This is a genomic window from Ignisphaera cupida, from assembly GCF_030186535.1.
GTDB classification, from domain to species: domain Archaea; phylum Thermoproteota; class Thermoprotei_A; order Sulfolobales; family Ignisphaeraceae; genus Ignisphaera; species Ignisphaera cupida.
Genome location: NZ_JASNVW010000001.1, coordinates 461,372 through 576,714 on the forward strand (window position 1 = coordinate 461,372; position 115,343 = coordinate 576,714).

The 115,343-nt window shown below is 34.5% G+C and carries 124 protein-coding genes, 4 tRNA genes, 2 pseudogenes and 1 other annotated feature (2 of these 131 running past the window's edge); of the genes and pseudogenes, 49 read left to right on the plus strand and 81 right to left on the minus strand.

Features of this window, described 5'->3' with window-relative positions; genetic code table 11:
• Both rqcH and QPL79_RS02580 read right to left on the minus strand, forming a co-directional pair.
• A protein-coding gene (rqcH, locus tag QPL79_RS02575) for a ribosome rescue protein RqcH (protein WP_285273217.1) crosses the window boundary here: on the minus strand, positions 1-1,407 show its 5' portion. Its footprint begins 651 nt before the window's first position; 1,407 of the gene's 2,058 nt are visible here — the first part of the coding sequence; its start codon is at positions 1,405-1,407; its stop codon lies off the left edge, out of view.
• A 215-nt stretch (positions 1,408-1,622) separates the two neighbouring features.
• Positions 1,623-2,291, minus strand: coding sequence for an SAM-dependent methyltransferase (locus tag QPL79_RS02580; RefSeq protein WP_285273218.1), 669 nt, complete (start codon positions 2,289-2,291; stop codon positions 1,623-1,625).
• Between the two features lie 91 nt (positions 2,292-2,382).
• Between QPL79_RS02580 and QPL79_RS02585 the strand changes: the two genes are divergently transcribed.
• Positions 2,383-2,667 carry a U6 snRNA-associated Sm-like protein LSm6 gene (locus QPL79_RS02585; RefSeq protein WP_285273219.1) on the plus strand — a complete coding sequence of 95 codons (285 nt, stop codon included), beginning with the start codon at positions 2,383-2,385 and terminating at the stop codon, positions 2,665-2,667.
• A 248-nt stretch (positions 2,668-2,915) separates the two neighbouring features.
• Positions 2,916-4,130 carry a methionine adenosyltransferase gene (locus tag QPL79_RS02590; RefSeq protein WP_285273220.1) on the plus strand — a complete coding sequence of 405 codons (1,215 nt, stop codon included), beginning with the start codon at positions 2,916-2,918 and terminating at the stop codon, positions 4,128-4,130.
• 4 nt (positions 4,131-4,134) lie between these two features.
• On the opposite strand, the gene QPL79_RS02595 is transcribed toward QPL79_RS02590, so the two are convergent.
• Together QPL79_RS02595 and QPL79_RS02600 are read right to left on the minus strand one after the other, a co-directional pair.
• The gene (locus QPL79_RS02595; protein ID WP_285273221.1) at positions 4,135-6,126 is read right to left on the minus strand and encodes a DUF460 domain-containing protein; all 1,992 of its coding nucleotides are present in this window, start codon (positions 6,124-6,126) and stop codon (positions 4,135-4,137) included.
• Positions 6,127-6,304: 178 nt separating this feature from the next.
• Entirely contained in the window at positions 6,305-7,183 is an 879-nt protein-coding gene (locus tag QPL79_RS02600) for an RIO1 family regulatory kinase/ATPase domain-containing protein (RefSeq protein ID WP_285273222.1), read from the minus strand.
• A gap of 168 nt (positions 7,184-7,351) precedes the next feature.
• Between QPL79_RS02600 and QPL79_RS02605 the strand changes: the two genes are divergently transcribed.
• The 3 genes from QPL79_RS02605 (at position 7,352) to QPL79_RS02615 (ending at position 9,992) form a co-directional block, all read left to right on the plus strand.
• Positions 7,352-7,819, plus strand: coding sequence for a UCP014422 family protein (locus tag QPL79_RS02605; RefSeq protein WP_285273223.1), 468 nt, complete (start codon positions 7,352-7,354; stop codon positions 7,817-7,819).
• 133 nt (positions 7,820-7,952) lie between these two features.
• Entirely contained in the window at positions 7,953-8,594 is a 642-nt protein-coding gene (locus QPL79_RS02610; RefSeq protein ID WP_285273224.1) for a DUF4443 domain-containing protein, read from the plus strand.
• Positions 8,595-8,690: 96 nt separating this feature from the next.
• Complete coding sequence (locus QPL79_RS02615) at positions 8,691-9,992, plus strand: hydroxymethylglutaryl-CoA reductase, degradative (protein ID WP_285273225.1); 1,302 nt, start codon at positions 8,691-8,693, stop codon at positions 9,990-9,992.
• Positions 9,993-10,005: 13 nt separating this feature from the next.
• Here the strand turns inward: QPL79_RS02615 and QPL79_RS02620 are convergent.
• The 14 genes from QPL79_RS02620 to psmA all read right to left on the minus strand — a co-directional run bounded on the left by QPL79_RS02620 (position 10,006) and on the right by psmA (position 20,250).
• Positions 10,006-10,103: transfer RNA gene (locus tag QPL79_RS02620), tRNA-Lys, on the minus strand.
• A 295-nt stretch (positions 10,104-10,398) separates the two neighbouring features.
• A complete protein-coding gene (locus QPL79_RS02625; protein ID WP_285273226.1) occupies positions 10,399-12,615 on the minus strand; it encodes an elongation factor EF-2 in 2,217 nt (738 codons plus the stop codon).
• Positions 12,616-12,731: 116 nt separating this feature from the next.
• A complete protein-coding gene (locus QPL79_RS02630; protein ID WP_285273227.1) occupies positions 12,732-13,457 on the minus strand; it encodes an ERCC4 domain-containing protein in 726 nt (241 codons plus the stop codon).
• An 11-nt stretch (positions 13,458-13,468) separates the two neighbouring features.
• Positions 13,469-14,518 carry a DHH family phosphoesterase gene (locus QPL79_RS02635; RefSeq protein WP_285273228.1) on the minus strand — a complete coding sequence of 350 codons (1,050 nt, stop codon included), beginning with the start codon at positions 14,516-14,518 and terminating at the stop codon, positions 13,469-13,471.
• Positions 14,478-14,831: a hypothetical protein gene (locus QPL79_RS02640; protein ID WP_285273229.1), complete on the minus strand. Its 354-nt coding sequence runs from the start codon at positions 14,829-14,831 to the stop codon at positions 14,478-14,480. The genes QPL79_RS02635 and QPL79_RS02640 overlap by 41 nt, the downstream gene beginning before the upstream one ends.
• Before the next feature lie 48 nt (positions 14,832-14,879).
• Positions 14,880-15,239, minus strand: coding sequence for a prefoldin subunit beta (locus QPL79_RS02645; RefSeq protein ID WP_285273230.1), 360 nt, complete (start codon positions 15,237-15,239; stop codon positions 14,880-14,882).
• Positions 15,240-15,301: 62 nt separating this feature from the next.
• Positions 15,302-15,586, minus strand: coding sequence for a KEOPS complex subunit Pcc1 (locus QPL79_RS02650; protein ID WP_285273231.1), 285 nt, complete (start codon positions 15,584-15,586; stop codon positions 15,302-15,304).
• Between the two features lie 77 nt (positions 15,587-15,663).
• Positions 15,664-16,212: a hypothetical protein gene (locus QPL79_RS02655; protein WP_285273232.1), complete on the minus strand. Its 549-nt coding sequence runs from the start codon at positions 16,210-16,212 to the stop codon at positions 15,664-15,666.
• 27 nt (positions 16,213-16,239) lie between these two features.
• Entirely contained in the window at positions 16,240-16,470 is a 231-nt protein-coding gene (locus tag QPL79_RS02660) for a 50S ribosomal protein L37ae (protein WP_285273233.1), read from the minus strand.
• A 61-nt stretch (positions 16,471-16,531) separates the two neighbouring features.
• On the minus strand, positions 16,532-17,359 hold the full coding sequence (rrp42, locus tag QPL79_RS02665) for an exosome complex protein Rrp42 (protein ID WP_285273234.1): 828 nt from the start codon (positions 17,357-17,359) through the stop codon (positions 16,532-16,534).
• A gap of 19 nt (positions 17,360-17,378) precedes the next feature.
• Positions 17,379-18,104 (minus strand): exosome complex exonuclease Rrp41, encoded by a 726-nt coding sequence (rrp41, locus tag QPL79_RS02670; protein ID WP_285273235.1) that lies wholly within the window; start codon positions 18,102-18,104, stop codon positions 17,379-17,381.
• Positions 18,094-18,831, minus strand: a complete 738-nt coding sequence (gene rrp4 / locus QPL79_RS02675; protein WP_285273236.1) for an exosome complex RNA-binding protein Rrp4 — start codon at positions 18,829-18,831, stop codon at positions 18,094-18,096. Before rrp4 ends, rrp41 begins: the two co-directional genes overlap by 11 nt.
• Positions 18,824-19,522, minus strand: coding sequence for a ribosome assembly factor SBDS (locus QPL79_RS02680; RefSeq protein WP_285273237.1), 699 nt, complete (start codon positions 19,520-19,522; stop codon positions 18,824-18,826). Before QPL79_RS02680 ends, rrp4 begins: the two co-directional genes overlap by 8 nt.
• Positions 19,519-20,250 (minus strand): archaeal proteasome endopeptidase complex subunit alpha, encoded by a 732-nt coding sequence (psmA, locus tag QPL79_RS02685; protein WP_285273238.1) that lies wholly within the window; start codon positions 20,248-20,250, stop codon positions 19,519-19,521. The genes QPL79_RS02680 and psmA overlap by 4 nt, the downstream gene beginning before the upstream one ends.
• Before the next feature lie 901 nt (positions 20,251-21,151).
• Here psmA and QPL79_RS02690 point away from each other — a divergent pair.
• Entirely contained in the window at positions 21,152-22,390 is a 1,239-nt protein-coding gene (locus tag QPL79_RS02690) for an ORC1-type DNA replication protein (RefSeq protein WP_285273239.1), read from the plus strand.
• A 40-nt stretch (positions 22,391-22,430) separates the two neighbouring features.
• Positions 22,431-22,733, plus strand: coding sequence for a hypothetical protein (locus QPL79_RS02695; RefSeq protein WP_285273240.1), 303 nt, complete (start codon positions 22,431-22,433; stop codon positions 22,731-22,733).
• 19 nt (positions 22,734-22,752) lie between these two features.
• Here QPL79_RS02695 and QPL79_RS02700 read toward each other — a convergent pair whose 3' ends face one another.
• Together QPL79_RS02700 and QPL79_RS02705 are read right to left on the minus strand one after the other, a co-directional pair.
• Positions 22,753-24,174, minus strand: coding sequence for a replication factor C large subunit (locus QPL79_RS02700; protein ID WP_285273241.1), 1,422 nt, complete (start codon positions 24,172-24,174; stop codon positions 22,753-22,755).
• Positions 24,175-24,196: 22 nt separating this feature from the next.
• A complete protein-coding gene (locus QPL79_RS02705) occupies positions 24,197-25,168 on the minus strand; it encodes a replication factor C small subunit (RefSeq protein ID WP_285273242.1) in 972 nt (323 codons plus the stop codon).
• A 224-nt stretch (positions 25,169-25,392) separates the two neighbouring features.
• Here QPL79_RS02705 and QPL79_RS02710 point away from each other — a divergent pair, with 224 nt between their 5' ends.
• Positions 25,393-25,815: an ArsR/SmtB family transcription factor gene (locus tag QPL79_RS02710; RefSeq protein WP_285273243.1), complete on the plus strand. Its 423-nt coding sequence runs from the start codon at positions 25,393-25,395 to the stop codon at positions 25,813-25,815.
• A 33-nt stretch (positions 25,816-25,848) separates the two neighbouring features.
• Here the strand turns inward: QPL79_RS02710 and QPL79_RS02715 are convergent, their stop codons facing one another.
• Entirely contained in the window at positions 25,849-26,034 is a 186-nt protein-coding gene (locus tag QPL79_RS02715; RefSeq protein ID WP_285273244.1) for a chromatin protein Cren7, read from the minus strand.
• A gap of 100 nt (positions 26,035-26,134) precedes the next feature.
• Here QPL79_RS02715 and thpR point away from each other — a divergent pair, with 100 nt between their 5' ends.
• Positions 26,135-26,713: an RNA 2',3'-cyclic phosphodiesterase gene (thpR, locus tag QPL79_RS02720; RefSeq protein ID WP_285273245.1), complete on the plus strand. Its 579-nt coding sequence runs from the start codon at positions 26,135-26,137 to the stop codon at positions 26,711-26,713.
• 18 nt (positions 26,714-26,731) lie between these two features.
• Positions 26,732-28,126, plus strand: a complete 1,395-nt coding sequence (gene cca / locus QPL79_RS02725) for a CCA tRNA nucleotidyltransferase (protein ID WP_285273246.1) — start codon at positions 26,732-26,734, stop codon at positions 28,124-28,126.
• Positions 28,127-28,130: 4 nt separating this feature from the next.
• Here cca and QPL79_RS02730 read toward each other — a convergent pair whose 3' ends face one another.
• From QPL79_RS02730 to QPL79_RS02755, 6 genes are all read right to left on the minus strand, one after another.
• A complete protein-coding gene (locus QPL79_RS02730; protein WP_285273247.1) occupies positions 28,131-28,322 on the minus strand; it encodes a hypothetical protein in 192 nt (63 codons plus the stop codon).
• Between the two features lie 241 nt (positions 28,323-28,563).
• Positions 28,564-28,665, minus strand: a tRNA-Pro gene (locus QPL79_RS02735).
• Positions 28,666-28,722: 57 nt separating this feature from the next.
• Positions 28,723-28,989 (minus strand): hypothetical protein, encoded by a 267-nt coding sequence (locus QPL79_RS02740; protein WP_285273248.1) that lies wholly within the window; start codon positions 28,987-28,989, stop codon positions 28,723-28,725.
• Positions 28,990-29,093: 104 nt separating this feature from the next.
• Entirely contained in the window at positions 29,094-31,151 is a 2,058-nt protein-coding gene (gene mcm / locus QPL79_RS02745; protein ID WP_285273406.1) for a minichromosome maintenance protein MCM, read from the minus strand.
• Between the two features lie 18 nt (positions 31,152-31,169).
• A complete protein-coding gene (locus tag QPL79_RS02750; protein WP_285273249.1) occupies positions 31,170-31,685 on the minus strand; it encodes a DNA replication complex GINS family protein in 516 nt (171 codons plus the stop codon).
• 172 nt (positions 31,686-31,857) lie between these two features.
• A complete protein-coding gene (locus QPL79_RS02755) occupies positions 31,858-33,828 on the minus strand; it encodes an aldehyde ferredoxin oxidoreductase N-terminal domain-containing protein (protein WP_285273250.1) in 1,971 nt (656 codons plus the stop codon).
• A 192-nt stretch (positions 33,829-34,020) separates the two neighbouring features.
• Here QPL79_RS02755 and QPL79_RS02760 point away from each other — a divergent pair, with 192 nt between their 5' ends.
• A complete protein-coding gene (locus QPL79_RS02760; protein WP_285273251.1) occupies positions 34,021-34,269 on the plus strand; it encodes a DUF504 domain-containing protein in 249 nt (82 codons plus the stop codon).
• Positions 34,270-34,333: 64 nt separating this feature from the next.
• Positions 34,334-35,770 carry an ATP-binding protein gene (locus QPL79_RS02765; RefSeq protein ID WP_285273252.1) on the plus strand — a complete coding sequence of 479 codons (1,437 nt, stop codon included), beginning with the start codon at positions 34,334-34,336 and terminating at the stop codon, positions 35,768-35,770.
• A 32-nt stretch (positions 35,771-35,802) separates the two neighbouring features.
• On the opposite strand, the gene QPL79_RS02770 is transcribed toward QPL79_RS02765, so the two are convergent.
• Positions 35,803-36,078, minus strand: a complete 276-nt coding sequence (locus QPL79_RS02770) for a hypothetical protein (RefSeq protein ID WP_285273253.1) — start codon at positions 36,076-36,078, stop codon at positions 35,803-35,805.
• A 270-nt stretch (positions 36,079-36,348) separates the two neighbouring features.
• Between QPL79_RS02770 and pyrG the strand changes: the two genes are divergently transcribed.
• The 4 genes from pyrG (at position 36,349) to QPL79_RS02790 (ending at position 41,393) form a co-directional block, all read left to right on the plus strand.
• Complete coding sequence (gene pyrG, locus QPL79_RS02775; protein WP_285273254.1) at positions 36,349-37,962, plus strand: CTP synthase; 1,614 nt, start codon at positions 36,349-36,351, stop codon at positions 37,960-37,962.
• Between the two features lie 143 nt (positions 37,963-38,105).
• Positions 38,106-39,134 carry an RsmB/NOP family class I SAM-dependent RNA methyltransferase gene (locus QPL79_RS02780; RefSeq protein ID WP_285273255.1) on the plus strand — a complete coding sequence of 343 codons (1,029 nt, stop codon included), beginning with the start codon at positions 38,106-38,108 and terminating at the stop codon, positions 39,132-39,134.
• Positions 39,135-39,199: 65 nt separating this feature from the next.
• Positions 39,200-40,552 carry an NAD(P)/FAD-dependent oxidoreductase gene (locus QPL79_RS02785; RefSeq protein ID WP_285273256.1) on the plus strand — a complete coding sequence of 451 codons (1,353 nt, stop codon included), beginning with the start codon at positions 39,200-39,202 and terminating at the stop codon, positions 40,550-40,552.
• A gap of 7 nt (positions 40,553-40,559) precedes the next feature.
• The gene (locus QPL79_RS02790) at positions 40,560-41,393 is read left to right on the plus strand and encodes a geranylgeranylglycerol-phosphate geranylgeranyltransferase (RefSeq protein WP_285273257.1); all 834 of its coding nucleotides are present in this window, start codon (positions 40,560-40,562) and stop codon (positions 41,391-41,393) included.
• 4 nt (positions 41,394-41,397) lie between these two features.
• On the opposite strand, the gene QPL79_RS02795 is transcribed toward QPL79_RS02790, so the two are convergent.
• From QPL79_RS02795 to QPL79_RS02805, 3 genes and pseudogenes are all read right to left on the minus strand, one after another.
• Positions 41,398-41,931 carry a cob(I)yrinic acid a,c-diamide adenosyltransferase gene (locus QPL79_RS02795; RefSeq protein WP_285273258.1) on the minus strand — a complete coding sequence of 178 codons (534 nt, stop codon included), beginning with the start codon at positions 41,929-41,931 and terminating at the stop codon, positions 41,398-41,400.
• 293 nt (positions 41,932-42,224) lie between these two features.
• A complete protein-coding gene (locus QPL79_RS02800; RefSeq protein ID WP_285273259.1) occupies positions 42,225-43,523 on the minus strand; it encodes an RNA-guided endonuclease InsQ/TnpB family protein in 1,299 nt (432 codons plus the stop codon).
• Positions 43,507-44,156, minus strand: a pseudogene (locus tag QPL79_RS02805) (IS607 family transposase). The gene QPL79_RS02800 and the pseudogene QPL79_RS02805 overlap by 17 nt, the downstream one beginning before the upstream one ends.
• A 704-nt stretch (positions 44,157-44,860) precedes the next feature.
• Here QPL79_RS02805 and QPL79_RS02810 point away from each other — a divergent pair.
• The 5 genes from QPL79_RS02810 (at position 44,861) to amrB (ending at position 48,905) form a co-directional block, all read left to right on the plus strand.
• Positions 44,861-45,781, plus strand: a complete 921-nt coding sequence (locus QPL79_RS02810; protein WP_285273260.1) for a hypothetical protein — start codon at positions 44,861-44,863, stop codon at positions 45,779-45,781.
• Positions 45,782-45,971: 190 nt separating this feature from the next.
• Positions 45,972-46,874: a hypothetical protein gene (locus QPL79_RS02815; RefSeq protein WP_285273261.1), complete on the plus strand. Its 903-nt coding sequence runs from the start codon at positions 45,972-45,974 to the stop codon at positions 46,872-46,874.
• Between the two features lie 29 nt (positions 46,875-46,903).
• A complete protein-coding gene (locus QPL79_RS02820) occupies positions 46,904-47,146 on the plus strand; it encodes a ubiquitin family protein (protein WP_285273262.1) in 243 nt (80 codons plus the stop codon).
• Positions 47,147-47,169: 23 nt separating this feature from the next.
• Positions 47,170-47,985 (plus strand): aldo/keto reductase, encoded by an 816-nt coding sequence (locus QPL79_RS02825; protein ID WP_285273263.1) that lies wholly within the window; start codon positions 47,170-47,172, stop codon positions 47,983-47,985.
• Positions 47,986-48,002: 17 nt separating this feature from the next.
• A complete protein-coding gene (amrB, locus tag QPL79_RS02830; protein ID WP_285273264.1) occupies positions 48,003-48,905 on the plus strand; it encodes an AmmeMemoRadiSam system protein B in 903 nt (300 codons plus the stop codon).
• Between the two features lie 11 nt (positions 48,906-48,916).
• Here amrB and QPL79_RS02835 read toward each other — a convergent pair whose 3' ends face one another.
• The 3 genes from QPL79_RS02835 to QPL79_RS02845 all read right to left on the minus strand — a co-directional run bounded on the left by QPL79_RS02835 (position 48,917) and on the right by QPL79_RS02845 (position 52,589).
• On the minus strand, positions 48,917-49,615 hold the full coding sequence (locus tag QPL79_RS02835; protein ID WP_285273265.1) for a PDDEXK family nuclease: 699 nt from the start codon (positions 49,613-49,615) through the stop codon (positions 48,917-48,919).
• Positions 49,616-49,625: 10 nt separating this feature from the next.
• A complete protein-coding gene (gene mvk / locus QPL79_RS02840; RefSeq protein ID WP_285273266.1) occupies positions 49,626-50,642 on the minus strand; it encodes a mevalonate kinase in 1,017 nt (338 codons plus the stop codon).
• A gap of 87 nt (positions 50,643-50,729) precedes the next feature.
• The gene (locus QPL79_RS02845) at positions 50,730-52,589 is read right to left on the minus strand and encodes a threonine--tRNA ligase (RefSeq protein WP_285273267.1); all 1,860 of its coding nucleotides are present in this window, start codon (positions 52,587-52,589) and stop codon (positions 50,730-50,732) included.
• A gap of 151 nt (positions 52,590-52,740) precedes the next feature.
• On the opposite strand from QPL79_RS02845, the gene radA reads away from it, so the two are divergent.
• The 4 genes from radA to QPL79_RS02865 all read left to right on the plus strand — a co-directional run bounded on the left by radA (position 52,741) and on the right by QPL79_RS02865 (position 55,882).
• On the plus strand, positions 52,741-53,697 hold the full coding sequence (gene radA, locus QPL79_RS02850; RefSeq protein ID WP_285273268.1) for a DNA repair and recombination protein RadA: 957 nt from the start codon (positions 52,741-52,743) through the stop codon (positions 53,695-53,697).
• 38 nt (positions 53,698-53,735) lie between these two features.
• Complete coding sequence (locus tag QPL79_RS02855) at positions 53,736-54,509, plus strand: hypothetical protein (RefSeq protein ID WP_285273269.1); 774 nt, start codon at positions 53,736-53,738, stop codon at positions 54,507-54,509.
• Positions 54,510-54,583: 74 nt separating this feature from the next.
• On the plus strand, positions 54,584-55,084 hold the full coding sequence (locus QPL79_RS02860; protein ID WP_285273270.1) for an HIT family protein: 501 nt from the start codon (positions 54,584-54,586) through the stop codon (positions 55,082-55,084).
• Between the two features lie 171 nt (positions 55,085-55,255).
• The gene (locus tag QPL79_RS02865; protein WP_285273271.1) at positions 55,256-55,882 is read left to right on the plus strand and encodes a mechanosensitive ion channel domain-containing protein; all 627 of its coding nucleotides are present in this window, start codon (positions 55,256-55,258) and stop codon (positions 55,880-55,882) included.
• 151 nt (positions 55,883-56,033) lie between these two features.
• Here the strand turns inward: QPL79_RS02865 and QPL79_RS02870 are convergent, their stop codons facing one another.
• Positions 56,034-56,186 carry a hypothetical protein gene (locus QPL79_RS02870; RefSeq protein ID WP_285273272.1) on the minus strand — a complete coding sequence of 51 codons (153 nt, stop codon included), beginning with the start codon at positions 56,184-56,186 and terminating at the stop codon, positions 56,034-56,036.
• A gap of 80 nt (positions 56,187-56,266) precedes the next feature.
• On the opposite strand from QPL79_RS02870, the gene QPL79_RS02875 reads away from it, so the two are divergent.
• Together QPL79_RS02875 and QPL79_RS02880 are read left to right on the plus strand one after the other, a co-directional pair.
• Positions 56,267-56,344: transfer RNA gene (locus QPL79_RS02875), tRNA-Arg, on the plus strand.
• 346 nt (positions 56,345-56,690) lie between these two features.
• Entirely contained in the window at positions 56,691-57,812 is a 1,122-nt protein-coding gene (locus tag QPL79_RS02880) for a cupin domain-containing protein (protein WP_285273273.1), read from the plus strand.
• 318 nt (positions 57,813-58,130) lie between these two features.
• Here QPL79_RS02880 and QPL79_RS02885 read toward each other — a convergent pair whose 3' ends face one another.
• Positions 58,131-58,496 (minus strand): M67 family metallopeptidase, encoded by a 366-nt coding sequence (locus tag QPL79_RS02885; protein ID WP_285273274.1) that lies wholly within the window; start codon positions 58,494-58,496, stop codon positions 58,131-58,133.
• A gap of 172 nt (positions 58,497-58,668) precedes the next feature.
• Between QPL79_RS02885 and QPL79_RS02890 the strand changes: the two genes are divergently transcribed.
• Positions 58,669-59,250, plus strand: a complete 582-nt coding sequence (locus QPL79_RS02890; protein ID WP_285273275.1) for a TMEM165/GDT1 family protein — start codon at positions 58,669-58,671, stop codon at positions 59,248-59,250.
• Between the two features lie 2 nt (positions 59,251-59,252).
• Here QPL79_RS02890 and QPL79_RS02895 read toward each other — a convergent pair whose 3' ends face one another.
• Positions 59,253-59,744 (minus strand): GIY-YIG nuclease family protein, encoded by a 492-nt coding sequence (locus tag QPL79_RS02895; protein WP_285273276.1) that lies wholly within the window; start codon positions 59,742-59,744, stop codon positions 59,253-59,255.
• A 585-nt stretch (positions 59,745-60,329) separates the two neighbouring features.
• Here QPL79_RS02895 and QPL79_RS02900 point away from each other — a divergent pair.
• Together QPL79_RS02900 and QPL79_RS02905 are read left to right on the plus strand one after the other, a co-directional pair.
• The gene (locus QPL79_RS02900; protein WP_285273277.1) at positions 60,330-61,697 is read left to right on the plus strand and encodes a TrpB-like pyridoxal phosphate-dependent enzyme; all 1,368 of its coding nucleotides are present in this window, start codon (positions 60,330-60,332) and stop codon (positions 61,695-61,697) included.
• A 202-nt stretch (positions 61,698-61,899) separates the two neighbouring features.
• A complete protein-coding gene (locus QPL79_RS02905) occupies positions 61,900-62,649 on the plus strand; it encodes a 7-cyano-7-deazaguanine synthase (RefSeq protein WP_285273278.1) in 750 nt (249 codons plus the stop codon).
• 56 nt (positions 62,650-62,705) lie between these two features.
• On the opposite strand, the gene QPL79_RS02910 is transcribed toward QPL79_RS02905, so the two are convergent.
• Genes QPL79_RS02910 through QPL79_RS02925 form a run of 4 tightly spaced genes read right to left on the minus strand, consistent with a single transcriptional unit; the run spans position 62,706 to position 64,953 of the window.
• Positions 62,706-63,119 (minus strand): nucleotidyltransferase domain-containing protein, encoded by a 414-nt coding sequence (locus tag QPL79_RS02910; protein ID WP_285273279.1) that lies wholly within the window; start codon positions 63,117-63,119, stop codon positions 62,706-62,708.
• A complete protein-coding gene (locus QPL79_RS02915) occupies positions 63,094-63,522 on the minus strand; it encodes a HEPN domain-containing protein (protein ID WP_285273280.1) in 429 nt (142 codons plus the stop codon). The genes QPL79_RS02910 and QPL79_RS02915 overlap by 26 nt, the downstream gene beginning before the upstream one ends.
• A 37-nt stretch (positions 63,523-63,559) precedes the next feature.
• On the minus strand, positions 63,560-64,330 hold the full coding sequence (locus tag QPL79_RS02920; RefSeq protein ID WP_285273281.1) for an asparagine synthase C-terminal domain-containing protein: 771 nt from the start codon (positions 64,328-64,330) through the stop codon (positions 63,560-63,562).
• On the minus strand, positions 64,330-64,953 hold the full coding sequence (locus QPL79_RS02925) for a TTX_0299 family putative ATP pyrophosphatase (RefSeq protein ID WP_285273282.1): 624 nt from the start codon (positions 64,951-64,953) through the stop codon (positions 64,330-64,332). Before QPL79_RS02925 ends, QPL79_RS02920 begins: the two co-directional genes overlap by 1 nt.
• 109 nt (positions 64,954-65,062) lie before the next feature.
• On the opposite strand from QPL79_RS02925, the gene QPL79_RS02930 reads away from it, so the two are divergent.
• The gene (locus QPL79_RS02930; protein WP_285273283.1) at positions 65,063-65,590 is read left to right on the plus strand and encodes a hydrolase; all 528 of its coding nucleotides are present in this window, start codon (positions 65,063-65,065) and stop codon (positions 65,588-65,590) included.
• 17 nt (positions 65,591-65,607) lie between these two features.
• Here the strand turns inward: QPL79_RS02930 and QPL79_RS02935 are convergent, their stop codons facing one another.
• The 6 genes from QPL79_RS02935 to cobT are packed head-to-tail and all read right to left on the minus strand — an operon-like array spanning position 65,608 to position 71,041.
• The gene (locus QPL79_RS02935; RefSeq protein WP_285273284.1) at positions 65,608-66,564 is read right to left on the minus strand and encodes a cobalamin biosynthesis protein; all 957 of its coding nucleotides are present in this window, start codon (positions 66,562-66,564) and stop codon (positions 65,608-65,610) included.
• Positions 66,555-67,346, minus strand: coding sequence for an adenosylcobinamide-GDP ribazoletransferase (locus tag QPL79_RS02940; protein ID WP_285273285.1), 792 nt, complete (start codon positions 67,344-67,346; stop codon positions 66,555-66,557). Before QPL79_RS02940 ends, QPL79_RS02935 begins: the two co-directional genes overlap by 10 nt.
• Positions 67,330-68,382: a pyridoxal phosphate-dependent aminotransferase gene (locus tag QPL79_RS02945; protein ID WP_285273286.1), complete on the minus strand. Its 1,053-nt coding sequence runs from the start codon at positions 68,380-68,382 to the stop codon at positions 67,330-67,332. The genes QPL79_RS02940 and QPL79_RS02945 overlap by 17 nt, the downstream gene beginning before the upstream one ends.
• Positions 68,346-68,963 carry an NTP transferase domain-containing protein gene (locus QPL79_RS02950; protein ID WP_285273407.1) on the minus strand — a complete coding sequence of 206 codons (618 nt, stop codon included), beginning with the start codon at positions 68,961-68,963 and terminating at the stop codon, positions 68,346-68,348. Before QPL79_RS02950 ends, QPL79_RS02945 begins: the two co-directional genes overlap by 37 nt.
• Positions 68,923-70,041: an adenosylcobinamide amidohydrolase gene (locus tag QPL79_RS02955; protein ID WP_285273287.1), complete on the minus strand. Its 1,119-nt coding sequence runs from the start codon at positions 70,039-70,041 to the stop codon at positions 68,923-68,925. Before QPL79_RS02955 ends, QPL79_RS02950 begins: the two co-directional genes overlap by 41 nt.
• Positions 70,001-71,041 carry a nicotinate mononucleotide-dependent phosphoribosyltransferase CobT gene (gene cobT, locus QPL79_RS02960; protein WP_285273288.1) on the minus strand — a complete coding sequence of 347 codons (1,041 nt, stop codon included), beginning with the start codon at positions 71,039-71,041 and terminating at the stop codon, positions 70,001-70,003. The genes QPL79_RS02955 and cobT overlap by 41 nt, the downstream gene beginning before the upstream one ends.
• Positions 71,042-71,417: 376 nt before the next feature.
• Here cobT and QPL79_RS02965 point away from each other — a divergent pair, with 376 nt between their 5' ends.
• Positions 71,418-72,218, plus strand: a complete 801-nt coding sequence (locus tag QPL79_RS02965; RefSeq protein WP_285273289.1) for an ABC transporter substrate-binding protein — start codon at positions 71,418-71,420, stop codon at positions 72,216-72,218.
• A 39-nt stretch (positions 72,219-72,257) separates the two neighbouring features.
• On the opposite strand, the gene QPL79_RS02970 is transcribed toward QPL79_RS02965, so the two are convergent.
• Together QPL79_RS02970 and QPL79_RS02975 are read right to left on the minus strand one after the other, a co-directional pair.
• Positions 72,258-72,776, minus strand: coding sequence for a ParB N-terminal domain-containing protein (locus QPL79_RS02970; RefSeq protein WP_285273290.1), 519 nt, complete (start codon positions 72,774-72,776; stop codon positions 72,258-72,260).
• Positions 72,777-73,056: 280 nt separating this feature from the next.
• Complete coding sequence (locus QPL79_RS02975; protein WP_285273291.1) at positions 73,057-74,046, minus strand: sugar phosphate isomerase/epimerase family protein; 990 nt, start codon at positions 74,044-74,046, stop codon at positions 73,057-73,059.
• A 221-nt stretch (positions 74,047-74,267) separates the two neighbouring features.
• Here QPL79_RS02975 and QPL79_RS02980 point away from each other — a divergent pair, with 221 nt between their 5' ends.
• Both QPL79_RS02980 and QPL79_RS02985 read left to right on the plus strand, forming a co-directional pair.
• Positions 74,268-75,383: a DUF1512 domain-containing protein gene (locus QPL79_RS02980; protein ID WP_285273292.1), complete on the plus strand. Its 1,116-nt coding sequence runs from the start codon at positions 74,268-74,270 to the stop codon at positions 75,381-75,383.
• Between the two features lies 1 nt (position 75,384).
• Entirely contained in the window at positions 75,385-75,699 is a 315-nt protein-coding gene (locus QPL79_RS02985) for a hypothetical protein (RefSeq protein ID WP_285273293.1), read from the plus strand.
• 25 nt (positions 75,700-75,724) lie between these two features.
• Positions 75,725-75,808, plus strand: a sequence feature (5S ribosomal RNA rRNA prediction is too short).
• Between the two features lie 88 nt (positions 75,809-75,896).
• On the opposite strand, the gene tmk is transcribed toward QPL79_RS02985, so the two are convergent.
• Positions 75,897-76,490, minus strand: a complete 594-nt coding sequence (gene tmk / locus QPL79_RS02990) for a dTMP kinase (RefSeq protein ID WP_285273294.1) — start codon at positions 76,488-76,490, stop codon at positions 75,897-75,899.
• 65 nt (positions 76,491-76,555) lie between these two features.
• Here tmk and QPL79_RS02995 point away from each other — a divergent pair, with 65 nt between their 5' ends.
• Positions 76,556-77,476, plus strand: a complete 921-nt coding sequence (locus QPL79_RS02995) for a PLP-dependent cysteine synthase family protein (protein WP_285273295.1) — start codon at positions 76,556-76,558, stop codon at positions 77,474-77,476.
• Here QPL79_RS02995 and QPL79_RS03000 read toward each other — a convergent pair.
• The 9 genes from QPL79_RS03000 to spt4 all read right to left on the minus strand — a co-directional run bounded on the left by QPL79_RS03000 (position 77,460) and on the right by spt4 (position 83,033).
• On the minus strand, positions 77,460-77,708 hold the full coding sequence (locus QPL79_RS03000) for a KEOPS complex subunit Pcc1 (protein WP_285273296.1): 249 nt from the start codon (positions 77,706-77,708) through the stop codon (positions 77,460-77,462). The two genes, QPL79_RS02995 and QPL79_RS03000, sit on opposite strands and share 17 nt — an antisense overlap.
• A complete protein-coding gene (locus tag QPL79_RS03005) occupies positions 77,705-78,862 on the minus strand; it encodes a hypothetical protein (RefSeq protein WP_285273297.1) in 1,158 nt (385 codons plus the stop codon). The genes QPL79_RS03000 and QPL79_RS03005 overlap by 4 nt, the downstream gene beginning before the upstream one ends.
• A 221-nt stretch (positions 78,863-79,083) precedes the next feature.
• Positions 79,084-79,599 carry a 30S ribosomal protein S15 gene (locus tag QPL79_RS03010; protein WP_285273298.1) on the minus strand — a complete coding sequence of 172 codons (516 nt, stop codon included), beginning with the start codon at positions 79,597-79,599 and terminating at the stop codon, positions 79,084-79,086.
• 151 nt (positions 79,600-79,750) lie between these two features.
• The gene (locus QPL79_RS03015; protein ID WP_285273299.1) at positions 79,751-80,341 is read right to left on the minus strand and encodes an XTP/dITP diphosphatase; all 591 of its coding nucleotides are present in this window, start codon (positions 80,339-80,341) and stop codon (positions 79,751-79,753) included.
• 169 nt (positions 80,342-80,510) lie between these two features.
• The gene (locus QPL79_RS03020; protein WP_285273300.1) at positions 80,511-81,269 is read right to left on the minus strand and encodes a Kae1-associated kinase Bud32; all 759 of its coding nucleotides are present in this window, start codon (positions 81,267-81,269) and stop codon (positions 80,511-80,513) included.
• The gene (gene kae1 / locus QPL79_RS03025) at positions 81,260-82,261 is read right to left on the minus strand and encodes a KEOPS complex N(6)-L-threonylcarbamoyladenine synthase Kae1 (protein WP_285273301.1); all 1,002 of its coding nucleotides are present in this window, start codon (positions 82,259-82,261) and stop codon (positions 81,260-81,262) included. Before kae1 ends, QPL79_RS03020 begins: the two co-directional genes overlap by 10 nt.
• Entirely contained in the window at positions 82,258-82,446 is a 189-nt protein-coding gene (locus tag QPL79_RS03030; protein WP_285273302.1) for a 30S ribosomal protein S27ae, read from the minus strand. Before QPL79_RS03030 ends, kae1 begins: the two co-directional genes overlap by 4 nt.
• Positions 82,447-82,467: 21 nt before the next feature.
• Positions 82,468-82,809: a 30S ribosomal protein S24e gene (locus tag QPL79_RS03035; protein ID WP_285273303.1), complete on the minus strand. Its 342-nt coding sequence runs from the start codon at positions 82,807-82,809 to the stop codon at positions 82,468-82,470.
• Positions 82,810-82,820: 11 nt separating this feature from the next.
• A complete protein-coding gene (gene spt4 / locus QPL79_RS03040) occupies positions 82,821-83,033 on the minus strand; it encodes a transcription elongation factor subunit Spt4 (RefSeq protein ID WP_285273304.1) in 213 nt (70 codons plus the stop codon).
• Between the two features lie 89 nt (positions 83,034-83,122).
• Here spt4 and QPL79_RS03045 point away from each other — a divergent pair, with 89 nt between their 5' ends.
• A complete protein-coding gene (locus QPL79_RS03045; RefSeq protein ID WP_285273305.1) occupies positions 83,123-83,896 on the plus strand; it encodes a hypothetical protein in 774 nt (257 codons plus the stop codon).
• 33 nt (positions 83,897-83,929) lie between these two features.
• Here the strand turns inward: QPL79_RS03045 and QPL79_RS03050 are convergent, their stop codons facing one another.
• Positions 83,930-84,232: a PqqD family protein gene (locus QPL79_RS03050; protein WP_285273306.1), complete on the minus strand. Its 303-nt coding sequence runs from the start codon at positions 84,230-84,232 to the stop codon at positions 83,930-83,932.
• Positions 84,233-84,238: 6 nt separating this feature from the next.
• Positions 84,239-84,673: a single stranded DNA-binding domain-containing protein gene (locus tag QPL79_RS03055; RefSeq protein ID WP_285273307.1), complete on the minus strand. Its 435-nt coding sequence runs from the start codon at positions 84,671-84,673 to the stop codon at positions 84,239-84,241.
• A gap of 122 nt (positions 84,674-84,795) precedes the next feature.
• On the opposite strand from QPL79_RS03055, the gene QPL79_RS03060 reads away from it, so the two are divergent.
• Both QPL79_RS03060 and QPL79_RS03065 read left to right on the plus strand, forming a co-directional pair.
• Positions 84,796-85,014: a DUF2283 domain-containing protein gene (locus tag QPL79_RS03060; RefSeq protein ID WP_285273308.1), complete on the plus strand. Its 219-nt coding sequence runs from the start codon at positions 84,796-84,798 to the stop codon at positions 85,012-85,014.
• A 271-nt stretch (positions 85,015-85,285) separates the two neighbouring features.
• Positions 85,286-86,326, plus strand: coding sequence for a phosphate signaling complex PhoU family protein (locus tag QPL79_RS03065; RefSeq protein ID WP_285273309.1), 1,041 nt, complete (start codon positions 85,286-85,288; stop codon positions 86,324-86,326).
• 2 nt (positions 86,327-86,328) lie between these two features.
• Here QPL79_RS03065 and QPL79_RS03070 read toward each other — a convergent pair whose 3' ends face one another.
• The gene (locus tag QPL79_RS03070; RefSeq protein WP_285273310.1) at positions 86,329-86,982 is read right to left on the minus strand and encodes an ASCH domain-containing protein; all 654 of its coding nucleotides are present in this window, start codon (positions 86,980-86,982) and stop codon (positions 86,329-86,331) included.
• 29 nt (positions 86,983-87,011) lie between these two features.
• On the opposite strand from QPL79_RS03070, the gene QPL79_RS09265 reads away from it, so the two are divergent.
• A complete protein-coding gene (locus QPL79_RS09265; RefSeq protein WP_350309071.1) occupies positions 87,012-87,707 on the plus strand; it encodes a M48 family metalloprotease in 696 nt (231 codons plus the stop codon).
• Here QPL79_RS09265 and QPL79_RS03075 read toward each other — a convergent pair.
• The 8 genes from QPL79_RS03075 to QPL79_RS03110 all read right to left on the minus strand — a co-directional run bounded on the left by QPL79_RS03075 (position 87,686) and on the right by QPL79_RS03110 (position 93,389).
• A tRNA-Trp gene (locus QPL79_RS03075) sits at positions 87,686-87,824 on the minus strand. The two genes, QPL79_RS09265 and QPL79_RS03075, sit on opposite strands and share 22 nt — an antisense overlap.
• Before the next feature lie 366 nt (positions 87,825-88,190).
• Positions 88,191-88,850, minus strand: coding sequence for a KH domain-containing protein (locus QPL79_RS03080; protein ID WP_285273311.1), 660 nt, complete (start codon positions 88,848-88,850; stop codon positions 88,191-88,193).
• An 82-nt stretch (positions 88,851-88,932) separates the two neighbouring features.
• Positions 88,933-89,766: a serine protein kinase RIO gene (locus tag QPL79_RS03085; protein ID WP_285273312.1), complete on the minus strand. Its 834-nt coding sequence runs from the start codon at positions 89,764-89,766 to the stop codon at positions 88,933-88,935.
• A gap of 95 nt (positions 89,767-89,861) precedes the next feature.
• The gene (locus QPL79_RS03090) at positions 89,862-90,182 is read right to left on the minus strand and encodes a translation initiation factor aIF-1A (RefSeq protein ID WP_285273408.1); all 321 of its coding nucleotides are present in this window, start codon (positions 90,180-90,182) and stop codon (positions 89,862-89,864) included.
• A 61-nt stretch (positions 90,183-90,243) separates the two neighbouring features.
• Entirely contained in the window at positions 90,244-91,101 is an 858-nt protein-coding gene (locus QPL79_RS03095; protein ID WP_285273313.1) for a 60S ribosomal export protein NMD3, read from the minus strand.
• Positions 91,098-91,409 (minus strand): DUF424 domain-containing protein, encoded by a 312-nt coding sequence (locus tag QPL79_RS03100; RefSeq protein ID WP_285273314.1) that lies wholly within the window; start codon positions 91,407-91,409, stop codon positions 91,098-91,100. Before QPL79_RS03100 ends, QPL79_RS03095 begins: the two co-directional genes overlap by 4 nt.
• 13 nt (positions 91,410-91,422) lie before the next feature.
• Positions 91,423-91,830 (minus strand): translation initiation factor IF-2 subunit beta, encoded by a 408-nt coding sequence (locus QPL79_RS03105; protein ID WP_285273315.1) that lies wholly within the window; start codon positions 91,828-91,830, stop codon positions 91,423-91,425.
• 98 nt (positions 91,831-91,928) lie between these two features.
• On the minus strand, positions 91,929-93,389 hold the full coding sequence (locus QPL79_RS03110) for a hypothetical protein (protein ID WP_285273316.1): 1,461 nt from the start codon (positions 93,387-93,389) through the stop codon (positions 91,929-91,931).
• Positions 93,390-93,647: 258 nt separating this feature from the next.
• Here QPL79_RS03110 and QPL79_RS03115 point away from each other — a divergent pair, with 258 nt between their 5' ends.
• A complete protein-coding gene (locus tag QPL79_RS03115; protein WP_285273317.1) occupies positions 93,648-94,940 on the plus strand; it encodes a tRNA (N(6)-L-threonylcarbamoyladenosine(37)-C(2))-methylthiotransferase in 1,293 nt (430 codons plus the stop codon).
• Here the strand turns inward: QPL79_RS03115 and QPL79_RS03120 are convergent.
• Entirely contained in the window at positions 94,937-97,156 is a 2,220-nt protein-coding gene (locus QPL79_RS03120) for a glycoside hydrolase family 3 C-terminal domain-containing protein (protein ID WP_285273318.1), read from the minus strand. The two genes, QPL79_RS03115 and QPL79_RS03120, sit on opposite strands and share 4 nt — an antisense overlap.
• 154 nt (positions 97,157-97,310) lie before the next feature.
• On the opposite strand from QPL79_RS03120, the gene QPL79_RS03125 reads away from it, so the two are divergent.
• Genes QPL79_RS03125 through QPL79_RS03140 form a run of 4 tightly spaced genes read left to right on the plus strand, consistent with a single transcriptional unit; the run spans position 97,311 to position 101,108 of the window.
• Positions 97,311-98,468, plus strand: a complete 1,158-nt coding sequence (locus QPL79_RS03125) for an ABC transporter substrate-binding protein (RefSeq protein ID WP_285273319.1) — start codon at positions 97,311-97,313, stop codon at positions 98,466-98,468.
• Positions 98,469-98,470: 2 nt separating this feature from the next.
• Positions 98,471-99,511, plus strand: a complete 1,041-nt coding sequence (locus tag QPL79_RS03130) for a FecCD family ABC transporter permease (RefSeq protein ID WP_285273320.1) — start codon at positions 98,471-98,473, stop codon at positions 99,509-99,511.
• Positions 99,508-100,284: an ABC transporter ATP-binding protein gene (locus tag QPL79_RS03135; protein WP_285273321.1), complete on the plus strand. Its 777-nt coding sequence runs from the start codon at positions 99,508-99,510 to the stop codon at positions 100,282-100,284. Before QPL79_RS03130 ends, QPL79_RS03135 begins: the two co-directional genes overlap by 4 nt.
• 17 nt (positions 100,285-100,301) lie before the next feature.
• Positions 100,302-101,108, plus strand: coding sequence for a radical SAM protein (locus QPL79_RS03140; RefSeq protein WP_285273322.1), 807 nt, complete (start codon positions 100,302-100,304; stop codon positions 101,106-101,108).
• Between the two features lie 42 nt (positions 101,109-101,150).
• On the opposite strand, the gene QPL79_RS03145 is transcribed toward QPL79_RS03140, so the two are convergent.
• Together QPL79_RS03145 and QPL79_RS03150 are read right to left on the minus strand one after the other, a co-directional pair.
• On the minus strand, positions 101,151-101,975 hold the full coding sequence (locus QPL79_RS03145; protein ID WP_285273323.1) for an SAM hydrolase/SAM-dependent halogenase family protein: 825 nt from the start codon (positions 101,973-101,975) through the stop codon (positions 101,151-101,153).
• A gap of 12 nt (positions 101,976-101,987) precedes the next feature.
• Positions 101,988-102,563 carry a stage II sporulation protein M gene (locus QPL79_RS03150; RefSeq protein WP_285273324.1) on the minus strand — a complete coding sequence of 192 codons (576 nt, stop codon included), beginning with the start codon at positions 102,561-102,563 and terminating at the stop codon, positions 101,988-101,990.
• Positions 102,564-102,614: 51 nt separating this feature from the next.
• Here QPL79_RS03150 and QPL79_RS03155 point away from each other — a divergent pair, with 51 nt between their 5' ends.
• Positions 102,615-102,950, plus strand: a complete 336-nt coding sequence (locus tag QPL79_RS03155; RefSeq protein WP_285273325.1) for a hypothetical protein — start codon at positions 102,615-102,617, stop codon at positions 102,948-102,950.
• Here QPL79_RS03155 and QPL79_RS03160 read toward each other — a convergent pair.
• Complete coding sequence (locus QPL79_RS03160; protein WP_285273326.1) at positions 102,947-103,348, minus strand: nascent polypeptide-associated complex protein; 402 nt, start codon at positions 103,346-103,348, stop codon at positions 102,947-102,949. The genes QPL79_RS03155 and QPL79_RS03160 overlap by 4 nt on opposite strands.
• Before the next feature lie 80 nt (positions 103,349-103,428).
• On the opposite strand from QPL79_RS03160, the gene QPL79_RS03165 reads away from it, so the two are divergent.
• On the plus strand, positions 103,429-104,709 hold the full coding sequence (locus QPL79_RS03165; protein WP_285273327.1) for an MBL fold metallo-hydrolase: 1,281 nt from the start codon (positions 103,429-103,431) through the stop codon (positions 104,707-104,709).
• A gap of 16 nt (positions 104,710-104,725) precedes the next feature.
• On the opposite strand, the gene QPL79_RS03170 is transcribed toward QPL79_RS03165, so the two are convergent.
• The gene (locus tag QPL79_RS03170; RefSeq protein ID WP_285273328.1) at positions 104,726-105,583 is read right to left on the minus strand and encodes a D-aminoacyl-tRNA deacylase; all 858 of its coding nucleotides are present in this window, start codon (positions 105,581-105,583) and stop codon (positions 104,726-104,728) included.
• Between the two features lie 102 nt (positions 105,584-105,685).
• Between QPL79_RS03170 and QPL79_RS03175 the strand changes: the two genes are divergently transcribed.
• On the plus strand, positions 105,686-106,327 hold the full coding sequence (locus QPL79_RS03175) for a competence protein CoiA family protein (RefSeq protein ID WP_285273329.1): 642 nt from the start codon (positions 105,686-105,688) through the stop codon (positions 106,325-106,327).
• On the opposite strand, the gene ilvD is transcribed toward QPL79_RS03175, so the two are convergent.
• The 5 genes and pseudogenes from ilvD to QPL79_RS03200 all read right to left on the minus strand — a co-directional run bounded on the left by ilvD (position 106,310) and on the right by QPL79_RS03200 (position 112,684).
• On the minus strand, positions 106,310-107,983 hold the full coding sequence (gene ilvD / locus QPL79_RS03180) for a dihydroxy-acid dehydratase (RefSeq protein WP_285273330.1): 1,674 nt from the start codon (positions 107,981-107,983) through the stop codon (positions 106,310-106,312). The genes QPL79_RS03175 and ilvD overlap by 18 nt on opposite strands.
• Positions 107,984-107,989: 6 nt before the next feature.
• Positions 107,990-109,528: pseudogene (gene cimA, locus QPL79_RS03185) on the minus strand (citramalate synthase); the annotation flags it as partial.
• Between the two features lie 106 nt (positions 109,529-109,634).
• Positions 109,635-110,624 (minus strand): ketol-acid reductoisomerase, encoded by a 990-nt coding sequence (ilvC, locus tag QPL79_RS03190; RefSeq protein ID WP_285273331.1) that lies wholly within the window; start codon positions 110,622-110,624, stop codon positions 109,635-109,637.
• Positions 110,617-110,973, minus strand: coding sequence for an ACT domain-containing protein (locus QPL79_RS03195; RefSeq protein WP_285273332.1), 357 nt, complete (start codon positions 110,971-110,973; stop codon positions 110,617-110,619). The genes ilvC and QPL79_RS03195 overlap by 8 nt, the downstream gene beginning before the upstream one ends.
• Entirely contained in the window at positions 110,951-112,684 is a 1,734-nt protein-coding gene (locus QPL79_RS03200) for an acetolactate synthase large subunit (protein ID WP_350309072.1), read from the minus strand. The genes QPL79_RS03195 and QPL79_RS03200 overlap by 23 nt, the downstream gene beginning before the upstream one ends.
• A 294-nt stretch (positions 112,685-112,978) precedes the next feature.
• Between QPL79_RS03200 and QPL79_RS03205 the strand changes: the two genes are divergently transcribed.
• A complete protein-coding gene (locus tag QPL79_RS03205; protein ID WP_285273334.1) occupies positions 112,979-114,169 on the plus strand; it encodes a 2-isopropylmalate synthase in 1,191 nt (396 codons plus the stop codon).
• A complete protein-coding gene (locus QPL79_RS03210; protein ID WP_285273335.1) occupies positions 114,162-115,175 on the plus strand; it encodes an isocitrate/isopropylmalate dehydrogenase family protein in 1,014 nt (337 codons plus the stop codon). Before QPL79_RS03205 ends, QPL79_RS03210 begins: the two co-directional genes overlap by 8 nt.
• 5 nt (positions 115,176-115,180) lie before the next feature.
• Here QPL79_RS03210 and hisI read toward each other — a convergent pair whose 3' ends face one another.
• Positions 115,181-115,343, minus strand: partial view of a phosphoribosyl-AMP cyclohydrolase gene (gene hisI, locus QPL79_RS03215; RefSeq protein WP_285273336.1) — the end only. It continues 194 nt past the right edge of the window; the window shows 163 of its 357 coding nt (coding positions 195-357); the start codon falls outside the window, past its right edge; its stop codon occupies positions 115,181-115,183.

Here is a 115,343-nt window from a genome sequence, read left to right on the forward strand (position 1 = left end):
CGATGATGTTATGGTCCAGTGGAATTTTTCAAACCACTCCCTTTTTCTAGAAACTACAAACTTAATACTTTTCTCCTTTAAACTTGTTTCCTCACTTAATCTTTGAATTTCTTTCTCAATTCTATTCATTTCCTCAACTGTTCTCTCAATACCTTTATCAACATCGCTTAACATCTTTCTATATTCATTGTATATTGAAATCAGTGATTTTCTTACATCCAGTTCTATTGAAACCCCATTTACATCAATACGATATAATCCCTTGGCTTGATCATAACTAGAAATTTTTTCACTGCATTTACTTATGGAGTTCCAACCAAGCTGCTTAACAACTGTTTGAACACACTGATGCAAAGTTTCTATTTCTGGATAGTTTCTTTCAATAATGTTAACAATCTTATTTAAAAGCTCTTTCTTATCCTCATATGCTTTTAGTGCTGAGCTCATTTCCTGTAAAGTATGTTTCAACTTCTCAATTTTACTTACAATAGGCTCTATCCTTGATTTGCGAATAAAATTCTCTATGTCATGAATAAAATATTTGTTTATTGCTTCATTAATGCTTTGATATTTTTCAACTCTATAGGTACTACCACTAAATTGTGGTGGAATAAAGGGGTAAAACCCGATTGGTTCATTATTAGCATATATTATACATGGATCAGAATTTTTAATTGCAGCATCAATAATATTGCTTACACTGTTTATTGCACATTTAATGATTTCCTCCAGAGATTTGTTTGAATTAATCGATGATTCGCATATGAAAAAAGCTGCTTCAACAACTTCTGATGGAAATCCATAGGTCTTTATAATATAAGAGATAATGTTTTGTTTACCTCCTTTAACATTTTTTATAATATTATTAAAATCTGAAGAATCAATTGATTCACGCCATTGCTTAGGAGGGAAAACATATTTTGATTTAGGAACTATTACCCTATCTCTCATTCTTCTGTATTCTAAAGCTATTATCACATTATCAGCTAGGTCTACTAAAATCATTGTGCCCCTGGGCAATAGCTCTATAACAAGCTTTTTTTCAGTGCCTTCACAACTAAGTTTAAACATTATTATTCTTTCTCTATCATATTGCTCAATAGAATTAATTCTACAGTCTCTTATGTGAGATCTCCATGTGATAGATAAATTCTTTGAGTATTCTACATCTATACCGGATTCTGATAGTGAAACTCTTTTCCCAGGTTCAATAACCAAGTAAAGAGGTCTATTCTCTCCACTTTTCCTTAGCTTTAAAACAACTAAATTCTTTGAGTAGATATACACATTATCAATAAACGAGTTCTCCACATATTTTCTTTGCTCATTAATCCATACACTTATATCTAGCCAGCTCATAGAATTTTTTTGGCGTTTTTGAAATGACTCTACAGCTTGACGAGACATTGAATACCCGCCTAAAGATACTGTTTGTAAGAGGTCTTTATGGTTTAATAACATCAGTTATTGCAACCACAACATCAATGCATATATATTACCAAAACATCTTAAATAGCTTACTAGGTTCATTTGGTCCATTTCTCACATGGACATTAACACTATTACTTTATCCACCTAGCATTATTCTTGTAAAGCTTCTTAACACTAATAAAAAATTTGATTTATATTTCAGGGGGTTTTCCATATACTTTGTCATCTTCATCTTGACAAACATTATTATTTCCAGCTAAAATCCTACTTTCAAATACTGGTACAAATTCTGCAACAACTGTTAAGTAATTCTCTGGAAGAATAACATCACCATATTCATTAATTGGAAAAGCATACGGCAATTCTATTTCAAGTTCTAGCTCCTTACCAAGCTTTTTCGTTATTTTCAAGCCAAATACATACTTTATCTCACTTAACTTTTTTCCACTTTCTATGAGCTTAGCAACATATGCAGCACCTGCAATAGTGTATTGATGCTTTCCAATGTTTCTTGCCTTAGCAAATGGAAGTTTAGATGTTATAAGCTTATTTGTTTTGCCATTTGGTGGATGAGAACCCATTATACCTCCTATAACAACATATTCACTATGTTTCATATCATCTGTTGTAAGTTCCTCATAAGCCATGGGATCCAATACAATAACATTCGGGTTATTGCTTAGAAATTCTATAACAGACTCTTTATATACTATTCCAAGTTTTTTGAGTATTTGTAAATCCTTTTCATTTTTAACATTAGCAAAAATTACTCTTCCATTGAATATTTTTGCTACAAACTCATACTCCTTTAAAATCCACTTGTTTATGCAAGGCTCTAAATGCTCTATCACAATATACATTTACTACATACCAACAATCTTATAAGGCTTAGAATAAAAATTTTTAAATTGTAATCAAAAATGTATACAACTTGTATTGGGATGAATCTGAATGGCTGCAACTCAGCAAAAACCTGCAATAACTCCAATGAAACTATTAAGAGGTTCCATGAATAAAACAGTATTAGTGAAGGTGAAGGAGAATACAGAATTTGTTGGAAAACTTGTTATGACGGATCCAACAATGAATGTTGTTTTGGAGGATGCTACTGAGTATAAAGATGGTGGAGAAGATGTTATAGCAAAATATGGTAGAATATTGATCAGAGGAAGCCAAATACTCTACATATGCGTTGACTATACGGAAGCAAGATTAAGACAAGCCTCAATGTCGTGAATGTATTATGCAAAATTATAAAAAAGTTAGAAAGAAAATCAAATTACCTTTATCATGTCCAATAAACTTCGAGTTCTCGGTTGAGAATATTGATTGTAAACTATGTAAATATTTTGATGAGTGTCTTAAAATATTTACTAAAGCTGAGAGACTTAGTAGAAATATTAGGTAGCTAAAAATATCCTAGCTTTATAGAAATATAAAAATATTAAGTTTTGGTATGTTCAAAAATACTTTGGGAATTAACAATGCCAAATATAGAAGTATCTGAGTATAGATGGACGGGTATAGAGAATTTAAATGTGGAAATAGTTGAAAGGAAGGGAACTGGACATCCAGACTATATAGCTGATAGTATTTCAGAAGCGGTTAGTAGAGAGCTTTGCAAGTACTATTTAAAGAGGTTTGGGGTAATATTGCATCACAATGTTGACAAAGTTCTTGTTGTTGGGGGACAAGCAAATCCCGTGTTCGGTGGAGGTGAGGTTTTACAACCAATATACATCATTGTATCTGGAAGAGCCACAACATATGTTAAAACAAAAGAAGACTTAGAATTTATACCTGTTGGAACTTTAATAATGAAAGCAGCCAAAAACTGGATTAGAGAAAACTTCAGGTTTTTAAATCCTGAAGAACATGTGATTGTTGATTATAAGGTGGGGCAGGGAAGTGCAGACCTAGTTAGCATATTTGAACTTGGATTAAAAAAGATTCCACTTTCGAATGATACTAGTTTTGGTGTTGGATTTGCTCCTTTATCAACACTTGAGAAGGTTGTTTATGATGTTGAAAGATTTTTGAATTCCCCCACCACAAAAAGTGTTTTACCAGCTGTGGGAGAAGATGTTAAGGTAATGGGGCTTAGAATAAATAAGAAAATTAAATTAACAATTGCCGCGGCAATTGTATCTAGATTTGTAAGGGATAAAGAGGAGTACTTGTCGGTAAAAGAAGAAATAAAGGAGAAAATACTTGATTTTCTTGCTAGGAAAGTACATGACTATGATATTGAAATATTCATAAATGTTGCTGACAAGCCAGAAGAAGGAGTGTTTTATCTAACAGTAACAGGGACATCAGCAGAACATGGAGATGATGGAGCTACTGGAAGAGGCAATAGAGTAAATGGGCTAATAACTCCTATGAGGCCAATGAGCTTAGAGGCAACAGCAGGAAAAAACCCTGTTAGCCATGTTGGTAAGTTATACAATGTTACATCAACTATTATAGCAAATAGAATCTATGAGGAGGTGAAAGGTGTTAAGGAGGTGTATGTCAGTATGTTAAGCCAAATTGGAAGACCAATAAATGATCCACTAATTGTTGATATAAAGATATTGCCTGTAGAGAGACTAACTTTAGATATGATTAACGAGGCAAAGAATATAGTAAATGAGGTGCTAAGTAAATTTGATGGTATAACAAATTACATATTAGAGAACAAAGTAACGCTCTTTTAAAAATTTATTGATCTCTTATCAAGTTTGATCTGTATTCATTAATAATACTTAGAAGCTTTTTATAATCCAACAACTCTTTCTCTCGCTTCATATTCAAATAATTCATCAGTTTGTTATAAGCAATCCTTATAGTATCTTGTAAAAGTTTCTTATTGAAAACAACCACATCATCTGTTATTAGAACTGGTGTTAATTCATCACATATTACACCAATTTCAAAATCAAAAAATTGAGTAAATAACTCATTTGAACATTTTTTCATTATTAGAATAGATGGTCTTTTTATATTCTTTAACTTGGGCAACTCTATAAAATCCTTATTTACATACATTACATAAATGCCATCTACATTCTTTTGATATTCTTCACTAAAGTCTTTAGCTATAGGAATAAGAATAAGTTCGTCTTTAACCATCCCCCTTAAAACATCTTCAAATATCTTTTTCAAATCATAAAGTTTTTCACGCTCCTTCTCCAAATACTCCACATGTATTTGTAATTGCCTTATCTTTTCCTTAAACTCATTAATTATTCTATCCTTTACAATTTCTGGCTCAAGTTTTTCCATAATTCTAAATTTGTTCTCAAATTCAATTTCCTTTAGTTTGTTTTCCAATTCCATAACTTTTCTTTTCAAAGTCTCTCTTTCTTTTTGTAATTCACTTAATTTATCATTGATAATCTTAATTTTTTCATCACATTTTTCATTGGAAACAATTTGATGCATAGTAACAAAATCTTGGCTTAGAGCTGCGGAATAAGTGTTTTTGAGATGCTCCTCAATAGCATATTCTATTGCTTCATTAACAGTCTTTCCTCTCAATAACTGAAGTTTAACATCATCTAACTCAATATCAAGTCCTAATTCAATGACTTTTCTTTCAATTTCTATAAATTTTTTCTCAAATGATTTATATGCCTTCAACGCTGCTGCTAAAGCATCTCTTTCATGAGAGGTTTTAATTTCAATGCTTAGACCTCGTTTAGTTAACCAGTCAATTAAATGCTCTTTTTCTTCAATACTTAGAGATTTTGGAGGAACATAAAGTGGTAGTCCAAGAATAGATGAAACCTTTTTCACAGTATCTGGAGCAGGGTTTTTATCTGTTGCTATTAAAACTGGTATTCCAATGGAGTAGACCTTACTTACTACAGCCACTTTATCAAGTTCTTTGGATGAGTAGGTGTAACATGTTTTAAGGGAGAGATCAATTATAGCTATACCTGTTTCAATTCCAGGGTCGATACCAACAATAACATATTTTTTGCTATAATCCTTATTTTCAAACTCAATTGTTGTAAACTCGGGTTTTATAACAACTCTTATGTCGTTTCCATGAAAAGGCTTCACAATCTTGCGAATTGTTGTAACATCTGCATAGGCTATTATGGCTGCATTCTCAAGCCCTCCTCTCCCTCTCCTCAGAACTATGTCATAAACTACCTGAGCTTCATCAAGTTTCTTTCTAACTTCTTTCATAGCTCTAAAAATTGCTGTTCTCATTGCACGTGCAAAAATATTTGCTCTACTACCTCCTGAACCAGGAGATCTTGTTCTTGAAATAATAATTTTAGTTCTAGCCCCAACACCTCTAACAACTGTTCCAATACCATTCAACGCAAGAAGTGCACACAGATATGCTGTTTGAATTGGCTTAGGTTTTGATGACAAGATTATTCCAATTTTTGAAACTTGTTTTGATAAATCAATAAACTTGTTATCTTCTACTGTAACTTGATATATAATTGCAGTAGGTGGAAAGAGTTCAAAAATTTTTGCTAAGTCTTTTTTTGTTGGAGCAATTTCAAAGATATTATCAACACCAATCCTATCTACTTTAAAATCCCATGCAATTCTAATCAAACCTTTTAAAGGAGTCTCAATAGATTCATACAAAACATTACTATTCTCATCAATTACAACAACAGCATAAAGTGGTGGATTTGTTCTGGATAACGGACTACCTTTAACAATATCGATGCCCATTACCTTCATAGTAACACTTTTTACAGCCTTTTACACTACATTTACGTATAAAAATAATCAAGTTGAGTACAGCATAATTAAGTATTTTAAAGGTTTAAAAATTTAATTGGTTTAAGCAAATAGTATTGCAATTGAACAAATAAGATTAAGGAAGACATTGTGCAATTAGCAAATAATGATTCAAAAATTACTTAGACCTTTTCCCTTCTAAAACATATTCAAGTATTTTGTCTAAATCAATATTCATTCTAAATTTTCTTTTGAAGAAAGATATTATATGATATAGATCCTTCTTCAAAACCTCCAAAGCTATTGGATTTACTGTTGCAAAGTATTGTGGCCAGTCTATTATGTAGCTCTTGTTATTATCAATATCAATAATTACATTATATTCACTTAAATCACCATGAACCAAACCAGCTTTCCAATATGCATTCTTAACTATATCCACTATTTGATGAAATACCTCAGTGGGATCTTCAAGAGATTCTACTTCATATAAATTCACACCAGGTATGAACTCTATAACTACACTATGAAGAGCTGCTCCATAAAATTTAGGAACACCCTCAACACCATGCTTGTTTAATATGTTTAGTGCCTCTGCCTCTCTACGACCTGATATAATGCTTTTTATAATCCATGACGAATTCTCAAAGCCTTCCCCATACGACCTAGTCTTAACCACATTTCTGAATTCCTTCCCAATTTTGTGAAACTTTATTGCAACAAGCATATTATCTGATGATATTGCCTGAAAAAGCTCACTCTCCTTACCCTCACCAATTTTATCACCAATTGCTGTTATAACATTTTTCTTAACAAGTCTATGTAGTGCTAAACAATCTAATCCAAGAAATTTTATTCTATAAGCCTCAAATGTTGGATGACGTTCAATAAGTTTCATTTTAGCTAGTTTCTTGATTCGCGCGATTAATTCTTTCTGTGTGAATTTTTCTCTAAAATTATTGATTATGATTTCTAATGGAACGTATTCATATCTTTTGAGAGAACGAACAAAATAGTTTAACACAATGAAATCATCATCAACTAAGCTTCTATACATTACTCCAAGTTTCGTTTATGTACACCTCTATACTGATTTAATCCGTGGCGGCCGCGATTCTCTTCATCCAACTGTGTTGTCGAGAGCGCGGGACTCTTCATCTAGTTTCTATTTTTGTCTGCACATTTTTAAGTTTGTTAAACAAACTGTTAGAGACTAGGTTTGGTTATGGCTGAGAAACTTAAAAGTCCTCCTCGAATAAAAGTGTTAGAGGCTTTAGGGTGTATAGCTGATAAAAGGATTAAGGAAGTTAGTAATAACAAAGCTATTGTTGTTTCTTCAGATGGTAGTAGAAAGTACTGTGTTTATGTTGACATTGAGAAAAGAATTGTGTATAGCGATGATAATGGAACGAAGTACAGAAGGTATGTAGGGTATCCAATAATAGCATTTCTCATGATAAAAGGCTATTTGAGATATAATGAGGATATAGCTAAGGCATTAGCTGGAATACCATGGAAAGTTCTAAATGAAAAATACAAAAATTATCAAATAGTTGAAAACATTGTAAAAGAGAAGGCAAAACAAAATGGAGTTTCGCCAGAAACCCTAGATAGTTTTGTAGATGATGTTTTAAAGCAGTTAATAAAACTTTCCCTGGTTTATGATGATAAATATGGAAAGTGCTTAACATAGCAAAAAATCATTGTTTTTAGCAAAATCTCTATGGCTCTAGAGAAGTTAATATTTATACAAAGATGTGATTAGGTAGGGGTTTGTTCATAAATCTTTATTAATGATTAAAACAATTGACTATACTTGTGTGATTATGAGTAACTTAAAGAATCTTTTTTATGAAATTGCTGCAAGTAGGAAAGGTGTAAAGCCATTATTTGAGCCTGCTCATGTTTTAAAGACATTGCTGCTGCTTTACGAGAAAGAGCCTATAGGAAGAAATGTTTTATCAAGAATGCTTGGCATTGGTGTTGCCTCTACAAGAACCTTAATAAAGAGACTTAAAGAATATGACCTTGTAAATGTTGATTATGTTGGTGGATGTATACTTACTGAAAGAGGTAAGAGGGTGATTGAGAGGATAATGAGTGTTGTGCGTAGAATTGAAAATTCTACAGCAATAATTGAAGAAGATTTGAGGCTGGCACCCTACTCCTGGTTAGCTGTATTGGATAATAGTATTGAACTTGTGAAAAAGTTTGGAATTGTTAATATACGAGACAAGTTAATAGGATATGGTGCAAAAGCAGCTTTGATTGTATTTGTTGAGGAATTTGCATATATACCCCCAGATAAAGAATTGAATGAGAAGAAATACTCAACATTAAGAAATATACGCAGCTCCTTATTACTTAAATTCGGAGATGTTGCAATAATTTCATTTGCAAATGGTTTAAATGTAGCTGAGAAAGCTTTGCTAAATACTTTAATTGATGTAGTTTTAGATACTTGTTAAATACTGATGCATTAATTTATTTAAAAAGGGTTAACTAAATGAAACATAAGTAATTTTAAACTGTGATGCTTTAATTTACTTTTTGGTGTTATATAATTGAATTCAAATAACAGTATAGGATCGTCTAGAATACCTGGGTTTTACAAATTATCAATAGATGAGAGATTAAACATTGTTATTAATTGGGCTAATCTAAATATGAATGAAGTTGAGTTGCTGAAAAACTTTGGAAATTTGAATCCAAAAGTAGCCGACACCATGATAGAAAATGTTATTGGTGCAATATCATATCCTTTTGCTGTAGCAACTAACTTTAGAATTAATGGAAAAGAGTATCTAGTTCCAATGGTTATAGAGGAGCCAAGTGTTGTAGCAGCAGCTAGCAATGCAGCTCGAATGCTTCGAGAAGCTAACAATGGTGATGGTATAAGAGCTGAAGCATCTAAGCAATTAATGATAGGCCAAGTACATCTTGTAAAAGTTCCTTCACCACATTATGCTGCTATGGAAATTATGCAAAGGAAAAACGAGATATTGGAAATTGCAAACTCTACTAATAAAACTCTCGTTAATGTTGGTGGAGGTGCTAAAGATATTGAGGTAAGAGTTATTGAAACTAGAAAAGGTCCTGTCGTAGTGGTTCATTTGATAGTTGATGTTGTTGATGCAATGGGAGCAAACACCATTAATACAATGGCTGAAGCAGTTGCTCCATACCTTGAAAAATTGTCTGGTGGAGAAGCTAGGTTGCGAATAGTTTCAAATTATGCTGTTTATAGAATCGCTAGGGCATGGGTAAGAATAGAGCCTGAAAAAATTGGTGGAATGGAAGTAGCTGAGAAAATAGTTGAGGCATCAGCTATTGCAGAAGCTGATATATATAGAGCGGTTACACATAATAAGGGTATAATGAATGGTGTTATAGCTATTGCTCTTGCAACAGCACAGGATCATAGAGCCATTGAAGCTGGTGCCCATGCTTATGCAGCAAGAGATGGAAGATATAAACCACTTAGTACATGGGATTTGGATTCGCAAGGATATCTTGTTGGAGTTTTAGAAATGCCATTACAAGTTGGAACAATTGGTGGAGCTGTAAAAACTCATCCAGTAGCTCAAATAGCTTTAAAAATTCTTGGAATTAAAACAGCAAAGGAACTTGCGGAAATTATGGTAGCTGTTGGTTTAGCACAGAATTTTGCTGCACTAAGAGCACTTGTTACCACAGGAATTCAAGCAGGGCATATGAAACTTCATGCCAGAAACCTTGCGATTAGTGCTGGTGCAGAAGGTGCTCTAATAGATATAGTTGCTGAAGAAATGATTAAAGAAGGTAAGATAACATTTGATAAAGCTAAGGAGCTTGTTGAAAAATACAAGGCAAGCAAAACAAGTTAATGTTATTATGATGTGGCGGGCCCGCCGGGATTCGAACCCGGGACTTCCGCCCACATTCACATGGTCTACGGGTTAAGAGCCCGCCGCTCTACCTGGCTGAGCTACGGGCCCATCACATATTTGACAAAATACTACTCACATATTTACAATTTTAAGCTTTTTCACTCAAACTATTAATCTAGTCGATGGATTAAGCGCCTTCTGACTTTTTGTAAATTCTAAAGATAGAAGTTTCTTTAAAGTATTCAAATGCCTCTAACCTCTATTCATAATCAATGTGAGGAAAATCTAGGAATGTTAACTAATGTTAACTATAAAAACAAGTCTTAGTTATATCCATAACTTAATTTTGCTAAAAGTACTTCATTTTGAATTATTTTTGAGATTTTTCTCTTATTTAACTCTTCTATAGTGATATGAATTCATCGGGACTTGGAGGCTCAGGCTTTAGACCCTTTCTCTGTCTAATCTTTCTAACTATATCTAGTAGCATTGAATCTGGTACTGGTGCCCAGCGACTAAATTCTGTACCCCAAAATGCTTTTCCAGCACTAGCACTTCTAAGTTCATTTGCTAGGTCAGCAGATTCTGCAACAGGCATTTCTGCCAACATCTTGACTATGTTACCAATCATGTGAGTAACATTTATTATTCTACCTCTTCTCTTTGTTATAACAGATGATATTGGTCCTAGATAGTCCATGGGGAACTTTATTTCTATTTTCTGCAAGGGTTCTAGAAGTGTTGGTCTCGATGAAAGCATTGCCGCAAATATTGGATTTCTAACAGCAGGATATATTTGTGCAGGACCTCTATGAGCTGGATCCTCATGTATTACAGCATCTTGGAGAATGACCTTCAATCCTCTTACAGGCTCTGCAGCCAAAGGCCCTTCTCTCATAGCTAGTCTAAAACCTTGTATTATAGTATCCCTAACCTCTCTAAGATACTGTATTCCTGAAGTCATATCTATAAATACATTTATGTTTTCATCAATAGCCCATATTCTCCTTGCTTCATCATAGTCCCAGCCAGCTTGATCACGAAGTATTCTAGCTCTCTTATGTGTATCCATGTCCTCACTAACAATACCTTCCTGTATAAGTCTTATTGTTTCTTCATTTAGTGGTTCTATGCTTATGTAGAATCTGTTGTGCTTGTTGGGAGACTTACCTTCGAATATCTTACTTTTCTCTCTAGCAGTTTCTCTATACACAATTGTTGGCGGTGTTGTATCAACTTCTAAGCCAAACCTTTCTTTTAAAAGTGTTAAAACAATTTCTAGATGCAAATGACCCATGCCAGATATTAGATACTCGCCTGTTTCCTCATTTATTTTAACAACAAGGTTGGGATCTTCAATGCTCATCTTCTTTAGAGCATCGATTAATTTAGTTAAATCAGTTGTTTTCTTAGGCTCAACAGCCATCGTTACAACAGGCTCTGAAATATATCTCATTCTCTCAAATGGTGTCATAACATCTTTTATCCTGACATCAACAACTGTTTCACCTGCTCTAGACTGGTCCAAGCCAAGTACAGCTGCTACATTGCCTGCTGGAATTCTGTCTACAACTTCTCTATACGGTCCCATGTAAATACCTACTTGCAAAACTCTTTGCACAACTCTGCTATTTATTAGATAAAGCTCTTGCCCATTATATATTGTTCCTGAAAATACTCTTCCAGTAGCTACAAAACCTGCATGTGGATCCCAGCGCATGTCACATACAAAGAATACCACAGGTCCATCAGGATCTGCCGACATCATAGCTTTTCCAATATCAGTATTAATCTCACCTCTCCAAATCTTTGGTATTCTATAAGCCTGAGCCTCACGAGGATTAGGCACAAATTTTACTACCATGTCTAGAAGTGCTTCATGTAATGGTATTTTCTTTTTAAGTTCTTCCAAACCTTCTTTATCTCCTTTCGTATAAACTTCTATTAAATCGTCTATTTTAACTCCCTTCTTTCTGCTCAGGGGAACTGTTAATCCTATAGCATCCTTAGCACTTCCAAATGCAACCATTCCTTGTGCTGGATCAAGAAGCCACTTCTTCTTAAACTCTGGCTCTGCATATGTCTCAATTAGATTATTAACCTCTTTTATAATTTCAATAAATCGTTGCTTTATATCATCTGGTGACATCCTCAGTTCCTTTATTAACCTATCTACTTTATTTATGAACAATAATGGTCTTACTCTTTCCTCTAATGCTTGTCTAAGCACAGTTTCTGTTTGTGTCATAACACCCTCTACAGCATCAACCACAACAATTGCTCCATCAATCATTCTAAGACTTCTAGTTACCTTGCCTGTGAAGTCAACATGACCTGGTGTATCAACTAAGTTAATAACGTATGGTTTTCCTTCAAACTCGTGATACAAACTAATGTTAGCTGCTTTAACAGTCATTTGTCTTTTCTGCTCAATATCCAAGAAATCCATTGCCAGTAGCTGCCCAGCTAGCCTTGGTGAGATGAGCCCAGCTGCTGCTAACAAGCTATCTGTAGTTGTTGTTTTTCCATGGTCTACATGCGCAATTATACCTACATTTCTAATTTGCTCGGGATTATTCATTATCTTTAGTATTTGGTCAACACTTTTGACAAATCTCATTTTTTGTTACCCTACCTTATCCAAGTCTTTAGCTAGTGTTAAGCTTATTAACTTTTCACATCCTGGTTTTGAAGCTAAACCTAATTTAAAGTTTATTTCTAAAAAGCAAATCAAAACTAGCTTTTGCTATGATTTTGTGAAAAATAGTCCATAATAGACTTGCTTTTATCCTTCTTCAACTCTTTAAAATCCTTGTATATGGCATGTATTATTTGATATATTTCACTAGCCTTCTTCTCTCCCAGACCTTCAATTTTTGCAAGTTCAGATAAGGATGCTGTACAAAAGTTGTGTATGGATCCGAATTTTTCCAAAATTCTTACAGCAGTTTTTGGTCCTATATGAGGAAATGCTTGAAGTATGTACAATTGCCATTCACTTACTTCAGAAGATGATGGTTTTTGCATAGGTCTTTTAGTAGCTATTGCAACATTTCCCAATTTTTCTGTTCTCATAGCTATTCTTTTTATTATTTCAGCTGTTTCCTCTTCATCTCTAGAATTTAGCGTTATAACACCAATATCAAGAGCAAGTGTTATGTATGCTCCTAAAATTGCGCTTCTCCTAACATTAGAAAACCTTGCAGCTTCTTTTAAACTGCCCTCTATTATTATCACTGCTTTTTCATATTCATTTACAAGTCTAGATGCTTGATCAAATAATCTCCCATCAACTAGAGATTTTATGAAATCCGAAGCAGTCTTTCTCTCTATACCAACTTTATTCGAAATGATGTAGTCTCCTACATTTAGAAGCTTAAAAATTATTGTAACACCCTTGCTAATTAGAATTTGTGGAACCTTGGAATTGCGCTCTCTCTCATCAATATAAACAATTACCATAAATCTTAACCTCAAGTTTTATTCTCAACAAATTCCAAAATACCTATTTCACTTATACTATTCAATATCTTAATGATTTGATCAACTACTTGTTTAATATTATATGTTCTTAGTATAGCACCTCCAGCTGCTTTATGACCTCCCCCACCACCACCAAAGACTTCTATAAGCTTTTTCACAAATTCATTGTATATATCTATATTGAGAGAATTAATCACATCTTCTCTACCTCTATAAACAATTCTTATAGCCTTTAAACTCTCATCCTCAGTTATTACAAAGGAAATATCATAGCCTATTGTGATTAAAGTTGATGCACAATCAGATTCATAAGCACCAACATTTGATATCGCTATGAAAATATCGCTATTTTTTATTCTTACTTTGAACCCTCTATGCCTAAATATACACTTTATTCTTGCAATTCTATTTGATGAAGGCCTTTCAGTTGCTATAAGCTTTAGCGCTTCTTCATAATTTGCTCCATAGTCTATCATGCTTGCTACTACATGAAAAGTATTTCTTGTTATTCTTTGAAATCTTTTTGTATCCCACAAAACACCTGCCAAAAGAATTTCCGCTATTTCACGAATATTGTTAAGACTTAAGTTATATTTCATCAGCATTTCAAAAACTATTTCAGCTGTTGAACTATAGGATTGTCCATCTCCAATGTATATAACCTGCCTATCCTTAATCAAAGGTCCAATATCTTGAAATTGGTGATGATCAATTATTATAATGGTGTCACACTTAAGAACATAGTTCTTCAACAACCTGAGTTGCTCTAGCGATGCTGTATCTAAGACTATGCATACATCACAAGGTGCTCTATCCTCTATCTGATGATACTTCTTAATAACATCCATTTTTATGTTCATTTTTTGACATGTTACATAAATGTATTTGCATTCAGATCCTATTCCTTCTGGCACTAGTACTTCTATGGACGCTTCTTTATTTAAACTATGAACTAGCTCATGTAAAGCGCATGCTGATGAAAGAGCATCTGGATCAGCATTAACATGTGTTACTATTGCAACTTTTTTTGCCTTCTCCACTATTTTTTTCACTAAATCTAAATTTTGATAGAAATTGCTCTGCTGCATTGAAAGCATTCCTCAATGCTGCATCTAGTATTGATTCTAGACTTAGCTTATTAATAAAATATGCCTTTGTATCTGCATCAACAGTAATTGTCAACATGTCATTATCTAGTTTCACACCTACAACAATATTGTAATCTGTTATTCTAGTTCCAAGCACTAAACTTATGTGATCAAGAATTGTTTTTTCGATGAGGTTAGCTATTTCAGCTAATGTTTCAAAATCTATTTTGCTTAAGTTTAGATTAAGTTGCCTAACTTTTCTCATACAATTCATTTAATAAATAAATTTTATTTGGGATTAAAATTTTTGGTTCTATGTTTTCTTGTAAAGTGTCGAGGCATATTGAGATAACTTTGATTGAACCTCGCTTAGTTGCTGTCTTATTAATGCTTCTTGCCTAGAAAGTGTTTTTAGTCGAAGTTCTAACAATTCTTTTCGCTCACTTAATTCTTTTTCAGCATCAGCTTTACTAATCTTAATTAATAAATGACCAGTGCTTCTATACATTTCAGTATTATCAGCAACGTTCTTCAGTATTTCTAAAGCCCTGTTTATTTCTCTTAACTCTTGCTCTATAACACTTTTTTCAGCTAACAACTGATTCAATTGTGCTTGTAGTTGCTGATATTTAATAACTTGTTGTTGAACTTCAGGTGGTATTGTTTCGGCCAAGTTATACACCACTTCTTTTTAGTTACATTTATTTTAATGCTAAATTTGATATAGCGAATATATTAGTTTTTATAAGAGCTCATGTTTTTAATAGCATTCAATGTTTCAAGAGATGCATTTATTAGATAAAGAATTGAGTTTAGAAATGCTCTTGCATGACTCAAAGTATCTGCAAAAACCTCTATATTTATAGAGCACAAATCATCTGAAAAATAGATATTGGTTTTTATTTTGCCTATGTTAGCAGGATTAATTACTTCAGCAAATATACTATTGTAAATTGTTTGAGCAAATTCACATTTATTCTCAAAGGTTATTTTTAAAATTGCTTTAACATTAAATGACATTCTTGTTCATTCCAATGATTGGCAGCTTAGGTAATAAGTGTTATGTATTAAATGGTATATTCTATCAATAACCATATCTATTCACATAGTCTTATTAGCATGTATCTTGTATTAGTGTTGCAGTCAGAGAAGACCACCTCAATTCCGTCTCTATTTCTAGATTTTTTTATGTGAACACATATACTTTGGTCAGAAGTCTTCAACGAAGCATCATCCAAGCTAATATTAAATGTTTTTAGAAAACATTCCAATAACTTAGACGATACTTCGAATTCATTTAAAATGGAAATTGGTCTAAGAATAGAAACTTTGATATTACGTAACTGTTTATACTTTTCATCTATAGAGTAACCACAGATTTTTAATGTACATACTTTTGTAATTTCCAGCAAGGGATATGATATTGCATATAAATCTATAAATCCTGGATTTCCTCTTCTATTTCTAACTATTAATACATTATCGCAATTTGTATCAATGGCATGTAATGCAAGTAGTTTAAGTGTAAGCTTTCCTCTATTAACCCTAATAGCATTAGGAATTAGCTTAGATAAAGCCTTGATAAAACGTCTAGTATTTCTTGTTGGTCTATGAGAAGTTGTTATTAGAGTTCTTTTTTGCATCATTATATTTAATAAACCTTTGTGATTTTACTACTTTTCTATTGTCCAGGGGGTGTATGCTGCACCAGCCCATTTGTTATTGCATTTTGGGCATTGCCATATGCCAAAGGCAATTCTTTTTAGCATTGTTATAGCCCCACAATATGGACATTGATATTCAGCATATCTTCTCTCCATAACCTCTTTCCATTTCTTTCTTAAGCTAGATCCGTATCTTGCACCAAATCTTCCTGCTATGCCAACAACCTTCAATCTTCCCATTTTCAATACACCTATCTGCAATCACTATATCTGCTTAAGAATAAAAGCTTTATCTCTGTTTTTATGATAAAAACTTTTTTATAGTTTCTATTATTTCTTTACCTCTATTAAGAGAAATTTCTAATGCTTGCTCTATTTCTTTTTCCGTAAATGTTCCTAAACCTCTTTTTTGCATACCAACTATATTACCATCTTCACTTATTGCTATTGTTAAGCTTGCGCTTGCAATAGCCTCCTCTTCTGCTGTAGGATCAACTACTAACACATCACCTATCTTATATATTGTTACTGAAGATACAAGCTTATTTAGAGGCAATAAACCAGCTGATTTACTTCTATCAATTTTCACATTACCTGTAACCTGATCAATTTCATAGTATGGAATTCTGGCCTTAGCTAATGCGATAATTGATGCTATCATCGAAGCATCTATGAGGTTACCATCATGATCTAGAATATATATATCTAGCCACACAACCCACACTTTCCTTCCAGGAACTAAGACAAGTTTATCTAAAGCCACAGCCTTTGATTCTCTAATTGATCTATCTATAACTCTTGCAAGTTCAATTGCATTTTCGTCTGGAGGTCCTGGCTCAAATGTTGGTGATGCTGCAGGAATATACTCTGCATTAACTATTAGCACACCTTCTTCTGGGTTATCTGGAAATGGCTGACCTACTTCAATCTTTACTCCAGCCAATACTTGAGTATAGCCAAGCTTTACAAGTACAGAGGAGTCAGCATTGGGAGAAATGTTTTTAATAACATCAATTTGTCTATAGCTTAGCAAAGGTCTTTTATCTATGTGATAACCCTTTGCCAATACATTCAAAATTGCATTCATCTTTATTTTTGGTATGATTGATGTTTCAGGAGTTGATGACATAATTATTCACCTTACCTAACTACTCTTCTACTTCAACAAATTTCTTTTTCAACGTTTCTTTTTGTAGAGAATATATCTTGTTAATACCATCAAGAGCAAGTCTTAAAGCATATCTGAATTCTTCTGGAGTTAAAACACCGTTCAACTGAATCATGGTTATTTTTCCCATTGATGGCATTGCAGCAACAGGCATATCTGCTTCTCCATACATATCCTCAATTTCATTCAAATCCAGAACAATAACACCATCAACCTTACCCACAGCAACGGCAGCTACAAGATCTATCATAGGTATTCCAGCATCTGCTAAAGCTAGTGAAGCAGCTGTTATTCCAGCTGTTCTAGTTCCTCCATCAGCATTCAAAACCTCTACAAATATATCTATAGCTGTTCTTGGGAATTGAGAACTGATTATTGCTGGTTCTAAAGCCTCTCTAATAACCTTCGAAAGCTCTATTTCGCGCCTACTTGGTGCAGGACTTTTTCTTTCACCCATTGTTGAAAATGATAACATTCTATATCGACATCTTATTATAGCCCTATCAACTTGTTCTTCATGTCTTGGCACAACTTCTCTAGGTCCATAAACAGCTGCTAAAACCTTTGTATTGCCAATCTCAACTATTGCAGATCCATCAGCGTTTTTCAAAACTCCAACTTCCATTCTTATTTGCCTTAAATCTGCAGGACCTCTACCATCTATTCTTTTTCCTTCAGCTATTAACTGAGGTTTACTACCCTTCAAATTTTATTAACCCTCTCTTCACTTTCTCATTTAAAATAAACTCTTTTATTCTTTCAGTTAATCCTGTTGTATGCGCCTCTGCTTCAATCTTTTTTATAGCTAGAATTGCAACATACTCTAGTTCTGGATCTGGACATCTAAGCAATATTCTACCATTTACACCTACAACAAATTCACATTTTGTTTGCTCTGAAAGCATTGTTATCATAGACCTTTTCTTACCTATAACTCTTCCAACCTTAATAGGCTCTATTTCAATGAGTGATCCACTAACTACTTTTCCCAAGCCTTTGTCTTGTACTGTTAATATTGGTAACCTTGTTCTATCGAATTGCGCTATTTTGGCTATTACAACATCACCTACATCAAGATATTTGCGAATATTTTCAGATGAGGGATTAAATGATTTTCCAATATAATCCGAGGCATTTAAGATTGCTAAATAAGGTGACTTTATATCAACAAGCCATGAAGAAAGTGTTACATCAGTTACTATACCTATTACAATATCTCCTTCCTTTGGTATATAACGACCTTTCAAAGGAATTATTCTGATCTTCTTATCATCTTCTCCAATATCCTGAAGAGAAACTGTTGTAATAACATATATGTTTTCACTTAACTTATAAAGGGAAATATTTATGTTTGAACCTTCAATAGAAACATTTTTATCAACAATAATTTGATCTCCTGGCAATCTTATTACTCTTTGAATGGAGCTAGACAATATTCAACACCCTAATAGATGCATTACCTTTTGAAATATCATTTACCTTATCTATAAGCTCGTTTTGCATTCCAGCAGGTATTTCAAGTTGAACAACTAAAGATCCATTTGCTAACCAATTACTCTTCTTCACTTCACCAAGTTTCATTATCTGACCAGCTACTTTAGAGGCATACTCTGCTGGAATCACGATTTCTACAAGTGCTTTTGCTATTCTAATTGGAATAATTTTTGAAATAGCCTTTACAATATCTGCTACCTGCTCTTCAACAGATTTATACAAGTCTACACTAACCTTTGCTTCCTCCATTGCTTTTTCTATACGTGTTGGTGGTATTGGCGTTTTTGTTTTGGGATCTATAGCTGATCTCGCAATGTAGTAAATTATCTGCTTTCTTTTCATTTCTAAAAGTTTTCTTCTTTGCTCGGTTGTTAGTTGAAGCTCGCCATTCTTTACAATTTCAGCAGAAATTTTATATACATCATCAGTTCCGAAAACCTCTTGTAATTCTGATGGAGATGCTTTTAAACCTTTTTTTGCATCTTTATATATGTAGTCTCCTACAACAACCTCCTCAATACTTATTTTTTCGCCTTCTTTATATCGATAAGCTTTTTCGGGATCTACAAGAACTTCAAACCTTTTCCCTTTCACAACAAGTCTCGCAATAACATATTCTTTTTTACTCACGTAGTTACACCTGCTTTTTCTAAAAAGCTTTGCACCTCCTCAAGGGATAGCTTCCTAAATGTCTTTGAATTTACATCTGCTACACCAATCTCAACTCTATCTACCTTCAGAGGCTCTTCAAGAGATGCTCTCAATGCTCTTAGTCCTAGTATTATCATTTCCTCAATAGATAGTTTTGGATTGTAGTGTTTCTCAAGATAACTTGAAACAGTTTGTTCCCCAGCCCCTGCTGCTACACCATAGTATTTGAAATAAAGCCCACTTGGCTCGGTTTTAATAAGCTCAACACCCTTTCTATCAACACCACCAAATATTATGGAAACTCCGAAAGGCCTTACACCACCTTGTTGAGTATATGCTTGTTTTATATCACATATTGTTCTTGCTAAAAGTTCAACATCTATGGGCTCATCAAATGTTAATCTATGCCTTACAGCTAAAAGCCTTGCATAATCTATCAAAACTCTTCCATCATGACCAAGACCTGAAAACGTTGCTCCAACATGTGAATCAACTATGAAAACTTTTTCAAGATCAACTACATTATGAAGTGGTGCAACCTTTCTCTTCTCAGCAATTAAAACAACACCATATTCTGACTTTATTCCTAGAGATGTCCATCCTCTTCTAACAGCTTCAGCAGCATACTCAACTTGATATAATTTGCCATCAGGTGAAAATATTGTTAATGCTCTATCATAACCCATTGCAGCAGGCATGAATGACATGATTATATCTCACCACTTATCTGATTTAACAAGGATAATATGGAAAACAGAGTTAAAAAATTAATTTTGAGCTTTTCAGTGGGTAGTCCATTCAATCATTTTACTTATCAATTATATATAGCCGAGGGATTCATCATCTCATATTATTCATTTAACAACCGTAATACTATATTTCTGTATCAAATTTTTAATCATTTCGCATCTCAATTTTTATAGTTATATTGTGTTAAATGAAGGTCAAAGTTAAAACAACACCTCTCTTTTAACTACTTTTAAACACTTCAATTTCCATCTCTCATTTAGCCTTCCTTTCTACATCTCTGATTTCACCATTCATTAAAGAAGTGCCTAGGAATAACTCAACTTCCTTCACTACATTAATCTCATTTCGAAGCTTTGTCTCTTACCATTCAGGTATTATTCATGCTGAATCTGACCTCCTCCCCGCTCTGAAAGACAAAGGTTTCCTTAGGGCAGTTCATCGGTTCCCAGCATCTATTCGTTTTCACATCTATCATCTGCTGAGCAGTTGGGAGGGCCAGAGCTTCCCCCATCTGAATACTCTGTATTGCTAACCCCGCATCCAGTTCTTGGGAGCAACCCATCACCAAATACCAAACACTACAAGTATTCATCATCACTAGAAAGATGTGAAACACAAAACTTACAAGTTTTCATCCCACCCTAAAGGCGAGGCCTTCAGTTGTAATAAGACAAATCTATAGATTTGAAAAAGGGTTGAGACAATAGCCTTGAAGAAGAATATTTAAAGCAATTGAGAAATATTATAAAATCTTAGGTTATTTTGGTTTCAAAATTTTTGTATGCGTTAGGAAATGCATAAACTGAAACATTTTTATACTATTTAGATATAGTGTATTAGACATGGGTGTAAGTATTAATGAGTATAAATAACATAGTCGAAAGTGTAATAAATAGAGTATCTGTGTTTAAGAATAGAAGTGTTCTTGATAGATCTTATATTCCTGATAATCTTCCTCATAGAGAGAATCAACTAGCTATGCTTGCTGAACTATTTAAACCTATTATTACATCTCCTGGCACAGTTTCAATTACTGCACTTTTAATTGGAGATGTTGGTGTAGGAAAAACTGTTACATCATATGTATTTGGTAGAGAATTGACAAAAATTGCTGAGAGAAAGGGTATTAAGTTGAAATATGTTCATGTGAATTGCCACAGCGCTAGAACATTGTATGGTGTTGTGCAAAGCATTGCTGCATCATTTAGTTTAACTATACCATTTAGAGGATTGTCACCAAGGGAGATGATGTTAATAATTTTGAATCATATGAAGAAAAATGATATGTATGCTCTCATAGCATTAGATGAGTTTGGATACTTTGTTCGTGTTGCTGGCAACGATGCTATATACTTTCTAGTAAGACTTTATGATGAATATCCAGAAGCTGAGAAAAGGCTACACTATATATTTATTACAAGAAACCTTGATGTTCTAGGAATATTAGATCCAGCAACAGAAAGTTACATAACAAAACACATAATTAAATTTGAGCCTTATAAAGCAAGTGAGTTATTTGATATTCTTAAACAAAGAAGGGATTTGGCATTTTATGAAAATACTGTAGATGATGGTATACTAAAGTTTATAGCTGATGTTGAAGGATATGATAGAGGTGGAAAAGGCAATGCTCGTGCTGCAATAGAAATTCTCTTAAGAGCAGGTATTGCAGCAGATTATGAGGGTTCTCAAAAAGTTTTCTTAGAGCATGTTAGAAAAGCTATTGGTGAAATAAATGAGGAGTTACTTGTTGAAATATCAGATAATTTGCAGTTTCTTCAGCTTCATGAACTCATTGTGTTAAAGGCCATAGTAAGAAGATTGAAGAAAAGTAGTGAGGCTTATGTTAAAATGGGTGATGTAGAAGAAGAGTATAGATATCTATGTCAACTATACAACATAAAACCAAGAAAACATACACAAGTATATGAATATGTTCGTACATTAAAGAACATGGGTATTATAAATTCTAGAACATCTAGCAAAGGACTTAGGGGTAGAACTACATTAATATCCTTACCCATACCTCTAGAACCATTTGAAAAAAGAATTGATGAATTAATTGATAAAAGAGTTTTAGAAGAAGCAAGCACCTAACATTATAAATACTACTCAGTAATTTTAGGGATCTAAATTCATGGAATTGTTTCAGAGAATTACTATAACAATTCCTGAAGATGTCAAAAAGAAAATTGATGTATTTGGAAAACCATGTATATGGAATATAATAGCATTATTAAGCTCCATTGATTCAAAAACAATTAATATCACCTCTCTTGTGTCAAAGCTTAATAGCAATTACAACCACATTATGAAATGTATTGAATTAATGAAGTCTTTTGATATGGTACGAGAAATTAGAATGGGTAGAGTTAGATTAATTAAATTAAATGATAAAAATGAGTATGTTGCGATGATAATGAACATGCTATTTAAATAATGTTGTAATGCTAGAGAATCTAGCTCTTTTTAGAAAATGAAAGCAAATCTCTTTTCTCTTTTTTCTCTTCATGTTTCGGCTTCTCTTTCTTGTTTTTTTCTCTATGTATTGTTTCCTCTAGCCTTGCTCTAGCTTCTTTCTCCATAGCCTCTTTATACTTTCTGTAGTAACTGATAATAGCAGCTTTATTTGTACCAGCCAACAACTCTATCATTTTTTCAGATAAGCCTAATGCAAGAGCTATTCTAGCTGCATATTCAGGATTTGATGAAAATATTGCTCTTAGTATTGGTATCACATCATTTTTTGCTATTGATGTAGAGACATGAATATTTTGAGAAATAATTTTAGCGACATCATCTCGAATATCTCTAACCTCTTTTAATTTAGAAAGCATTAACAGTCTTTGTGGAAAATTATATTTAACCCATTTAAACTTGTCCTTGGGATTATTCTTAGCAGCAACAGCTATTCCTGCAGTCATAAGGTCTATGCTATATGATAGTAGGTCCCAGTCACCACTCCTTACTATTCTTCCTAAATAAACATCGGCCTTACTTAAAAATTCATAGGCTTTTGCTATGTCATTTTGATTGGTATATTGAAGTGGAATATTTTCCTCAAGCCAAAGTTTTAACTGATCATAATCTAGTTGTGATTGATTTAATGCATTTTTTGCTTGCCATGCATATGAGGCAGAAAATATTGTTCTTAAGGTCTCAAATGGATCCCTCTCCTTATCTCTTGGTCTCAGCAATGTCTTGGCTCTTTCAAGAGTTACCTCTCCAAATCCCTCGCCAACAGCTTGAAGATCATTTATAGCAGCCCTAGCATCACCTTCAGCCCTCTCTATAATGTAGTCTAGCGCATCTTCATCGCATTTTAAATTCTCTGAAGAACATACATGCATAAGTAATTTCATTAAATCTCTTTTGCCTAGCTTCTTAAACTGCACAAATTCTGCTAATTCACGCAGAGGTCTAAGCTTCTGATCCCAGGGATTATTTGCAGTCATTATAATGGGAATTCTTGCTACTTCGATAAGATGTTTTATAGCATCAAGAGCTCCTGCATCTTCTTTTGCTGCTATGCCATCAACTTCATCCAGAAGTACAATCTTATTTTTTCCAGAACTAAAAAGACTTTGAGCTGTGGAAGCCCTTAATGCAATTCTTTCAATATCCTCCTTTCTTCTAAAATCACTAGCATTCATCTCAATGAGTTCATAACCAAACTCATTTGCTATTGCCTCTACAAGCGATGTTTTACCACATCCCGGAGGACCATAGAGAAGCAATGCTTTTTTCTGAGTATTTGGCCACTTCTTAAACCATTCCAAAACCTTTGCTTTTGCTTCTTCTTGGTTAACAACATCATCTACTTTCCTGGGTCTATACTTTATAACCCAGGGAATTCTATTCAAGTTTTGGTTTTGAGACACTTTCCAACCCTAAAACATCTTATTACCTTTTTCCAAGTAGACTTAGCCTTGCTAGCAAAGCTGTTAACTGTATTTCATCATCAGATCCCTCAACTATTCTGAAATGAATTTCTCCAATATAATCAGCAATCATAACCCTTAAATCTTCAGGTATTTTAAGATCTGCTGAGAAAATCTCTCTATGCATTTGCCTCAAAACATCTGTTCCACTAAGACCATATGTTACCATGAGCTCTCTCAGCCTATCTCTTGCTTCAATAAATTTTCCAGAAAGAGCAAGATTAATTATTTCTCTTATCTCCTTTGGATGAGCTAATCCAACAACTTTATAAACATTGGATATTGTTACCTCGCCTAATGCCGCAGCTGCTTGAAGTATATTTATTGATTTTCTTAAATCACCTCCACTAATCTCATATATTGCTTCTAAGCCATCGCCATGGCATGTAACATTTTCTTGCTTACAAATCCACTCTAACCTTCCAACAACATCTTCTTTTTTAAGTTGAGTAAATCTAAATGCTGCACATCGAGATTGTATTGGATCAATTATTTTACTAGCGTAGTTTGCTATCAATATGAATCGTGTAGTCTCCACATACATTTCCATAATTCTTCTCAAAGCTTGTTGAGCATCAGCTGTCATGTTATCAGCTTCGTCAAGTATAACGATTTTGAATGGCACATCACCTGATACCTTGCTTCTAGCAAATTCTTTGACCTTACTTCTTATAACGGTAATTCCCCTCTCATCACTAGCATTAAGCTCCAAAACATATCTTCTCCAATCTTCACCATACAGATCATGCGCTAGTGCCAAAGCCGCTGTTGTTTTTCCTGTGCCCGGAGGGCCGGCAAAAAGCAAATGAGGCATATTCTTTTCTTCAACAAATTTCATAAGTCTTTTAACAACTTCTTCTTGATTAACCATTTCCTTCAATGATTTTGGCCTATACTTCTCTACCCATAGCAACTCTGCAATTTTTGCACTCAATAACTTTCACCTCTATACTAGTTGATATATACGAGCTTTAGAAATACTAATACTTTTTGCTTCTTTCTACATTACTTTGCTAAGCTACAATAATTTTCTATTATTTTCAAAGCTGAACTAATATACTAGCTATTTTATTTTTCACAGAAACAAGGCAAAACATTTAAATCTGCTTTTAGAAAACAATAAATTTAGACTTTATTTTTATGAGAGGTGGAAGTTCAATGATTGCTGAAGGGGGTGGAAAAGAGTCTGGTATTAGCAAGCTGCGAAGAGGTATATGGATTGAGGGAGATATCATGTATGTGGCTGGTGAAGAATTTATTGAGAAAGTGGCAAGTGCTTTAGCTTCTCTGACAAGACTAAGAATAATTGGTTTAACTTTTAAAGGTGATATGGGTATAGAGGATTTGGCTGATAAGCTTGGGCAGAGTAAGGCGAATATAAGTACTCATGTAAAGCGCTTAGAAGAAGCTAATATTGTTAGAGCAGTTTATTTACCAGGTCATAGAGGAGTAAAGAAAATGGCTAAACCTGCTGTCAAAGAAATAAGAATTATATTGTCAGAACTCGGCGAGGAAGTGGAGGAGAGAATTAAGGAAGCTCCTCTACCACCAGAAGAGGTAGAGGAAGAATACAAAGAATAAACTAATGCTATTAAACTCTCATTAAATTAATTACTAATCACATTTGTAACTATTTGGCAGTAACGCCCTGAATTTTTGACCTGTTTTTGGGCTTGTGAAAACACCAATCTTTATTGTTTTTCCTAAATGATTCCTTATAATATAGACTTTTTCCGGCGCTAATATAATCTCCAAATGTGTTGATGGATCTTTTACCTTGACTTGAACTGTGCACGGCATACTTTTAACCCTTCACTTATAAACAGGTAACTGTTCTATATCCCGTAGCCTATATAAGCTTTAATTCTTTTTAGTTATCAAATTATCCATGGTGCTTATTGTGAGTAGTATTAGAGCGTTTATAGCTGTAGAGATAGAGAATGAATCTACTCTTAGCAATATAGTTAAGTGGAAAAAACAGCTAGAAAGTCTTGGTTTAGATGCAAAATTTGTTGAAGATGAAAATCTACACTTAACAATTAGATTTCTAGGTGAAATATCTTTGAGTTCACTAGAGCAAATAAAAGAAATTGTCAACAAAGTTTCTCAAATGACTAAATCTTTTGAAATAAAGATTGCTGGATTTGGTGCTTTTCCAAATATAAATAAACCAAGAGTTTTATGGATAGGTGTTGTAGAAGGTTTTGAGAATCTTGCTAATATAAGAAAATACATTGATACTGAAATTATTAGATATGGTCTAAGAGATGTTCATAAAGATCAACATGAATTTTCACCACATATAACAATTGCAAGATTAAAGAGCTATAGAGGTGTTGAAAAACTTCAAAAATATTTCATTGACTATAAAGATTATTTCTTTGGAACATCAACTGTTACTCAAATAAAAATCAAGAAAAGCACACTTACACCAAGAGGCCCTATATACTCTGATATTCACATAGTGAAATTATTGTAGCGTATGGGTTTTTGAAAATTGAGAGAAATACTTAACAAGGTTCTCACCAATATAAAACCTGATGAGAAAATAAAACATATTTTGATAAAAACATATAATAAGTTTCATGAGATTATTCAATCATGTTATAGTCAAATAGGTTTGCAATCATATGAAATAACTTTACAAGGTTCTGTAGCCAAAGATACTTTTTTAAAAAATGATGTTGATATAGATATTTTCATATTATTTGATCCAAGTAAGTATAGCATTGATTGGTTAAATAAGGATTTTATTGAAATAACTTCGAATTGTTTAAGGAATAGCGGCTATAATGTTATAATAGAATACGCATCTCACCCATATGTGGTAACATACGATAATAGCTTCGAAATAAATATTGTTCCAGCATTCAGAGTAAGTGAGCCAAGTAAAATTATTTCAGCTGTTGATAGAACACCTTTTCATACTGCTTACATTAAACATAAGTTATGTGAAGAATGTAAAGATGAGGTTAGACTTTTAAAATATTTTCTCAAGCTATGGAATTTATATGGAGCTGAGATAAAAACTCAAGGATTTTCAGGATACTTGGTAGAGTTACTTATAATAGCATACAAGTCTTTTGAAAACACATTAAAGAATTCACTAATGTGGAGAGCATACAAAACCTGTATAGATATTGAGGGTTATTACAAAAATGAAAAAGAGTGTCGAAAGAAATTTGAAAACGATGTTCTTGTTGTTATCGATCCTGTTGATGCTAACAGAAATGCAGCATCAGCACTTTCCCTAAAGAATTTCTCAATGTTTAAACTACTTGCCAGACTTTTTCTGGAGAATCCATCAGAGAAATTCTTTGAGGAAAACCATAGCATTCCAAGTGAAAACAATGTTTCAATACTAATTCAAGATAGGACATTGAGAGAAGGCTTATGCTACATCACAATAATATTTGATATTGTTAAGAAGATTCCAGATGTTATCTGGGGCCAGTTACGAAGAATACAGAATTCTATTAGAAATACATTAAATGAACAAGGGTTTCAATGCACCTTTATAGATTCTTGGATTGACACGAACTTGACTAAAGCCATATCTATAGTAGAATTATATGAGTGTAGAGATTATGAATATAGGATTGGACCTCCAGCCTACGATCCGGAGGCTATAAACTTTCTTAGAAAAAATAAAGATTCTGTCATAGGTCCTTGGGTAAATGAAAATGGAAGACTTGTATGCATTAGAAAAAGAAAGAGAAAGCCAGAGGATATTATAAAAGATGTTTTAAATCAGATTTCACCATCGTCATTAAGACTAGTTGAAATAAAAAGAATTTCCTCTATTCATGATGTATTAATAAGTGATGAAAAATCGTTTATAGTCTGGCTTAGAAAGGTTTTTGAAAGAAAACAATTAAATAAGGTGATATAATTAATTATTTTCTTATTGAAATGAATATATCATGTAAATCAATAGATTCACGCAATTTTTTACCACATTTTGGACATTGATTGCCTATTTTTACTTTCAATTCTGAAAGTGATGGTATTCCATAATAATCCTGTCCTGCTCTGATAAATTTATACAATATTTCACCACAATTTAAACATCGATATATTACAGGCATTGCCACTCACACAACTTAAAACACAAACTAAGTCTATAATTACATATCGAGTAGTTTTGAAATGTTGCTTTGGTAATACCATAAAAAAGCCCTAGTAATACGTTCATCATCTTCCACATAGCCTTACATATAAACTATTGGTAGAAAAATTTTAGTAAAAGTTATAAAAATAGTTGCTAATTACTAAAAAATTACTATAATTACTATCTTCTCTAGCATAGAAATATAAAAATTAATCCATTGGTGGGGCCGCCGGGATTTGAACCCGGGACCACCAGCGATCCGGGCACATGCGGGGATAGCTCCCCAGGCTGGCATCCTAGCCAGGCTAGACGACGGCCCCAACTAAACTAATATCTGAAAGATATAGAATATGGTGTTCAGAATTTAAAACTATTTGCTAAATTTTCACAATCTTCACTTCACTAGCTTTTTCACATTTCTCCATTTCGCGTTGCCATAGTATAGAAGGTGTCCATGCAATCCATGCTGGAATCTTTTTAACAAATTCATAAGCTTCTGCCCAGCCATCTAATCCAAGTTCCTCTGCTAATTTTTCTAAATTCATTTCAGTTCTTACATATATGTTTAAAATCTTGACAACTTTTTCATCAATTTCTATCTCTTTCTCACCAACTCTAACAACATATTTCTTACATACTGACACTTTTCATTACCTTAAAACATCATTAATTTCTTTATTGTAACTACTGTATTTGTGTGAGATTTTTAAGTTTATTTTAACTACCTTGTTTTTAGTTTACATAGTAATTACATAACAGGAGCATAGCAACCATCTCTTGCTTCATATATTAATCCCTCTCTTCTCATCCTTGTCAAAACTTCTTCAACAAGTCTATCCTCAATGTCTTGCTCTTTAGCTTTAGCAATAATTGTTTTTATTTTTGCACACCCCTCTTCTTTAGCTAGAGTTCTTATAATGTTTTCAATAATGAGCATTTTATCTCTTTGAGATTTAGGTTTTCCAGTCATAATAACATCTATGTCTATTTCACCACTCTCAACATCAATACCAACGCTTTCCAGCATGCTTTTCATAAGCCTGATAGCCTCTGCAGCATCTTCTTCACCAACGATTGGTTTTAAAGCCATTTTTGCATGTGCTTCTGCCAAACGTATTAATGCCTCGAATTGTCTTGCAGTTATTGCTATGGGAGAATCTGGAACTTCTAAGCTCTTTTTTCTCATTTCAACAAAGAATTCTTCTAGCATTTTCTTTGCCTCTTCACTTAAAACAGGCCTTACATATTTTCTTGCATAAGCAATATACTTTCTAACCATGTCAGCATCTATCAAAGGTTTTGTAATATCCTCAGCAGCATGAACTTGTGCTATATGTCTTGCTAATCTCGAGTCTCTTTCAATATTTGGCACGTCTCTTATTACAAATATTAAGTCAAATCTTGAAAGAATTGTGGGTGGTAGATTAACATTTTCAGCAATTGATCTATTTATTAAGTATCGACCATATCTTGGATTACCAGCTGCCAAAACAGAGGTTCTAGCATTTAATCTTGCTACTATACCAGCTTTTGCTATAGATATTGTTTGCTGCTCCATAGCTTCATGAATAGCTACTCTATCCTCTTCACGCATCTTGTCTATTTCATCTATACAGGCAATACCACCATCAGCTAGAACAAGTGCTCCTGCTTCTAAATAATATTCACCAGTTTGTTTGTCACGTACAACAGCAGCAGTTAAACCTGCTGCTGTTGCACCTTTACCAGTAGTATATATTGCTCTTGGAGCTATTCGTGAAACATATTGAAGCAATTGCGACTTTGCAGTACCTGGATCACCTATCATCAAAACATGTATATCACCACGAATTCTAGTACCATCTGGTAAAACCTTGGGTACACCACCAAAGAGTAGAAGGGCTATAGCCTCTTTTATATCCCACAAACCATAGATTGCAGGTGCTATTGATGCAATAATCTTTCTTCTTATTAATGGATCTTTTGCTAGCTCCCTTATTTTCTCCTCATCTTCTCTTGTTATCTCTATTTCTTCAAGCATTCTCTGAGACACAATAATGTTATTCACCTCAATATAAGAATCATACAAACTCTTAACACGTCTACTTCCAGAACCTCTCAACTTTAGAATACCAACTACAACAACTCTATCACCTGGTCTTGCAACATCAACTAGATTGTCATATACATCAACATCTATTGATCTTGGCATTCTCCCTGCAGGCATCTCCTCTGGTTTTTCCTGAATAACTAATCGCTGAAAGTCTCTAAACCTAGACTTCTCCTCTAAAAGCTTCCAATTACCAGATGATCTATGACAATAAGGACATAGAACAGGTTTTTCTACAACATCTCCAGTAACAGGCACAACAACCTCATTACCACATTCATGTTGATAAACAGCCTCAACAATTTTTTGCTTTGGAGGTGAGGCTCTCACAACAATGCCTTCAACAGCAATCAATTTATTTACTAAATCACTTCTAATATCACGTATCTTGTATACAAACGGAAGATTTTTGAAACGAGGAATAACTTCATAAATCTTCTCTAAGTATTCAGGAGCTTCATATTCAATTACATTCCTTAAAGCCTTAGAGAACTTTTTTATAGTATTTTCAGGGTTTCTTATTAGCAGCTCTGCTAATTTTGGATTATAACTCATAATATCATTAAAATCTATTTCCAAGTCAAATCTATTTTCAAGAATCATTCTTCTAACAAGTTCTCTATATTTAGGCCTGCCATCTACTTTATAATTCTTTATAAACTCTTCAATTTCCTGCAATGCATCAACAACTACAGCTGTAATTGTTTCACTTGACATATTTTCTTCCATGCTCCATCACCTTAACAATGTATATTTCCTAAGCCATGTAATAAGTGTCTTCTGCATAAGTATTGAAAGAACCTTTTCTTCTACACTCAGAGATTTTAATATGGTTTCTAAACTGCGAAACTGTACAGCTCTTATTATATTAGATAATCGAATATTTGAAATCTCATTGAAATCCTCTTTAGCTCTATCCAAAGTTTTTAGCATTTGCAAATCTGATTCTTTTCTAGCTTTTTCCTCAAGCCTATTTAACATGTTAATAGTATTGATATAGAAATAATCATCTAATTTGCTTAATCCAAGTCTTTGTTGAGTATGAGAAAATCTTATCTTAGTCACTTCCTGAATACTATAAGGTTTTTCTAGTATTTCTACAAATCCCTTTTCTTCAAGAATTTGAGCAACCCATCTCGGTATTTTCTCTTCAGAGCCCTTCTGCAATGCAGTTCCAAGTAGTGGTATGTATGGCACACTTTTTAGAATCATTACCTTAACAGGTGTTGAATAATATAATATGTCCAGCAATGAAAACTCTAATGTAATAGCCTCACACCTAGCACAATTTTACTTATCTTATCTTACTTAAAATCTGTTTAGCCTTTGATTAAAACTTTTAATTCTATTCTTTTTAGATACTAGGTATCTTCTGTTAGAAATACAATAAAAATTAATTTGATTTAACTATCCTTTTAACATATTAGATGTCTTTATACCAAGCTTCTGGAAGTTCTATCTGCATTGCTATTGCTTTTATAGCTCTTGAAATCCATTCTTTGATTGCATCCTCTTTATTGCTCAGAAACTTCTTATTCCATTCTTCTACATTGAATTCTGTAGCAAGAGTTGCTATAACATCTTTCGCTTTCTCGCCTTCAACTAACTTTGGTTTTGCATTTGCCTTAATACAATACTCTGCTATTTTTCGATACAATTTCTTTGCATGCTGATCTAAATCAACTTTTGCTCCAACTAGTTCATAAAGCTTTGGCAAAATTTTCTCAGCCCAGCCTCTGTGAAATCTGCACAGACCTGTATTTGATATCTCCAGCTCCTTTATAGCTCTTGTAGCAACTACTTTAGCAAATTCCTCTGGCTCTGAGAATGTTGTTGTATAGTTTGTCCAGTATTTACCTGTAACTGGAAGTGGTAAGAGGAAGCCTGGAGTCCAGTAATAATTTGGTGTCATATATCCTTCTTCTCCATATGGCTGGTATAATACAAGATCTTCGAATCTAACTCCAATGCTTTTAACCCTATCACTAAACATGTTATTTAGTTGCTTACAAGCGAATCTAACTCCCTTCGCAACAATTCTCAACACATCTGTTGAACCCTCCACCAGTCCTTTCAAGATTTTTTCAGCTAATTGCGCATTCACAGACCATTCATCTATATTCATTAGCATTGGATCCATATTAGGTTTCCTATCAAGTCCTACCTCCTCTGGTTTTAAAAGATCCTTATAAACACTTTCCAAAAGCCATGCAACCACATGACCAATACCAATTGCGTCAAAACCTAATTGATCTGCCAAATCAATCAAGTTTCTTGATAATTCTATTTTGAAAACTCCTATGGAGGGACCCAAGGCATTTGATGGCTCATAGTCTAGCTTCTTACCTCTCCATATTTTCTTGCATGAAACAGGGCATGGCTCGCCACATGTAGTCCAGCTTTTTGCAAGATCAAAAGACTCCATTTTAACTGGTTTCCAGAAGTGCTCTAAGATGAGATCAACAAGTTTTTTCCTTATTGACTTGTGAAGATATATGCTGTTGAAATTGAATAGAGGTAGCAATTCTCTGTAATGCGGATAATTTACACCAAATGTTCCACCAGCTCCTATGCTTGGGTCAAAGCGATATTTCACTGTTGCTTCATTAACACTTTGTACAAAGTCTTTTCCTAAAATAGCTTTCATGCTTTTGAGAAATTCTGTAGGGTCTGTTAATTGCTTAGGTAATTCTGGTTTATAGGATCCTCCAGCTACTATTGCTGCAACATTGTGTGCTTGTGCTAATACTGAGCCTCCTCCACCTCTTGCAGCAAACTCTTCACTACCATCAACAAACTTCTTTTTAGTAAAGTCAACATCTACTGAAATAATTGCTCCATAAACAGTTTTGTATGCTGCAGGCCCAACAACTATAGGCCTAGCCTTCATAGATGATATCTCATTCCAGAATGTATCAATTAGGTACTTCTCTAGTGCATATGCACCTATGTAACCATCATATCCTCTGTATATCTCCTCTAGTTTATTCCACTGCATTCTTCTTATATTTACCTCTGCAACACCTTTTTCACCACCTTTAACAAATACTATGGCTGGTTCACTGCTTCTACCCTCAACAGATATTGCATTAACACCACAGCCAATAAACCTATAGCCGGCACCACCCATTTCAGATACATGAATAGTTTTGCTTTCAGGACTTCTAAACACAACAACAAGTCTATGAGCTCCAAATATTTTGCTTCCAGCAAAAATGCCAGTTCCTATGACAACTGCATTATCAGGGTCAAAAACATTTTTGCTCCATGTTGCTAATTCCTCGTGAATTTTTAAGGCAATATCTATAGGCCCTAAAACCTCCTCGACGTTATACTCATCAATTTTCCAATCACCTGTAGAAACATTTAATCTTAGCACTCTATACTTCACCATTGAATATCACCTATTCTAAACTGTTACCTTTGCTTTTATTGAAGTGGAAAAGGTTAAAATTTTCTTTATTATACCTCTATTATAGAGGTGTCATAGTTTTAATTGTAACACCTATAATTGTTTTATTAACTTAGGGTACTTTGTTAAGAACATTTTAGCTTTTAAACAAAACTAGCATGACGTGACATCAAGATGAGAATTAAAGATATTGTTAATAAGATTTTGTGGAGTGTGAAGAACATTGAAGATTATTATTTAGTTGTAATTGATAGAATTGATGAAACAGGATTTAGGAAAATACCTTTCTCTAAAATTGTTAGAATTGATAATAACTATGTTTACGTAATTGATTCTAGTGGCTATGAACATGCAATACCTATTCACAGAATAGTAAAAATTGTTAAGAATAATGAAATCATATTTGAGAGAAAGAATAGGTAGTAGAAAAATTAACTCTAAGATTTTTAAGATTTAGCAGTATGTTCTATTTTGTGGCTGTGGCTATATGGAGTTGATGAGCAATAACGTTAGGAGAGAAGGTAAACTATTGATAGAATCCATAGATAGATTATTACCAAGTGATTTAAGGGGGTTTATTGTAACACAACATGTTCTTGGTGATGGTGATGAAACAACACTGCTACTAACTCCTAGAATTGTGTCAGTACTTTATAGGGGTGTGCAGAAGAAAATAATAATGTTTAAGGATAAAGAATATTATCAAAGAGTTTTCAAGTCTCTTATAGCGAACTTTAAGCAACTTGTTCTACATATAGCATCTGAAATGAAGTTGTTAGATATAGACTTGGCGCTGATTTCAATATTAAATGAAGATAGTGTTTCGGCTATATCAATAATATACAACCAAAGTTTTGTAAATTCATATACAGAATATGTAAAGCAAAATGTTAATAGCATTGCCATAATTTTAACTAATAGAAATACTAATTCTGGTGATGCATTAAGCAATAGCATTAATTTTCTAAACAGCAATGTAAAGAAATACTACAAAATGTTAGCAAAACACCTACAATTCAATAGTCTTCACATAATTGTTCTAAGTCTCGATACCGAAAATGTTTTAAAAATTAAACTCAGGGATGATTATGGAAAAGACTCTTCTCTCACAATACCAATTAACAATCCATCATGGGAATTCGACAACTTGCCTGATCGCATAAAAGAAGATCTATATACTCTTGTAATAGAACCTATAAATACTAATGCACAGTATGCTCCACGTGGCATAATAATAATTGGTCCTCCTGGCGTTGGAAAGAGTGTAACTGCTGAAGCTATAGCAAGTGAACTTAGAAAAAAGATTGTGAGAATAAACCCAGGTGTATACAGGTCTATGTGGTATGGAATGACAGAGAAAATGCTTTTGTCACTATTTTCTTCACTTAAAAGAAAAAAGGATGTGGTTATTCTTGTTGATGATGCAGATTTCCTTGTAAATAGGTTTAATGCTATACACGAAGCTTTTATTGCTGAAATGAATATGTGGCTAAATATACTACAGGATAGGGAGAGACCTCTTATAATAATGACAACAAACACTCCAGATATCATGGACCCTGCACTAATGAGACCAGGTAGGCTAGATGTAACAGTGTTTATGGGGTATCCAGATAGAAAGATGAGAGAGAAAATAGTGTCTAATCTTTGCAAAAAGTATAGAGTGAAGTTAGCAAATGAGATTCTGATTAATGATTTGATATTAAGAACTAAATGGTTTAATGCTGCAGAACTTGATTCACTAGTTAGAATTGTTGCAAGTAAGGGAAGAGGTGTAATAACAGAAGATTCACTTGAATGGGCTTTAAGAAAATTCCATATAAACTATGGGGAGAGAAAAATAATTCAGGAAAGCATTGAAAGTTATGCATCAAAAATGCCAAATGTTGTAATATCATATATCCCAAAAGAACATGAAATATAATATCTAAATCTTATTCAACACAGTTGTTATTACTAATTTGTTTCAACCTTAATTTCCTGAGCTAGATCATCTGTAACTGAGTTACTAACCCTCTTCTTTACTACTGCAACAAAAACAATTGAATCGCCAACATCAACAGTATAAGCATACCCTTTCTTTATATGAGCACTTTTCATTAAGACAGATAGTAAATTCACGTCGTTTCCACTACTTGATCTCTTGAAGCTTATGTAGTTATTGAGTGATACTAAAAGAGCTGCTATTAACAAAGCCAAAGTTGCAATTAATAGCATGTTTGATGTTATCATTAACAGCACCATAGATATTTATTGAAAGTTTTGGATTTATAAAATGGAGGTGGGCATGATCTAATATTACAAAAGAATACAGAGGTAACACATTATTGAATGTATTATCCAGATATTTTCATAGAATATTCTTATGCATTTTCCACTAGTGCTTCTAGTGAAGCAAAGGTTTTTCCTATAGGTGAATTGAAAAACAATAGTTTCGGCTATCTCCTTGTTTTCCAAAAAGCTCAAAACTATTTTTAGCTGCTAAAATTTACAATAGGGCTTATGACTAAGTACGTATTTGTAACAGGAGGAGTGCTAAGTGGTGTTGGAAAAGGTGTTACAACAGCATCTATAGCGATGCTATTTCAGTCTATGGGCTATAACACAACCATTATTAAGATAGATCCTTATTTGAATGTTGATGCTGGCACCATGAATCCATATGCTCATGGAGAAGTTTTTGTAACTGAAGATGGTGGTGAAACAGATCTTGATATAGGTCACTATGAAAGATTTTTAAATAAAGACTTGAGCAAGAAGAATAACATTACAGCAGGTCAAATATACTATGCTGTTATCATGAAGGAGAGAAGAGGAGAGTATTTAGGAGCAACTGTGCAAATTATTCCACATGTAACGAATGAAATTAAGCAGAAAATTAGAGATGTTGGAAAGGAGTATAACGCAGATATGGTATTTGTTGAAATTGGGGGAACTGTTGGTGATATTGAGAGTTTACCTTTTCTTGAAGCTGCAAGGCAAATGAAGCTAGAGGAGGGGTTTAACAATGTTGCATTTATTCATGTTGCCTTAGTTCCAACATTAAAGACTACTGGTGAGCAGAAAACTAAACCTGTTCAGCATAGTGTTCAGGAGTTGAGGAGAATAGGAATACAGCCAGATATCATAGTTGCTAGATGTGAAAAACCTTTGAATGATGAGGCTAAGGCGAAAATAGCTCTTTTTAGTAATGTGCCTCCAGAAGCTGTTATATCAAATCATGATGTGAACAATATTTATGAAGTTCCAATAATATTGATGCATCAAAATATTCACAAGATTTTAGCAGCAAAGCTTTCACTAAATTATGTAGAGCCAAATATATCTCCATGGCTAAGCTTTTTAGAAAAACTATCAAAAGCTACTCAAAGCATTAGAATTGCTATGATAGGAAAATATACAAAGCTTAGAGATAGTTACATAAGTATTGTCGAGGCAATTAAACATGCTTCAGCATATGAAGGTGTAAAACCGGTTTTTAAATGGATAGAGTCAACAGATATTGAAAATGGATATGTGGATATTTCAAAAGAGCTTGAGGATGTTGATGGAGCTATAATACTTCCAGGTTTTGGAAAGAGGGGTGCAGAGGGTAAGATAAAGGCAGTTCAACTTCTACGGGAAAATAATGTTCCAACACTTGGTCTTTGTTTTGGTTTTCAATTAATGGTTGTGGAAATAGCTAGAAATGTTGCTGGTCTTGCTAATGCGAATAGTACTGAATTAGATCCTTCGACACCATATCCAGTTATAGATTTGCTACCATCACAAAGAGAAATAGATTTTTTAGGAGGATCTATGAGGCTTGGAGCTATAAAGATAAAACTGTTCAAGAATAGAAAAGTTTATGAAGCATATGGAAAAGAAATTATTTCAGAAAGACATAGACATAGATATGGAGTAAACATAAAGTATATAGACAGAATTGAGTCAACAGGATTTGTTATTAGCGGTGTTAGCTTAGATAATGAAAATGTGATAGAGTTTATGGAGCTTAGAAATAACTTTTTGTTCATTGGAACACAGGCTCATCCAGAGTTTAAGAGCAGACCGTTAACACCCTCACCAATATACCATTACTTTATAAGTAAAATAGCCTCAAAAATAAGAAAATGAGAATAAGACTTGCTGTATGCAATAAGCGAAATAGACTATAGCAATTACATGATGAAACTTACAAGGAGTGAGCATTTTTGCAATGATCGATGAACCCGCGGCTGATCACAAAAGTATTGTCTTAAGCAAATCGGCTGAGCATTATGCATGAAATATCTGTAGGTATCAATAACATTTTGAAGGACATAACTATTGATTTCATATCTGAAGAAGCTATGTATTTAGCTAGAAAATATGGATATGCACCATACATGGTTGAAAGATATTTAAGAATGTTAGGATATGAAGAGGCGTTGAAATTAATAGAGTCCTTTGAAAATTTTAGGAAAAGAATTGCAATACTTTGCAACTACCTAAGATATGACTGTGATAAGCTTTCGAAGAAACTTGAAAATATGAATTTCGTGTTGAAAAACATTCAATGGTGTAACTATTGCTTATATATTGAGACAGCTCCTTCATCACCTTCAATAGGATCAACTCATGAGTATTTGAAAGGCTATTACTATGTGTATAGAGATCAAGCATCTCTCATACCACCTCTGATACTAAATCCTGAGAAGAATTCAATAACGCTAGATATGTGTGCAGCGCCTGGTGGAAAAGCTGCTCACATCATGTTATTAATGGAGGATACAGGACTTCTTATAGCTAATGATATTTCAAGAAGAAGATCCATATCACTACTTTCACATTTCATAAGAATGGGGTTTAAATCATATATTGTAATAAATGAGAATGCCATTGAGCTTGTTAAAAAGTTTGGAAAGGAGAAATTTGATTATGTTCTTTTAGATGCGCCATGCAGTGCTGAAGGAGGTATAATGTTTGATCCTAGTAGAAAGACCAAGACTTCTATAGAGGTTTTAGCCAAGCTTGTAGAAAGAGAGATCAAGCTTCTTCATACAGCATTGCAATTAGTGAAGAGAGGCGGTAGAGTTGTATATACAACATGCAGTATTGCTCCAGAAGAAAATGAATATGTTGTTACAAAAGTACTTGAACATTATGATGGAATTGAGGTTGAGGAACCAAGACTTAATTACTGGTCAAACGGATTTACAAAATTCTTGAATATAACATTTGATTATAGAGTTTCAAAGTGTATTAGAATTTGGCCTCATAGACATTTTATGGAGGGATATTTTATATGTTCGCTTGTCAAAACTTAATCAATGTTTAAATATTTGAATAATGCTGAGTAAGAAAAAATTGTATTTGATATGGGTGAAGATTTATGAAATACGATGTTATTGTCGTTGGAGGTGGTGTTGGAGGTTTATATGCATCCTATGCTCTTGCTAAAAATGGTTTAAAAGTTGCATTAATAGAAATGAAGAATGAGGAAAGCATTGGTGATAAAGTTTGTGGTGATGCTATTGGAGAGCATCATTTTGTTGAATTGAATCTTGAACCACCAATCCCAGGATTTGATAAGGATCATGAATATGATGGTGTTATGCTGATTTCACCTGATGAACTATATAGTATTTCTGTTAAGGGAAGGGGATATTCCCTCAATAGAAGAAATTTTGGGTTAAGACTTTATAGAATGGCTATTAATAATGGTGTTGAAGCTTATCTTGAACACTTTTTTGTAAAGCCTTTAGTTAGTGGATCAAGAGTTTTTGGCGTAATTGCAAAAGATAAGAGTGGTTTTGAGAAGAAATTCGAAGGAAAAGTTGTGATAGATGCTACTGGTGCTGCAGCTGCTGTTAGAAAAAGCCTTCCACGCGAGTGGTGGATTTCTATTGATATTCCAAATGAGGATTACAATATTACCTATAGAGAAGTCGTTGTTGGGGATATTGATGTTGATGAAAGATATGCATACATATATCTCAATGTTGATGTTGCTCCAGGAGGTTATTGGTGGCTATTTCCAAAAGGTAGGGGTATTTATAACATAGGATTGGGGGTTCAGTGGAAGAAAAATGCGCCAAACCCAAAAACACAGTATAACAATTACATCTTGAGCAGATTCAAAAACAAAGTATCTGAGGTTATTCATCGTGGAGGAGGTGTTGTTCCAACAAGAAGGCCCATACCATGTATGGTTTGGAATGGTTTTGTTGTTATAGGAGATGCTGCAGCCACTGCTAATCCTGTTCATGGCGGTGGAATAGGCTCCGCTATGCTAAGTGCTAAAATAGCTAGCGATGTTATTGTAGAGGCTTTGGAGAAAGGTGATGCAACAATAGACAATCTTTGGAGTTATCACACAAAATTCCATAGAGCATATGGAGCAAAACAAGCTTCATTGGACGTGTTAAGAATGTTTCTTCAAAGGATGAGCAATAGCGATTTAAACTTTGTGTTCAAATCAGGTCTTGTTAACGGATCTGAAGTATATGACATGGGTTCCAAAGGCGTGTTAAGCACCTCAATAATTAGTAGAGTGAAAGGCTTTATAGCATTAGCATCAAGACCGGGCTTTCTAACAAAGCTATATAAATTAAAGCAATACATGGACAAAGCTATGGAGCTTTATCTTAATTATCCAACGACACCAGGGGAGTATGTTAGGTGGCTTGAAAGTGAACAGAGGCTCTTTGAAGAGTATAGAAGTTGGCTTGCTGAGAAGGTGTAAAATTCCTATGTTTATAAAGAGAATTAGAGCCTGGTTAAATATAATAAGAATTGGAAATAGCATTGCTCTTGGAGCAGCAGCTATAGTTGGTTATGTTGTTGGTGGAGGGACAAGTATTTTTAATATGATTAAGGTGTTTTTAACAGCATTTTTTATTGGTGGTGGTGGAAATATAGTAAATGACTACTTTGATAGAGATATTGATGCTGTTAATAAGCCGTGGAGACCTATACCAATGGGCTTAATAAAACCTGAAAAAGCATATATAGCATCATTATTATTTTTCTTTATAGGTTTCCTTATATCCGTGCTCTCATCATATATCGGTAGTGTTATTGCTTTATTTGCTATTTTTCTTGTTTACATGTACTCATATCGTTTAAAACGCATATTGCTTATTGGAAATTTTGTAATAGCATTTTTAACTGCTTTGAGCATAGTATATGGATCACTTTTTTCTTCTTGCAATATACATGCCATTTTAACAGCAACATATGCATTCTTGTTCAATCTTGGAAGAGAGTTTTTGAAGGGAATAGAGGATGTTGAAGGAGATAAAAAGTTTAATGTAAAAACACTTGCAACAGAATATGGAGCCTCAACTGCTTTTAGAGCTAGTTTAGCTGTTTATACAATTCTTCTAACCTTAAGCATACTACCCGTACTTTATTTGCAATACAGTCTTACCTATATGATATTTGCATTAGTTGTAGATGTTGTTATAATATATGCTCTTATGAATGCTAAAAGTCTTGAACCATCCAAAGCGTTGAAATCAACAAGATTTTTAAAAATAGCAGCTTTTGCTGGTTTACTAGCATTTCTTTTCCATAATATTTAAAAAATTATAGCAGGTCTTCCTTCACATTGATAATAACATTAACATATAAAGCAAGAAGATATAGCAAATCCGATAATCTATTTAAATATACATATGTTTTTTGATCCAACAATCCTTCTCTAAGCATTCTAACTGCTCTTCGCTCAACTCTTCTACAAACTGCTCTAACAAAATGCAACAGAGCTGAGCCAATTGACGCACCAGGAACAACGAACCTGGGATAAATAACGACTTTATTAGAGAAATCATCTATGAGCTTTTCAATTTCACTTAGACTTTGAGCATCAATTGGTGAATCTACCTTACCCATTAATGCGACATAGCTTGCAATATGCATAAGCTTTCTTTGAATATCGTCTAAAATAGTAACTAAATCCGTAATATTATATTCTTTGAAAAAAGCCTTAACAACACCTATCAATGAAACAAGCTCATCCACCTCTCCTTCAAACTCTATAACTATAGAATCCTTGGAAACTCTTTTAGAGCCAAGATCAGTAAAACCATCATCACCTCTATGACTTGCTTTAAAAACCAATGTTACTTACCCATTTCATTGTTTTCATTATAATGCTTAATAGTATGCAGCTAAATATGTTATAAAGTTTTAATAACTTATTGAACTCAATGCTAACAACAATTTTACATTCAATTACTTCACTAAATTCCAATGTAGAGTATATGTTACATCAAAAAGTTCATTATTTATAGAGCAAGAAGTATTCAGATTCAATACCATTATATAACATTATTTAATTCTAATTATTTAAGAGACATTGTTATATAATCAATTTCTTTCTTTATGTAGGCATATAGCAAATCCGTTTGTCCCTAGAGGGTTGTTCCGTGTTTTTTAGGGTTGTTTAGGGTTGCCTCTAGGGACTTCCACCTCGCCCACAGGTCACGTGCTATTACTGTGGGCTCACCGGCGGCGGTCGAGCCCAACGGCACGGGGCTCCCATCTAGAGGAGACGCGCCCAGGCTTGGAGCATTGCTCCCATCGCCTAGGCGGGTCTTAAAGAGGAGGTTCCAGCATGCAACTACATCGCGGTGCCATAGTTCACCTCCTCTACTGCATCTTCCTATTCTAGAGCCATTACCATAGTTTATTGGGGCATTGTGTATTGGACACGTCTTAGAAGTGTTCTTTGGATTAACATAAACCACCGGAACACCATACTTCCTAGCCACCTCATCTATTGCTTTCTGAATACCCCTGAAGGATGCTTGGTAAATCCTATGCCGCAACTGCTCATCCCTAATCCTCTTAATCATGTTGTTGGCCGGTCTTCTATCCAGCTTCTCGAGGACAATGGCATATTGCCTCTCATAGGCGGCTCTGACTATAATGTTTGCCGTCTTCCACCTAATATCATTCTTTTTCTTCCTCTCCTTAAGTCTCCTCATAACCTTTCTCTTAGCCCCCGACCTCACGTCATACAGTTTATCGTACTTCTCCTGTATCCTCTTCCTGCGATAGTAGTAACCTAGGACAAGCTTCTCAATATCTGTTTTGAGGAGGTAGGCAGTGCCATCAACCAGTATGGTAACGTTGTTTTCATTCACATCAACAGATAGGTGACCTTTAGGTTCATACATTCCAACCTCCTTAACGAACATTAAGTTGATTATGAGTTGCCTATTTCTCTTATCAAGCTTTACCCGGGCTTCACTCGCTAGTCTCCATCCACGATTAATATACCTCCAATACTGCCTATGAGAGTTGAACTCCACTGTTACCCATCCCTCATGGGTCGCTATCTTAATAGAGGTCAAGCCACCTGGCTTCCACAGGTGGTCGTCGAGCCAGATACTGACTTTCCTAATCTCTGGGTATTCTTTCTTAGCTAAACCCAATCTCTTCAGTCTCAGGAAGCCCCTAACTCTTGCAGACGCGTCCTGGCACGCAGTGTAGGCGTAGTGTGAGGGCAGGTGCTGGTAGAGACCCCTCAGCTCCCGGTACTTCAGCGCCTTAAGCTTCGTGAAAGAGGATACACCCTCCCTCACAGCATATAACGTGAGCTGCTCGACCATGTTCCGGTACATACCCTCGAGCTCGACGAAGACCCTGAAGAGTTTTCGTGGGAGAGGAGGTGTTTCAACAACAACGGTTCTAGCTACTCTCGCCACTGCCCTTCTCGACCTCTTCTATTAGTTTTTTGAAGCCCTCGACGAGCTTCTTTTTCTTGTGACTCCTCATACCGTAGAACCTGCTTGCGAAGGACGTGACTATCTCTAGCAGTTCTTCCACTAGCTCCTGGTGGGCGTTTTGGGCTCCTCACCGAGAACAACCTCTATTCTGACTCCGTATTGCTTGAAGAAGTACTCGAGGTACTCAAAGCCAAACCTCGTTAACCTGTCTCTGTAGACAACTACCACAACGACCACCCTTCTATTAACGACGTAGTCGAATAGCTTGAGCAAGCTCCTCCGATTAGTCTTCAAGCCGCTGGTCACGTCGCTTAAAATATCGACTACTCTATAGCCCTTGGCTGAGCAGTACTGCACTAGGTGCTGGATCTGCCTCTCGAGATCGCTCTTTTGGTCGCTAGAGCTCACACGGGCATAAATAATAGCTCTAACTTCTTTAGCTTCTGATTTCCCTCCAAGAATACGCTCAACCTCAGAGTATAGTATTCTTATCCTGCCACTAGGCGTTCGTACAATATTCACTCTACCTTCAGAAACCCACCGCTTAAAAGTCCTATAGCTAATTCCAACAACCTCGCAGAACTCCCTGGGCTTCAACAACTTCTCAAACATTCGACCCTAACCATCTATAAAATTCCCTCAATAACACTAATAAATATTTCTGCCCCAATACCATAGCCACAGTTGGTACATTTATAATTCTTTAGAATATCTAATTCATTGACTAGGGAAATAATTAGATATTGTTGTTTTCTAAAACACATGGGGCATTCAATCTCAAGTTCAAGATATATCCAATTCTCCATTAAATCTATCCAAAGTATTTTAATGGGGGATAACTCGAAAAATATGGGCTGTTTCATTGTTGATGATGAGGCGTGAGGTTTATAAGCTCTGGTTTTGCTTGTGTTTGTAGAGCTCTGAGGGGCGATGGGAGCGTTGCTCCAAGCCCGTAGGCTTCAACGTAGATGGGAGCCCCGTGCCGTTGGGCTCGACAGCCACCCATGAACCCATGCTGATAGCACGTGATGCATGGGCGAGGTGGAAGTCCCTTGACGCAACCACAAACAAACATGAACTAATAGGGATGAGCGTCAAGGGACAAACGGGAATTTCTATATCGAATTTATTCATAATACCTAATACCTTGGAGCTTATCTATTAGCCTTAAGTGATACACATTATATTCCCTTGTAATTTATGGGAATAAAATGACTATAAATAGTTACCTAATCACAAGTTCCGCTATAGCATTTTTAACTGCTATAATTAGGGAAAAACATCATTTCATTCGTCACATTGGAATGCTGAAGATTATGAACATTGATGATTTATATACTCTTTGCAAAATGATTAAGAAGTATGTCAAGTGGTTATCTTCTTTAAAAGCAGAAAAATGTTTGATTACTCCAGTAATAGGAGTAGCACCTTACATAGCTAAAAAGAATAACATGTTGTTTATAACACGTGAAATTTTGATTGCTTTTAGAAGAGCTTATGCAACAGATCCATATAGCATTAACTACTTAATTCTTGATAGTGGAGATTGGATTAGCAAGATGATTAAAATATTCAATGAATGTTTTATCGATAAACGCAATATGAACGTGGAATTTGTTGTTTACTATGATCCTATAGATCAATGGCCATTGCTATTAAATTACGTACCAATTATAATAGTATGGAAAGTTGATGATATTTTAGCTAATACAAATTGCAATGAATTTCATTTAACACAGTTCACAGGATTTAAAATGTTTGGAAGTAAATTGATTAACAATGACTTAGTTGAGACAACAATTATATCTCCATACAAAATAGATTTAGATAATATATTCGAATACAATTGCACTTCCCCAGTTTGCATAGATTTTTCTAAAAATTCAGACTATTCCTATAAATCAGAATATGAATTTCTTGAAAAACGTGTATTAAAAGACATTGGAAAAATGAAGCATATTGACAAAATTTTTATTGAGGTTTGGTCTTCTCGCATCTTTCTAGAAAGAGACATTACGAATGCATATATTTGGTTTTATAAACCTTCACAAGAAACTATAACACATCTTATAAATAGAATAGAAAACATGCGTACGAAGTTCTTGAAAATATCATTACCTTATCCATTATTTGCAGAATTAGGAGTTCTAAACACTGATAAACCTAGGCTCTGGCTTTCACATATAATAAAATCAATTGTAGTTAATTCCAAACCAAAAATTGAAATAATAACATAGTTAAAGATATTCAGTGAGGTTCAAACTCATCATAAATCAGTGTTGAGCGCCTCATCACAAAAAACATTTACTTGATACAAAAGTAAAAAGTGTTAATACTTCATTACACAACTATCTAATTGTTTAAAACACTGCTTCAGAAAATATTATTTACTCTATAGTTTTTGAGAAACATAAATGTGTTGCTGAGGTGAGTCCTATAACTATTTCCATAGGTTACGTAGGACCATTAAAAATAGGGTATGATTATAATTTAAGAAGCTTTGAAAATGTGATTTTTCTAAAGCCCTTGGTTAAAAATGTTACAGAGTTCTACATGCAGTACTTAGTAAATGAAAGTATTGTGAAAAAACGAAATAGAAAACACTATATTATTGATGCTAATGTCATTGAGAACATTATTGACCTGGATTTTCCAATAGAGCGCTATATTGGTAAAACTGGGGAATCTAGAAACTTTGTAATGCCAAGTTTCTTTGAATTCGCCAACAATATATACTATCAAAATGAAACAATTCTTCAGAAACCTGAATTTGTTTCAGCATTTGTATTCTTTACTCAAAACATTTTAAGAAGCTTAAATAAGCTCAACCCTTCACTAATTGTTATTGTAGACACCATATTATCTAAAATTGTAGATGAATCTGGAAATATTTCTTATGGATTTAAGGACATGTTCATAATTGAGTCATACCTATATCTAGCTGATGCATATAACAATAATTTGTTATTGTATGTTGAAAATTTAAAAGGAATTGATAAAATTATCGAAAAAATTCTGAATGAATCTAATAAAATAGGTATTGCATTAAACATTGAAAGCGTATTGAAAACAGGTATACCGGTAAACATAATGAACATGATCAAGTACAATATTGTTAGTGATATAGGTATAGGCATAGCTATTTCATTGCATAGATCAGTTAATCCAATGGAAATAGAGGTTTTGCAAAAACTTTATAGTATTTATGAAAATAAAATGTTTGTATTGATAGTAAATGCAGAGCCTTTTATAAAGAATCCTATAGATATATCTGGTAATCAATTACATGAGTTTATAGCAAATGTGCTTAAAAAGAATTTAAAAAATTAACTAGGTATGTAAATGGGGTTTATAATGATATGAGGAAGATAACAGTAAAACTAATAGGTTTTGGACAAGCCCAGAATAGAATCTTATCAATCGAGATAGACAATATTACGGTTTCTGACTTAATTACTGAAGTTTCCAAAATTGTGAAGTTTGATGATGTGAGTATAGACGAGTTTATAGCAATATGTAATAATGAGCAGCTTTATCTAGATGATAAAATTCCTGAAGAATGTCAAGAAATTGAGTTATTCCCATTTGCAAGTGGGGGTTAGAGAACGTTTTCAGGTGCTTTACTTTGGTTGAAAACAATGTTTCAAAATATAGAAAGGTTTTGGGGAAAACTGGGGAGAAGATATCTCCACTTGGATTTGGAACACATAACATAAGAGATTTCATAAATGCTGAAAAAGCTTTGCTTAAGACAATAGAATATGGTATAAATGTTTTTGAAATATCTGAAACATATGCAAATGGACTAGTAATTGAGTTTTTTGGAAGATTTTTAACTAAGATAAAAAGAGATGAGGTATTTATAGTTTTTAGAGTTTCACCACTAATCTTAGCAAATCCAAATACTGCAGAGATAAAATTCAAAAACATTCTACAAAAAATGAATATAAGTCATGTTGATGTTATAATGCTTGGATGGTACGAGGATGCCATACCACTGGATTTTCAGCTAAGATCTCTGGAAAGAATTGTTGATTCTGGATATGCTAGATACATTGGTGTAAGTGGTTTAAAGTTGAAGCAGCTTTCAAATGCTTTAAACATTATGAAAAAACATGAAATTGCAATGATTCAGAACAAGTACAATGTTTTGGATAAGCGTATAGAGAAAGATCTGATACCATTTGCTATTAAAAACAACATTACTATACAAGCATGTTCTGCTCTTGAAAAAGGACATGCTTTGAAACATCCAGTTGTTATACATATTGCAAGTAAATATGGGAAAACACCTGCACAAGTTGCCTTAAGCTATATATTTTCTAAACCAAATGTTGTAGCTCTCATAAAAAGCGAAAACATAGATCATGTAATAGAGGATATAATGTCATTAAATCTTGTATTGAGTGAAGAAGATTTAAACGCTTTAAAATCTATATAATGCTTTAGTGATTAGATTTGAGAGAAGGTTTTATTAGAGAGCCACAAGCTGCTGCATGGGGTTTTTACTCATATAACAAAAACCAGCTCTTAAAAGAATTAGAAAGTGCATTTACCAACGCAAGGTTTGGTCCTGGATCACTACCAAAGAAGAAACAAGGAGAGGTTATAATTATTGGTGGTGTTGTACCCCATGCTGGATATAGCTACTCAGCATATTGTGCTGCATGGTTTTATAAAGAACTTGCTGAAAATAAACAATCAGTAGATACCGTGATTTTGATTGGAACAAACCATACAGGATTTGGCAAAACAATAACAACAACAACTTACTATGCTTCATGGGCAACACCTCTGGGTCTTGTTGATATTGATAAAGAATTCATTAACATGTTGAAAAATGTGTACACGGGTTTAGATGATGATGCACTAGCACATACACGAGAGCATTCACTGGAGGTTCAACTACCATTTCTTCAATACATATACGAAAACAAATTTAGAATTGTGCCTATAGTTGTTAAAAATGTTTCTTATCAAGAAGCGAAGGAATTTGCAAAAGCATTGAAAGATGTAGGAGAAGCCCTTAAGAGAGATGTTGTTGTTATTGCTTCTTCAGATTTTACGCATCATGGTTCAATATATGACTATGTACTATTCCATGTAAATATATCTCAAAATGTTAGAGAACTTGACAAGAAGTTTATAGATGCTATATTAGATCTTGACACGAGAAAGTTTCTAAAACTTATAGAGGATTATAATGCAACCGTATGTGGGTTTGGAGCAATAGCTATTGCAATGGAGTATGCAAAGCTTGTTGATGGTAAGGCGAAGTTGTTGAAGTATTATCACTCAGCTGATGTTACTGGAGATGAGGATATTGTAGTAGGATATGCATCTATAATGTTTTATAAATAGAGTCTTAGTAGTTATTTTACATAGCATCTATTCTCAATTCTTTTTAGTTCTAGAGAATCCATGTAAACATCTATATTTGATAGAAAGTCATTTAAAAATCTTAAGGATACTATTGGAATTCCTTTAAAAGCCCATGTTGCAGATGTATAAAGTGTGATTATTATAGGTATGAAGAATTTTACTTTACGAATTACAGGAATATCTGAAGCTACCCACTCGCAATGCTTCAGAAACTTGTCTATTCTTGTCATATGATCTTCAACAATTTTTGCTATGGAGAAGCCTCCAATACGTCTTCTCCAATGCTTACATTCAATAATGAATCCAATTCCCTTTACAACATCAATTGCTAGTACATCTATTTGGAAATGCGATATCCTTTTATGTGTATAGCTAGATGTATAATCTAAACCAGTTGTTCTTAGCTTTGCAATTATATATTCCTCAAATTCTCTCCACTCTATATAGTTAGCAAATCTTGTAATGTCTATAGGCATTTTTTCTTCTATAAGCAATAGAAACTCTACTGGTTTTTCCAAATAGATATAAACATCATCACTAATCAAAAAACCTTCTTTTAAACCTTCAGCAATAAGATTTTCTAGATTATTTCTCTCATTAGATTTTAAAACGCTTTTAAGTTTCACATCAAGCTTTTTATACTTAAAAAGATGTTCTATCAAATCACTTGCCATTATATAATTCGACATTTTATCACATCTACTGCTTCTCTAAAATCTCTACACCACTAAATCCAAGACTTGTTGCGACAACTGTAGCGCCAAGTGTTTTTACGACACTCTTCAGAATTTCTGCATGCTTTTCATCTCTAGCTAATGCAATAAATGCTCCTCCACCACCAGCGCCAGAAGTCTTTGCCCCTAAAGCACCTGCTTCTCTAAGCATATTAACTATTACATGATGCTCCTGAGTTACAACACCTAGTGCGTCAAGTAATCCATGATTTATGTTCATCAACATTCCAACTGATTCCACATCCCCTCTTAAAATATAGTTTTTAGCCTCTTCAACAACACCACCAATAGCATCAATAATGTGAGTCATACTTTGAAGTTTTCTCAACCGCTCCTTTACAACTCTTACAAGCATTCCCGTCGTAAATCTCTTTTGTGTATAACCAATAATAAAATTCATTTTTATTGGCGATTCAATGAACTCCGCCTTAGGAGTCGATGGATCAATATATCTAATGCCACCAAACGTTATGGTGTATGTATCCATAGGACTGGCTGCACCTTGAACTCTTTGCTCCGTAGCCCAAGAAAGTTTTGCAACAAGATTTTTTTCAACATCAGTTGTCGAAAGATATGATGCTAAGCAAAGCATAATGGTTCCAACAGATACAGCGGCTGATGTTCCCAAGCCCACTCCAGTTGGTACAGGACTTTTTAAGTCAATTAAAAATCCCTTTCTTTTACCTGGTCTAACCTCATCCTCACATATATCAAGTGCTGTGGTGATATAGTTGATAAACTTTTTTATAGTTTCCTCATTTGTTTTAACTTCAATTATTTTTGTATTTTTTCTATCAAGAGCCAGACTTTCTATGGGCAATAAAACATTATTAAATGTTATAATAAGTCTATCACCATCTATATCCATTGCTTCAATACTAACATGAATTGGTAAAGTAGATGCTATTGCAGGTTTTCCATGTACTACAGCATGTTCTCCAAATAGTGTTACTTTTAGTGGAACTCTAATAAAGAACTTCACAATGAATACACCATGAGAATTCAAAGAATTCATATAATCAGAGGAGGTTCATATCATCATTTCATCAGTGTGGGCAACAGTTCATCACTATGGTTTTACAGGCTGAATATAGCTTAGTGTGGGTCTTTTGCTTAAATAGATGGGCATGGCCATACTAACTTTTGGATACCCTTCTAATTCTTTCTCAAGAACTTTAATAAACTCATCTATTGTCATGCTTTTTTGCACTCCCTCAGTTCTGATCCTAACATTTACTGTATTTGTTTTAGCTTCTCTTTCACCAACAACTACTACATAGGGTATCCACTCAACTCCTGCATCACGAATTTTTTTACCTAAACTCTCATCCCTATCATCTATATCAACCCTAATTCCATGCGACATAAGTATTTGTGCATTCTTCACTGCATACTCTAAATACTCTCTAGATACGGGAATTACCCTAACTTGTATTGGTGAAAGCCAAAGTGGTAATGTTGGTGGAACACCTTCTTTTTCCTTTTTCGCAATAGTGTCAAAAACCATGTATATATATCTCTCTATAGAGCCTATAATAGCAGTATGTATTATTACAGGATATTTCTCATTACCATTTTCATCAATATATCTTATGTTAAACCTTTTCGCGTTTCCAACATCTATTTGCCATGTCGCTATTTCCCTTGGTCTATTAAGCTCATCGATTATCACATACTCAACATTTATAACCCAGTAGTATATGCCTGCAGGATACACCGTTACAAGTACTGGCTTACCCTCATTTTTAACAAGCTCTACAATAAAGTTGAAATGTGTATTGAGAAAATCCTCTGTAACATTGTATATAGCTAAATACTCTCTACCAACTTTCCTAGCTTCCTCAATAATCTTGTTTCGTACAAGAAGAGCTATTTTCTTAGCCTCCTCAAGATCCTTTGTCAATATATGCAAATCAGGCATGTGAAATCTTCTTAGCCTAAACCCCAGAACAAGTTCACCACTTTGCTCATACCTATAACTATCAGCTACTTCAAACATTCCAAGCGGAAGATCTTTATAGCTCAAGACCCAGTCTTTTAATATTGAAAATTGCTGATAGCATGCAGCAAATCTAAGAATAAATCTATCTACATCCATTTCAACTTCATACATTCTTTCTCCAAACAACTCAGCATGCTGTTTAACAGCTTCAGCATTTAAACTAAACATGTTTGTGCCCTTAACCCTAAAAACTGGTATTCCAAGATCATTTGCTGTATTCCAGGAATATTGGGAAACAGCTTCGAATATTATAGTTGCATGAGGTTCAAATCTCATATGACCCTTATCTGAAAGATCTTCCCATTCAAAACCAAATTTTCTTAGATATTGGTAAACCTTGCCCTGACCACCCTCAACTTCTTTTCTAAACACCTCCTTCTCAACAAGTATTTTAAATTCATCATCTTTAAAACTATATTCCTCAGGCTTTATTAAAGCACCTTCAGGTGTTAGAATGTAATACTTCTTCTCAATAGATCTTCTAGTGATTTTTTCAACTGGTTTTATAGTCTTAGACAACTCACTTAGTGGATGTCCATAACAATGAAGCTTAAACTCTTTATACCATCCAAATGGAGCTCTATAAACCTTGTCTTCACCTACCAACATCCTTAATCTGTTAGCAAATTCATCAAGAATTTTCTTAGCTGTTTCAGGTGGTGCTAAAGAAGATGATAAGTGTGCATATGGATAAACGAGAATGTTTTTGGCTTCAACATTTTTATATGTTTCTAAAACTTGTTGTACTGCATTCTCAATAACAGCTTCAACATTTTTTTCATCGCCTTCTTCAATAGTTGTGAAAACAACAAGAACGTTCTCAAGATTTTTCTCAGCAATTTCATCTGTAATTGCCTCAGCTTTCTCAACAGCTTTTTCTCTTGCTTTATACCAAAATTCTTTAGCGTGTATAAGCAGTAATCGCAACGATTTTGCACCACATGGTGTGTGAATACTATTTTTATGCAAAATGTTTCTAGTTCAATATAAGGCTTTTTGAATATGGTTTGTTTCGCTCTAGACTCTAACAATATATTAGCTTTTTTCTAATATATTAGCACTGAGTTTGGGTGAAAGTGTGTCTGCAGCTGAGAGAAAGGTGAAGAGCTTAGAGGATCTTGGAATATCATCTACAATACTTAAAAAACTGCAGGAAATGGGAATAACAACTATAGAAGCACTAGCTGCTGCTAACCCACAAGAGCTTAGTCAAAATCTTGCCATTCCTCTTCCAACTGTGCAAAAACTTGTATCACAAGCAAGAGCTGCTCTTGGTCTCGGATTTAAAACAGCTTTGGAAATAAAGAAGGAGAGAATGAGCCTACCGAAAATAACTACAGGTAGTAAGAATCTTGATAACCTGCTTGGTGGAGGTGTTGAGGTTAAAACAATAACAGAGTTCTTTGGTGAGTTTGGTAGTGGAAAAACTCAGTTATGTCACCAACTTGCAGTAAATGTTCAGTTACCACTTGAGAAAGGAGGTCTTAGTAGAAAAGCTGTATATATCGATACTGAAGGCACTTTCAGATGGGAGAGAATAGAGGCAATGGCAAGAGGGCTTGGTCTTGATCCAGATAAAACAATGGAGAACATCTTTTATGTTAGAGCTGTTAACAGTGATCATCAAATGGCTGTTGTTGAGGAGCTAAAAGAGCTTATTCCCAAAGAAGACATAGGACTTGTAGTAGTAGATTCAGTAACAGGTCATTTTAGAGCTGAATACCCAGGACGAGAAAATCTTGCAGTAAGACAGCAAAAACTTAATAGACACCTCCACCAATTAATGTCTCTTGCCGAATTATTTGATGTTGCTGTTGTTGTAACGAATCAGGTTATGGCAAGACCTGATGTATTCTATGGAGATCCAACAACAGCTATAGGTGGTCATGTACTTTATCACGCACCTGGTGTTAGAGTTCAGTTAAAGAAGAGTAGAGGTAATAGAAGAATTGCAAGAATTGTTGATGCACCACACCTACCCGAGAGTGAAGCTGTTTTTGCAATAACTGAAGTTGGTATTAGAGATCCAGAGTAGTAGTAACGTTTCCAATTGAGAGTATTGGAGATAAAGCTTTGGAGACGGTAATAGAATATGTTATAGCTATCGTAGCACTATCTTCATTTGTTCTTGCAGGTTTTTTCGATTGGAAGACTAGAGAAATTAATCCAAAGATATGGATAATTCCCATATCTACTGGTGTTGCAATGAATGCTATCTACATATTCCTAATGAAAAACCATTGTGTTAACAGCATTTTGCTTTTTCAAATAGGTATAACAACATTCTTAGTTATTCTCATAGCTGTTCTAGTCTTTGTTTTTAATCTTCTTGGTGGAGCAGACTTCATGGGGATGATCTCATTTGCTGCTTTATATCCATTTAATAGACTGTTTGCATGCAATTACAAAATGTTTACAGAAAACAATATTTACATCTTTTTACTTAATTTCTTGCCTCCAATACTATGGCTTTTAATAATCCATTCAATCATCATGGTGTTATTCATTCTAGAAAATGCTATTTCCAACATTATTAAATATAGGGAAATTCAGCAACTTAACCTTTCTCTATGCAGAAAACTATTTCTTATAGTTTTCAATAGGTTTATGCGTGTAGAGGAGTATTTGAAGAAAAAATTCTATTACCCTGTCTATGTTCCAGGTATTATCGATAGACTTACTTTCAACATATATGAAGATGATGATGCATGGAAAAAGAAGTTGGAGAAACTACCCAAAGATACTATAATTGTTGTTTCTTGGGGTATTCCAATGGTTTCTTTTCTATCTATTTCCATAGCAATTTACGTAACTTTGTACATGATGTTTTACTTGTCTATTACTTGATTTATGAAAAACTTTAATAGAGGTTTGATTAATATGTGAGTTGAAGCAATGATTGAGTTAGGTGACAATGCCTCGTGACTAGTGAAAGAAAGATTTTGTGGGCGCCATGGAGAGAATCTTATGTGGTGCAGTACCACAGTGGTGAATGTATATTTTGCAAGGCGCTAAACCAAGATGATGCTACAAATCATGTCGTTTATAGATCTAGATACAGCATAGCATTGTTGAATAGATACCCCTATAACAATGGCCATGTAATGATTGCTCCAACTAGGCATGTACCAAGTTTTGAAATGCTTTCTGATGATGAGTTATTAGACTTGGTTAAAACCGTGTCAATTGTTTTAAAAGCTCTTAGAAATTGCTATAATCCGCAAGGCTTTAACATTGGTGCTAACATTGGTAAAGCCGCTGGGGCCGGAATAGAGGGTCATTTGCATATACATGTTGTTCCAAGATGGAATGGAGATACAAATTTCATGCCTGTTATAGCAAATGCAAAGGTGATTCCAGAAGATCTTAATGCGAGTTGGAGAAAGATTAGAAGCTGTTTGGAGAAAGCTAGTTCAGAATAGAGCCCCTCATCACATTTTCAGATTTGCTACATAACATCACTTCAAACACATTTTAATCTATGTTTTGCATCCTTAAAAAGTTTCTTCACATCAGCTTGTCTAACATTTAATCCCCATATCCGCAAAGTTTATAATTTAGGAAAGGATGTAGTGAAGTGGGTGTAAAGGTGCATGGCCCAGCAACAACAGTTATCCTCTAGCGAAATTGCCAAGAGAGCTTCAGCTTCTATTGTAAGGGTTGTGCTATATATTGTGTTGTATGTGCTTATCTTTGCTGCTGTTCACTATGTCATATCAACTTTGTTACCTCAACACAATATAGTGGTAACTGATTATGAGATCTATGTACAAATATTGCTTGCTTTGCTGTTTGGCTACCTGATTGTTAGCGGCATTGCAACATTCTTTTACTGGGCAACAAGAGCAAAATATGATCATCCAACAGCTGCTGCCATAAGAAATGTTGTTAGAATAGTTGGTGTAGGTGCAATGGTTGCTGCAATAGCTGGAGGGGTTGCTGGAGGTGCAGCCGGTGTTGCGCTAGGAGGTTTTCTTGGTATTGTCATAGGCTTTGCATCGCAACAAGTTTTGGGACAGGCAGTAGCAGGGCTTTTCCTATTAATTGCAAGACCATTTAGAATAGGTGATAGCGTTGTTATTGCTGGTGAAGATGGTGTCGTAGAAGATGTTGCAACACTCTTCACAACAGTAATTAAAGCTGATGGAACAAGAGTCCTAATACCAAACAACACAATAATAGGAGGAAAAATATATCTAAAACCAAAACAAACACAATAAACTTTTAGCCAAAAACAAATCCTTTTTTTAACAAACATCTAAAATCATTACAACAATTGAAAGTCTCGTCCTTTGGGGTGGGGATGGAAATTTGTAAGCTATGTGTTCTCTGATATCTCTGATGATGATTGGTATGTGTGAGTCTCGGAGGTTAATCTCTAGCAATACTCAATAGAAATACTAGATGCATATGGTCAAGTCTATGCCTCCAAGGCAATGATAAATCAATAACCCAAGCCCCGAGAGGAGTAGGGGCGACGGGTCGGAGACCAGGCCCAGAACCAAACCCTCCCAGCTCTAACAAGAACCCTCACCCTTAAGAGCGAGGAGAAGGTCAGCACATACTACAAAGCTGATAAACTTCTTTGTCAAAAACTATAGAAAGGGCCCGTAGCTTAGCTTGGATAAAGCGCCGGCCTCCGGAGCCGGAGACCCGGGGTTCAAATCCCCGCGGGCCCGCCATGTAATATGTTGTGAGCAAAAATGAGAAGATAAAGCATGTGTCTTATTATAATTGCAATTTATGTTTTATACATAAATGTTTGACATGATATACTGCATGAAGTGTGCCAATGATATATGATGTCAATACACAAAAATAGTTACTCTGATCTTAACAATAATGATGAGCTCGGACTGTGCAATTATTTAATATTGAAAATATTAGATAATTACAATGTTATTTGAGTTTTTGGTTGTACTTAAAAATCATTTATTTCCTTATTTAATTTTATTAGTTTCATTAACTAAGATTTGTTATTGTTAAGTTTTTAAAGCTATATAAAAGGAGGTAATGTTTGGGGTGCATATGGATTTTGAGAAGCTCCTACAGAGAGAACTTGAACTCAATGATGGCATACTAAAATTGAAACCTAATTTTGTAGCTAGGTTTTATCCTTCACTAGGTAGACTTGGTGTTAAGAAGAATTATGTTGAGGGTTTGGGATGGTTTAGTGAACGATGGCTAGCTTCTTGTGTATCCGTACTTGGCTCAGAAACCTATGGCTTATCAAAAATTGTGTTTACTCATGAGGCTGAGGTTGCAGAAATGTTTTTTCGAGATGCCATAAAAGCATTACCTGAGGTTCTTCTTGGACCCTATGCTAAATTAAATAACTACTCTTTTGGTGTTCTAACAAAGTTATTGGATCCAGGAGTGCAAATACCGTTGCATTTCCATGCCATGGAATATCACGCGAGAAAATATTGGCGTTCTAATCCCAAAGAGGAAGCATACTACTACTTACCACATGAAGAAATAGGGCCAACACCATACGTACATCTAGGTCTTTTTCCAGATGTTTCAGAGGAGGAAATACTGCAGCGTTTAAAGCAGTGGAGTGATGACACCATCTTAGATTATTCCCCAGCTTATCTATGTAGAGTTGGAGAAGGTTTTCATGTGCTTTCAGGAGTACTACATGCACCATGTACTCTCTTGACACTTGAAGCACAAGAAGAATCTGATGTTGGAACAATTCTACAAGCTTTATGGAATGGCAAGATCTTGCCAAAGGAACAATTCTTGTTAAATGGCCCTAAAACAGAAGAGGAAATACTAGAAATGATTAATTGGGATGTAAACAAAGACCCCAAGTTTCACAGAAAGTATCGATTAAAACCAGAAATTATTACCGAAACCAATGAATACATTGAAAAATGGATTTTCAACCCAATTAAAATAAGAAAATTTGCAGGAAAGGAGATAGTAATAAAGCCTGGTTCAAGTATCAAATTTAGTGAAAAAGGGCCTTTCCTACTCTATGTACATAGTGGAAAAGGAAGAGTAAATAACATCGATGTTGAAGGAAAGAATGTGGGAAAGGATGAGCTATTCATATCCTATGAGGGAGCTAAGGAATATACAATCACTAACACTAGCAACGAGAATTTAGTCGTATATAAGATTTTTCCACCAAACGTATACTAAAATGAACTTTAGACTTTTAAATACTCTTTAACTTGATAGTTTGCATAATCTTGAAAACTGAAACTATAAAAGTATAGAAAAGTCAATTCTAAAACCCTAAAGTTTGCAAACCTTAGGTAATTAAGGGCAATTGTCTTAGAAAAATCTTTTGCATATTATTAAATAGATTGCTTCTCCTAGATGGCAGAATTTATCATATTCATTAATCTTGCAATCAACAATATTTTTATCTTCTAATTAAGCTTACATTGAATTTCTTCATGATAGTTAATAATTCACCTGTGAATCACATATAAAACATTATATTTTTATTATCCTTTAATTAAAATAATCTTCCTCAACAATCTCAATTTCCTCTAAACCTTTTTCTTTATTGTATGTCCAGGCTTTGTAGGAACCTTTAACATTGTTTATTATTATCCACGGTACTTCCCATAATCTCATGTTTTTTAAATCGAGGTTGCTGGGTACAGGATCCGCGGGATGGCTATGAATAAGAGCTATTATTTCAAGTCCTTTCCCCTCTGCTTGTTTATAAACATTGTACATGCACATGGGATCTGCTAAAAACTCTGTTTCTGGGTTTTTAGCAATGTTCTTGCATTCAATTATATCCACAATTCTATAAGCACTTACCTCAATCTTTCCAATGCCAAAGAATATTCTCTCAATGTGTGAGTTCATGCATTTACTTATTACTTCCCTAAATTTTTCTGCTTTCACATAGATTTTCATTTTCGTTCAAATAGTATTGTATTATGATGCGCTTTATACTTTTTGGTAATTGATGTCTATGTTATTCTTATATTAATCTATGCTTATATTTTTGTCTTAGGCATATTAAAAATTGATGAATATGATAAGTATTAATGCATTGGTAGAGATTTTTACTATAGCTTTATCTGTGTTTTTTGCTGAGTTGGGGGATAAAACAATGCTTTCTACAGCTTTTCTTGCTTTGCATACTAGAAGGTTTTTAGCTATTTTCATTGTTTCTCTAAGTGCTTTTGTAGCTGCAAATATTTTGCCTATTTTTCTTGGTTGTTTTATTGGTGGTTTTGTAGAGAATTATTTTACGAGGATTGGTGCTGCCATAGTTTTTATGTTTATTGGTTTCTGGATTTTGTTTAGCAAAGACAAAGGCTTTGCAAATATAAGTAAAGGGCTTGCATCATGTTTCTTTGCAGTATTCTTGTCTGAGCTAGGCGATAAGACTCAGCTAACAGTAGCTTCCTATGCAATGATTTTTAGAGATCCGATCTCCACTCTTCTTGGTGGCGTAATTGGTTATGCTCTTGCAAATGCTATTGGAGTTATTTTAGCAAAACTCATTGGTATTAAAATAAGTTATAGAGGTATTAGATTTGTGGCTGGAGTAGCTTTCATAGCTATAGGGCTAATGCTTTTATTATACATAGTTTTAGTGAATAAGCCATAAAACTAATGATGAACTGATTCTTCGAGACCAAGTTTAAATGGTTTGAGACCAAGAAAATTAAATATTTCTAGAAGAGTCTCAAAACATTGATCTCTACTACAAACACACTTAAACAAGTGTGTTAAAGAATTTTTATCTGATGAGCCAAAGCTTAATACTCCCACATCCCAACACTTATTAGTTGCTATAGCATTTGCAAGTTTTTCTTCAAAATCCTTTGCTGTTTCAGCATAGATGATATAAATGGGAACAACTTCCTGCCGTGTTGTTAGATAGTCTATGTGCCACCAAAGCCTCTTCTTATTCTTTCTCAAATGATGCTTTAACCTAGCTCCGATACCACCAAATCCCCTGGCAGAACCAACATAGCCATAAAGACCAGAAGCTATACATGGTTTTCCAAGAGAGTTTATATCCAAGCAAACACGGCTTCTAATCTCAAGTACAAGCACATAAATACCTGGAACATTCAAATTACTTGAATTCTTTAACATCTACGACACATTAAAACATTTTTAACAAAGACAGAAATAATATAAAGCTGTGATAACAAAACTTTTTACCAAAGATGATGAGTGACTTCAAATCAGATAGATGAAGAGCTCCATCCCTTACTGAAAACCTTATATACCTGCTAACAAAAAATACTAGTGCCCCGGTTGCCCGTGCAAAACCCCCGATGTCCCGGGGTTGTAATGAGCACGGAGCGGGTCACCCCCGGCATTTTATACATAACTTTACATCTAGCATAGGTGGTGAAGCTTTCAGTTGAAGATTTAATAAGTTCTTTATTTCATATTTCTTAGTAATGATGATAATGTTTAGTTATCGGTTGTTTCCAAGAGCTTAATGCGAGATTGACAACATAGAAAAGTTCAGGTGAAGGGATCTCTCACCACCTCAACTGCTCAGCAAATGACGGATGTAACCATAAATAGAGGCTTAAAGCTCTTGCCCTTTAAGGCATTGAGGAGATCAGTTACATAAGGTTACGTCTATTAACATGGCGACTCTGATTTTAGTAATGCTTTTTAACCCATTCCACGAAGTTCTCTATCTTTTGGTGAAATTATGCACCAATGGATCTAAGTATTAGATCTATTCAATCAATAGATTTGATACCAAGATATTGGTACAACATTGTGCCTGATCTTCCCGAAAAGCTTCCACCTATGCTTAAATCTAATGGCACAATAGTAAAACCAGAAGATCTTTCATTGATATTTCCAAGATCTTTAATTAACCAAGAGTTCTCAGAGGATAGATTCATTCCAATACCAAATGAACTTAGAGAGTTATATGCTGAACTAGGTAGACCAACACCATTACTTAGAGCTAAAAGGCTTGAAGAATTTCTTGATACTCCAGCAAGGATATACTATAAATACGAGGGTGTTCTGCCTACAGGCTCACATAAGATTAATACAGCTCTTGCCCAGGCCTACTTCAATAAGCTTGAAGGTGTTGAAAGACTAGTCACAGAAACTGGTGCTGGACAATGGGGTTCTGCACTATCATTAGCGGGAGCCTTATTTAGTTTAAAGGTTAGGATTTACATGGTTAGGGCAAGTTATGATCAGAAACCATATAGAAGAATTCTAATGCATCTTTATGGAGCTGAGGTAGTACCTAGTCCAAGCACCTTAACCAAGGCTGGTAGAAGTATTCTTGAAAAAGACCCTAATCATCCAGGATCTCTAGGCATAGCTATTAGCGAAGCTATTGAAGATGCTCTTACTAATTCCAATACCAAATACTGCTTAGGTTCTGTATTAAATCATGTTCTTCTGCATCAAACAATTATTGGTCTTGAATCTATTAAGCAGTTGGAGCTTATAGGAGAAGAGATGCCAGACTACGTTATTGGTTGTGTTGGTGGTGGAAGCAATTTTGCTGGAATATCCTACCCCTTTTACTATGAGGCAGTTATTAAAGGAAGAAAAAGAGATTTGAAGTTCATAGCTGTAGAGCCAAGGGCTGTTCCATCAATGACTAGAGGAATTTATACATATGATTTTGGTGATACAGCTGGGTTAACACCATTACTAAAAATGTATACAATTGGACATAAATACACACCTCCACCAATACATGCAGGAGGTCTTAGATACCATGGGGTAGCACCAACACTAGCCTTGTTAGTTAACAAAGGTATTGTCAAACCTGTTGCATATCATCAGACAGAGGTCTTTGAAGCTGGTAGGCTATTTGCTAAAACAGAGGGGATAGTGCCAGCACCAGAAAGCGCACATGCTGTAAAAGCTGCAATTGATATTGCTTTAGAGGCGAAAAGAAAAAGGGAGAAAGTGGTTATACTATTTAATATGAGTGGCCATGGATTATTGGATTTAGCTGGCTACCAAGAGTATTTAGAGGGTAAGTTAAGAGATTTTGAACCCAAGGAAATAGATTTATCGTATTTACTAAAGATAACTACAAAACTATAATCTTTTACCAAATATTATTTTGCATGACTTTTACATAACCATGTACAATACTTTTGTTCTCAGCGCAATTCTCTTCTATCATCAGTCAAAAGCGGTGGAGGTTCATCATCGCTGAAGATAGCCCCTAATGTTTTCAATATAAAAACCTATTAAATATCAATTTTAATTTATATGCGTTTCAGCAAATTGCCGGTGAAAACACTTGAAAGATAATGTTAATAGAAAGGTTATAGCCATTGTTAGTGGGGGTCCTGATAGCTTTTGCTCTCTTGTCATGTTTCTAGCTAAAGGATTTAATGCTGAGGTTTTTCACTTTAATTATGGTCATAAAGCTTCGAGGAAAGAGACTGAGGTTATTAAGAAGTTAATTGATAAATTAAATATATTGGCAAAGGAGAGAGGTTGGGGAGTTGTAGAAAAGCTTCACATAATTGACATGGGATTTATGAAAAGCTTTTGGAAAAACACTCAACTAGTTGATGAGAGTGTGACTGTTGAAGAAGAGTATAAGCCGTCGGTTGTAGTGCCTCTTAGAAATGTGGTTATGGTTGTCATTGCAGCAGCCTATGCATATACATTGATTGAGAAAGAGGGATTGGATGTAACATTGGTGTTGGGGTCTCAATATGATGATGTAAAGCCTGCTGAGGACTGGGGGCCAAGATATCCAGACTGTTCACCAGAATGCTTTATTGCGCTGGAAAGCGCATTTAACATATGCCATTTTAGAAAGTACATTGGCAAGTTAAAGATATGGACCCCGTCAAAGGAGATGATTAGGAAGAGCGAGCTTTTAAGAAGATGCTACAGCTTTATAGGAGATCTCATTTATAAGACTTGGAGCTGTTACCAAGGCTATGAAAAACATTGTGGAAAATGTGAAAGCTGTATTAATAGAAAAAGGGCCTTTAGAGAAGCTGGCTTGGAAGACAAAACAGAATATCTAGTTTAGAGTTTAAAATATTCACATATAATAAAAATAAGCTGATCTAGCAAATCTAGATTAATTTACGTAATTGGAACAATTATTGATGTATTTGTCCTTTTCAATCCTTTTTTAAGCATTTCATTAAACTTATTTACTAATTTTTCGAAGTCTGGACTCTTGTAAAGCACCATTCCCTCGCTTAAAGCATCTACAATTACTGGGTTTCCCTTGCTAAGCATTTTCAATGCTTCTTCCAATGTATATGGATGAGGCTCTATGGGTAGTTCTATATCTGAAAGCACTTCAAGTATATCCCCTATTCTCTCTAGGTATGGCCTATCGAAATCGGCTATAATTAAAATGTCGTAATCACTCCAGGGTTTATAATCTCCCCTAGCTCTAGACCCAAACAATACTATAGCAATAGGCCTATATTTCTCTACAAGAATTGATACAACTTTCCTTAATTCATTTGTAAATAGCTTTTTTGACATATTCAATAACCTTTTTAGCACATTCAATTGCTCTACGAGAAGTATTTTCATCATAAGCTTCATGAGGTGTTCCAGCTGGGTGAGCATTAGGATATCTAGAGGGAATGTAGTGTCTGTCAAGTTCTCGTGCACATATCATTACGTCTTCAATAACATTTAAGCCTGTTGCAGAGAAGTATCTTTGAAGCAACACCCTAATACTATGACCCCAAGGAGCTTCATTAATATAATAGAGAAGCGCTTTAGAAGCTTTTTCAGCTGCTTGATGTGAATAGAAAGCAGCGGCATTGTATCTCTTCTCCCTATGCAGAATCTCAGCAGTTTCTAAATCCCATAGGGCTTCATCAAGCCATCGCAAAGCCTCATCCTTCACAAATATATCCCTCATAAACAGATTTAACATAAATTAATACAACTTAATATATTTGTTGTTTTTATTTCTACTCATCGTAAATGGATTTACAAACAGCTTTTGTTCCCGCCCCACTTTCTGCTGGTGTTTTAACTCTATTTGCTATAAAGTGTAATCCATGCTTTTCAAGAATTTGTCTAAGAATTTCTTTACCTAACATGGATTCAGAACGCAAACAGTTTATGGGTATTCTAAAAGCTAGCTCCAATACCGATTCTTCTAAAAATGGTGCAACCACTTTTGCCCCTACACATTTCCCTATTTCCAGCTCTGGGTATCTACCATATGCAAGTTTTTCCCTAGTCTTTTCAAGATCATAGCTAACTTTATTCATCATGAAGCTATAGCCTACAAAAATTTCGTCACCACCACTACCAGTGAAAATACATTTGCAGCCATCATCAATAGCTTTACTAAGAAATGTGTAAAACACTATGTCATTTCTAATCTCAATGCATCCACCATCGCCATGCGAATCAATATTTTCTTTGCCTATGCATTCAACAACTCTTTGCACAATCTCTTCAACATTACTCGAGTCTACAAAGAGATGCTCTACATGAATGTTTAGCACCTTAGCTATGTGATTCACATAAATAACATCCTTTGGAAGCCCATTTCTGTATATAACAAGATAGCCCCTCGGCTTTAAACCTGTCAACACAGACGCTAAAAGAATTACTGATGTGTCTATACCACCACTCAAGGCTATGCAGTCACAACTAAACCTCTTAACAACATCCATCAGTCTTTTAAGCAACAGCTCTTCATAGATATGACATGGCATAGAAATTCTCATTATATCAACCTCAAAATGATGTAATCACCATAACTTTCTGTAGCAACAACTTTATACCTCAACACATCCTTGTGAAGAGGACCTGATAAAACCACTGTATGATACTCACCTCTTTCACCCAATGGATCAATACCAAGGTTTTTTGTAAAACCTATAAAAGAATCTACATTATCCAAGCTTAGCTCAACCCCAAGCCACTTACTCAAACCATTTACACAGCCAATTATTAAAGGCTTTATACCTACCTCAAGCTCCTTGTGAAGAACTTCAACAGGGTCTAGACCCCACAAAGGCTCAACAAGCTTTGCCCCAATCTCTTTCGCCAATCTCTCCATATATTTAAGATGATCCTCTATATAAACATCACCAGCAATAACAACATTAGCACCAACTTTCCTAAGAATTTCAACTGTTTCTTGAAACTCCCTACCCTTATTAACTCTAGTAATTAGCACAGGTATACTAGATAGAAGAAGAGTTTTAACAGACTTACCCAAGTTTAGAATATGTGGACTAGGCCTAGGAAATTCATATAAAAGCATCAAACCCATGTCAACACCAAGACCATATCTATAAATAGCATAATAGCTATCCTTACCCCCAGACACAAATGCAACATGCATTAGCTTCACCAACAAAACTTTTTATTTTTAACAACAAACATTTGGATAAATATTTAACTCTTTTTATTTGATAAATTGCATTCCAATGTAAAACAATTAGTGTTTAACCATGCCCATAACCCCTCTTCATCTAGGTCCAGCACTAGGAATTGGACTTCCTCTGAAAAGATTTATTCATGTACCAACATTTATACTAGCCAATGTGATGCTAGATCTAGAGCCATTTATAGTGCTTGTGCTTGGACTTCCATACCCTCTTCATGGCTACTTCCACACATTCTTGCTGGCAATACCTGTTGGCGTTGGCCTATCCCTATTCATGTACTCCACCGACAAATATTTCCAAAGTTTATATAAGTTACTTCTCTTGGAAAATGGGAATAAAAAACTGAAAGCCTTTGTTGCTTCTGGTGTTAGCGGAACTGTTCTTCACATTTTACTGGATTCTCCACTCTATTCAGATATAAGACCGTTTTATCCTGTAGATGTTAACCCACTGTATAATCCATCATATGCTTCAATAATCAACGATATATGTATTTTTCTTGGATTAATAGGATTGCTTTATTACATTGCATTAGTGATATACAATGTTAAAAATAAATTACAGAGGACAGACACAAATTTAAAGAAATGATCTGAGCATGTCATGGTTCAAATACTGTGCATAATAATAAATAAAATATGTAAAAGAACTATGTAAAATGTTGTTATGTATATTGCTAATTTCAATGCCTTGGCTATATCCACATGCGTTGGTAAACAGTATTCTTTTCCTATTGTATAGCTTCCCAACTTTTCGAGTTTAATTGATAAACAGCCAGAGGCAGCTGATATTGAATGGCCACTATTAACACTTTCTGTATTGCCTTTATCTCTTAGGTATATTGCCAAGCTCTTTTTAATTGATCCTTTAGCCAGTGGACACAAAGCTATTAGAAGAAATGCTGTTAGTCTTGCTGGAACAAAATTTAGTATAGTATCCATCTTGGCTGAAAACCATCCAACATATTTAAATGGTTCATGTTTATAACCAAGCGCTGAGTCTAAAGCGTTTGCAATTCTTTGTATTAGTGCTCCAATAGGTCCTAGAACTAGAAAGTATAGCAGAGGAGATGTAAAACCATCAACAATATTTTCAAAGAGAGATTCTATTGCTGCTGAAGCTACATGGTCTTCTCCAAGATTTTTAACATCTCTTCTAACAATATTTGACACAGCTTCCCTGGCGCACATCAAATTCTCTCTTCTTAGACAATGGTAAACATCTGTTACATGATCCACTAACAGTTTTATTGATGTAGATGTTTTTAGTATGTATACTGAAAAAACAAGCCATAAAATTCTATGAATTTTACTTAGCATATACAAAACCAATGCGTAGATAATTGTGTGACTACTAACTACAATGAACCATATGATTACACCTGCTACCCTAGTTTTTGGAAATTTTCTGTAAAGTGATAGCGACATTTCATAGGCTGTGTGAACTGGGTGAATTCTGTATAGAATGCCCGTGTGCTTTGGATAGATGACGTCTAGTGCTAAGATCGATAAAAGAATTACTGAAAATTCAAATATGTTTTTAGGTAAAAGCCATTCTATGTCCATAGCCTTGCACCAAATATGAGCATTGTAATAATTACTGAGAATGTTATTTCATGGGCAAAACCAAGTACATCGCCACTAGCATAGCCTAGCACTCTAGAGCTTAGCATATGGGTTATGAGACATGATATTGCCAGGGATGCTAACAAGAAGATTATTTTGATAAAACCTTTGAATATATGTAAATCAGCAAGCCCAATGGTTATGACAGAAGATACCACTATGCCTAAGACAATATCTACAAGCTTAACACCTTCCTTAAACTTTTTGCCCATGCCTTCAGGGGGTTCTAGGCTAAGATATGAGACCAAAGCCATTGATATTGGTGACCAAGTCTCTGAAATAATTATTGCTTTGACCATGTTTTCTAAGCCATAGAATAGACATAGTTGTAAAAGTGTTGAGTATATCCATAGAGCTAGAATAGAAAAAACAATTATTGCATAAGAGCCTTTATACCTGTCTTTAACTACCTTATGTGGATTTGCGCCAAATCTATAGGCTAAAACAGCTTCTGAAAAATCTATGAAGCCATCTCCATGAATAAATCCTTGAACAAAATAATGCATTGCAACAGCTATTGAAACTGCTACATATATTGCATTACTATTAACCATAGCAAGTAATGTTATTGGAATTACCGCTAAAACTCCTCTCAAAAAGCCTACAAGTGGAAGCATAAAAAGACCTTCAAATTTAAGCTCTCTTAGCTGAAATCTCTTTGGTATTGGTATTGGTGTTAGAAACGATAAGAGTGCAACAAAATTCTCAATTACTTTTAACATTTTTCAACACCTCAGCCAAAGCCTTAAGAAATTCGCTATTCTCATTGCTTTTTCCAATAGCTACTCTAATATAATTGGGACCTAACCCCTTAAAGCTGGCACAGCTTCTTACAGCTATGCCCATACTCTTTAAAGCTTCAACCACATACCAACCATTACTTATCTCTACAAGTAAAAAGTTTGTGCTGCTTTCAAACACCTTTAAACCAAGAGCAGAAAGAGCCCTGGTTACATGTCTCTTCTCTTCATCTATAAATTGCCTCGATTCATTTATAAATGTCCTCAATTCATTTCCATGATTAAAAATTTTTTGAGCTATGCATTCAGCTAAGCTGTTGACATTCCATGGCTGCCTAAGTGTATCAGCTCTTATGTGGAATTCTGCATTCGATGTGTATAGAAAGCCTAGCCTAATCCCTGGTACTGAAAGCCATTTTGTTAATGTTCTCACAACAACAATATTGCTAGAAATATCGGCACCTATATCAACAGGGCACTTGCTACACAGTTCCATATATGCTTCATCTATTAAAAACTTGGCTTTGCATTTTGAGATGTGGGTAAATAGTTCCTCTCTATCTATATAATAACCTGTTGGATTATTGGGATTAGTTATAACAACTAGAGATTCCTCATCTTCACAAATACTGTTTAGCTTTTGAAAATCAAGATAGAAACTATTGCTAGATTTGTCATAGAATAGAGCCTTGTATTCAATACCTAAAGCCTTTGAAATATCTTCGTACTCACCATAGGAAGGCTCTACAACAACAATTCTCCTTGGTTTTGTCGCTAGAATAGCCAAGTTTATAGCTTCACCAGCTCCAGCTGTTGGAATTAACCCCTCTTCTGAGCATCTATAGAACTTGGCTAATGAGCTTCTCAAGTCCTTATAGCTATAATCTGGATATTTTTCCAAAACCCTATCATTAATACATTCACTCAATGCGCTATAGAATATTTTTGGTGGTCCCAATGGATTAATATTAACACTAAGATCTATTCTAGCCTCTTTAAATCCTCCATGGACTCGCATAAACCCATCGCCCATTGAAGATCTTCATAAGTATCTATATCCCTTAACTCTTTCTCTTTAGTATAATCAAAGTATATATTGCACCAAGAGCCACCTAATCCTCTAAATAGCGATATTCCCACTTCGCCACATTCACTACCTTTACAAAGATTTAGAGTAGCTACATCAGTTTTACATTCAAGTGCTTTATTTAGAAACTCCATAACAACTCTATTAGATAGAAACGGTATATCTGCTGGCAAAACCAGAACTGGAAAGGATACTCTCTTTAAAATAAAGATTAGGTCTTCCACATAGCCTTGACCTGGACACAAAACAACAGCAGTTTTTTCATCACCATAATCTTTAAAAGCATTTAAATCATCTTTTCCAACACATACAAATATCTTATCAACGCCATTAATAGTTTTTGCAACTGTCAATGCCCTGTCAATTAATTTCACACCACAAACCTCTAGGAGAGGCTTTTTCATACCCCCAAGTCTAGAACCTTTGCCACCAGCCATAATCACAACATTCATAAGAATCCTCAACCAGTTATTATCTAGAATACTTATCATATATTCTACTAAGTATTGCACCAACAAATGCTCCAATAAGATCATCAGCTATTGGAGGTAGCTCATTTAAAATCCCAAGTTTATTTTCCTTTTTAAGTCTCTCAACCCAGTAATAGGATAGAAGACCTTTGAACCCATTAATGTATTCAGCAACAGCTTTGCCAGCAAGCTCATCCACAACTATTCCAGTTGAATCTAGTCTGTACTCTTCCTTGCCAATGCCTGGAACAAGTCCAAGAGCTAATGCTGCTTCAGCAAGCCTCATACCCCTTAAGAACACGACTATATTTGGATCTTTCAAAACCTTTTCTATTTCCTGCATCAACTCATTTTTAACATTATCAATGCTTAGCTGAGGTAGTGAAGCCTTTGAATATACCTCCAATGCGATTTCAATTACATCATTTATATCCTTGAATCCTAGTGTTTGAGAAACATATTTATCAACTGGTGTTTTTCTAATGTGTTTAGACAGTGCACTAATTATCGCCATAGTTGATGCTATACCAACATCTGTTGCTATTCCAGCAAATCTTTCTTCACCTACTGGCGCTAAAACCATTGTTGCATCAGATGCTGTACCAATAGAAGTAATAGATTTGCACATTGGTCCTCCAAGAGCCATAACCATACCCTTAACTTCCGAGGCAAGTCTATAGAGATCGAGAAGACCAATAATATTCAAGGGTTTGTTAACAATCAATGCCAAGTTAATTGTTCCAACAACATTTTTCTCAACATCTAGACAAGCTGGAGTATCAACACCAAAAGTTACAAAAGCCTCTGCTTCAATGCCTCTATATTTTACTAAGCTATGACTATATGTTGATACATCAACTGCCGTTAAAAATATTGATGTTTCATCATAGTTTAGGTTAATAGATAATGCAATTTCTTTGCAGTAGCTATCAAGATCAACAATTTCAAAATTTTTTGGAACTTTTTTAAAGACTACGTATCTAAGCTCCTTGTATACTTTTGGACATCCAGCTGTTGACAATGCTAAATGTTTTCTCTCAAGATCTATAACAAGAACATCTGGATTTTCAAAAACTATTCTAGCCATTATTACGAACCTCCACCAACCTTTTGTATTCATCAAATATAGCCTTCTTTAAATCATCAACTCCAAAACCTTTTATAACAGCCATAGATGCTGTACCACCAGCACCAACACCTTCCTTAACATATCCTTCTTCATATGCTCTAAGCCCCTCAAATGGAGCATCAGCAAAGTTTATATCAACATAGATAAGCGATACATTTGGCAAAACCTCATTAAGAAAACCTGTTATCTCCTTGCCCTTGTCCGCAAATATCCAACGCGTCGTAGCTATAACCACTTTATCTTGTGGAAATAATGGGTTAATTGCTTTCATCAATGACAACGCTGCCAACATTTGAGTACCTCCAGCAAGAATTGCTATGCTCCCAGCTTGTAAAGCACCTAGAGCTATACCTGCTATTGAAATATGCAAAGAGTCTCCAACAACATCGTTAACTGTAAATGGATCTTTTACATCTTTGAGTCTTTTCAAAGCCTTCTCCACAATAGTTTTTTTAAGCTCTATCGGATTTACCTTTGATGCGCTACTCACAATATTATAAGCTTCATAGCCAAGACCTTGTAGAATAGCTAAGGCAGTTGTTGTTCCACCAGGCATACTCTCACCAATTAAAACTATATTAGCTATAGAGCCAAGAATGCGTCCAACATTCTTTGCTTCTTCAAAAAGATTTCTTGAGGTTCCACTAGGCAACGCATCTTCCTTGTCAATTCTTCTGCCAACACATCTGCTTGAAAGACGAATGTGAGGAATCTTCGGCTCTACATATGAGCCAGCATCAACCACTACAAAAGGTATTTTCATAAGATGCAAAGCTGCTTTGGTTATGATTGCTGGTGTTGGTATACCTGTAGGTGTTGTTGGTATTAAATCCAGTGTAACACATTTTCCATAAAACAAATACTCGACATCAAGTGCAGGTGTAAAGAGAGTTGCCATAGGTGCTGCTCCTGCAAGTGATATTCCAGGAATAGTTGAGGTCATAGACGATGCTATAACATAAACAGCCATTGCTTTACCAGATTTAATCATATCCACATCAAAAGATCCATAAGCAATTCTTATTCCAGAAACCGTGGCTTATCCCCCTAAGCCTATGCAATTGATTAGCGAAGTGTTTTTGTAAAATCAATTTGTATAAACTCATCTCTAAACCAGCTTAAGTACAAATAAGAATGTGTTTTGGAAACAATTTTACATGGTGAAGCCACGCATTTAATCTTCATATGGACACCCTATCCATATATTCATTGAGAATAGGTTATAAGCTTACAACAAGCTATTCCTAATGTTATCCAATAAATATTATACAATGGAATTTCTTTATCAAATTCATGTATCGAAAGCTTTATAACATATCTTCGTTGAATAAATTATGTGGTTTTCCTAGCCATATGGTGATAATAGGTTGAGAATTGTTAGTCTTTCACCAGCTGTTTCAGAAACTCTTTCTCTACTTGGTCTTGAAGATAATATTGTTGGTGTAACGCCATGGTGTAAAATGTATTTAAAAAGAAAAGAAATTTCAATTGTAGGCACATACCTAGACATAAACATTGAAATGCTTAAAAAGTTAAATCCAGATATTGTTTTCATACAAGCACATGTACATGACAAGTTCTTGAGTGTTTTGCGAAGTGAAGGATTTAATGCATATCTGGTTTCATTGCCTACAAACCTACTTGATATAGTATCGAATGTGGAATTTGTTGCTTCGTTAGTTGATAGATATTGGGAGGGTAAGGAGCTTGCAGATAAGCTCTTAGATAATATTGTTTACTACAAAAGAGCTATAAGAGTTGGTTTTAGGCCAAGAGTTTATGTGGAGTATCTATGGCCAGATAAATCATTTTCAACAACAGGTGGTTTGACATATGTAGATGATGCTATAAGGCTTTGTGGAGGAATAAATATTTTCTTTGACAAGAAACAAAAATTCTTCTTTCCTAAAGATGAGGAGATAATTTCTAGAAATCCGCAGATAATTATGGTTAACATAGAACCTCCATTCATGGGAATTACGTTAGAAAAGTTTTTGAGTATAAGAGAACCTTTAAAAAATACCTTGGCATATGAAGAAGGCACTATTTATCTTATAGAAGAGTCTGTTGAGGCTAACCTAGCTCATCCAGGACCATCATTTATAATTAATACTCTTAAAAGAATTGCAGAAGTAATATCAAGTTATGAAAAGTTAAGAAAGACCTGACATTTAATTTACATATCCAATTCAAATTAAAAGATGCTTTCAAAAATCTCTGAGTATAGGTAAATAGCTTAAATTCTCATTTATCAAATGCTTCAGTGGTATATAGCTTGGTAAAATTGAAATGCCGATATAGAAATGTCTTGTTGTTTTTGGTGGATATATAGAGTTCTCAACATAAACTTTCTTAACCACATCAATTTTAGATACTGGAATTTCTTTTCTAATCGGGTATAAATCTACATAGCTTTCAGCATAATCTATAAAAAACACCGGTATGTACTTTAAGCCAAGTCTTTTAAGCGCTTCCAAGCGGTGATGACCATCTAAAACTATCATAGTTCTTGAATCAACAATTATTGGATATTTTAAATAGCCCCATGAAATTATCTGTTCCAATACCTCACTAACAAGATTGTTGTAAAAACCCTCATGAGGTTTGATAATGTCTATTGGTACAAGATATGTTTTTAAGGAGATTTTGGTTGGATCAACAACATTGTGAATGCTTTCACGACCAAATATCCTAATTAAAAAATTGATAAAGACAGGGTCTAGCAATTCAATCACCAAGTAGCTTTGCAATTAAAAACTTCATGTTTAAGGTGATAATGAGCATTTAAAACTTTTCTAGCTTTCATTTTCTAGCAGAAAAAATTAAATTACGTTATATTCTTAAGCAAAGTTAAGAAAAACTGTCAATGAATATTTCCATGTTGTCTAACTAGAAAGAACCGAAAATAGCTATTGCATTTAAGGCTTGTAGCTAAAATACAGTGAATTGTTGAGGTTTACAATAGTAAAAAAGTATTGTTATTTGGGCATAATCATTTGTAAATTTTTATGGTTTTGTGCCTAGAATTTCTCTTATAAGCTTCTGTACTTCTATTGGATTGTTCAACTCTATAACATTTCTTATCTTGGCCCAACCAACTTTCTCTAAAGCGTTGTATAGTGCTTTTACATTGTATATGCTTTGCTGAACCATTTCAATTGCATCTATGTATCTTGGGAAGAGATCTAATCCAAACCAGCCGCTATAACCTACTTCATGTAACCAGTAGAGAAGCTCTATAAACTCTAGTGTGTGTACGCTTGCTGGGAATAGATCTAGATCAGCATCAAAGAATATATCATTTAAGTGGAGATGATATAGAGCATTGTAACGTGATATGAGAACTATTGTTTCTGGAACATACTCCTTAGCTAGTTTTGCATGAGCAAACTCAACATTTATACCAACATTTTTAATTCCCAACATTCTCAACTCCAAAATTGTTGCTAATGCTCTTCCAGCTGAACCATGTAATAAGTAGCTTGATGGATCCTCCATTTTGTATTCTAAAGCAATTTTTATATCAGAACCATACTCAGCCACTTCCTTAATTGATGAAACATAGTTATTCCATAGCTTCACATAGTTTGTTGTAAATGGGAAATCAAATCCCTCTCTACCCGGCCATATAATTAGTATTTCAGCGCCAAGCTCTCTTGCAATATCGATAGCCTTTTTACATCTATCAATAGCCTTTCTCCTAGTATTTTCATTAAGTGCCGACAAAGCTCCTTTAGCCCACTGAGCCTCTTGAGACAATACTGGGGCTATTCCAACAGCCTTGAAATTATAAACTGAAAGAGTATTTTTAACATCTTTAACATTCTCTTCATTAACCTCAGTAGGATAGTGAAACTCTAGCCCAGTTAAACCATCAACTTTTGATGCATCCTTTATAAGATCAACAATTGGTTTAGCTGATTTATAACCCATGGGCGCAAATCTTTCTATACCTGCTCCAAAAACCCATATACCAGTTGAAAATCTTAACTGCATACAAAACCACAAATAACTTATTGTAATAGCTTATATAAAAATCTATGCTCTTTAACATATAATATATGATTTACATAACTTCACCTAGAGAATGCAAAAGTGCAAAAATGTTGATAATATATGTTATTTAATAATTCATTATAATTTAAAGTTAAAATTTTAATACTGTCTAAACTATCTTTTAGACAAGTATAAGTACTCTTGAAAGGTGATGAAATAACTTGCAAATAATTATGCATATGCAGATTGGTGGTAGTGACTGGAATAGTATATTATCTATATTGTTTTGGCTTGTGTTTATGCTGTATTTCTTTACAGATCTTCCACAAAAAACACAGTTTTTGAGATATGAAAAAGGTGTTGCATCGAGATTGGCTGCTATTGAGAGTCTTGTTAAGGAAAGTATATCTAAGGTGAAGATGTATCTACATAAGTTAGATGTGAGTAACATTGATAATTTAATTGGCAATTCTCTAGAGAACTATTTTGCTATAGAGCCTGTTTCCATAGAGCCTATTGATATTATTAAAAGACTTGATCACATTATAACAGCTAATGAAGATAAATACAAGAAAGATTTGAGAAATTCCATTCCTAATGTAGGAGTGCACATGCTAAATAACATAGCTGTTTCACTAGCCATTGTATCAGCTCTCTACACAGTGTTTAAGATTTTGAGACACTATTATCTCCTTGGGAAAAAATATGAGAATTGGGTTCTGCTAATGCAACTTTATTTACTGCTTCCACAGCTCGTAAAAGAGCTTATGCCATATGTAAGAGCTGTTGACACATTTATGAAGGGTATTCCAATAGGTGATTCAGCTGGTCCTTTAACAGCATTTAAGTTAGCTGGTCTTGCTCCAAGAATAGATATTGAAGAAGACACAGTATATTCTATTGTTGAAATAGATAATAGAAAGGTTTATGTTATAAAGGCAAAAGGTCCTGGAGCAACTGTTGGAAAGCCAGGAAAAGCAGTTGCAAAAATAGCTGAAATGCTTGATTACAAAGTAGCTAGGATTATAACTATCGATGCTGCACTAAAACTTGAAGGAGAACAAACAGGTTTGGTTGCTGAGGGATCTGGAGCAGCTATAGGAGATGTGGGGCCAGAGAAAATAGAAATAGAGAGAATAGCTGTGAAATGTGGAGCACCATTAGATGCTGTAATAGTTAAAATGGGAAGTGATGAAGCTATAAACCCAATGACAAAGGAGATTGCAGATGGGGTTGAAAAAGCATATCAAAAGGTTTTAGAAATTATAAGAAATAGAACAAAGCCAGGAGATAATGTCATAGTTATTGGAATAGGAAATACTGTAGGTGTATACTAGCATGTCTATTATGCAAACAGATGTTCTAACAATACTTCTAGTAGTAATAATGGCAGGTCTACTGATATACCTAGTTACAGCATCATTTGATTATATAAAAAGAAGAAGACGAGGCATTGAACAAGAAAAAACAAATTACAAATTAATAACTATTGCCACATGTCAGCAAAATGATTATACAATTGAGAGAGAATTCAAAGAAGGAGATTTTGTAGGAAAAATTGATGGTAAATGCCCCAAATGTGGTTCTGCATTAATTATATCAAAAATTTATGCTGTTGCCCAAGAAAAGACACAAAAATCTTTTAAACCCTAGCAACAAAACAATAGTGTTGGCGACTCGACCCGGCCATAGCGGCTGGGCAACACCCGGACTCGTCAGATCCCGGAAGTTAAGCCAGCCGCGTTGGACGTGGCTGTGGCTTCCGAAAGGGGCCGCAGCCCGTCTAAGCCGGGATCGGGTCGCCTCCTCACCTTTTAAGCGAAATTGCCTTGGTTATTCAAAACATAGTTTTAGATATTCAAAGCTTTAATAACAATATTAAATACTTCATCAATATTCTTAGATGCGTCTACAACTATCCAGTTCTTTATTGGATATCCTTCATTAATTAGTTTCCAATACATTCTTCGAACATTGCCTAGAAACTCCATATTCCTCTCAAATACGTCAGGCACTTTTTGCTTTATTTTTCTTTCTATAGCTATTTTCGGTTCTACGTCAAGGTATATTATGATATTTGGTTTTGGCATATCTAAGTACTCTATGATTTTTTTAGCTATTTCATAATTAAATCCAAGTGAACATTGATAAGCTATTGTAGATGTGTAGTATCTGTCTATTAACACAATATTTCCACTTGCAATAGCTTCTCTAACTTCTTGTTTTTCTCTAAACATATCTAATATATAAAGAAAAAATAGTTCTTGATAGGCTAGGTCTATTTTTGACTCCAGAAAAAGCTTTATTATGGAGCCATATATTGATGCATAGTTTGGATAAGAAAACATTTTTACTTTAAAACCTTTTTTTAGTAGATATTCCTTAACCAGATTGCTTAGAGTTGTTTTTCCTGATGCATCAATACCTTCAAACACAATTAGCATAATAACACACAAATTTTGTATGATTTGTCAGAAAATATAAATGCTCTTAGCTGAGTGATGTTCAAATGAATATTCTAAGACTTATTGGAAATACACCAATGGTTGAAATTAAGAATGTGAAACTTGATAATAACTGTAAGCTTTTTGCAAAGCTGGAATATTTTAATCCTACAGGTAGTCATAAAGATAGGATAGCTGTTTACATGATAAGAGGGGCTATGAAAAAATATAATCTTAAACCAGGTGATTATATTGTTGAGGCTTCAAGTGGTAATACAGCAATTTCTGTTACTTTTGTTGCTAAGAGACTTGGGTTCAAACCTGTTATTGTAATTCCAAAATCAACGAGTGCTGCGAAAATAAGGATCTTAGAGATGTTAGGTGCAGAAATAGTTTATGGTGATGAGGATCCAAATTCTCCAAACTACTACATAAAAATTGCTGAGAAAATAGCTATGGAGAGAAATGGTGTTTTTCTAAATCAGTATGCAAATCCCGATAATGCTTTAGCACATTATGAAACAACAGCCAGGGAGATATGGGAGCAGATGAAGGGTGAAATAAATGCATTTGTCATGGGTGTTGGCACTGGTGGAACAATAACAGGTGTTGGAAGATATTTAAAGGAGAGAAAGAGAGATATTAAGATAGTTGCCGTTACACCAAAAGGTTCGAAACTTGCTGGTGGTAACGGAGAGGATAGAATAGAGGGACTTTTACATAAGGATGTGCCACAGCTTTTGGATAAATCAATAATTGATTACATAGTTGAAGTTTCATATAGAGAGGCATTAAATATGGCATTGTATCTTGTTAAAGAAGAAGGTATTTTAGCTGGAATATCTTCAGGTGCAAACGTGGTTGGAGCTATAAAAATTTCTAAGGAGTTGCCACAGGGCTCCAAGATAGTTACAGTAATTGCAGATTCAATATTTAGATATATAGAAGAGTTGCGTTATTTTCAAAATACTACTTCATTTCGCTAATAGTCTTCATGGCTATGGATATATGCTCTAAAAGATCGTCTACAGTATTTCTAAATGTCAATATTTTTGTATCTGAGCTTTTAATAACTATTTTCATTGATTCATTCTGGCAAATCATGTCAATGGTTATTGTACTAGGCGCTGTAACATTATCTGGTTCAACTGCTTTTATAATTGATTCGCATATTCTTTTATTCTTTATTGTTATTTCCATGTTCAATTCAATCATCATTTTATTAAATCCCCAACATTTTGTAGATTTGAAAATACAACATAGTTTTTATCTACGTTAAGCTCTTTTTCAATAGGCCACCTAGCTTCAACTAGCTGTATAGGCATAAAATACTCCTTGCCATTAGTAAACACAGTCACATCCTCTGCTAATCCAACTCCTTTTAAAATTCTATACAAAGTGTATAGAGGTGGTAGTGTAGGTTCTGTTGATACATCAACAACACCTATTCTAACACCTTTAACAATGAATCTTTTAATGGCTAAACCCTTAATTAGATTATCTATAAAGCTTTTGAATTGTTTTAAAGTTGAATACATTTTTGATTTTGCATAGTTCAGCAATTTAGGCTCTAAAGCAATGTACAAAGGTGACTCAAGACCTTTATAATCCATGTAAAACGAAAAAGAGTATACAGCTTCATATGGATCCTCAATTTCATCAACATTCTTCACCACAATCTTATTGCCTAAAATAGGTACAGCCATTCTTCCATATCCCGACACCACTCTTTCAATCTCATCAGCAACTCCCTTCACAATGTTTTTATCCTTAGCCATTAAAATCCTATTAACAATTTCTAAACTTGTCTTATCATCAAGTGAAACACCTACAATGTAAGGTTCCAGGGTTTTTGCAAGAGCTTGTGCTACATCTCTTCGTGGATAGCCAAATAACCTAAGGCTTTGCACATACTCCCACACATCTTTTGATAAAGCCTCACTTAAAACTTGCTTATGTATTTCTACAAGGTTTTCATCATATAATGTAGAACGTGTAATCGACAACATTGCAGCTATTGTCAATACCTCAATTGTTTTCGGAACAATCCAATAATTCTTAATATTTTTTAGAAGATGTGCAGATGTTGATTGCAATACTGTTACATCTTTTTCCAGAAAATCATCTATAGAGAAAAATCTTGTGCTAGACAATGGACTTCTCTGCGTTACCCCAACCCCAATTATAATTCCCTCACCAGCTGGTTTAGACACTTCATAAAATGGTGATAAAAATATATCAACATCGTATTCTTTAAAGAATCTGAGGAGAAGAGATGCTGAAAAAACACAATCTATTGTTGGCGCATATAAAATATAAAGTCCTTTGAACTGTTTAGCTAAAGCTATTAATTCTTTGAATTGCCTAGGCACAATAAAACGCCCTTTTCTTTTCACTCTCCTTGTATACAGTTTCTATTTCTTAGTTTTAAAAACCTATTCCATTTTCATATTCTCACTTCATAATTTATTTTTACTTAATAGACAGATCCAAATTCATAACTATTTTGAACTAGAATTCAATAATTGATACATGGGCTAAATAAGCAAATAATGAACTGAAATCAGAACAAGCTATGTAAGGTAAAATGGATTTACTGTGACTGTGATTCTGATGATGTTGCAGTGGAGCTGCTTTGTAATACCCCTCCAAGATATTGAGCAACTAATAGTTTTGCTCTTTCTGGGTCATATTCAAAATCTGGAGGTAATTTACCAACACGCTTATAATATTTTATCAATGCTTTAATTTTAGACTCCGTTTCTATTAACCCCCTCTTACTTGCATAATCCTTTGGCTGCTCAGATAAGTGTCTTCTTAAATTAACAGCTTTTGCCATTAATCTCAGCAAGTCTTCTGGAACCGGCAATGCCACACCATGTTTCTCAAGAATTTTTGTTAATTTCATACCTGTAATACTCTTAACCAAGGGAACACCATATTGATCTCTTAAAATAATTCCAATCATAGATGGGGTGTAACCAATTTTAGCTAACTCAACAACTATAGCTTCAATTTCATCAGGAGTATATCTAACCCATTTCGGAGGTCCAAGTCTAGCAGGTCTAGTTGAATGCGATTCTCCTTTATCTCTTTTTTTCCCTGCCATGCACTATTCACACAGTAAATACATGATCTTCCTAAAGATATGAATTACACACTCTTATAAATTTTTCTATAGAGTTCTTCATCTAATATCAACATTCTAACCTCTTTTCAGTCCTCAATGATAAAACTTTCAATTGTAAAAAGAAGAAATATTAGCTACAAACAGATTTGTTGCTTACACAAAATCTCTGTAACCATAACCCAAGCTCTTTGAATGCTTTACCTCGATGTGAATATCTATTCTTTTCCTCTATACTCATTTCAGCAAATGTTTTTGTAGAACCTACAGGAATGAATATTGGATCATAGCCAAATCCCTTATCCCCTCTTATCTCAAAGGATATAAGCCCTTCTGTAACACCTTTGAATAGGTGAATAACATTATTAGAAAGCGCTAATGCAACTACTGCAACAAATCTTGCTTTTCTAAGCTCAATTTCTTTATAGTCTTCAAGTAGTTTTAGTATACCCTTCAGCCCAATTGTTTTATAAACATAGCTACTGTATGGACCAGGAAATCCATTTAGAACGTTTATAAAAAGTCCAGAATCTTCAACAACAACTGGTTTCTTAATCTCTTGATAAGCATTTTGTGCAGCAATTCTTGCTATCTCATCCAATGACTCATGCTGAATCTCAATCTTCTTAACATTTATGGGTTTAATAACAATTCCAAATTCCTTAAGTATTGCCTCGGCTTCTCTAACTTTATTCATGTTATTAGTTACAAAAAAGATCTCCATAATAATCAAAACCTCATTCATTCAAAGATTGAATCACATTTTAAATTTTAATTCTATTTGAAATTCAAAAGTAGATCACCTCAACTCACAGCACAAACCTTAGTTAATAACATCAGAAATCTTAATACATTCAATTATTACATGTGATTACTTATTGATTAATCTATAATTATGTAACCCACTCACTTCTAAGTTTTCTTTCAGCAATGTACCTACCTCTCAACCTAATATTTTTCACAGTATTAATAATCTTGTTTGCAAAATTTTCATTAACAGCATCTTTATAGCCATTAATAAAACAGTTCTTCATGATGTTCTCAAATTTTTTATGAGCACTTTCAATAGATCTAAAAAATATGTGCACATCTATAGCCTTATCCTCAATTCTTTTAGTGATGACAGCTAAGCCAAAGTCTATAATGTGCACAGCACTATCTTTGGATATAATTACATTACTTGTTGTTAAGTCTCCATGAACAATATCATTTTTATGAAGAAGCCCTGCATAAAATCCTATTGTTTTTGATATTCTACATAAATCTTCATTGTTTATTTTCTCGACAATATCTCTAAAATTCTCCCCATCTATAAATGTCATTATAAGAAAACAATCTTTTAAATCAACAAAAAGAGGTGTTGGAGCCTTAATACCTATTGAAAGCACTTTCCACAGTATTTTAGTTTCAAGCTCTGTTCTATATCTTCTCATCTGAATATCTAGCTCTTTTGGCATGTAGGGTTTTGGAAATCGCCATTTAATAACAGAATCTATGCCCATGAACCTTGCTTTGAATATATATGATTCTGCTCCCATTGACAATAGCTCTATAGAATCAAGAATTTTCATAATCCTAGTTCCATTATTATCAACAATTGCATAACTTTCCTTAAGCATCTTCCTAATTGACTCAGGTAACTCTATCTCCATAAAATGTCAACCTCATCAATTCTCCACCTTTGCTTAACAATAGCAGATTTTAAATCAATTGATAAACCAGCTTTAAATCCAAGCAGACCAGTCCATGCTATCATAACACCATTATCAACAGCATATTGTGGAGGTACAACACCTATAGAAGCATTATATATCTTAGCCATTTCAATGAATTTATCTTTTAGTATTGGACTTGCAGCAACACCTCCAACCAACATTATTTCTTTTTTTCTTGTATGCATTAAGCATCTAGCAGAAACCTCTAAAACACTATTATAAGCAATTTCTCTTAAGGTTAAACATATATCATTTAAGTCAACACCTCTTTTGAGCGCTCTTAACGCTGTTGTTAATAGACCTGAAAATGCTATGTCCTGCCCCTTAACAACATATGGAAAATCAGGCAAGATCTTTTTACCTTCTTCAGCACATCTATCAACAACATGCAAGCCTCCAACAACATAAGGAGGTCCTAGACCAGCTTCTCTTGCAAAAGTATCTAGAAGATTTCCTAGTGCAATATCAAGTGTTTCTCCAAAAACTCTATACCTCTTATCAAGATATGCTATAATAGCTGTATTGCCACCTGATAAATATACTGTAACAGGGTCTTTTAAACCTGTTAGTTTTAAGCCTATTTCGACATGCGCCACAGCATGGTTTACGGGAACTAGGGGCTTATTGAGATAAGCAGAAAGTGTTCTAGCAATTGTTGCGCCAACTCTTAGGCATGGACCTAGCCCAGGGCCTAGCGCTACTGCCACAGCGTCTATGTTCAATGGATTTAGAGATGACTTTGCAAAGGCGTTTTTGAGTATTTGAGGTGCTTTTTCAGCAAGAAATCTTGATGATTCTCTTGGATGTATGCCACCATGTTTTGGAATATACTGAACTCGTTCATCAGCTAAAATAAAATTCTCCTCATTATCTGTTACTACTCCAACACCAAATGTGTGTGCAGACGACTCAATACCAACAACAATCACTTTTTCCTTTCCTCAACAAATATAGTGTAGTTGCACTTTCCACAATGCCATCTAGGCTTACCAGTTCTGTGAAACGCCATTACAGAGCCACATCTTGGGCAAAGCCTATTTTTAAGTTTTATACTTCCTGTTTTATAGTCGTATTCATACAGCTGTGATCTAAATCTCTTTGTTTTTTCAGCCACTTCCTACACCTCATCTAAAACCTAGCTTTCTAATCCAAGTCTTTTGAGTATATACTTTGGCTCGACAAGTCTTATAAAATTCCTATCCAAATATATGTGTACATGAGCTTTAGAACTGCCTCTACCATACTCTGACAAAATTTTTTTCACAATTATCATATCTTCTGCAACACCATAAATAGATGCCAATATCTTCTGCAACTCCTTTCTTGAAGGTGTACCCCTTGTTACATGATCTAAATAAACTTCTAGCTCTATTCTCGACAATAACTTGTTTTCCTCCTCTCTAGTCACTGTTACAGAGAGATCATCGCTAATCTTAATTGTTTTACCGGCATAACCAAGCTTTATACCACTGCTCATAGCTTTTCACCTTAAGCACCAACCTTTATAGCATATCTCCCTGGGGTTTTTATACCTAAAAGTTTTGCTACCATGGATTTATCAGGATCTAAAACAATAACAATACCACTCCACTCAGTTGAAAATTCTTTTGATCCGCAAACTGGACATATCTCGGTTTCTGATGGCACAAGAGCTTTACATTTTATACATGCTTTAAATGCTTTAGATGACATTTTAGACATTTAGCTTCTCACCTTTAATATTTGAAAATCAACGTTAACTAGATATAGTTTGGAAAATTAATGAGTTTTTATGTAAAAAGGTGCTCATATTGAAAATACATGAGAATTGCAAAGTTATTGCATCTGAAAATGGTTTAGGAGAGAATTTTGTGAATTATTTTAGGCAACTGATTAAAATAGCTCATGAAACACCTGTTTACATAGCTATAGAGCCAGCTACAATAACTATACTAATTGAAAATGTTAAATACAGCTTAGCTATTGCACCAGGTTCTGCCATAATATGCGATAACGTTGTTGAAACATCTTTTCAATATGTTTATAAAGTTGCTGAAATTACTTGGATTGATACAAAAATTCTAGTACCATATGCAAAAAATTTTGTGTGTAGTCACAGAGTAAAGCAGCTTGACCTTGAAATAGATCTTAATGAAGAATTAGGTATACCACATATATGTATCGATGATGAATTTTCTTCTGAAAGTTTTATTGAATTAATTCGTGGAGGAGTTGCTGAATTTAAAAGGTATAACAATGTTTATGAGGGGCGCATAGAAATATCTGTTAAAAGTACACCTTTCTTCTATTTCGTTAAGGGGTTTGGTATTAAGTTAAGATATGAAAATGTAAATGCAAAGTATTTTGCATTCAACATTGATTCAAAATATGTAGCATATCTAGACGATTTAATTAAACTAGGTAATAATGATGTTATTTTGCATAGTTTTGGCGAAGGTTACATAGTCTCCTTTTATGAGATTAGCAATGTTGAGAATATGCTATATGCTCTTGCCTTGTTCTCTGCATATTTAAGAAATATTGATGACCCAAGAGCTAGAGCTTATCGAAGTAGGTTTATTTAAAAAATATTTTCATTTATTTTTAACGTGTTAATATCACGAGACTTTTTCAAGAAGATTTACCTCCACAAGCTTATCTATTATATCTGTAACGGCATTATACAGCGTTGCTATATCTACTTCTTCTTGAATAGCCTCAGCAAGACTTTCAACAATTTTTCCAACTGTTGTTTCTCCATCACACATATTCCATACATAGTAAACTGCTGGTGCTAATGCATATGCTTTTTCCTCATCTACCGCAACAATGAAATCTCCTCTGTCAATTCCTATCTCAGTTCCTTTCTTCCTATATACTTCATTCCATCTTGGATGCTGCTCAGCTGGTTGATCTTGCATCATATTTCACCTTCTTCCACCAAATCTACCTCTTCCTCTAGAGCCTCTACCAAATCTGGATCTTCCCAAAGGTTTGCCACCTTCAGCTTTAGGCATTTCCTCTGGTATTGAATCTGCAGATACAACAGCATCATCACTTAGTTTTGAAAACTCGCTATTCTTTCCAGCATTAAGCTGAACTTCTCCCTTAAATGATGTTACCCAAGCATTTTTAATTTCAATAACATCGCCAACATTGAGCAAAGATGCTTTTTGACCCCATACTACAAGTTTTACTCTTCCAGTATCGTCTCCAACAATATATTCTCCAAGAGTTCTCATACCTGCTTTTGTCTCTATGGTTCTTGTACCAAAACTCTCCAGAACTCTTACATCAATTGTTATTCCTTCCATTCCTGGTTTTAAATCTTTTACCTTTGTTACAGATTCAGGATTTGACATTCAAATCGAGCTCGTATTTGTGGGTTGAAACAGCTTTGCTTACAAAGCTTATAAGTATAGTTGGTTTGATTTGCTGAAAAACTATTTTTCTGTGAATGTTTGCTATATACTTGTGAAAAAACTTGCAGAACAGAGAAATAGACGAATATATGATAAATCTAAAGAGTCTTGAAAAAGCAAAACTTATTTATGATAAAGTTTCGGATTCTATTCATATCATTATAGAGGAGGAGGATGCTGATAAGGCTGTGCTACTTGAAAATAATATTGCCATTAGAATTAAAAATGGAAAAATAATAGAAATAACAATATATGATCTTACAAAAATACTTCAAGACTAGTTTCTAAAAATCAACTCTCTACATACCATAAAATGATCTGCAAGTTCATTGTTCTCTCCATATATTTTATGAATTTGTGAGAAACAATTTTATATGAAAATTCAATTGAATTGCTAACCGGAATCTAAAAATCGATCTTAGTCTAAACAATGTTAAGTTTTTAGCTATACATTTTGTTTAATTAGCTTAAAAATAATTCAAAATACATATTTTGTTGTATAAAAACAGTTTTAAGCTAATTAAACAAAATGTATATACGGTATAGAGATATATGAATACACAAAAAATTGTTGAAACCAGAAAGGTTCAAAGATTTGGAAAATCAACTCTTATGATATCTCTTCCATCTGAATGGGTTAAAATAGTAGATCTTAAACCATCTGATCTTGTGGTTCTAGAGGTTAAAGATGATGGTTCTTTAGTTGTTTTTCCGCAAAAGCTTGCTGAAAAAAGAATTAGAGGAAAGGAAATAAGGATTATTTTATCCAAAAATACTAATGAAGAGCTTGTTCAAAGAGCTTTATATACATCATATATAATAGGCTATGATAGAATAGTTATCGAGTATGAGAATGGTTCAATACCGCCTCATATAATGAGCAGCATAAGAACTATGGTGAGAATGTTAATAGGCGCTGAGATAGTTGCTCAGACCAAGAATTCTATAGTTATTCAGAATTTTGTTGATACAGAAAGATATAGCATTGATGGACTTGTAGAAAGAATGTCATCAACAATAAAGAGCATGCTAGACTATCTCATAACATCTATTAAAACTGGTTTAACAGAACATTTAAAGGAGATTACAGAGCTAGAATTTGAAATGGATAGAGTTCATGCTCTTGCAATTAGATATGTATATGCATTAAACATACAAAATACATCCCATTTCCTAACTGAGTACAGAGTTCTTATAAAAACTTTAGAAGATGTTGGAGATTCTCTAGCTCAAGCAGCTCAGATATTAAATGAAAAAACAGTTTTAATTGAGGTTATTAAAGAAGTTGTTGGTGATAAACTAGAGGAAATGAAACTTCACTTAAGCTATACAATAGATATGATACTGCAAGCAATAACAAATCAAGATCTTGCAATAGCAAGTAGAGCAGCTGATCTCGCAGCCGAAGCAACAAAATTTGTGAGTAGACTTGAAGCCGATGTTATTCCAAAGTACAAGTCATTGGAGGATTATTTGAAGATGAAATCCTTCTTCGAAAAGTTAATGCTTCTCTGCTTTAATTTACAAGCAGCTGCTGAGGTTGCTTTTGATATTGTTATGAGCAAGAAGGAGAATGTAATTAAACTTTCATAACCTTATTTTTTGCTTAACTGCATATACACTTTCTTCCAAAATTCAGAAACTTCAGCTAATCTCTTTAAAGACTTCTCATCAATATTTATTATTCCCTTTATAACAAGTTTTGCCAAGCATCTTCTAAGTGTTTTTCTAACAATCCATCTCTTATTTAGAGAACCAAAAAGCTTAATTGATGCTGTTCTAATGCTTTTACTTCTCATAACTTCTTCAACTACTTTTTTATCAATTTCTGAAAGCTCGTTCAGTATATATCTATGAGCCAGTTTTGCAATGTCAATAGGTTCTAGCCCCAAGTAAATATCATCTGTGTTTATCTCATTAAATCTTTTCACAACTCTAAACCTTATTATGGTCACAACATCGCTGCTAGATATCTTGGTTTTGTATATCTTTTCCAAAGACTCTAAAAGCTCATCAACTGTTTGATACCCATCCCTTTTAGCATCTTCATCAGTAAGTTCGCCAACCTTCTTATACTCAACACTTTCTATAACCGCTTTTGCAATAGGTTTTCCACCACTGTGAATTATTATCTCCTTAGATTTTGGAACAACCTTTCCAAGCCTAATAGTGGTAGTTTTTAAGCCTTTAATTATGAGTTCAGCAAACTCTTTTTTAACCATTATATGACCTCTTAAATATGTTGCCAATCTTTCACCTCAATAAGTGGCTTAATACCATGTCAAAGGCTATAAGCTATTTAGAGTGGTTAAGAAGATTTATCAGATTTAAACTTTGGTGGCTTAAAGCAAAACCATTGAATGATGAAGGAATAGCTAAGTTATCTACTAGCATAGCATTAAAAATAGGTATTAAACCATTCAAATATATTAAAGAAGCTAATGCCCCATTTTATAATGCAGTGGTTTTTGGGTTAAGATGTAGAACAATTATAATAACAAAAGCTCTGCACAACTTGAGTTGGGATTACATAGAGGCTGTTTTACTTCATGAATATGCACATTGCAAGTTAAAGCATAGTATCAAGATCACAATTACTGCAAGCATGTTACTTTCTATACTAACAGGAATAACAATATATGAACTTCAATTCTTATCAACCATAGCAGATGCTATGATATTGATGATGGTTTTTGTATTTGCCTATATATCAATACATATGTTGCTAAAATACATTACAAGAAAATTTGAACTAGAAGCAGATCTCTTTGCAATATCCAATACCTCTAACCCCTGCTCATATCTAAAGCTTCTTGCATTTCTTGGTCAATGGGAGAAAAATAAAGAGGATTTAATATCAAAACTACTTGCAACACACCCATTAGCAAGAACAAGAATCAAAAATATTTTGAAGAAATTCCCATATTTCATGAAATGTTTTGAACAAGATTATGGTGGGCCCGGGGGGATTTGAACCCCCGACCTACGGGTCTCTCCTCAACGCTCCAGCCCCCTCTCATCCCATAGCGGTCAACAGACCCATAGATTTTTAGCTGGAGCCCGCCGCTCTACCTAGCTGAGCTACGGGCCCTCCAAATTTCATCTGAGCTAGTATACATTATTTACTGAACCTTATATACTCTTATGCTTTTTGCTTCATGGTCTCACGTGAATTTATAAATCAATTCTAAATCTTTTTTAAAGATCTTAGTAGTATATTAAGATATGAATGTTTATTACATTAATGTATAGAGATGTTTATGATAGATTAAGCTATGAGCTAGTGTTATCAAGTATATGAGGATAAGCGTTATAGGCTTTGATAAAAATCTTGAAGGTGATAAGGCCAAGGGAGAGAATATGATGACAAATAATATTATGTTGTATGAAACTTTAAAATCAGATCTATGTTTTACATTATTGTACTATTATTCATCTATGATTCATACAATTTACTTTACTTAGGCATATACTCTTTTTCCCACAAACTCACCATTCTAGATCTTCTTATTTGTCTCATAGCTTTATCAACATATTTGTATACTGTTGAATGCTGCCTTCCATCTATGAGCATAAGAATTGCTTCTCGAGCAATGTTTGCACTTTCATAATCTCCTATTACAGCCACATAGTCGTCATATATTGATATTTCTGTTCCTGTCATTTCCTCGAGATTCTTCCTGGCCTTACCATCCTCACCTATTAGCCTACCCTTTACTCTGGTCAAATGATTTTCTGATGGCTTCACATATTGTTTTAAATCTATAACGATGAGTATTTGATCATCTTCAAGAAGTCTAAATGCTCTTTCTGGTGAAAAGCCATAGCCTATAGCTAGTATTATGTCTCTTGCTTTCATTAAATCCAAAACTCTTGTTTGCGGAGTTTGAGGCTCTACTATAACAGTTCCATTGACTTCATCAACAGTTATTTTTGTTTGTGTTTGCTCCATAAGCTTCTTCAGAGTTTCGCCGCCTTTACCTATGAGTGCACCGATTCTTTCTAGAGGAATTTTTATGTAGAGTCTCGTAACACCTGGTATAAGATAGCCTTGAGCAACACCAATTTTTGGAACCTCATTATTTTTCCTTAAACTCTTCTCATCTTCTAGATTCATTTTAAATAACCTGCAAGCACAATATAAATGTAATTGTTAGCTGTTATATATGTTATATAGTTTTGTAAGCTCCATTTCAGCTTTACTCCTCCAACATCTTTTCCAATTCATTAACTTTTTTAGACACTATATAATCAAATAGTTTGTCAGCTGAGTATTGCTCTAAACCAATTTCATCTCTGAAGAACTTCACAATATTCATTACATCTCTATATAAAAACACATGAGCATTTGGATGAGACAAAGACACTGCTTGACTAACATCTATTATATAAACATTATCATTATGTATCATAACATTATATTCACTTAAATCCCCATGCACAAGACCTGCAAACCAATACATTTTATAGATGTTTTTTATTATGATGCCAAAAATTTTTTGAGCCATCTCATAATCTATTTTCCCCATCTCAACAACCTCCTTCAGAAGTGGCGCTCTTACACCTTCAGAACCTATAAACTCCATGACAAGCACATTTCTATATACGCAAAATGGTTTTGGAACAGAAACACCTGCTTCATACATTTTCCTTAAATTAGAAAACTCCTTCTTTGCCCATACAGACATGAGTTTATGTGAAGGGAGGGATGTTATCCATTCATATCTTGGATCGCCTTTTATATACTTCCAAATGCTTTTCCTAAATTCTGCAGACGATGTTAAATATATCTTCACTGCAAGATCACCACCATTTCTGTTCTTTGCCCAATAAATCCTGGCCTCTTTACCTGCAGCCACAACTCCTTTTAGTTCAGCTAAACAACCTCTATTCTTTAATTCAATAATAGCTAGAATAGTAGGTTTATCAAACACTTCTTCAACAGTTTCAAGCAAATCACTATCTTTATGTCGACGCTCTCTAGATCTTTTTCCAATTTCTATATCAACTCTCTTTTCAATGTCTTCACTCATATCACATTATCCTCAACTATATTAATTATTTTAATATAATTGAAAGCTTCGCTTAACAAACAAGAAATTAAACAATTTCTTTACATGTTTTCTTATTAGACTGCCCCCTCCACAAATTCTTTACTCAATAAACCCATTGATATCAATCTTCTAACTTCATCTTTACTATATTTGTAGATAATGTCACCCTTGTTTTGCTGAAAATCCCATGGCTGAACAAGAACAACATCACCTCCAGAAAACCAAACTCTTCTTCTATATTTTCCAGGTATTCTACAAACTCTGGGGACACCATCAACACATCTAACTTTTAAAAAATCTGCTCCTATAATCTCCTCAACAACACATAGAATCTGACCTTGAGTAGGTAATGTAAGATCTCTTGGTGTGCTTTCCACCTTTTTATCTTTTGCTATAGGTTTTCACCACCTTCTGAAATGAACTTAAAAATCTGTAGCTTATAAATCTAAACACTTTTCATTTTCTTGATTTATACTTTGAAAAACTTTTCATTACAAAATCTACATGCACTTCGATCACATCACCATTTTGATTACGTAATTTAAGCCATGCACCATCAAATGATTCTACGGTGTAAGGTGTACCATTAACAACAATGTAGTCTCCTGACTTAAAATTAAGTATTCTGATTGATATGTAAAGCCTAGCCATTTTTTCACCAGTGGAAAGTCTTTTTACATCTCCAAATGATTCAATTATTTTCACTCCAAACCATCTCCTTTTTGCCAAATCCACTATCTTTTTCGCTATTCCAGCATCAGTTAACATTATATCATAGCCTTTTTTAACAGGCTTAATCTCTTTAATAAATTTATTGAACTCTTTCTCTACAAGCTTCACAAACTTCTCTATTTCCTCATCATCATTAACATACCTTATTTGAACCACGGCCTTATGCCCACCACCAGCAATTCTTCTGCAATTTGGACACAATGTGGATTTCCAAAACATTCTAACCTGTATTGCATGCTCTATCTTTATTTCTCTAAGCTTTCCAAACAGCTTAATCGTTGCTATGGAATCTTCAAATGGCTTAAAATCAACTTTTACATCTTCTAGTAAAAAGTCTTGCAATGGTTTTATAGAGTCTATCACATATTCCTCTACAATTTCTGAAAGATCCTCAGAGCTGTTAACATCAATCCATTTACCATGAACATTAACAGCACCACAAGATCGGCAAAACTCTATTTCAATTTTATCAACTTTCTCAACAACTCCCCTAACTTCCACATAACATTTTGGGCAAAGACCATTTACTATAGGTGTAGATGGAGATTCTTCAACACCACATTTAACACAGAACCTTTTCAAGTTTCAAAAACCTCCTTAATTATTTGCAGATGTAGTTGATCGCCAACCTTTAGAGCATAATCTTTAATTACAAGACCTTTTTTATCAAGCTCCTCAACTATTCTCTTACCAGATAAAACAACAATATCTGCATCCATAATCTCTTTCACAACCTCTTCCAAATCAGCTTTCTTACCTTCATAAAACTTTGGTGAAATGTCTAACACTATATTCCCTTCTCTAAACACCTTTCCAACTATTTCCTCATCACATACTGCCACAATTTTCTTTCCAATCCTATGATGAATTTTCATCATAAATAAACTCATGTAACTTAATCACCTAAACAGGTTTCACATATGTTATTGCTCCACAAGCTAAGCATTTAATAAACCACACTTTCCCCTCCCTCACAAGCTCAGTATCGTAACTTCCACATGTTGAGCATCTAACATAGCTTTCCAAAAACCTTGTGTAAAGACCTTGAATAGACTTTGTAGAAACTCTTTTATATATAATCAGACTGTTGTCAGGATTTAGAGAACCAGGCATTGCAAGCTCCTTCAGCAAAAACCTCATAACTATTCTAGGCTCTCTTCTAATCCTCTCACAAACAACATTAAAATTCTTGATAACAGTGTGATCACCAACATAGTCAACTTCAAGCGATGGAATATCATAAGCCCTTGCAACAACTCTCTTAGGCAGCCTCTCATAAACCATGTTCAACAGCTTTTCATAGTCATACAAAATCTTTATTTCATCATCCTGCGAAATACATACTCACCCAAGCAAATATAGTTTTAAGATGTAGAAGCTTATAACAGAACATGATAAAAAAGTTTTTGTTATGGATATGAACCGGATGAGACTTTTTCACTCAATTGAATTACATCTGTAAATCTTAAAACAAAGCTCTGTACTCTTTCAACCCACGCCCGATACCCTGTAAAATGTTGCCATGCAACAGTTTTTGTTTTTACACCAACGAGTATTCCATAGAGGTGGTAACCTGGTATTCCAGTTACATCCTTTGGCTCTCCCTCAACATATGCCACAGAAGTCATGTAGCCATACTTAGCATCTGCATTGTACGATCCCCAGTGCCACCCAACAACATTTATTACACGAGACTTATAGTAACTGCTATAGTAATCATTTCTTGCATATGCCTCATGATAAATACCACCAGACAATATAACAGTACCAGCTTGGAAGCTAATCCCTGGGGGTATTGCACTAATCTCTACACCAACATAAACCTGTCCACCTGTTTGAGCTCCTAGAGGCTCAGAACATGTAATCTCTTGATCTGGATAAAGATTTGTATATGCATTAACCTCTATAACGTTTGGCTCAGGCTTCCACTGCTTCAGCCCCAAAAAGTCTATAAGCATTGGCAAATACCAGTACCTAGGGCTATAAATATTCTCAAGCTGAAACACAACAACTTTCCACAATCTTATTTTGGGATAATTATTTGTATAGAAGTTTGTAGCATATGAGAAGTATATTATTGTTTCTCCATATCCTACATCTTCACCACGCCAGTCAATGTCATCTTTGTATTCAAATCTTCCTATCAAGTTGTAGCTATAGAAATATCCATCTGGGCAGACTCCCTGTGCTTTTGCTTTTGGTGGAAACTCATTGATTATTTCCATCAAAACATTTTCAGCTTTAACAAGTTTTCTTGCCATGTCCTTTGCAATCTCCATTGCAATATCTTTAATGCTTCTTTTGCTTGTGAACACATGGTAGTTTACTCCTAGAACGCTTGATTTATTGCCTATTCTAAATGTTTCTATGTATAGCGCATATGGTTTTTCACTTAACCCAACAACAGTCTTATTACCAACTCTCTTAATGGGTATCACAGCTATTGGAGGTGTTGTTTCATTGAACAACATTTCTATTGGATCAACAATGTTTTTTGATATGAAAACAGCTTTTACCTCCCTAGAGAAAGCTGTTTTCACAAGTGTTTTGTTTCTCGATACCTCAAACAGTTTCTCAAAATCAATAATAGTTATATTGCAAAAATCTTTGAACGAATCTACAACAACATTCTTAAATTCAACGCCAATCAACTCATTCACAATAGACGTATTCGCTGTGGAAACACAAATCGTTAGATTCCTAATAAGCTTATTGGCATACTCATTGACAATATCCTCAAATCTCTTGTAAACAATGCTCATAAACTCAGCACTTGAATGCTGTCTGAGGTAGCTGGGGATGATATAAACTATAGCAAGTAGTGCAATAGCAATAACAGCAAATCTTTTAATAGGCAAAGACAATACCATTTTTTCCACACCCCAAGGAGCAACGGTACATGCTAAATAAGCTAATTTTTTTCATTTACACAAATAATGCAAATAAGCAACACAGAAATATAAACTGCGATTTTCACAAAGAATGAAAATAAAACATTCTCGTGTTTTTAGTAGAAACAATGTTGTGAGCTAAAAGCTTTTATATTTAATTCAGTAATATAGTTGGTTGTATAAATGTTTGAGATGCGATGAAGAGTTTAAATGGGGATGGGTGTAGGAGTTTAGCAGATGGGGTTGAAAGGTAAAAGAATCTATATAGAAACTTATGGATGCACGTTAAATAAGGCTGACTCTGCTATAATGAAAACCATTCTAGTTGAGAGTGGATATGAGGTTGTTGATAATATTGAGGATGCAGATGTTATAGTGTTGAATACCTGTGTTGTTAGGTACGATACTGAGTCGAGAATGTTTTCAAGAATTGAGGAGCTAAAGAAGCTGAATAAGAAGGTTATTGTTGCTGGATGTCTTGCTAGAGTTTTTCCTGCTAAAGTTAGAAAGATTTTTCCACAAGCATCTCTTATAGTGCCTCAAAGTATTAATAGAATTGTTGAAGCTGTAGAGTCTTCGGAACCAGTAATGCTTTTTGATGAGTTTAAAGAGTTTAGTGTTTTGCCTAGAGTTGTTGAAGGTGTTACAGCCTCTATTCCTGTTGCTGAGGGTTGTTTAGATGAGTGTTCTTTTTGCATAGTGAAGGTTGCTAGACCTCATTTGAAGAGTGTGCCAATAGAAAAAGTTGTTAATGTTTTTAAAGATGTAATTAGTAGAGGGGCTATAGAAGTAGAGATTACTGCACAAGATCTTAGCGTTTATGGCTATGATCTATACGGCAAATATGCATTGCCTGAGCTGTTAAACTCTATTCTTAGTGTTGAAGGAGATTACATGATTAGATTAGGACAGATGAATCCAAGACACCTAATAAATTACTTAGATGAAATTATAGAGATTCTTAAAGATCCTCGCGTCTATAAGCATCTCCACATACCTGTGCAAAGTGGTGATAACAAAGTTTTGAAGCTTATGAACAGAGGATACACAGTTGAAGATTTTATAAGCATTGTTAATGAGGTTAGAAAAAAGATAGAGGGTGTGCATATAGCAACAGATATTATTGTTGGTCATCCAGGAGAAGATGAAACTGCTTTTATGGAGAGCATCAAACTCATTACTGAATATAGCATAGACAGAGTTCACATTGCAAGATATTCCCCAAGACCATTCACAAAATCATCTCTAATGCCCCAGTTACCAGATCCTGTAAAGAAGAGTAGAAGTAGCTACATAGAATCAGTGTACGAGAAAGTGGCACTAGAAATAAATAGAGAATATGTAGGGTCTAGAGCAAAGGTTGTGATAACAGAGGTAGATAGGGTTAGGAACAAGGCAATTGGTAGGTTATTTAATTATAGACCTGTTGTGTTGGATGTTGGGGGAGAGTATCTAGGTAAAAAAGCTGTTGTTGAAATAAATGATGCTACTTTCTTTGATTTAAGAGGTAGGCTATTGCATATTCTCTAGCTGCATTGTATCTGTTTCCAGCTTGTGTTATAGCAATAATCTTTATCTATTTCAACAGTTTTAACAAGTCTTATATCTCTAGATGAACTACCAACTCTAATCTCATAAACTCCTTTCTCAACAACCCACTTACTTCCATCAAAACTAGCCAAGTACTTCAAAGGTATGTTTATCTTTACATTCTCTTCTTCGTCAGGATTCAAAGCCCTTGTCTTGTAAAATCCCTTGAGTTCTTGGAATGGCTTCTCAATTCTACCTCTAGGAGCTCTGACATAAACCTGTACAACCTCCTTACCAACATACTTCCCAACATTCCTAATCTTTAAACTCACCACTAATGTATTATCATAAACTTTAACATCTAGATCCTTGTAATCAAATTTTGTATAGCTTAATCCATAGCCAAACTCATAGGCTGGCTCAACAGAGAATGTGTCATAGTATCTATAACCAACATATATTCCCTCCTCATAAACAACTTTCTTTGGATCATCTCTTGGTTCTCCAGGAAATGATCTCATAGCAGGTGTTTCATAGAGATCCTTAGGCCATGTTAAAGGCAGTTTACCGCTGGGACTGACCTTCCCTAGCAACACATCAGCAACAGCTCTTCCAGCTTCTTGCCCAGGCATCCAAATAACCATGATAGCGTCTACAAGATCTCTCCAACTAGCAATTTCAATAGGACTTGGAACATTGAGTAAAACAATAACTTTTTTGCCATACTTGTGAAATGCTTTTGAAACTCTTTGAATAAGATCATATTCATCATCCCTTAGATAGAAGTCTCCCTTTACTGGATATCTATCAAATCCTTCGCCAGAAACTCTGGATATGGTTATTAATGCAACATCATTTCTTCTTGCAATCTCATCTAGGGTGGTGTCATCAAAGATGTTTTCCTGTATATTCATAATTTTGAAGTATTCTATCATAGTCTCAACATAGTCTGATAAAAGCCACTGTATAGCTCCTTGATCACCTGATTGCAACGCAGATTCTCTGAATCGTCTAAACAAGGATGTTATTTCGCCAAGCTCAAAGAAGGGAAGCATTAAGCCTCTATACATCTTCTCCAGTTTCTCATCCACCTTCACACCTCTTTCTTTAAGCCCATCAACTATAGATATTGTGTAGCGTGGGTGTGTAAAACCACTTCCTAAACCACCTCTAGCTGTTAGATAAGATCCCTTGCCAAATACAGCAACCTTACTATCCTGTGGCAGTGGCAGAACATCATTGTTTTTAAGAAGAACAAAACCCTCTATTGCAGCTTCATAAGCTACTTTAGCATGTTCATCAAGATTAGGCTTATTTGAGTGTTTATAGCCCTTGAATTTCAAACTCTTAGTAACAAGCTCTAAAACCTTCAATACTCTCTTATTTATTATCTCCTCACTTAACTCTCCTTTTCTATAGGCTTCAATAAGAGTCTTAACAATATTGTCATTACCAGGCATTATTATGTCTACCCCAGCTTTGATTTGCTCAATAGGATTGTCTCCAGCACCCCAATCAGTCATTACAAGACCATCAAAACCCCAATCATCTCTTAAAACCTTTGTCAAAAGCCACTCATTCTGTGTACAGTACTTACCATTTAATTTGTTGTACGCAGCCATTATAGCCCATGGTCTCGACTTCTCAACGGCTATTTCAAATGCTCTTAAATAAATCTCTCTTAAAGCTCTCTCAGGTGCTACAACATCTATATACATTCTGCCAGTTTCTTGATCATTAGCAACAAAATGTTTTAAGGTGGCACCTACACCAACAGATTGAACACCCCTAACATAAGCTGCTGCCATCTCACCTGCAAGTAGCGGATCTTCAGAGAAATACTCAAAGTTTCTACCACAAAGCGGTATTCTATGCATGTTAAGACCTGGTGAAAGCATTATATCAACTCCATACTCCTTAGCCTCCTCACCTATGGCTTTCCCAACCCTCTCAACAACATCTAAATTCCAAGTAGATGAAAGAAGAATCTCATTAGGAAATGCAGTAGCATAAAACGTTTCCTTAACACCAAATCTAAGAGGATGAATTCTCACACCAGCGGGGCCATCACTCATAACAATAGATGGTATACCCAATCGCTCAACAGCTCTAGACTCGCCAGCAGCTCCAGGAACTATTTTTGAAAATCCTGCACCAACAAGTAAGGAAATCCTCTCCTCAATACTTAGTTTATTCAAAAGCTCTTTAACATCCATATTCAACCCCCTAGCAAGACAACTAAGCCAGCTCTTTATAAATCTATTTGACTATTTTCATTATAATGTTTTCATTTTAAATTTGAATTTGACATTATGAACCAATAAACTTTTAAACTGAAGCTAAAAACTAATATATGGCTAGGGTATCCACATGGAGATTAAGACAATAGCTCTAATTGTCATTGCATTGATAATTGGTATTGCAATAGGCTATACTCCAATAGCATTCATGCCAAAAACACTAGAAACAATAACAATACCTGTTTACGAAACTGTTACTTACCGTGAAACAGTGGTTACAACAGTAACGCAAGTGCAACAAACTACCGTATCTTTGTCTTGGCCTAGAAAAGTTGTTGATGCACTTGGCAGAGAAATAACCTTTGATGCTCCACCTCAAAGAGTTGTTTCAACTATTCCAAGCATAACAGAGAACTTATTTGCTTTAGGTGTTGGCACTAAGGTTATTGGTGTAGATCAGTATTCGAATTATCCACCAGAAGTGTTGGATCTAATTAACAAAGGTAGTATAGCTGTTGTTGGAAAACCATGGACATTGGATATTGAGAAAATAGCTGCTTTAAAACCTGATATAGTGTTTATGTGTAGAGGGGTTAAACCACAGGAAACTCAATTTGCTCCCAAGCTAGAGGAAATGGGTATAAAAACATTTTTCCTAACATGCGACACTGCAAAAGATCAATATGATATATATAAGGATTTGAGATTACTTGGTCAAATATTTGGAGTTGAGCAAAAGGCTGAAGAGGTTATTAGTAACATAGACAAGAAAATATCTTCAATTATAAACAAACTCGTCAATGTTTCTAGACCTAGGGTTTTGCAACTTGCAGGGCCACCATCGTGGGGGTTGTGGAGTGCTGGTGGAGACACATTCATAGGCTGGTTGATTAAAACAGCTGGTGGAAGCAACATAGCCTCTACATATAGTGGATGGCCGCAGCTAAGCTACGAATATATATTGTCTAAAGACCCGGAGGTGATAATAATAACTGCTCATGATGTTGATGCGAAATCTGTGTATAAGGAGGTGTCTTCAAGTCCATTAGTAAATACAACAGCTTGGAAGAAAGGTAGAGTTTATCTTTTAACTGGTGAAGCTGATGATGTTTTAAGTAGGCCAGGACCCAGAATAGCCGAGGCTCTTGAGATACTTGCAAAGATTATACATCCAGAAATATTTGGTGAAATTACAAGATCTGATGTAACCAATATTGTATCTATGAGTTTTAGCTTAATTGATGTAAGTGGTTTTATAAATATAGAGATAAAGGCTGTGGTTGTTTAACAATGGCATTTGAGCTATACAAGAGAAAAATAAAATACTTTTTTGTTTCATTATTTACACTTTTAATTCTTGCTATAATCATAATAGTAATTTCATTGTCTGTAGGTCCAGCAATGCTTAATCCAAAAGATGTTTTCAAGGCTATTTTCCTAAAGAGCTTTTATTCAGATGTTGACCCAACTATTTATTCAATTTCGATGCTTAGACTATCCAGAACAATGGCTTCATTCTTCTGTGGTGCTGCACTTTCCTTGGCAGGGTTACTTATGCAAACTATTACGAGAAACCCTCTTGCAGATCCATATATATTTGGATTGTCATCAACAGCCTTAACATCAATTGCCATAGCAGTCATAGTTTCTCCATCATTTGCTGTTTACAGGTATAACTTAGTTTTAGTTGCTTTCATAGGCGCTTTGACAGGGTATGTAATTACAGTTTCATTAGCTAAACTCGCTGGTGGGGATAGCCTAGCACTTGTTTTAGCGGGTGTAGCAGTAGCTTCACTGTTTTCAGGTGTTTCACACATTCTTCTATATGTTGTTCAAAACATTATCAGAACACCTTATGTATATTTCCTCATGGGATCTACAAGCACAGTATTGCTTAAGGATCTCAATTTCCTATTCTATCCAACACTATTGTTATTGCTTATCGCGATAGTATTTTTTAAGCCATTGAATGCATATCTATATGGAGATGACTATGCAAAGCAGCTTGGATTCAATCCAAAGAGAATAATATTTATAGCAGCAACAATAGCCTCTATACTAACAGCTATTACTGTTGCCTTCATAGGTATTGTTGGCTTTATAGGTCTTGCAGCTCCACACATAGCAAGATTTTTCGTAGGATCTGATCATAGATTTTCAATCCCAATAACTACTCTTGTTGGAGGTATAATAACAACTATTGCTGACATTGTTGTAAGGTTAATATCAATGTTTGCAAGAGGTATTGGAGAGCTCCCCCTAGGTGTTATAACATCAGTTATTGGAGCTCCTTTTCTAGCATATCTAATCATTAGAAGGTCGAGAGCATGAAAATAGTGATTAGTGGTGTTGAGGTTTGGTACAACTCTGTCAAAGCACTTGATGAAGTATCAGCAGAGATAGAGTCAGGTGAAATGGTATTTGTTATAGGTCCTAATGGTGCTGGAAAAACAACTCTTTTAAAAACAATAGCCTCTATTGTTAAACCAAGTAAAGGTGTGATTTATATAGATGGAAAAACACTATCGGAAATTCCTCAACGTGAAATAGGTAAAATAATAGCCTTTGTTGATCCACATATTTCAAGATCTATACCATCAACAGTATTCGAGTTTTTACTAACAGCTAGATATCCACATCAAAACACCTTTAGCATTTCACAATCACCTCAAGATGTAGAAATTATTGACTCTATTGCTAAACAATTCAACATAACCCATTTACTTAATCGTAGATTAGACCAGTTAAGTAGTGGTGAATTGCAAAGGGTTTTAATAGCTAGAGCTATGGTGCAACAACCTAAGATTCTTTTACTTGATGAGCCTTCAGCTTTTCTAGATCTTAGACATAGACTAGAAACTTTGAGGTATGTTAAAAATGTTGTAAAAACTAATGATATTACATGTTTAGTGGCCATACATGATATATACCTGGCATCGCTTTACGCTGACAAAGTTGTAATAATGAGCAGAGGGTCTATAATCGCTTTTGGAACTCCTGACGAGGTTTTGAAAAAAGAAATTCTTGAAAAGGTTTACAACGTGAGAATTGCTTATGTAGATGTTAATGGAAGAAAAGTAATAATCCCAATAGAACCAATATAGCATAGAGTTGAGCATTAATGAGAACATTAATTTATCACATAACGTATTATGATTATGACAAGTCAGTTTATATACAATTTGCTGGATGCAATTTAAGATGTTTGGGTTGTATAAGGAATAGATATGGATGGGATCATCACTTAGAAGACACAGTTATGGAAAATCTAACTACATTAAAACAAGTAAATACATTAACCATTGAGGAACTTAGAAATATCTTAACAAACACAAAGGCGATGCTTGGACTCAAAAAAGCTGTTCTTGGTGGTGGAGAACCAACTCACGATCCAAGCTTCTGTGAAGTTATGGAAGTTTTGAAGAGTCTTGATTTAGACATATCGATTTTGACAAACGGCTATATCATTGATAAGGTGCTGAGGTGCATACCTACTAATACAGTGATAGAGCTTAGCATAAAAAGTATTTATCCAGATAAGTACAGGTTTTATACCGGTGGTGGAGATTTATATAGGGTTTTGAAAAATTTTGAAATAATTATTGATGGTGAACGAAGAGTTCTGGTAGAAACAATTTTGATACCAGATTTTAATGAAGCTAAAGATATTGAGAAACTTGCTATACATGTCGCTTCATATAACAGGGAAATACCAATGATAATAGATGAATACATACCCATTCCCACAGCACCGTGGAGAAGACCAACAGAGGCTGAGCTTGAAACAGCGTATAAACTTGCTTCAAAGCATTTAAAACACGTTACTGTGAGAAGTAGCTATGAGAAATTTGGTACAAGTAAGAAGTTAGGTAATGTAATTTCTCTTTACCCAGAATTGTTAAGATATGAAACCTCAAATATCAATTGAAATTCCTAACTCTAAAACCTTTGAATTGAATTCAAAATTTTGCTAAACTTCCTTGCATATCTTCACAGTATCTCTTTTATTCACTTTGAGAATATCTTTTGCAGAACCCTTATTTATAGCCAGTTCTGCGAGTTGAAAGCTGTTCTCATATAGTACAAGCTCTCCCTCTCTAGCTAATGAAAATACTTCTCTTACAACAGCTTCAAATCTTGCATTATTTGTATATACATATAACCTATCTCCGATGTCTAATCCCAGCGCTTTTGCCACATCATTAAACATGTTTGATAACATTATGTTACCGAATTTATCTATGTGTATTGCCTTGAGCTCTATACATTTTGAATTTATTTTCTTTATATAGAGCATTGCTTCAAGTTCTTTAATGCTATCAATAGGTTGTAATGAGCCAAAAGATTCTGGGGGTGTTCCACAGGCTAACCAAGCTGCAACAGGCATGAAAATGTCTCTACCGTGAAACGACCTGGAAACAGGTTTTCTGAAGTAGATCTCGTTTTCAAGTTTAATAACAGCCTCAATACCATCATTTTTAGCGGCTAGAGTTAAAACACCGTTGTCAGGTCCAATGAAATAATAGTTTCTTGTGACAATTAGAATAGGTCTTCTAGCACTACCAACACCAGGATCTACAACAACAACAAATATTGTGCCAACTGGATAATATTTATACACCATAAACAAAGCTAATGCTGCATAGTCTATGTCAAAACTTGGAATTTCATGTGTTATATCAACAATTTTTATCTTTGGACATATATCAAGTGCTACACCCTTCATAGCACCAACATAAGGATCTATATAGCCAAAGTCAGTGATTAAGGCGATTACTCCACACGAAGTTTTCAATGCCAATAACACCTACAGACTACTAGATGCAAGTACTCTCATTAAAGTTGCTTCTATAAATGCTGCTATGAATAGTAACGCCATTGAAAAAACTACTAGGAAAAGAAAGTATCTCACTTTCTCTTTATTTATCTCCTTCTTAAGCATAGATATTGCGAGTTTCATAGAAGCTACCAATGATAGTGAATAGGAGAAGAACTCGATGTAAAAATGTGGCATTAAGAAAAGTAGTGCGAGAAAGTATACCAAATCATTGAAAATATTTGCTTTACTGCTTTGAAGCCCCACATAAACTCTTAGAGCCCAAGCTGTTGAAAGAATCATTGTTGGATACATTACAATATTCAAAAAGGGAATTGAGATCATGATATTAACTTGTGCATTATTGCTAAATATTGCTAAAAGAATTGCCAAAAAATTGGTTTCCCTAGCTATGCTCTCCATCTTCTTGACTTCATCCCTTATGGTGTCAACAAATTGCTGAGGAACATCTATAAAGAGTGTTGCCACTGAGAAAAATATGATAGAAAATACTAGAACAGCACCAATAAGTGGAAGATCATTTACAAACATTTTGAGAATACTCATCATCTTCACTTTTCCAATTAATTTAAAACGAGACAAAGTTTATATATTGTTATGAGTGGCACCTATAAAGAGAAGATGAGAATATTTATAGATTTTTGCTTAAAAAATATAGAGAAATATAATATTGATCAAAGAGAGTTCTACTATATTTGGAGATATATTGTAATAGAGCTAGGTGAAATAATAAGAATTTGCAACGCTGATGATGTGTTGAGAAACAGTTGTAAAGAAATTGACTTGAGTTATCTACATACTATAGTAAATAGGCTTTTGTATGCACAATACTCATCTATAAGTAATGAAGAGATCATTGCATTATTGCAAAAATTATGTAAATGTATTAAAGATAGTTGGATTGGCATAGAGAGAAAACTAGAGATTTGCTAAGATTTCCTAGTAGTTCTTGATTGCCCAATTTCAATAGCTTTAGCTATGTCTCCTTTTGCTTCTATCAACAACTTTTTAGCTTCTTCAACCCCAATACCCAGATACTCCGCAACAAATTGAATATCCTCACTCGACATATTTACATTAACTACTTCTACTTGTTTCATTGTTTGAACAGTCTCTGTAGATAGCTCCTCCTCTCTAATGTTGCCAGCTATATAAAACATTTTCTGTCCTCCAAATTCCATCACCATAACTTCTGGATTTTCTATAACAATCCTCTTGTCTTGAAGCTCTATCACAGCTTTTTGAACATTTTGAAGATGATCTATTTTAATACCCATTCTCTTAAGTTGCTTCAACTGTTTTTGAAGCTCTCTAGGATTAGTTACAAACATTTTTCTCTCCTCATAATACTTAAAATAGAGAGTAAATATATCCTCGCTTAAGTATTTTTCAGAATTAAAGTGAGAAATAGATGAAATTAGAGATATTAGTACTTGGCAGTGGTAGAGAAGTTGGAAGAGCAGCTATAGCCATTAAAAGAAATAGCGATCAACAATACCTGTTATTTGACTATGGTATAAACTTTGACTTAGAAGATAAACCAGTGCTGCCTTTACCCATTTCACCAAATAAGATAAGAGCTTTATTTATATCACATGCACACTTAGATCATATTGGTGCAGCTCCACTATTCTACATATCATCACACCCATCGATATATTCAACACTTCTAACAGCATTGCTAAGTAAAATAATGATATCTGATATGTTAAGACTTTCTGGATATTATTTACCATTTGAGTATTTGGAGCTTGATACAATGATTAATAGCATTAAGACTCTTTCTTATGGAGCTCAAATTGAAATAGATGACAAGATTGTTAACGTTTTTAGTGCTGGGCATATACCTGGAAGTGCAATGTATCGTGTAGAGTTTAGAGATGGAACTTCAGTGATTTATACAGGTGATGTAAACACAATTGATACAAGAATTGTGAAAGGGGCTACCTTAAATGGGTTAGAAGCAGATGTTCTTGTTATGGAATCAACATATGGTCTCTATAACCATCCCATTAGAGAAAGAGTTGAGGAATCGTTTATAGAAACAGTGAAGAGTGTTGTAGAAGATGGTGGAATAGCTCTTGTACCAGCATTTTCTCTTGGAAGAGCACAAGAAATACTTGCTCTTTTAGCAGATAGAATGCCTCATGCAAATGTTTACTATGATGGAATGTCGAGAGAAATTTTAGAACTTTTTCTGCAATTCAAGGAATATATAAACAATTACCAGCTTTTGGAAAAAGCTGCAAAACTGTTTACACCTGTTAAAGGCTCTGATATGCGTAAACAAATATGTAAAGAAGGTGGGAGTGTAATAGTGTCACCAGCTGGAATGTTAAAAGGAGGACCTGCACAATACTATGTAAAAAGACTTTATAACGATTCCAAGAACGCAATAATTCTTGTAAGTTACCAAGCACCATCAACACCTGGAAGAAGATTATTAACAGATGGTGTACTTGATGATTCTGGAACAAGAGTTAAGGCAAAGGTTTACTGGTTTGATTTTTCAAGCCATGCAGGATCAAATAATCTTGTTGAACTTGCTAAAAGTGTTAGAAACCTTAAGAAAGTTATTTTAATTCATGGAAGCGAGGATGCTGCCTTCACACTTGGCTATAGAATAAAGGAGGCTGCAGGAGCAGATTTTGAAGTGCCCAAAACGGGAGATTCGATAATTATAGAGGTTTAGAGAACCAAAAATAGTGTTAAATAACAATGTATTCTAAACCATATTGCTTCGTAACATCAATTATTGCATTTCTTAATTCGCTTCTCATTTTCTCAATAACAACAATCTCAGCTTGAGGAGTATTCTCAATAGCCATTTTAGCAATAAACTTTAAATCATTTATTCCAAGCTCTCTAATAACGTAATTTGGTATCATATGCCCATAGCACTCATTTTTCTCCAAAGCTCTCTTCGTAAATAACGGAGCATAATGTGAACCTCCAAATCCAATAGCAATTTTACATGGTTTGCTACTACCTAGAGAATAATACTTTTTAATGCTACTCCTAATAGCGTTTGAAATAGTCTCTTGAGCTATTGGATCCCTCCATTCATTCTCACTGCTTCCAATCTCAACAAAAAGTATTGGCACCTTTTTTACTGTAGGCCCATGATGTGTAGCTTCATAGCTTACATAAAATTTTGAGATTTTATCATAACTTTTTCTTGCAATATAAAGATCTTGTAGAATAAGCCACATTACAACTGGATTTGAAAGTGACAACGACATTGGATCTCCACCAAAGTCATTTCTTCTCCACGGATTACCAGTGACATGAACAGTTAAGCAAGGAATTTTAGACTCGGATTCATGTCGTGAAGGAACAATAATCATGTCGAAATCTTTTAACATATCAAGATGTTTTAAGTAAAGAACCTCTTCGTTAAAACCAAGAAGAGCATATTCAACTCCTTCTAATATACATTTCTCGTATTTTTCTACTTGAAAATCTCTAGCACTAAGCTCTATACAACTGACGTTATTGTAAATAAGTTTATTGACAATACCAACAGCTGCTACATCTCTAAATGTATATACTATGGCTATTTTCATTGAAGTCACTTTGCATATACAGTTAAATAAACATAAATTTAAAAATTTGATATACTGCTAATGAGGTAAAGCATTTAATAATCCAAAAGATGATGATTTGCCATGAATTATCTAGAAACAGCCTCCAATTCTTTAACAAGTCTCTTACACTATGCAACTAGGCTAGGATTTTCATTGGAATCACAATATGTTGCAAAGGCTATAAGAATGTTAAAAGATAAAGGTGTTTCACTTGCGCATTTAATGGCTGAACTGCTTCTTTGTAAATATTTAAGTGAAAAAAACTTTTCATGTGATATAGAGTTCACCATTGGTGATATGAAATGCGATGTTTATGCAAAAATAGATAATGTAGATACTTGTATAGAGATAATTTACTACACATTACCACTAGAAACAATTGACAAATGGAGTAATATATTAGTATCAATTCATTTGAAAAAACTCATAAAAATGTCTAAGAATAAAATAATGTTTGCTGCGTTTGCTTATCCACTTGGACTTATTCCTTTGATACCACCAAAATTATTGGATAATTATACAAAAGAGGTGATAGTTCAGCTATCTCTTAAGTACATGTTAGATGAGGATGTAATAGCAGAAGCTAGAGAACTGAATTTTGTTACCTCAATAAGTAAGATATATATATTTGATCTGTATGCGGCAAAGGTAGAGGAGGTTTTGCCGAGCACTATAAAAAATCTCTTACTGTTCTATGAATCAATATTAAGAGCTAGTATCTGACACCTTGAATATAGCACCAGTATTAGCAGATGTAACAAGTTTTGAATATCTATAGAGATAACCACCCAATTTCCTCTCTAGTGGTTTAAATGTAGCAAGTCTTTCTCTAAGCTCCTCTTCTGATATAAGCAAATCAATTCTCTTTCTTTTCAGATCAATTCTTATTCTATCACCATTTCTAACAACTCCTATAGGCCCACCCTCAGCTGCTTCTGGAGATACATGCCCAATTGCAATACCTCTTGTAGCACCAGAAAATCTGCCATCAGTAACAAGTGCAACATCTCTATCTAAACCCATTCCAACAAGAGCTGATGTTGCTGTAAGCATTTCTCTCATGCCAGGACCTCCTTTAGGACCCTCATATCTTATTATAACAACATCTCCTTTCATAATTTCCCCATTTAGAATAGCTTTAACAGCATCTTCTTCACAATCAAATACCTTTGCATTCCCCTCAAACAAGTAGAGCTCTTCTGGTACTGCAGAAGCCTTTATAACAGCTCCCTTTGGTGCTAAATTCCCTTTGAGAATTAAAATTCCTCCTCTATTCATATACGGATTCTCAACAGGTCTTACAACATCTGTTCGCCTATTGATAGCTGCTGATATTATCTCTCTTACCGTTTTTAGCGAAACTGTTATTCTATCTAAATGTATTAGTCCTTTCTTTGAAAGCTCTTTCATAACAACAGGTACTCCACCAGCTTCGTGAAGATCCTGTATATGATAAGGACCAGCTGGACTTAACTTGGCAATTGTAGGAGTTTTTTCGCTAATTTCATCAAAATCATCTAGTGAAAGTTCAACTCCAGCTTCATTAGCTATTGCCATTAAATGCAAAACAGTGTTTGTAGAACCTCCCAAAGCCATGTCAACTGCTATAGCATCTAAAAATGCTTCTCTAGTTAAGATCTTTCTAGCAGTAATTCCTCTTTTAACAAGTTCCACTATCATCATACCTGTGTACTTAGCTATTCTAATTCTCTCTGCAGAAACTGCTAAAGCCGTTCCATTACCAGGAAGAGATATTCCCATGGCTTCAGAAAGAACATTAAGAGTATTTGCTGTGAACATACCTGCACATGATCCTACACCAGGACAAGCAACATTTTCTAACTCAATTAGATCTTCATATGATGTTTTACCACTTTTATAAGCACCAATAGCCTCGAAAACATCATGCAAATCAACATCTTTACCTTTATACCTTCCAGCAAGCATAGGACCGCCGGAAATGAAAATCGCTGGTATATCAAGTCTTGCTGCAGCCATGAGCATACCCGGTATAATTTTATCGCATGAAGCTATTAAAACGATGCCATCGAATTGATAAGCCTTTGCCATAATTTCTATTGAATCCGCTATAACCTCTCTAGATGGTAAGGAATACTTCATACCTTCATGACCCATTGCAATTCCATCACAAAGACCAATTGTATTAAATTCTAGCGGCGTTCCACCAGCAATTCTAATACCAGCTTTAGCAGCTTCAGCAATTTCTCTCAAATGCTTATGCCCTGGTATTAACTCATTCCATGAATTTGCAATACCTATAATCGGTTTTGATAATTCCTCATCTGTTAGCCCAAGAGCTTTATAGAGACATCTATGAGGAGCTCTTTCAATACCCTCTATAGTAATTCTGCTTCTCAAGTATCATCACCCTCTTAAACCAAATGTTTTATTATTAAATTTCATAGACTTTAAAATATTGTAGTATTCTAATCCATCTATAACTGCTTTTGCAATTGCATCAAATATATTGAGAGATACTGCCTGTGTAGACCAAGATAAATACTTATTGTTAAAACTTATAGTGACTCTAAACATTTTATCTTGTAACAATGAAATTTCAATGCTTATTTTGAGATCATTATCTATAGAATACGCTCTTTTAACGGAATCCAGCAAAGCATTAACCAAGGCATTTACAGGATCTATACCAACATCCTTACTCACAATATTATCAACATCAACAACAGCCACTGAAACACCCATAGAACTTGAAAATACAGTCCAGCTGAACTTATTTACGCCATTGCCTCCATAGCCAAGCTCCTTTAACGCAATTAGCACAGCTGATGCAGCAGCTTTATCAAATGTATAGCCTTGTTTCTCTAAATTCTTAATCTTCGCAATAATTCTCTTAATGCGATCATCCTTTTTATCTACATTAATTCCAAAGTCCTTTAAAATAGCAACAATATTTGCAGCCCCACCTAATTCAGAGATTATAAATTTTCTAGAGTTGCCTACAACTTCAGGATCTATATGTTCATAAGCTTTTGGATTCTTCAAAACAGCATCAACATGCACACCACCCTTATGTGCAAATGCAAATTCTCCTACATATGGTTGATAGGGATTCGGCAAAGTATTGGTTATTTTATATACAAGATTAGAAACATCTCTAAGTTTCTTCAAATTCTCATCATTTTTCAATACTCTAAACCCAAGTTTAAATCGTATAGATGGAATAACTTGAGTTAGATCAGCATTACCCGTTCTCTCACCAATTCCATTTATAGTTCCTTGCACATGTCTAGCACCTGCATAAACTCCAATTAGCGTATTGGCAACAGCACATCCACTATCATTATGCATATGAAGACCAACTACACTATTAACATTTTTAACAACATTTTTTACAATGTCGTATACCTCCCAAGGCATCATACCTCCATTTGTATCAGCAAGAACTAAAACCCTTGCACCAGCCTCTTCAGCAACTCTAATAACATTCATTGCGTATTCAGAGTCTTCTTTGAATCCTTGGAAGAAGTGTTCAGCATCAAATATTACTTCAATTCCATGTTTTCTCAAATAATCTATTGTATCGTATATCATTTCTAGATTCTCTTCTTTAGATGCTTTCAAAACCTCATATACATGAAGAGTCCATGCCTTTCCAAATATTACTGCTACCTCAACATCGGCTTTTATTATGGCTTCAACATTTTTATCTTGTGCTACATGAACATCCTTTTTTCGAGTACTTCCAAAAGCTGCTATCTTAGCATTTCTAAGCCCATATTTCTTTATTTCTTTAAAGAATTCCTCGTCCTTAGGATTTGACCCTGGCCAACCACCTTCTATGTAGTTAACACCTAGGTCATCAAGAGCTAATGCAATTCTTATTTTATCTTCAAGTGAAAATGATACTCCAGCTGCTTGAGAACCATCTCTTAGCGTCGTATCAAGTACTTCAACCTCGGATTTCTAAACCACCATTCACCCACACTCACCATAAAAATGTTTTTACATGTATTAAATGATTTAAGAAATATGTATTTTCTTAGGGTTTTTAAGCTTTTTTAAATATCATTTTTCTGATTTCATTGCCTACCTTCTCAATTAAACTGTTTCTTAATTCCTCTAACTCTTTATGCACAGTTGGCATACCATTTTCATATTCTTTAAGCCACTCCCTAGCAAATTCTCCATTTCTTATTCTCTCAAGGGCTTTAACCATATTCATTTTCACATGATCATCTATTATCGTTTTCCCAACCGTTATACCACCATATTTTGCTGTATCAGAAACTGCTTTAAGCATATGAACAAGACCACCCTCATATATTAAATCAACTATAAGCTTTAACTCATTTAAAACCTCGAAATATGCCACCTCTGGCTGATATCCATTTTTAACTAATGTTTCAAAAGATGCCTTTATAAGCTCCATAACACCTCCAACTAAAATAACTTGTTCTCCAAATAAGTCAGTTTCTGTTTCCTCCTTAAATGTTGTTTCAATAACTCCTGCTCTAGCACATCCAAGGGCTTTTGCAATTGCTAGTGCCTTTTCAAAAGCAGACCCACTAACATTCTGATAAACAGCAACAAGTGCTGGGACTCCATAGCCTGACTCAAACATTCTTCTAACAATTGGTCCTGGTGCCTTAGGTGCAATCATATAAACATCGGAATCATGAGGAGGATCAATAAGTTTATAATGTATGTTAAATCCATGGGCGAAAACCATGTCTGCACCTCTCTTCATATATGGCTTTACACTATTAATCCAAAGATTTTTCTGAACCATGTCAGGAACTAGAAAAACTATTATGTCAGCATCTCTTACAGCATCCTTTGTAAAAAGCGGTTTGAAACCATCTTCCTCAGCTTTCTTCCAGCTTTCACCTTTTCTTTCAAGTCCTACAACAACATTCAATCCAGAGTCTCTTAAATTAAGTGCCCATGCCCTTCCCTGACTACCATAACCAAGTATAGCTATTTTCTTGTTCTTTACATAATCTATATTGATATCTTCATCTCTATATATCTTAGCCATTAACTACACCCCACGAATATTCCCTAACTTTTCTGGGTCTGGGAATATAAATAGTAAAGGTTTTATTGTCTTCGACTAGGCTTTTTTCAGTGATTTCCCCGTTGAATTCAAAAACTTTTTCAACACCAACAGTTTTACTTAGATTTAGCAAAGCCATGTAGAGATTTGGATGTTCTCTAACCATGAGATACAATTCGTAAATCCCACTATCATCAACTCTTCTCCCATAGATCCAATCAATGTCTATAAGAAGCTTCCTAAAATTTGCTACCACTCTCTCTATGAGACTGGCATCTATATAGTGACCAACAACCTTGATTATATGCCTAGCTACCTTCTCTTGGGTCATATACAATCATCTCTCTAAAGCTACCACCAGGAGGTAAAGTTGGAAGAGCCTTCTCATCTCTATTAACAGGTACTCTAATAACAGCTGGCACATTCTCCTTCATAGATTTCCTCAATGCAACCTCAATATCTTCATATGATTGAGCATCAAAACCTAGAGCACCAAATCCCTCCGCAATCTTTACAAAGTTTGTTGAAGGTCCAAGGTCAACAGCAATTATTCTTCTGTTAAAGAATAAATCTTGCACTTGTCTTACAAGACCTAAAGTTCTGTTGTCAAATACTATAGCTATTATTGGTATGTCTTCATCTACCGCTGTTCCAAGATTATTCATAGTCATTATGAAGGAGCCATCACCATCTAAATCAACAACAACCTTATCAGGTCTAGCAACCTTGGCTCCCATGGCTGCGGGCAAACCAAATCCCATTGTGCCCATGCCGCCAGATGTTAAAAATGTTCTTGGTTCAAAGGATTCCCAGAAAACCCCTGCCCACATCTGGTGAGCGCCTACACCAGTTGTTATTATAGCATCTCTTGGTATTGTATTTCTAATTGTTTTTAATATCTTCCACGGTTTCAGCCCTCTTCCATCATCATAGTAATATATTTGAGAGTAGTACTCTTTGTATTCTAATATTTTCCTAATCCATGCACTTCTGTCGCTCTTTAAACCAATTTCATGTACAGCTTTAATGAGTTCCTTCAACCCCTTCCTAACATCACTTATTATAAATGATTCTACAGGAAGTTGTACAGAAAGTCTCTGAACATCCGTAGGATCAATATTGATAAGAATAAGCTTCTTCTTTGTATCAAGAACATCCTTAATATTCGGAATTGTTCTATCACTTAATCTGGCACCTACAACAAGAACAACGTCAGCTTCCATAAATGCCTTGTTTGCTTCTGCCCTTCCATAATAACCCATCATGCCAATGTACAAAGGGTGATCATTTGGTATAGCTGATTTGCCAAGTAATGTAGAGACAATTGGCATTCTAAGCATTTCCGCAAGAGCTATAATCTCTTCTGAAGCTGGAGACCAAACAGCTCCTGCTCCTACAATCATTAAAGGTTTTTCAGCTTCAATCAAGAGTTTAGCTGCTTTCTTAACCATTATAGGATCTATAAACTCTGGAAACTCTCTATACCCTTTGAATGAAAAACCATTGTACCACTTGATTCTATCACTATCAACATCTTCATTAAATAAGTCTCTTGGAATATCAATCACAACAGGTCCTGGTCTTCCAGTTGTTGCTATATAAATGGCATTTCTAACCCATATGGGAATATCCTCAGCCTTTCTTATTTGTATAGCAAACTTCGTTATATTAGCTACAACCCCAGGTATATCAGCTTCTTGAAATGATAATTTGCCTAAGCTTGATCTTGTTACTTGACCAGTTATTGCAATGACAGGAGAACTATCCCAATAAGCAGTTGCAAGACCGGTTACAAGATTAAGTGCACCTGGTCCTGATGTAGCTGTGCAAAAACCTGGTTTTCCAGAGGCTCTTGCATAACCATCTGCTGCATGTGCTGCCCCCTGTTCATGTCTCATGATAATAACTCTTATGTCATTGTTTGCTACATATTCTACTAAAGCATCATAGAATGCCATGTTTGATAATCCAGGAATTCCAAAGATTACCTTCACACCCTCTCTCTTTAGAGTCTCAGCTAAAAGCACCGAGCCCTTCATAATACTCACCTTATCAGAATAAGCAAAAGATTCAACAACAGATTGCTATCTTTTCCATAACTCAATTTGCTGTTTCTGCTTTTGCTCTCCATAGACGAATTTGCATTGCTTAACTGACTTGGAGTTCCATCACCATCACCTAACCATATCTTAATACATTTATCTCAGGTACTTCTTATTTTGTGTATGAGCAGGTTTTTAAATTTTTTAGGTGCTTATACATGTTTAATTGTGCATAATAGCTTATATACCTGACTCAACACTTCTTAGCATTGGACAAAAGCCAAGCTTGGAGGTGTGTTTATTGCTCCAACTCAAAATAGTTTAGACTATATACAAAGAAAAAGTGAAAAGAGAGTTGTAAGACTATTGGATACAACATTAAGAGACGGAGAGCAAATGCCTGGAATTTCTCTAACATCACAGCAAAAACTTGAAATAGCGTTGGCTCTAAATGATTTAGGTGTTGATTCTATAGAGGCTGGTTTTCCAATTACTAGCAGAGGAGAGTTTGAAGCTGTAAAAAGAATTGCTAAAGAGATCAGAGGTTCAGAGGTTATAGCCTTGGCTAGAGCAAATAAACAAGATATTGATAAGGTTATCGAAGCTGAGGTGCCAGCTGTTCATACATTTATAGCCACATCTGAGCTGCATATGAAGTACAAGCTTAAGCTTAGCCCTGAGCAAGTTGTTGAAAAAGCTGTTTCAGCTGTTGAATATGCTAAAAGTCATGGTTTAGTAGTAGAGTTTAGTGCTGAAGATGCTACAAGATCTAATTTGCAGTTCCTAAGCAGGGTATTTCAAGCTGTTGTTAATGCAGGAGCAGATAGAATAGATATTGCAGATACTGTTGGAGTTGCATATCCAAGTTACATTGCCTTTATAACAACATATATTAGATCGTCTGTAAAAGGAAACTATCTACTAAGTGTTCACTGTCACAATGATTTTGGCATGGCCGTTGCAAACAGTGTTACAGCTATTGAGAATGGGGCTGACCAAGCTCATGTCACAGTTCTTGGGGTTGGTGAAAGAGCAGGAAATGCTGCATTAGAAGAAGTTGCAACCGCACTAGCATTCCTATATGGATATAAAGTCAAGATAGATTTTAGTAAAATAAACAAGGTTGCAAAACTTGTTTCATCATATTTCGGAATACAAATACCGCCAAACAAGGCTATTGTAGGTGCAAATGCATTTTCGCATGAGTCTGGTATTCATGTTCATGGTATATTAAGTTATCCTCTTACATATGAGCCTTTAGATCCTTCAATTGTTGGTGCAGAGAGAAGAATTGTTATAGGAAAGCATAGTGGACGACATGCAATTGAATATGTTATTAAACAGCTTGGATTAGAGCCTAGAGAAGAGGCTATAAAGAATATCTTGAATAAAGTAAAGGATTTAGCTGACCAAGGAATTAAAATTACATGGGAATTGATACTAAAACTTGTGAAAGAGGAATATGGGGATGTGAATAATGTATAGAGTAGCTATTATAGAAGGTGATGGAATAGGTCCTGAAGTTGTTAATGCTGCACTTCATGTTTTAAACAAGGTTGTTGCAAGATATGCACTTAATATAGAGTTCATAAAGGTTGAGGCAGGGGATGCTGCTGTTAAGAAGTATGGTGTTGCTGTTCCAGAAGATTCTTGGAGAATTATAAAATCATGTGATGTTATTCTAAAAGGTCCTGTAGGAGAATCTGCAGGTGATGTTGTTGTCAAAATTAGAAGAGGACTTGATTTATACGCAAATATAAGGCCTTCAAAAGCATTTCCTGGTGTAAAAGCTTTGAATCCAAATATTGACTTAGTTATTGTGAGAGAGAATACGGAGGATGTGTATGTAAGAGCAGAATATATTCTCCCGAATGACGTGTCTATTGCTATTCGTGTCATAAGTAAGAAGGCTTCCCAAAGAATAGCTAGAAAGGCATTTGAAATAGCTAGGAATAGAAGAAAGAAAGTTACAGTTGTGCATAAAGCTAATGTTTTAACCATAACAGATGGTCTTTTCAGATCCATGACATATGAAGTTAAAAAAGAGTATCCAGATGTCGATATAGATGAAATGTATATTGATGCTGCTGTAATGGACATTGTTAGAAAACCTGAGAGATTTGATGTTATTGTAACAACGAATCTGTATGGAGATATACTAAGCGATTTAGCAGCTTATGTATCTGGCAGTATAGGACTTGCCTCTTCAGCGAATATAGGTGATGAAAAAGCAATGTTTGAACCTATTCATGGTGCTGCATTTGATATTGCTGGTAAAGGTATTGCAAATCCCACGGCCATGATATTGTCAGCTGCTTGGATGCTTAAATGGCTTGGTGAAAAAAGCCATAGTGAAAGATATGTAGAGGCTGGTAAAAGCATAGAAAGAGCTGTTGAAATAACACTAGCAGAAGGGAAAAAACTCACACCTGATCTTGGAGGAAATGCAACAACAATTGAGTTTACTGAAGCAATTGCTTCAAAGATTTGAATTCTCTACAAAATTTCGCTATATCTTCGGTAAAAACAACTAAAGTTACCTGTGTGACACATAGGACCCATAGGCTTTACCAAAACAAGTACAGCATCCTCATCACAATCAATCTTAATATCAACAACAATTTGCAAATTTCCACTAGTTTCACCTTTCAACCACAAC

Bases quoted from the DNA above. Each gene is read 5' to 3' on its own strand.
- QPL79_RS02765 (WP_285273252.1), top strand. From the start codon at position 34,334: ATGGAGTTGATGAGCAATAACGTTAGGAGAGAAGGTAAACTATTGATA.
- QPL79_RS03110 (WP_285273316.1), bottom strand. From the start codon at position 93,389: ATGGTATTGTCTTTGCCTATTAAAAGATTTGCTGTTATTGCTATTGCA.
- QPL79_RS03210 (WP_285273335.1), top strand. From the start codon at position 114,162: ATGTATAGAGTAGCTATTATAGAAGGTGATGGAATAGGTCCTGAAGTT.
- rrp42 (WP_285273234.1), bottom strand. From the start codon at position 17,359: ATGTCATCAACTCCTGAAACATCAATCATACCAAAAATAAAGATGAAT.
- QPL79_RS02935 (WP_285273284.1), bottom strand. From the start codon at position 66,564: ATGGACATAGAATGGCTTTTACCTAAAAACATATTTGAATTTTCAGTA.
- QPL79_RS03055 (WP_285273307.1), bottom strand. From the start codon at position 84,673: ATGTCAAATCCTGAATCTGTAACAAAGGTAAAAGATTTAAAACCAGGA.
- spt4 (WP_285273304.1), bottom strand. From the start codon at position 83,033: ATGTCTAAAATGTCATCTAAAGCATTTAAAGCATGTATAAAATGTAAA.
- QPL79_RS03130 (WP_285273320.1), top strand. From the start codon at position 98,471: ATGGCATTTGAGCTATACAAGAGAAAAATAAAATACTTTTTTGTTTCA.
- QPL79_RS02945 (WP_285273286.1), bottom strand. From the start codon at position 68,382: ATGCGAGTCCATGGAGGATTTAAAGAGGCTAGAATAGATCTTAGTGTT.
- QPL79_RS03140 (WP_285273322.1), top strand. From the start codon at position 100,302: ATGAGAACATTAATTTATCACATAACGTATTATGATTATGACAAGTCA.
- QPL79_RS02585 (WP_285273219.1), top strand. From the start codon at position 2,383: ATGGCTGCAACTCAGCAAAAACCTGCAATAACTCCAATGAAACTATTA.
- QPL79_RS02655 (WP_285273232.1), bottom strand. From the start codon at position 16,212: ATGATGCAAAAAAGAACTCTAATAACAACTTCTCATAGACCAACAAGA.
- ilvC (WP_285273331.1), bottom strand. From the start codon at position 110,624: ATGGCTAAGATATATAGAGATGAAGATATCAATATAGATTATGTAAAG.
- QPL79_RS02995 (WP_285273295.1), top strand. From the start codon at position 76,556: ATGAATATTCTAAGACTTATTGGAAATACACCAATGGTTGAAATTAAG.
- QPL79_RS02890 (WP_285273275.1), top strand. From the start codon at position 58,669: ATGATAAGTATTAATGCATTGGTAGAGATTTTTACTATAGCTTTATCT.
- QPL79_RS03125 (WP_285273319.1), top strand. From the start codon at position 97,311: ATGGAGATTAAGACAATAGCTCTAATTGTCATTGCATTGATAATTGGT.
- tmk (WP_285273294.1), bottom strand. From the start codon at position 76,490: ATGCTAATTGTGTTTGAAGGTATTGATGCATCAGGAAAAACAACTCTA.
- psmA (WP_285273238.1), bottom strand. From the start codon at position 20,250: ATGTCATTCATGCCTGCTGCAATGGGTTATGATAGAGCATTAACAATA.
- QPL79_RS02920 (WP_285273281.1), bottom strand. From the start codon at position 64,330: ATGAGAATTTCTATGCCATGTCATATCTATGAAGAGCTGTTGCTTAAA.
- pyrG (WP_285273254.1), top strand. From the start codon at position 36,349: ATGACTAAGTACGTATTTGTAACAGGAGGAGTGCTAAGTGGTGTTGGA.
- QPL79_RS02985 (WP_285273293.1), top strand. From the start codon at position 75,385: ATGTCTATTATGCAAACAGATGTTCTAACAATACTTCTAGTAGTAATA.
- QPL79_RS03050 (WP_285273306.1), bottom strand. From the start codon at position 84,232: ATGCAAGATCAACCAGCTGAGCAGCATCCAAGATGGAATGAAGTATAT.
- QPL79_RS03195 (WP_285273332.1), bottom strand. From the start codon at position 110,973: ATGACCCAAGAGAAGGTAGCTAGGCATATAATCAAGGTTGTTGGTCAC.
- QPL79_RS03035 (WP_285273303.1), bottom strand. From the start codon at position 82,809: ATGAGCAGTGGTATAAAGCTTGGTTATGCCGGTAAAACAATTAAGATT.
- QPL79_RS02760 (WP_285273251.1), top strand. From the start codon at position 34,021: ATGAGAATTAAAGATATTGTTAATAAGATTTTGTGGAGTGTGAAGAAC.
- QPL79_RS02610 (WP_285273224.1), top strand. From the start codon at position 7,953: ATGAGTAACTTAAAGAATCTTTTTTATGAAATTGCTGCAAGTAGGAAA.
- QPL79_RS02865 (WP_285273271.1), top strand. From the start codon at position 55,256: ATGGCCCAGCAACAACAGTTATCCTCTAGCGAAATTGCCAAGAGAGCT.
- QPL79_RS03120 (WP_285273318.1), bottom strand. From the start codon at position 97,156: ATGGATGTTAAAGAGCTTTTGAATAAACTAAGTATTGAGGAGAGGATT.
- QPL79_RS03020 (WP_285273300.1), bottom strand. From the start codon at position 81,269: ATGGAGATAGAGTTACCTGAGTCAATTAGGAAGATGCTTAAGGAAAGT.
- QPL79_RS02835 (WP_285273265.1), bottom strand. From the start codon at position 49,615: ATGTCGAATTATATAATGGCAAGTGATTTGATAGAACATCTTTTTAAG.
- QPL79_RS03175 (WP_285273329.1), top strand. From the start codon at position 105,686: ATGAATTATCTAGAAACAGCCTCCAATTCTTTAACAAGTCTCTTACAC.
- QPL79_RS03085 (WP_285273312.1), bottom strand. From the start codon at position 89,766: ATGAGTGAAGACATTGAAAAGAGAGTTGATATAGAAATTGGAAAAAGA.
- QPL79_RS02930 (WP_285273283.1), top strand. From the start codon at position 65,063: ATGCCCATAACCCCTCTTCATCTAGGTCCAGCACTAGGAATTGGACTT.
- QPL79_RS02600 (WP_285273222.1), bottom strand. From the start codon at position 7,183: ATGTATAGAAGCTTAGTTGATGATGATTTCATTGTGTTAAACTATTTT.
- QPL79_RS02730 (WP_285273247.1), bottom strand. From the start codon at position 28,322: ATGCCTGTAATATATCGATGTTTAAATTGTGGTGAAATATTGTATAAA.
- QPL79_RS02955 (WP_285273287.1), bottom strand. From the start codon at position 70,041: ATGAATACAAAAGGTTGGTGGAGGTTCGTAATAATGGCTAGAATAGTT.
- QPL79_RS02770 (WP_285273253.1), bottom strand. From the start codon at position 36,078: ATGATAACATCAAACATGCTATTAATTGCAACTTTGGCTTTGTTAATA.
- QPL79_RS03010 (WP_285273298.1), bottom strand. From the start codon at position 79,599: ATGGCAGGGAAAAAAAGAGATAAAGGAGAATCGCATTCAACTAGACCT.
- QPL79_RS02940 (WP_285273285.1), bottom strand. From the start codon at position 67,346: ATGTTAAAAGTAATTGAGAATTTTGTTGCACTCTTATCGTTTCTAACA.
- QPL79_RS03160 (WP_285273326.1), bottom strand. From the start codon at position 103,348: ATGTTTGTAACTAATCCTAGAGAGCTTCAAAAACAGTTGAAGCAACTT.
- QPL79_RS02640 (WP_285273229.1), bottom strand. From the start codon at position 14,831: ATGAGAAAAGTTAGGCAACTTAATCTAAACTTAAGCAAAATAGATTTT.
- QPL79_RS02595 (WP_285273221.1), bottom strand. From the start codon at position 6,126: ATGAAGGTAATGGGCATCGATATTGTTAAAGGTAGTCCGTTATCCAGA.
- QPL79_RS03080 (WP_285273311.1), bottom strand. From the start codon at position 88,850: ATGAATCTAGAAGATGAGAAGAGTTTAAGGAAAAATAATGAGGTTCCA.
- QPL79_RS02695 (WP_285273240.1), top strand. From the start codon at position 22,431: ATGGAATTGTTTCAGAGAATTACTATAACAATTCCTGAAGATGTCAAA.
- QPL79_RS02915 (WP_285273280.1), bottom strand. From the start codon at position 63,522: ATGTTAAATCTGTTTATGAGGGATATATTTGTGAAGGATGAGGCTTTG.
- QPL79_RS03065 (WP_285273309.1), top strand. From the start codon at position 85,286: ATGAATACACAAAAAATTGTTGAAACCAGAAAGGTTCAAAGATTTGGA.
- QPL79_RS03000 (WP_285273296.1), bottom strand. From the start codon at position 77,708: ATGATGATTGAATTGAACATGGAAATAACAATAAAGAATAAAAGAATA.
- QPL79_RS03155 (WP_285273325.1), top strand. From the start codon at position 102,615: ATGAGTGGCACCTATAAAGAGAAGATGAGAATATTTATAGATTTTTGC.
- QPL79_RS03135 (WP_285273321.1), top strand. From the start codon at position 99,508: ATGAAAATAGTGATTAGTGGTGTTGAGGTTTGGTACAACTCTGTCAAA.
- QPL79_RS02925 (WP_285273282.1), bottom strand. From the start codon at position 64,953: ATGCATGTTGCATTTGTGTCTGGGGGTAAGGATAGCTATTATGCTATT.
- cobT (WP_285273288.1), bottom strand. From the start codon at position 71,041: ATGATTAAATCTGGTAAAGCAATGGCTGTTTATGTTATAGCATCGTCT.
- QPL79_RS02710 (WP_285273243.1), top strand. From the start codon at position 25,393: ATGATTGCTGAAGGGGGTGGAAAAGAGTCTGGTATTAGCAAGCTGCGA.
- QPL79_RS09265 (WP_350309071.1), top strand. From the start codon at position 87,012: ATGTCAAAGGCTATAAGCTATTTAGAGTGGTTAAGAAGATTTATCAGA.
- QPL79_RS02625 (WP_285273226.1), bottom strand. From the start codon at position 12,615: ATGAGATTTGTCAAAAGTGTTGACCAAATACTAAAGATAATGAATAAT.
- QPL79_RS02780 (WP_285273255.1), top strand. From the start codon at position 38,106: ATGCATGAAATATCTGTAGGTATCAATAACATTTTGAAGGACATAACT.
- QPL79_RS03170 (WP_285273328.1), bottom strand. From the start codon at position 105,583: ATGAAAATAGCCATAGTATATACATTTAGAGATGTAGCAGCTGTTGGT.
- QPL79_RS03100 (WP_285273314.1), bottom strand. From the start codon at position 91,409: ATGAGTTTATTTATGATGAAAATTCATCATAGGATTGGAAAGAAAATT.
- QPL79_RS02910 (WP_285273279.1), bottom strand. From the start codon at position 63,119: ATGTCAAAAAAGCTATTTACAAATGAATTAAGGAAAGTTGTATCAATT.
- QPL79_RS02785 (WP_285273256.1), top strand. From the start codon at position 39,200: ATGAAATACGATGTTATTGTCGTTGGAGGTGGTGTTGGAGGTTTATAT.
- QPL79_RS02605 (WP_285273223.1), top strand. From the start codon at position 7,352: ATGGCTGAGAAACTTAAAAGTCCTCCTCGAATAAAAGTGTTAGAGGCT.
- QPL79_RS02900 (WP_285273277.1), top strand. From the start codon at position 60,330: ATGGATCTAAGTATTAGATCTATTCAATCAATAGATTTGATACCAAGA.
- QPL79_RS03150 (WP_285273324.1), bottom strand. From the start codon at position 102,563: ATGAGTATTCTCAAAATGTTTGTAAATGATCTTCCACTTATTGGTGCT.
- QPL79_RS02895 (WP_285273276.1), bottom strand. From the start codon at position 59,744: ATGTTAAAGAATTCAAGTAATTTGAATGTTCCAGGTATTTATGTGCTT.
- QPL79_RS03015 (WP_285273299.1), bottom strand. From the start codon at position 80,341: ATGGAGATCTTTTTTGTAACTAATAACATGAATAAAGTTAGAGAAGCC.
- QPL79_RS02690 (WP_285273239.1), top strand. From the start codon at position 21,152: ATGAGTATAAATAACATAGTCGAAAGTGTAATAAATAGAGTATCTGTG.
- QPL79_RS02755 (WP_285273250.1), bottom strand. From the start codon at position 33,828: ATGGTGAAGTATAGAGTGCTAAGATTAAATGTTTCTACAGGTGATTGG.
- QPL79_RS02630 (WP_285273227.1), bottom strand. From the start codon at position 13,457: ATGGTAATTGTTTATATTGATGAGAGAGAGCGCAATTCCAAGGTTCCA.
- QPL79_RS02885 (WP_285273274.1), bottom strand. From the start codon at position 58,496: ATGAACTCACACATTGAGAGAATATTCTTTGGCATTGGAAAGATTGAG.
- QPL79_RS02580 (WP_285273218.1), bottom strand. From the start codon at position 2,291: ATGTATATTGTGATAGAGCATTTAGAGCCTTGCATAAACAAGTGGATT.
- QPL79_RS02660 (WP_285273233.1), bottom strand. From the start codon at position 16,470: ATGGGAAGATTGAAGGTTGTTGGCATAGCAGGAAGATTTGGTGCAAGA.
- QPL79_RS02975 (WP_285273291.1), bottom strand. From the start codon at position 74,046: ATGCAGTTAAGATTTTCAACTGGTATATGGGTTTTTGGAGCAGGTATA.
- QPL79_RS02820 (WP_285273262.1), top strand. From the start codon at position 46,904: ATGAGGAAGATAACAGTAAAACTAATAGGTTTTGGACAAGCCCAGAAT.
- QPL79_RS02790 (WP_285273257.1), top strand. From the start codon at position 40,560: ATGTTTATAAAGAGAATTAGAGCCTGGTTAAATATAATAAGAATTGGA.
- QPL79_RS02880 (WP_285273273.1), top strand. From the start codon at position 56,691: ATGGATTTTGAGAAGCTCCTACAGAGAGAACTTGAACTCAATGATGGC.
- QPL79_RS02650 (WP_285273231.1), bottom strand. From the start codon at position 15,586: ATGTCATTTAATGTTAAAGCAATTTTAAAAATAACCTTTGAGAATAAA.
- QPL79_RS03165 (WP_285273327.1), top strand. From the start codon at position 103,429: ATGAAATTAGAGATATTAGTACTTGGCAGTGGTAGAGAAGTTGGAAGA.
- QPL79_RS02590 (WP_285273220.1), top strand. From the start codon at position 2,916: ATGCCAAATATAGAAGTATCTGAGTATAGATGGACGGGTATAGAGAAT.
- QPL79_RS02715 (WP_285273244.1), bottom strand. From the start codon at position 26,034: ATGCCGTGCACAGTTCAAGTCAAGGTAAAAGATCCATCAACACATTTG.
- QPL79_RS02810 (WP_285273260.1), top strand. From the start codon at position 44,861: ATGAACATTGATGATTTATATACTCTTTGCAAAATGATTAAGAAGTAT.
- QPL79_RS03115 (WP_285273317.1), top strand. From the start codon at position 93,648: ATGGGGTTGAAAGGTAAAAGAATCTATATAGAAACTTATGGATGCACG.
- mcm (WP_285273406.1), bottom strand. From the start codon at position 31,151: ATGTCAAGTGAAACAATTACAGCTGTAGTTGTTGATGCATTGCAGGAA.